This window comes from Sphingobacterium faecium (genome assembly GCF_003054045.1).
Lineage (GTDB): Bacteria > Bacteroidota > Bacteroidia > Sphingobacteriales > Sphingobacteriaceae > Sphingobacterium > Sphingobacterium faecium.
Genome location: NZ_QBKH01000003.1, coordinates 576,714 through 692,056, shown reverse-complemented (window position 1 = coordinate 692,056; position 115,343 = coordinate 576,714). Strand labels below are relative to the sequence as shown.

Genomic DNA, 115,343 nt, shown 5'->3' with positions numbered 1-115,343 from the left:
TTATTCTATCATAAAACTTCCACTTTATTAAACAAACTAACTTCATGCTTTGTTTAAATATTTTAGATTTACGGGATTATTAACCACAAGTAGCAGAAAAGTTTTTGTTCAGCTATTGCCCTATAAAATAGCATAGGCACTGATCTTCATCAAACTTTAGATAACAAGATCACAATCGTTTAAGACATTTAAAAGTTAGCGCAACAATCAAAAATCAGTAATTTTGTAAACTCCGATATTATCAGATATCTGAATAGAGAAACACGCTTAAAACATCATAAAGACCGTTTTCATAGTTATTATACCTCTTTCTGGGACTACTTCTTAGTTTTGAGAAGTCACAACTTGAAAAGATTAGATCACTTCTTTCCAAAATGTGATCCCTTCTTTTCAAGAAGGGATCACTTATTTCAGACAACCTTACTATTATTCAATAAAATCCTACTTCTTTCTTAGGATTCATGATCGCATGATCCTAAAGGGATCACTTGTTGTCAAGTTTGAAACACTTCTTACTAAGAAGCATCTCCATCTAGTAAAGATGTGATCACAAATTTATAACATATGACCACTTATCCAGAAGATGTACCTATTTGTTCTCAACAAGTGATCGCTTCTCTATCAGATTTACATCCATGTTGTCTCACAAGTGATCACTTCTTGGTAAGATGCACCTTCTTCTTCCAAACAAGTGATCACTTTGGGTTAAAGTGATCACTTGTTTGGAAGAAGCGATCACTTGTTTGGAAGATGTGATCACTTGTTTGGAAGATGTGATCGCTTCTTTGCAAGAAGTGATCCTACTCTAGCTGAGTTTGTTCTCACTATGCCGATCTAATGTTCAACAAATTAGCACGCTAACTAATAGAGCGGATCGTTGAGCAAAGTAGATTCGTGACCTGTCAGAGCTAATAAGTGACGGTTAACGTTTAAGTCAAGTGCACACCATACAAACTGATTTAGAGGAACAAAAAATGGAGCTAGTGATTATATTCCAACTTCAATAAGTCCCCTAACAAATTGATTCCAGTAAGCAACTCTACAATTTGGGCGTGTTGATTATACAAGATACGCAAATACAGGTATTGAGTCAGCTCGTTGGCTAAAAGTTAGGCATATAGTTGAATAATTTTAGGGTAAAAGGAATACCTAACATGCTAATTGCATAAAAAAGCCTTGTTGTTTCGAAACAAAGGCTTTTAAGATATCGCAAAAAGCTTTAATATTTAAGTTTGATCTTCTGAAAAGCAAAGTGCCATAACCAAATAGGCCCTACAGTCAGAAACAACCAAAACTGTTTCAACGAAATCGTATTTTTTTCCTTGGACTTCCCTACCCATAGTACGATTAGCGAAATTAAAGTGATTAAACTAGAAATCAACAATACACCTGGACCACCATCACGCTCTATATATTCGAGTTGTACAATGAAATAGCTCATGATACCAATGCAGAGTAATACGGCATAAGATAAGGTGGGAGAAAGCTTTAAATAATAATAAATGAGAACTGCAATAAAGAAAGATCCCCAATTCAAAAAGGTGTGCCAGCCCAGTTTGACTAAAAAATCAAATTGTGGAAATGGAATCATCCAGATGATCCCCATTAAACCGAAAAAAAATAACGGTAAAAATATAATTTGCATAATCCTATTGGTAGGATCTTGAAAATTAGCATTTAAATGCTCAAAATATTGATCAACGGGTCTTTTGACTTCTGGTACGGGAGCTTGTTTTTTCTTCATCTAATCGAGATTACAGTTTTTGTCAAATAATACAGCAAAAATACTAAAAATAAAAATTGAATATAGACCTAAAAGGCTATTAAAAGCAAAAGCCTCAACGTTGTTGAGGCTTTTATACTTGATATGTTAAAATCAGGATTATTTCGCATAGGCGACAGAACGGATTTCACGAATCACGGTCACTTTTATCTGACCTGGATACGTCATCTCGGTCTGGATTCTGTTTGAAATATCAGCTGCTAGAATTTCTGCTTGCGCATCTGATATCTTCTCACTTTCAACAATAACACGTAATTCACGACCAGCCTGTATCGCAAAAGTTTTTTCAACTCCTGGATAAGATAACGCTAGGTCTTCCAATTCTTTTAAACGCTTGATATAACTTTCCACCACTTCACGGCGTGCTCCTGGACGAGCTCCAGAGATCGCATCACAAGCCTGTACAATTGGAGAAATCATCGCTGTCATTTCCACTTCATCATGGTGAGCACCGATTGCATTACACACATCAGGATGCTCCTTATATTTTTCGGCTAACTGCATCCCTAAAATTGCGTGTGGCAATTCCGGGTTATCATCTGGCACTTTACCAATATCGTGCAATAGACCTGCACGTTTTGCATGCTTCACATTCAAGCCTAATTCTGCTGCCATTGTTGCAGCAAAATTTGCAACTTCACGCGAGTGTTGTAACAAGTTCTGTCCATAAGAAGAACGGTAACGCATACGGCCTACCATACGGATCAATTCCGGGTGTAAACCATGAATACCTAAGTCAATAGCGGTGCGCTCACCGATTTCGACAATTTCATCTTCAATCTGTGTACGTGTTTTTGCGACTACTTCTTCGATACGTGCAGGGTGGATACGTCCATCAGTCACCAAACGATGTAAAGCTAAACGTGCGATTTCGCGACGCACAGGATCAAAACCAGATAAAATAATGGCTTCAGGTGTATCGTCTACAATGATCTCAACACCAGTTGCTGCTTCTAAAGCGCGGATATTACGTCCTTCACGTCCGATAATACGTCCTTTAATTTCATCATTTTCAATGTTAAAAATAGAAACGGTGTTTTCAATTGCAGATTCAGTTGCTGTACGCTGTATGGTCTGAATAACCACCTTCTTCGCTTCTTTCGTTGCCGTCAGTTTAGCTTCGTCAACGATATCTTTAATTTGACTAATAGCTTGTGAACGAGCTTCCTCACGTAAGGAGTCTACTAATTGATTTTTAGCTTCTTCAGCGGTAACTCCAGCAATACCTTCCAATTGCTTGATATGTTGTAATTTGATCTGCTCTACTTCCTCTGACTTACTTTCATTGACTTCAACAAGCTTATCAAGTTGCTTACGTGTAGCGTCTAGTTCTTGTTTTTCACGATTTAAGTTTTCAAGTTTTTGATTAACAGATTGTTCTTTCTGACGTAAGGTATTTTCCTTTTGACTAATGGTATTATTGCGTTGGCTGACCTCTTTTTCATGTTCTGATTTCAACTGTAGAAACTTTTCTTTTGCTTCTAAAAGTTTTTTCTTTTTCAGATGTTCTGCTTCTTGATCGGCTTCTTTTATAATGCTTTTCACCTTTTCTTGAGCTTCTTGTGTTTGTTTAGTAAACAAAAGAGCTAAAAGATAACGGCCTATTGCAATACCAACAATCAGAGAAAGTATGATATAAATTGCGATGTCCATGTATTTATTAATTGTTTATATGTAGTTTATTTATTTATAATTTTCAAAAAAAAACCGCAATTAAATAAGGGTATCTAATATTATTAAACTTCTAATATACATAATTAGGCTATGATCATGGTCCAGATGGCTTACGCAAAATGACCTACATCTTTTCGCCTGTAATATTGAAGCGTTAAGTTTAAAATAGTGACAACCCGAATTCAATTGCGGCAAATTCGTTTAGTAAAGCGCTATAAAGAACGATTATTTTGTAAAGAAATTAGATAATAGTTGATCCAGTTCATGAACCGATTGCTCTAAACCCTGATCCTGTGTCTGCACCTGTCGCTCCGCTTTCAACATTCCTGTTGCATATTGGAGTACACACATCGACAATAAATCTTGCTTATCACGAACAGTATAACTATCCTGTAACTCTTTTACTTTTTCATTAATCAATTTCGCTGCATGGCGGATAATCTCCTCCTCTGCTGTATCTACACGAAGCGGATACACTCTATCAGCGATATTTATTTTGATGGAAATCTCTCCCATTGTTATTTGAGCTTTACGTTGTATTAGTAAGTTGTCCCCTCTACTTCTAGATCGACTTACTTCAACAAACTAATACATTTGTCTATTTCTCGCACAAAATCGTTAATTTTTTGCTTTGTGTCAAGTATTTTTTCATTAATTGCATCTTTGTCAGCTTCAGAACTATCTAAAGAACGAGCAACTGCCATTGCTTTCATCTGTTCTTCCATTTGTTTGTTCTTGTCGCTACACGTATTAAAAGCAACTTGAAGTGATTGAACCTCTAATTTAAGTAAATCATTCTCTTCTTGCAAGACTTCGCACATTTGAATTAAATTTTTCGTTTTCTCAACGATAATATTCATTTGTGAAGATAATGCTGCCATATATTAAATTTATACAATTAAATCCGATTATTCAAATTAACCACGCACTTCTGCGCTTACTTCTTTCTCAAAGTTAAGAATTAATTTTTGAACTATTGCGTCAATTTGTTTGTCCATTAAAGTTTTTTCATCATCTTCTATAATAAAACTTAAAGCATAAGATTTTTTGCCTTCAGGAATTTTATCTCCTTTATAAACATCAAATACTTTTACTTCTTTCAACAGTTTACGCTCGGTCTTATACGCTATTGTTTCCAGTTGCTTAAAGGTAACGGCTTCATCAATTAACAACGATAGATCACGTTTAACAGCAGGAAACTTAGATACTTCTTTAAATTTGATGACATTTTTACGAATAATCTTCAAGAGTTGATCCCAATCAAAATCCGCAAAAAACACCTGTCCTTCTACATCCGCTTTTGTCAATGCTGCAGTGGATACCGCACCAAATGTCACCAGTGCTTTTGTACCTTTCAAGTAGCTTAACCCATATGCATAATGATCTGTAGGCGCATCCTGCAATTGAAGTCCCTCTATTTTTAATCTTTTTAAGATTAGATCAACGACCGCTTTGAGATTATAAAAATTAACAGATTGCTTGCTGTTGTTCCATTGCTCCACTTCCAGTTTACCACTGATAGCAATAGACAAATGCTGCTTTTCTTTGTACCCTTCACCATCAATCGCATAAGTCTTTCCAAATTCAAAGATTTTTAGATCCGAATTTCTTCTTTTTTGATTGTATGAAACCGTTGTCAAAGCAGAAAACAACATGTTTTGACGCATGGTATCCAAATCTGAACTTAGCGGATTGCATAGACGAACAGCTGTAGCTTCGTCATCTGCGTAATCTAGCTTTGTTAATGAGTTTGAAAGGGTCTCTCTGAAACCGTTAGCAATTAACAGATCTGCCAATTGATTTAAAACAACTTCTTTATCTGGCTTTTCAGAGGTATTTAAGGAAGATTTGATCTGTGGTTTTAATTCCACATTATTATATCCATAAATACGCAATACTTCTTCGATAACATCCACTTCACGAGTAACATCTACACGGTAAGCTGGAACTAAAACATCCAAACCATCCGTTGATTCTTGCTCTATACCGATACCCAATGCTACTATAATTGACCTAATCTCCTCATCTGGAATATCTTGGCCGATCAATCGACGCACATTATGGTAGCTTACGTGGAAAGCAAACGGCTTAATTTCAGATGGATAAAGATCCGTGATCTGGGAACTAATATGTCCGCCGGCCACTTCTTGAATTAATATAGCTGCTTTTTTGAGTGCATTTACAGTAATATTCGGATCTGTTCCTCTTTCATATCGGAATGAAGAATCTGTTTTTAATTGATGACGTTTTGCTGTTTTACGAATAGAAACAGCATTAAAATAGGCGGACTCTAAAAATATATTTGTCGTAGACTCCGACACACCCGAATGAGCACCACCAAAAACACCGGCAATACACATGGGCTTTTCAGCATCGGCAATAACGAGATCTTCTGCGGATAGTTTGCGCTCTACAGCGTCCAATGTCGTGAATAGCTCATCTTGTTTTGCTTGTCGCACAACGATTTGATTACCTGCGATCTTATCCTGATCAAAGGCATGTAAAGGTTGTCCAAGATCATGCAAGATGAAATTCGTAACATCTACAATATTGTTAATCGGACGGATACCGATGACATTCAAACGTTCCTTTAACCAATCAGGGGATTCTTTTACTTGTACTCCTGAGATATTGATACCTGAGTAACGTGGACTTCCGGCATGATTTTCGACAACAACCTCCGTGTTGATCCCTGTTCCTTCTTTAAATAAAGAAAGATCAGAAGCTTTCATTTCTTTTCTATAGAAAGCGGCAATATCACGAGCCACTCCAAGGTGTGAAGCTGCATCTGCACGATTTGGTGTTAAGCCAATTTCATAACGATAGTCGTCCTCTATATGATAAAAATCCTTAACAAGTGTACCTACCTGAGCATCCAATGGCAACTCGACGATGCCGGCATGTGAATTGCCCAAGCCAACTTCATCTTCACCACAAAGCATTCCTTCAGAAACTTCACCACGAATTTTTGATTTATTGATTTTAAAGGGCTCGCCACTTGTTGGGTGAACAGTGGAACCAACAGTTGCGACAATCACTTTTTGACCTACTGCAACGTTTGGAGCACCACACACAATGTGTAATAAATCTGCTTGACCGACATCAACCGTCGTTACTTTCAATTTATCTGCATTGGGGTGTTGTTCACAAGATTTCACTTCGCCGATGACCAATCCCGCTAATCCTCCGGGTATACTTTGTACCACATCTAGAACCTCTACCTCTAACCCAACGTTCGTTAGAATTAAAGATAACTCCTCTGGTTTGGTATCGATATCAATATGATCTTTAAGCCACTTATATGAAATATTCATTTTAGAATCTGATTTTACGCACAAACTTAGATAAATTTGATCTGATTCGCAATATAATTGCAGTGTTATCAAGTCAAATTTATCGTTTTTGCCTCAGCCTTTGTGAGTTTTTGTAGTCGATCAATTGGATTAATTTCACTTTTATAGTATAAATTCATACATAATGAAGGGTATATTTCCCTGATTTCACCATGCAAACACCTAAAATTAGTTAACATATTTACCAGTCGAATAGGTCAAGTTTAAGAGAAAATAAGATCCCTGTATAAGAAAAATAAATTTTACGATTATTTAGCACTTTTGATTCCCGATAAGTCAAAGGATTAACGTAAATTTGTACTTTAATTTGAAGAACGTTCAAAACTTACAGTTATAATGATTCATTTCTTTGTGAACCCAAGCGACATCGTTTACGGTGTGCAAACCCTACAAGATTTATCTACCAATGATATCTCTAAACTAAACTGGCTATTTGGAAACGCTAACAAAATCGAAAAAGAAACACTAAACGATTATTATGTTGGTCCTCGTGCAGCTATGATTACTCCTTGGAGTACTAACGCCGTGGAGATCACCCAAAACATGGGTATTGAAGGGATCATTCGAATCGAGGAATTCCGAAAAGTACAAGCTGATTATAATGATTTCGACCCAATGATTTCTCAAAAATATGAGTCATTGACACAAGAAATGTATACCATCAACATTGCTCCTGAATCTATTTTAGAAATTGAGGACATCGATGCGTATAATAAGCAAGAAGGTCTTTCTTTAAACCCTGAAGAAGTTCAATATCTTTCGGACTTAGCAATAAAATTAGATCGTAAGTTAACCGATTCAGAAGTATTTGCTTTCTCACAAGCAAACTCCGAACATTGTCGTCACAAAATATTCAACGGTACATTTATTATCGATGGAGAAGAACAACCGACCTCACTGTTCAAATTGATTAAGAAAACATCCGAAACAAATCCTAATGAAATCGTTTCGGCATATAAAGACAACGTTGCTTTTGTTAAAGGTCCTCGTATCACACAATTTGCACCTCAATCGGCAGATAAGCCTGATTTTTATACCGAAAAAGAATTTGATTCTGTGCTTTCCGTAAAAGCTGAAACCCATAATTTTCCAACGACCGTAGAACCATTCGCTGGTGCTGCAACAGGTTCTGGAGGTGAAATCCGCGACCGTTTAGCTGGTGGTCAAGGTTCGTTACCGTTAGCAGGAACAGCCATCTACATGACATCATACTCTCGTTTGGAAGAAAATCGTCCGTGGGAGCAAGCGATGGAAGAACGTCCTTGGCTGTACCAAACTCCAATGGATATCTTAATCAAAGCCTCAAATGGTGCATCCGACTTTGGAAATAAATTTGGACAGCCTTTGATTACGGGTTCGGTGTTAACATTCGAACATGAAGAAGATGCTCGTAAGTTAGGTTTTGATAAAGTAATCATGCAGGCTGGTGGTATTGGTTATGGCAAATTGGATCAGGCTAAGAAACATACCCCAAAAGTTGGTGACAAAATTGTTATTCTTGGTGGTGAAAATTACCGTATCGGTATGGGTGGAGCAGCAGTTTCTTCGGCAGATACAGGAGCTTTCGGTTCGGGTATTGAATTAAATGCGATTCAACGTTCAAACCCAGAAATGCAAAAGCGTGCCGCAAATGCTGTTCGTGGTATGGTGGAGTCTGATCATAATCCAATTGTATCCATTCACGATCATGGTGCAGGTGGTCACTTAAACTGTCTGTCAGAACTTGTAGAAGAAACTGGAGGTTTAATTGATTTGGATGCTTTACCTGTAGGTGACCCTACCCTTTCAGCAAAAGAAATCATCGGTAACGAATCTCAGGAAAGAATGGGTTTGGTTATTGGTGAAAAAGATATCGAAACATTAAAACGTGTTGCAGACCGTGAGCGTTCACCTATGTATACTGTTGGTGACGTAACGGGTGATCACCGTTTCACTTTTGAGTCCAAGACAACGGGTGAAAAGCCCATGGATTATGCCTTGGAAGATTTCTTTGGTTCGTCACCAAAAACAATCATGAACGACAAGACAATTGTCAGAAATTATGAAGATGTAAACTACAGTACTGAAGATATTCCAACCTACTTAAATCAAGTCCTACAACTGGAAGCAGTGGCATCAAAAGACTGGTTAACCAATAAAGTTGACCGCTGTGTTGGTGGACGTGTAGCTAAACAACAGTGCGTTGGTCCATTGCAATTACCACTGAATAACGTAGGTGTAATGGCTTTAGATTATAAAGGCAAGGAAGGTGTAGCAACTACTGTAGGGCACTCTCCTGTGGCAGCAATTATCGACCCAGCAGCAGCAAGTAGAACGGCTATTGCCGAATCATTGTCAAACTTAGTGTTTGCTCCTATTAAAAATGGTCTTGCAGGCGTATCCCTTTCAGCGAACTGGATGTGGGCTTGTAACAATGAAGGTGAAGATGCGCGTCTTTATAAAGCTGTAAAAGCTTGTTCTGATTTTGCTTTAGAATTAGGCATCAATATCCCGACTGGAAAAGATTCGCTATCGATGAAACAAAAATACCCGAACGGCGACCATGTGATCGCGCCTGGTACTTTGATTGTTTCTGCAGCTGGTAATTGTACCGATATAACACAAGTTATTGAACCTGTATTAAACAAAAATGCGGGGTCGATCTATTATATCAATCTATCAAAAGATAGTTTCAAATTAGGGGGTTCTTCATTTGCTCAGATCTTAAACAAGATCGGTAAAGAAGTGCCAACCATTCAAGATGGAGCATATTTTAAAACGGCATTCAATACGATCCAAGATCTAATTAAAGCAGGACAAATTGAAGCAGGTCATGATATTGGTTCTGGTGGTTTGATCACGACTTTATTGGAATTGACATTTGCCGACGTTGATTTAGCTGCAAATTATGACTTGTCAGGTTTAGGTGAGGCTGATACGGTAAAAGCGTTGTTTAATGAAAATATCGCTGTTGTTTTACAAGCAAAAGATGATGCTATTTTCGAAAGCACATTGACGGCAGCTGGAGTTGAAGCGGTGAAAATTGGTGAAGCGATCGCTGGCACGGAAGTTTCCTTCAAAAATAATACGGATACGTTTACTTTCAATGTAATCGAAACACGTGATACTTGGTATAAAACTTCTTTCCTATTGGATTCAAAACAATCTAAAAATGGAACGGCACAAGAGCGTTATAACAATTACAAAAATCAACCATTGAATTTTGTATTCCCGAATCACTTCACAGGATTGAAACCTGCCATAGACCAATCAAAGCCTAGACCTAAGGCGGCTATCATCCGTGAGAAAGGCTCCAATTCTGAACGTGAAATGGCTAATGCCATGTTCTTAGCTGGATTTGACGTAAAAGATGTCCACATGACTGATTTAATTACTGGTCGTGAGACACTTGAGGATATCCAATTTATCGGTGCTGTTGGTGGATTCTCTAATTCTGATGTCTTAGGGTCAGCTAAAGGCTGGGCTGGTGCATTTTTATACAATGAAAAAGCGAAAACAGCTTTAGAGAACTTCTTTAAACGCCCTGACACCATGTCGGTGGGTATCTGTAATGGATGTCAATTGTTTATGGAGTTAGAACTCATCAATCCTGAACATGATGTTCATGGTAAATTGATTCATAATACTTCACAGAAGCATGAATCTAATTTCCTATCGGTAACTGTTGAAGAAAATAACTCCATTATGTTATCTACACTAGCGGGTACAACGTTAGGTGTATGGATTTCACACGGAGAGGGAAAATTCAATTTGCCTCAGGAGGAGTCAGCATACCATATCGTAGCAAAATACGCTTATGAAGCATATCCGGCAAACCCGAATGACTCTGATTATAACACAGCAATGCTTTGTGACAAAACGGGTCGCCACTTGGTCACTATGCCACATATTGAGCGTTCTACTTTCCAATGGAACTGGGCTAACTATCCAAAAGGACGCCAAGATCAGGTCACACCATGGATCGAGGCTTTTGTTAATGCCCGTAACTGGATCGCAGAAAATAAAAAATAAATTACAGCGTATAGCTTCATAAAAAAACTCCTGCAAAATAATTGCAGGAGTTTTTTTTATTACCATAGGACACTAAAAAGTGTATTTAGTATACTGGTTAAACTTGAGCTGTACAATTAAATTCTTCTGCTATACCCCGGCTTATTCATCAAACTATCTAAAGAATATTTACCAGACCCCATAACCAGAAAAAGGATGAGCATAAGCAAGACAACAATGGATAACCAAAGTTCTCCATTTAAAAAGCTTAAGCCATTGGTTAAATTAACAAAGAAAACAGCCCCAAACAAAATGGGCAGCAATACTATTGCAGCTAATCGGGTTTGAAATCCAAAAACAATAAACAGACCTCCAACAATTTGAGCAAAGACGATATAATGTACTCCTCCCCAAATATATAAGGTATAATTCACTTGCTGCACCAAGGAACTGACACGATCAAGATCGCTAACAAAGCTCAGTCCTTTTATTAGGATCAAAAAACCAACTATTATCCGGAGGTAATCTATCCATCTGGGATGATGGGTATCCCCCCAATGTTCAATTTTGTGAATAAGGTTCATAATATTTTCCTTTCTTATTGGTATATGACTAGAACAAATCATCATTCGTTTTGTTTTTTATCATTTTTGACATCCCATTCCTCTCATATCAATTAGATCCAGTATATTGTACTCCTGATCGAAGTAAAAGAGAATGTATCCTTATCACAATAAGATTAAACAGCGAATTAACAATGGTGAACTCATCAAGTATGAGTATGTGGACAAGTATAAACAGATAGCGCCCTGCCTTTTACTATATTTCAATACAGAACCTTATGTGAGACCCATAAGAGCGCATCGTTTTGAAGAGTACGAGAAAATCTTAAGTGATCAGAAAAAATAAATAAAGGGGGATATTTATTTTATTGCTATTAAATACTTTTAATGCTTGATGATATGTGGTACAAATCGACTTTTATCCGTTGTGATGGGCATCGTAGACTCCCTAAAACTGATTCCACAGGGTTCTTGCCCAATAATCCAACTTCCTATGATAGAAAAACCAGATTCTTCTTTGTGTAAAGTAGCTAGTTCTTGATAAATATAACCTTCCTGTCCATAATCCCCTGGCGTCGCATAGATCAGTTCCTTATCATAGTAGAGATCAATATTGGCACCTTCTCTCGATAAGATCGGTTTTTTGATGTAGTTTTTAAGCATTCTTTGAGGTTCAAAATAAGCAGCCAATAAGTTGGGATGATGCGGAAACAACTCCCATAAAATAGGAAGAATAGCTTTATTGGAAAGGATCATTTTCCATGATGGTTCTATCCACTGCGTTCTATGGATATCATTCACGATATGATGGCCAAACTCTTCATGAACCATCCACTCCCAGGGATATAACTTAAAAATAGAGGTAATCGATTCACCCTCCAAATCTATAAAAGCATGACCATTCCAACCAATATCATCGATATAAATCAATTGTGTCTGTATACCTGCCTGAATAGCGGTATCCCTCAAATATTCAACATTGGTCAAATCCTCTAGTGTTTCTTTCGCACATGAAAAGTAAAGAACATCTCCTTTTAGATAGGGTTTGATCTCTTTCCAGCTCGCTATAAGCTGCTCATGTACGCTGTTGAACTGATCGGTGGATTCAGAAAAATAATGATTTTTCCAGTTCCATTGGACGATTCCACACTCAAATAAAGAGGTTGGTGTATCGGCATTAAATTCCAACAGCTTCAATTTTCGTTTGACCGAGTCGTATGCAAAATCAAAGCGACCATAAATCGAGGGAGATTCATTTTCCCACGATTGTTCGATATGGTGTACCATATGACCGGGGATATGAAATAGATGATATAGCTTATTGGCAATAACGTGTTCAACAGCTTTTAGACACATGTCCCAGACTTCTGTAGTTGCTTGATAAATGGTATCCGCTTCGCTATTGGTAATCTCATAATAATAATCATCGATCCAATAGGGTTCATCGTTGTCCGTATGATAACCATATCCAATAGCTGTCAATCTGGATTTCCAATTGGGATCAATGATGAGCTTTTTTACTTTCATTATGAACCGAAAGAAGATGACTTAGATGAAGCTGCAGTATTGCCAAATCCGCCTCTTTTTGCTTGATATGCAGCCGCTTTCTTCGCATTGGTTCCCGATACAGAACTTGGATTCAGATTGTTATTTGAATAGCCCAGACCAGCACCAATATGTCTAAAAGCCATAAACCATAAAAGTGATGACCCCATCCCTCCTCCTGTACGGTGCTGATCGCGGTAATCTTTGGTTACTTCAGTATAAGGTGCTGTAGAATCAGCACGCATAAAGACGCGTTGCTTCGCTTCCTCTGCTGGTGCAACAGGCTGCCCACATGAAGCCAATACGGAAGTAATCAGGACCAACTTGATCGTTGAAGATGCTTTTTTTCTCATATTTATTGAACAGTTACATAGATGGGTACTTCACTCAATGTTTGAGCTGTATCTCCCACACTCCAAGTATTGACACGTTTAGCTGTGATGATGGTATCACTTTTGTCCGCAATCTTTTCACCATTAAACCAAATATGCTGCTTAGTGATATGTAAAACAGAATCACCTTTTGTCTCTGTAACCAAAACAACTTCCCGCGCTGATTTCTTATCCAATTGCTCTAATGGCTTATCTTGATTAGCTTCGGAACAGCTCATCAATATCGAGATTGACAATCCGAAAAAAATATATTTCATTTCAATTGAGTTTAGTATAAAGATACTTAAATAGAGCTGTTCACAATAAATTGTATACGCTATGCCTCTACTTTTAGCTGACATCCGTATCCAATCAAGATGCGGAAATAATAAAATTGCTGAACCCTTTGGGTACAATCTCACTTCCCTGACACCCTAAAAATTAACATTCCTTATCGTAAGTACGATTCCAATGTTTATGACTATCCAAAGGAGTCGGTATCACCCGATATTCCAGATTGATTCCATTCAAACGTCTTTTTTTAATGCGTTTGTTCACCTCATTGATATAGGCAATTTGAGTGATCCGGAATGTTCCAAAACTAGTCCCTTTAATATCTTCTCGCTCTAATAAATCCTCGACCAATTCAAAATTGAAAAAACAACCTAGATAATCTTTCCAAAATAAAATAGGATTATCAATCTTATCCCGATAACTATCCTCTGGATAACACAATTCACCATCTTCGACTTCAAAATGATCGGCTAATACTTTATTGGTGTGTGCTACAAATTCTCTTGCAACCTCCTCATCTTCGATCGGAAGAAAAGATATCACATCTTCTTCTTCTAAGCTATCAAACATCAAATGATTATTGAAGCAATGAATCAATTCGGGTAATAACTCCACCACATCATTGTACATTTTTCCCATCTTGCAAAGATACAAAGATTCTATCATTAGATACTTATTTTTAGGTAATGAATCTATTTCTATCAAAATAGCTCGTACATTTATACCATGAAAATACCCGCTTTAGTTTTAGGCATTTTATTGATCCTGATCAGCACATCTGGTTTCGCTCAAAACGTGAAACTTAAAAACCTAAGAAATGGAGATTTAATTTTTGTCGAAGCCGAGCAAGAGCATTTATCAGGTGCTATCAATCGTGTCACCCAGCGTGATACAAATAGTTCTTTTGATCATATTGGAATTATCGAATATGATCAAGGCAATTTGTTTGTTTTACATGCAAGTTCCAAAAAAGGATCTATCCGTGAAGGAATTAAAAGTTTCAACCAGACTCAAAAAAAGGATCAGAATAACCTAGTGGTATACCGCCTTAAGGAGGAGTATCAAAGCACGATACCGAAGACTATTACTGCAGCAAAACTGATGCTAGGAAAGCCTTATAATTGGAGTTACATCTTGAATGACAGCAGCTTATACTGTTCCGATTTTATTGAACGGGCTTTTCGCCACGCGCATATTTTCCAATTAGAACCTATGACCTTTATCAACCCATCCACAGGTAAAATAGATGATTTTTGGAAAGATTTCTATCAGAAGCAGGGATTAGAAGTACCTGAAGGAGAATTAGGTTGTAATCCCAACGGACTGGCAGCATCAGATAAAATAATTAAAATTGGTCATCTAACGCTGTAAATTAAATTTCGATTTCATTTAAAATTAATTTTTATCGTAACTTACAAGCACCATTAAAGATAGAAATTATATGAGGCCAAGCCTGATCAATACGTTAAAGAAGCAGTATAAAATACTTACCGGAAAAATAACATCCTTTAAAATTGAGCATAAATGCCCTCATGTATGGTACGGCAATTCGTATGGCGGATTTTACGTTAATCCCGAACTATTACATGCTGACTCGATCATTTATTCCTTTGGAATAGGGCAAGATACTTCTTTTGACGATACCCTTATACAAAAACACAATTGTCATGTATTTGGCTATGATCCTACTCCGAAATCCATAGAATGGATTGCGCAACGAACAGATTTATCTCCAAAATTTCATTTTCACCCGGTGGGCTTAGATAATAAAACTGGAATAACACATTTCAATTTACCGAAAAATAAAGAGCATGTATCTGGCTCTATCATCAATCATCCCAATGTAGATGAGCATAACATGGTAGAAGTACAGATGAAATCAATAGTCGATATCGCTTTAGAAAATAACCATACGTATATCGATGTCCTAAAAATGGATATTGAAGGATCTGAATATTGCGTGATCGATAGTATATTAGATTCATCCATTGAAGTCAAACAAATTTTACTGGAAATTCACGAACGGTTTTTTGATAATGGAATGGAGAAAACGAAATCATTATTAGATTCTTTACGCCGCCACGGTTACCAAATTTTTGGAGTTTCGGATACCTTAGAAGAAATTTCTTTTATTAAGGTACTGGACTAAGATTATTGCAGACTTCATCATCCCATGGAAATTTTCAAATCCTATATAAAAAAAAGAATATCCGTTACTGAGGAACAGCTCGAACAGATCACCTCCAGCTATACCTTGACTCAAGTCAAGAAAAAGAGTTTTATTCTCCGTGCCGGAGAGATTTGTAATTTTGAAGGCTTTGTAAAAAAAGGTTGCTTTAAGATTTTTTATTTAACACCTAATGGCGAAGAACATATTTTATATTTTGCCATTGAAGAATGGTGGATTTCAGACATTGCGAGTTTTAATGAGCAGGAACCTGCTCAGTTATACATTCAAGCATTAGAAGACTCTGAAGTATTCATCATCTCCAGAGAACAAAAGGAACAACTTTTTCTTAACTGCACGCAGGTAGAACGTCTATTTCGCATCATGGCACAACGGGCTCAGGTTGCCTCTCAACATCGCATCATCGCGGCATTGGGGTTTACAGCGCAAGAGCGTTATCTGGATTTTATTAATCGCTACCCTAAAATATACCCTAGAATATCAAGCTTACAACTGGCCTCCTACATTGGTGTAACACAAGAGTTCCTAAGCCGATTGAAAAGACAAATTCTCAAACCTAACAAATAAGCTTATTTATTGATGTAGGTCAATTTTTTACAGCAATCATTTACTGATCTTTGCTCAAGTAAATCAAACAGCTGGTTTGTGGATTATAAAACATTTTATACAACCTTGCTGTTAAATAGATAAAAAGAAAGATCATGAATAATTTTTTCAAAATTGTAGCAGCTGCAGCCTTAATGATTAATGGCGCCGTAGCACAGGTTAAATGGACAGCAGATCCAGCACACACAAACGCAAGATTTGATGTCAATCACTTAGGGATAAGCTTTGTTGACGGAGAGTTTACAAAAGTATCGGGTTCAATCGATGCTCCTACCAAAGAAAACTTTGATAACGCGAAAATAGATTTCACTATTGATGTCAACAGCATCAATACACGTGTCGATGCGCGTGATGGTCATTTGAAATCAGATGATTTTTTCAATGCAGAAAAATATCCAGCCATGAAATTGAAATCTGTTTCTTTTAAACCGGGTAAAAAGGGAAAATATATATTAGTAGCTGATCTGACCATCAGAGATGTGACTAAAAAAGTAACTTTTGATGTCACTCAAAATGGCGGAATCATCACGGATCCTTGGGGTAAAACAAGAGCTGGTTTTACAGCAAAAGCAACTATAAACCGCTTTGATTTTGGAATGAAATATAATGACAAATTACCATCGGGAGTAGAAGCTGTATCTGCAAATGTAGAAATTACTGTCAATACCGAACTGGTATTGAATTAAAACATAATTTTTAAAAAGAAACAGCGCTTAAGTAATTTCTTAAGCGCTGTTTCTTTTTAAAAGCCATTTAACATCCCTCCGTCTAAAGGGATATTTGATCCGGTGAGATAATTGGCATATTGAGAACAGATAAAAGCTACGAGGTAACCATACTCTTCTGGTTTACCCAATCGATTCATCGGTACTTGTTTCAACCGCAAAGCCAAAGCTTCATCATACGTAATATGGAGACTGTCGGCATCCATCTGGGTCAATGACTGAATACGTGCGGTATCAAAAAGACCTGTCAATATGCTATTCACGGTAATATGATCTGCCGCGACATCCTTCGCTAATGATTTACTCCAACTCATCAATGCTGTACGGACTGTATTGGACAAAACCAGATTAGACATGGGTTCTTTTACCGTCAATGAGGATACATTGATAATACGACCAAATCCCTGATTTTTCATATGGGGCAATGCTAACTCGGTGGTGTAACAGTGTGTTTTAAACAAAAGATCAAACGCACGCTGGTAGTCTTCTAAGGATTGTGCAGCAATGGTACCTGCTTTTGGTCCATTGGTATTATTGATTAAAATATCAACCACATGATCATTAAAATAATGAGATATGGCGATCTTATATTCTTCGAAATTATTAAAATCAACAACAAGATAACGATGTGTCTGTCCCCTACTCCGATCTAAGGTGGCGAGTGCTATTTTTAATTTATCTTCATTTCTAGCCATTAGGGTGACCGAAGCGCCATGTAAGGCGAGCTGTTGCGCAATAGCACAGCCTATTCCTCCAGAACTGGCTCCAACTAATGCTTTTTTATTTTCTAAATTGATATCTATCATCTCATTTTTCTGTTTTAAACCTATAAAAACTAATCTCGATTTTTAGCGCGTACCATAGCGACAAATAAATAAATAGACAGGGAAAAAGAAGTTGCCAAAAAGACCCACGCCCAAATGGGAATTCCTAAAAATTTGGGTTCGACATGTGCTATTATAACCATTCCAGCAAGCATATTGAGTGACAAGACCATGATCCCGATGACGATGCGATTGACTCCCTTTCTCAATATCTGCGTAAATGACTTGGCACTGATCAAGTGATGGTTGAGGGTGAAATTACCGAGTTTGATCTGTCTAAATAAACTTCTGAGATCGTCCGGTAATTTTTCAATATCACGAACAAATGAAAAGGCTTTATTTTTTCCTTTTTCGAACAAGTACCTCGGATCCATCCGCTCCCGCATAATACGGCTGGCAAATGGCTTGATACTTTTCATGATATTTAGATGCGGATTGAGCTGGCGACCGATGCCCTCCATCAATGATATACCACGGATTAATTGATAGATGTATTCTGGAAAATAAAGCCGGTTATCACCTATGATCGCCCATAATTTATCAAATAAAAACTCTAGACTAATATCGCCTAACGAAACATTATCAATAAGATCAAAAATTTCATATAAAGACCGTTCAAAACGAGCACGATCGGGAATACTACTTACGATAGCAACATCTTCTATGGTGTCAGCGAGATGGACGGCATTGGAAGAAACCGCAGCTTGAATAAATTCTTCTAAGTTTTGCCGGTCGATGGACAACAATTTGCCCATATTTCCAAAATCAATAAAGGCCAGTTTTCCATTGGGGAGCACCATTAAGTTACCGGGATGAGGATCTCCATGGAAAAAACCATGTACAATCACTTGTTCCAAATAAAGATTGATACCATTATCCACGATCTCTTCCAGATCTAATCCCATTGACTTCAATTTTTCCTTATCGGTCACTTTCACACCATCCATAAATTCCATTGTTAAAATGCGATCGGAACTTATTTTAGGGTATACTTTTGGAACTTTAATTTTATCATTGCCCTTAAAATTTTTAGCAAATCGTTCAATATTGTACCGTTCGTTCAATAACGAAATTTCCTGCACCAAAGTCGCGGCAAAGGAATCAACGATCAAAGGCAAGTTGAGATTATGTAATGGTTCACTATACCCTACTAATATTCGGGCGATATCTCTCATGAGAGATAAGTCTGTTTTTAGGACTTCATCAACCTGAGGCCTTCTCACTTTTACGACAACATGCTGTCCATCGATGAGCTTAGCTCTATACACTTGTGAAATAGAAGCAGCAGCGAAGGGTTCTGGATCGATATCTGAAAAGTGTTCATCAAAATTGATTTCCAACTCTTCTGCTATATAACTTTTGATATCAATGGTAAAGGGGTCGACACGATCTTCCAAGAATCGCAACTCTTCAATCAGTTCTTGAGGTAGTAAACCTTCACGTGTAGAAGCAGATTGTCCCAATTTAACAAATGCAGGGCCCAATTCTTCTAATGCCATTCGAATACGTCTGTAAACCGAGATGTTGGCAACATCAACCCCTATTTCTAAGGAAGGTTTATTCGTATTCCAAGGAAGTCTATTTAATAGATCACGAAATCCATATTTCGCGAGCACGCTAATGATATGGGAACTTCGTTGTAATTTCTTAGCTGAATTCTGCATCATAAAACCATCTTCGATAAGTTCTTCAAGTTACAAAAACCCTGCCTACATATCTAATTTATTGCAACATGATCAGCTATACATTCGTTAAAAATATTTTTTAAAGTTCCGCCTCTTCTTCCAAAGCATCCATATTATTTTTGATCATCTTTAAATATTTACCATAATAGTAGTAACTCATGGACTCAATGCAAATAACTAAAGAAATTAAACCTGCAAAAATCCCTAAGATGAAGTAAATAATAAAGGTGGAATCATTTTTCCAGGTTTCACCAAAGTGATAAATTTTGTCCATCCACTCTGCCGAATGGCCAAGCGAGAAAAAAATGAAACAGATGAGGATACCTTGAGGCATCAACAAGTAAGATGACATCTTATAGGTTTCGATAGAAAATTTTAAATCGTAATACAATTTCAGCAAATTTTCCCGAGAACTTAAGAGTTCAAACTGTTTGGTCGATTTATAGAAATAGAAAAACTTTTTATAATAAAACATGCTGGATAAACACATTTGTAATAAGATAGAATAGTAGGCTACTTTCACATATCCCGTAATCTGGTAAACTTCCAAATTAGGTAATACCAGTAAAAAAATAATCGCACATAACCAGGATATAAATTCCATCTTTATATTCCTCCTTAATTTCACAAGAATACTTCCCACTGATTTATAGTGACTAAGATTTGGATCAACCTCGAAATTATTTTCGGTTTGATTATTCCATTGTTCTTTTAATTCATCAAAATTCATAACCTTGTGTTTTAATAATCTGCTGCAACTTTTCTTTTGTTCTATTCAATTTAACACGTGCATTTACTTCAGAGATACCAAGATTCACAGCAATCTCCCGATGGCTCTGACCTTCCAAAAAAAGAAAAATCAATGCTTTTTCTACTGGATTGATATGCTGGACAGCTTGATAAAAATAACGTAACTGCTCTTCTTTTTTCTCGTTATCAAACTCATCCACGACATCAATATCTATAGTCAGCTCCTGTTGATCTGGTCTTCTTTTTTCTTTCTTGAAGTACATGAGAGCCGTATTGATGGCCACACGATACAACCAGGTAGAGAACAAACTTTCTTTTCTGAAAGAACCATACGATCGCCATAATTGCATAACAATTTCTTGAAATAAATCTTGCTGGTCCTCCAAATTGTCCATATACATACGAGACACTTTGATGATAGCACCTTTATTCTTTTCTATTTGTTTCAAAAATTGTTGTTCGTCTGGCTTTACCATTAACTGTTTAGACTCTTTGCCTTAAAAAATTAAATATATAAGATTAGTGCAGTATTTCTCTAAATGTTACAATACGACAGTGAAAATAATATTATTTTATTCACTACTTTAGTTTAAATCAAAAATATCATCATATGGATAACGTATTTTTTAAAGGTCAGGTGCTATGGGCTCAGATCGATCCCAATCGACACTTACGCCATTCTGCTTATGCAGATTTTTGTGCTCAAGCTAGAAGCAATATGCTAAATGGTATAGGATTGTCACTAAACCAATTTGCGATCCATCAAATTGGTCCAATTTTATTTAGAGAGGAGCTGATCTATCACCGAGAAATTCATCTTGACGAAGAAATATATGTTGAAGTTGAGCTGACGAAATATAACGTGGCAAATAGTCGTTTTTCATTTCGACATCTTGTTTTTAAGGCAGATGGTACTAAAAGCGCTACCGTAATTGTAGATGGGGCTTGGTTAGATTTAGAAAAAAGAAAATTGACTCCAATTCCAGATGAATGGAGCCATTTCATTGCGAAAATTCCTAAATCAGAAGATTATGAAGAAATCAGTGCATAAAAAAAGCTTGTAGGATAAATCCTACAAGCTTTTTTTTAATAAACACCTATTACTTAACTTCTATTAACCTTTTTGCAACAATTGAATCTTCTTTCTTACCTACCGATAAAATTAAAACACCATCTTCATACGTTGCATCAATATTACTATGATCTACCGTTTCTGGCAATGCAAATGATCTTGAAAAAGAGGTGTAATTGAACTCTCTTTTACTAAATAATTTCTCATCACTAACAGATTCTTCTTTTTTATCTGCAGAAATCGTGATAATTTTTTTATCTACATTGATCTTAAAATCTGACTTAGACAATCCCGGAGCAGCTAACTCAATACGAAAAGCCTTTTCTGTTTCAGAAATATTAACTGCAGGAACGCGAGAGATTAATCGATCTGAAATAAAAGAATCATTAAACAAATTATCAAATACTGTACTTACAAATGGATTTACAGAATCTGTATTCAAACTTTTTGTTGGAAATTTAATTAATGCCATTTTTTTATCCTCCTTTTAATATTTATATGTTACTTTATTAACCAATTTACAGGAGTATTTCAATTCCTATACCAAAATGAAAAAGTGTAAAATATATTGACAATATGTCTACTTTAAACTATTTAAATAGACATATTGTCATAATTAACAATCTTAAAAATAATAAATAGCTATAAATCAAACCTATACAAAATTCACATACAATTCAGGTTATTTCTCGATTTCAAAAAAATACAACATCAATTTTGGAGTATTTCAAACAAAAGATTCACTAAAACCGTTAATATGTTGCCTATTTACTTCACCACTATATCTGATGTAGATAGGCATAACAAGAATTGAAGTACATTTATTGTTCATATCATCCCTTACATATATACATCAACAAGCATGAACTGGAATCCAGAAATTTATAATCAGTTTAAAGATATCCGATATCAACCATTTTATGATTTAATGAGCTTCATAACACCTGAACAACATCAAAATGCGATCGACATCGGTTGTGGTACTGGCGAGCAGACATTTATTTTAGCTAACCAATTGAAAAATGCACAATTTGTAGGTGTTGATTCATCTGAGGAGATGCTCGCTGAGTCAAAGCAATTTGTGCAGGAAAGATTATCCTTTAAGCAGGCTACGACTGAAGATGTGTTGGAAAGTAAACAAAAGTGGGATCTGATATTCAGTAATGCTGCTCTACAATGGTCCAATCAGCATGATAAACTATTTCCAAAACTTATAGCTCTACTGAATCCGCACGGTCAAATGGCTATCCAAATGCCTATGCAATCAGATAATGTCTTAAACCAACTCTTATTGGAACTGGTCGATGAACAGCCTTTTAAAAGTTACTTAAACGGATGGAAAAGAGAATCACCACTGTTGAGCATAGATGAATATGCAACCATCATGTTTCATGCTGGACTGATCCATATGCAAATCATTCAAAAGGTATACCCAATCATAGCAGAGCATGCGCAAGATTTATTGGACTTTATATCTGGATCTGCCTTAATTCCCTACGTAGATAGATTGAAGGGAGATCAAAAGGAAGAATTTATTACGGAATATAAAAAGCGTATTGAACTAAAATTCACTACATTTCCTGCTATATATTCCTTTAAACGACTTTTACTATATGGAAGAAAACCCTGATAGTTCGTTGCTATTAACATCTTCTCGCTTCAAAAAATTAATAAAAACCTCTTTACCTATCCTTGGTTTTATGCTATTATAACACTTTTCCATCGTCTGTAAGATAAAGTTGGGAGTAAATAGTTGTTGATAGATCATGAGATCTCCTCCAAATGGTGGACCAGGCTCATCTAACAATTGATCAAAAAGAACACCGACCATCCTTCCATTTGGTCTAAGTAAGGAGGATACTTTCTGCACATATTCAGCGCGTCGCTCTGGTGCAATAGCACAAAAAAAAGTTTGCTCCAACAGCAGGTCATATTGCCCTTCATGTTCAAAAAAATCAGTACAGAGTACGTTTACTGCCGTTTGATCCGCAAACTTTGCCTTTACCCGTTTTATGGCCTCAGGAGCAAAATCAATTAAAGTTATATGCTTAAAATTATGTTCAAGTAAATACACCGCTTCGTGGGCATTGCCGCAACCCGCAATCAGGATCTGAGCTTCTTTATTTGGGTATTGATCCATATAGGCACATATAGCTGGAGAAGCATAGCCAATATCCCAACCGATCTGATTGCCTTGCCATTTTGAATTCCAATATTCTTGATCTAAGGTTGAATTCAATTTTTTATCCGAAGAAGGGATTTCTATTCTTTTAATCATAAATAGTACGATTTTAAAAATGCCTTATTTGCTGTATGATATCTATAAATCAATTAAAATAGCCGTTTTAAAAAAAATAATGGCGATCGCAAAAAAATAAAAAAAACTTTTGCTTAGTGTAAAAATAACACTATATTTGTATCATCATAATTTAGGTTTATAATTGGTTATAAAGGTTTTCATTCTCCCCGTTTGAAAACCTTTTGTTTTTTACTATAAATCCATTTTTTTCAAGCCCTAATAAATTCCTTTCTCCATATCAGGAGGATTGATTCATTTGTCTTCAGATTGCTTGATAAATTGCAGAAAAGAAATGGTAAACCATCATCTTACATTTAAAAATAATATAGAATATGGATATTTAAAACAAAAACTGAATACATCTTTTGTTATCCATTACACGGCTTGCAATGCTAGTTTTACTCGCTCTTCTGTGGAAACCCATTTTCTATTGTTGCTTTGATGACGGGTTCGCCCCTCAGCACTCCAATCTGAATACACATCACTGCCATTAACGTTAGCCATATCATCCTTCCATGACTCCCATTTATAGGCTTGATAAAACAAATCTAAATCACCATTCAATGACCAGTTAATAAAATCAGAATAACCACAGGATAAACTTTCCCAACTTGACGTATGTGGAGCAAAATAATATATCTGACCAATATCCTCACCCAACTCTCCTGCATTGATAGCAAAATATCCACCGATAACATCATCTGCAATCAGTAAAAAACCTCCCTTCTCCCCTTCGTTGCTATAGGTTTTTCCTTTATTCCATTCCATGATACCCCTATTCAGTTTGTTGGAACCAGATCCCAAGATGCGCAACCAGCCATGGTCAATTAGAATACCTCCTGTCTCAAATACGATGGCAGCTACTGGAGATTTTGTTGATATCTGTAGACGCAATAATTCCTCATCTGCACGTTTGGGATTTTTTGGTAAAATCTCAAAGTTATTCTTTGAGTCTTTCATCCACGATTTTACCAATCCCCAACCAAACTCTTCCTTATTTATTAAATCTTTTAATGTCTTCATCATCAATTCTCTTTAAAACAATCCATACTCCAGTCTCTGTAATATATAGCGAAGTAAAAGATTGCACAATCTGTTCGGTTCGGATAACCTAACCATTTACATGTTCAATTTTGACATAAGATGCGTCTTAAACTATAAAATGAGTTCGAACACATTACCCCATAAAATGGAAACCGTACAATGGATATCCCGATGCAGTAATACAAAGAAATAAAAAAGAAACGAATATCAAGGCAAAACATCGGTACAAATTGATTAAACGGCGCTTCATCGCTTAGAGAAGATATTGAAATAGACCTGGAAAAATATTATTTAAAAAAATATTGAAAAAAGATTTGACTTAGTGTATAAATAACACTATATTTGTATCATCATAATTTAGGTTTATAATTGGTTATAAAGGTTTTCATTCTCCCCGTTTGAAAACCTTTTGTTTTTTACCCAATTTCTAAACTAAAAGACCGACTCACACCAACTTAATCCACTATGATATAGATACATAAAAATATATAAGATCGATCCCAATAGCCATTCATAAATTTACTATCCCAGCAATAAAAAATGACGTTAACTTGTAAAGGTTATTTTCTCATTCCTATTTATTATTGAGCGATTCCAGTAAAAAAATAACGTACAGGAGATTCTAAAAAAGATAACTACTATAGGAGGAGAAATGGTCTGCTACAATCCACATTTGCTTTGATAACTTAAAAAGAATTGTTTCATGTTCAAGACCTGACCATTTGTTATTAATAGCAATCTGAAGTTGATGTAGTAACAAAGCGTTATATTTCAAAATAAGTGGATACACATGGAGGATACACGGCTAAAAAACACTATTTTTATTTGGATACAGTTTTAAACTGTCAGTAAAGATATTAATGATTGATATAGATTATAAATATGAACAATACACCCTATATGCTGATATTAGTGATGAGTTTTTTCAGTTATAAGTCTGAAGGAACAACTAAAAAGCAGCTTAGTGCATATGATAGCACAGCTATACAACAAGATACTGCTAAAGTCAATTACAGTTCCCGAATTAAATCCCCATCAAAACTAGACCTTATCGAAAAAACGAATGCGAAAAATGTTTCCCAGTCTGGTGATGATGTAAATAAGGCCTATGTTCGTCTGAGCGCTGGAGATAGCACCATTCATATCGGCGCCAATATGCGTCTGGATCACCGGATATTTGGTTTTGATCAACCGAACACAAACTCCAAACGTTTGTTTCTATTTTCGATCTTTACTGATGATGTGAAAGACAATCCATTTAATTTTCCTTTAGGCGCTTATTATGATAGTTCTGACCTAGCGTCAAAGAATTTGACGTTACACTATATCAAGACTAGTGGTGATTTTATTGAGGCTAGCCTCTCCAATTCTAAAAATAAAATTACACATCGGCTTTATTTTGAGAAAAAATGGATAGAGATTGAATAAAGTATGATCATTCATTGAACTTTTTTAATTTATATCCATGAATACTTATATTTATATTTACGTAAAATCAATCTATTACAGTATGAACAAAATATTTCAAATCAGCAGTCTTTTTTGCTTGAGTTTAATGAGTACGTTAACCTATGCTCAAACCAAATTTAAACCTGAAGATACCGAATTTTACACGCCTACTCTGCGGACAGTCACCACAGCTGCCAATAAAGCTCCTTCAGATGCTATTGTTCTTTTCGATGGCTCTAATCTGAATCAATGGGTGAGTTCTAAAAATACAAGCCAACAGGCGCCTTGGCAAGTCAAAGATGCTGTATTAATATCGACACCGCATACAGGTGATATTCAAACCAAGCAGAACTTTGAAGATTTTCAATTACATGTCGAATGGAAAAGTCCCGAAGTGATTAAAGGAGAAGGGCAAGGACGTGGAAATAGTGGTATATTTTTACAAGGTCATTATGAAGTTCAGGTTTTGGACAACAACAATAATCCAACTTATGTAAACGGTCAGGCGGGCTCCGTATACAAGCAGCAGCCTCCTCTTGTGACTGCTGTTAAGCCAGCTGGAGAATGGCATACCTATGATATTGTATATACAGCTCCACGTTTTAATGTAGATGGTGTTTTGATCAAGAAAGGTATGGTAACATTGCTCCATAACGGAGTGGTAGTACAATACAACACACAAATTGAAGGTACTACAGAATATATCGGCTTGCCCAAAACGTTAGTTCATGGTCCTGGACCGATTGTTTTACAGGATCATGGAGATTTAGTTAACTTTCGAAACATCTGGATCAGACCGTTATAAGAAAAAAAATAATAACACAACAAGAGCTGCATCTTAATCTATGCAGCTCTTGTTCATATACAGTGAAGTTCATTCCCATATTCCATTTTTTATACGAAATAATTAAGGGTTTTTCAAATAAATATCTTGTGTAGGAACCGCCAAATGAATATCATTTTCTTGGAAAATTTTGTTGATAACAACGATTAAATTACTTTTTACCTGTCCCGAATCTTTTATTGTTCTCACCCAAAAATAGATTTCTAAAGCAACAAATTGGGCAGAAACTTCTCCAAACTGTATGACTGGCTCAGGGTTTTTTAAGATCTGATCATCTAGAACCATACTATCTAATAATAACGTCTTAACCTGTTCCAAATCTGTTCCATATTGCACTTCCACCCGTAAATGAACACGCTTCTTCATACCTCCCAATGTCCAGTTGATCACATGAGAATTTAATAAGTCACCATTTGGCATGATGAGGTCTGCACCGTCTGCCGTCGAAATAACACTGCTTCTAAACCCGATCGACTTGACCTTACCCGACTGGCCTCCGATTTCGATCATGTCATCCACGTTAACAGGTTTTTCAAATGCTATAATTAAGCCACTAACCAGATTATTTACTAAAGTCTGCAGTCCAAACCCAATACCGACTCCTAAAGCGCCAATAATCAACGTAATTTGCTGTACAGGTATACCTACTGCGGCAAAAGCCAGAAACAGTCCCAATACGATAATGCTTATTCGAATAAGAAGAATCCAACTCCCGATATGAAAGCTAGTATCTTTCTTCTCATCATGATTGCGCCATTGTGGATCAGAAGCAAAAAATGAAACCACTTTGGAAAGCATAGTCGCTCCAAACATAATTAAAAAAATACGAGGATATTATAAACCGAAAATGTATACGTACCTAATTGATGCTCGTTGAAAAATAATTCGTTAAGTGGTTCCGCGAGCAATCTAAATTCGTAAAAGTTTCGCCCTACCAAGATAAACCATCCGGCGATCAAGGTTATATAAAAAAATACAGGAGCTCGCTTCCCTACTCTATTGTAATTAATATATAAAAACCTCCTTTCTTGTTTGGTATAGATCATGGAAACATAGGTTAATCCTTCGTTCACCAAACGTATCACCCATAGAAAAACAATGGCTACCACAACATTTATTAATCCACTAACCATCAACAATTTAGCCACATTGAGACGACCAAATAAGTTGAGACCGATCGATGTAATTTCCATAAAAGTCATCAAGCAGATCGGAAAAAGAATCCACTGCTCCTGAAGTTTATGATGCTGATTTCTGTTTAATAATGCAAACAATCCAACAAGAGCGCTTGCTGTTGATAGGAAAATCATCACCCATCTTTCAGGACGCGATGCCTGCAAAATAAGATTATCGACAGCAGCTAATGTATACAAGGTAAATATGGTCAACCAGATACCCAGCCAATATTTTGTGATATATTTTCTAAAAATAAAGGAAATCAATACCCCTATTATAAACAAGATAATCGTTGAAAAAACAAATGGTGGACTAGAAACAAAAATTGTCCTACCCCTAATGCTATAGCAATACCTGAAAAAACAGGAGCATTTAAAAGTAGACTTTTATCATATTCATTGATCAGTTCTCTTTTTATTTCGCTCTTTAAAGCAAGTAAGTAGGATACAACAATTCCAATAGTGATCAATAAAATAATCATTTTACCCCAATGCGCCTTTATATAATATGTGATCAGAAGTTTTGTTTTAACCATCGAAAAATAAAGGACTTCCTGTAAGGGGCGGTCATAGTTACTTTCTTCCCAAAGTGCGGCAAACTCTTTAGCAAAATTTCTATTGGAAATCTGTTGTTGGTAATATCGGATTTCATCCATATCTGTTTCTAACTTCAGAAGTTCCAAATTAACGCGATTTTGCATGATCTGTATTCCATTAATATTTTGACTCAACTTATCGATAACAGGCGATATTTCCTTTGCTAGTATCATCAATCTGTTTAAATATTGCCTTAAATCCGATGAGTCTCGTGATAAAACAAATAGTGATTTATCATCGGATAGGGAGTCAATCTGTAATCGATAATTAACCAGCTTGGACTGATAATTATCTAAATTGTTCTTATACACTTTTACCTCGACTTGGAGTGCATTCAAAATATTGTAAGTAGTGCTCAAGTTTCTAGAAGTTTGTGAAGAACCCTTATTTTCAAAAACACCATCTTGAGCGAGCTGATGCCATTTAGTAACCTGATCTATTTCAACTTTTAATGCCACAGTATCAAATCCTTTTTTTAAAAAAGCACCTGCCTGTCTGGAGAGAATTTTGATTTCTTCAAATACTTTATTTTGTCTAATAGTCGCTCGATCTTGTTCCAAATCAATCAAACTTTTTTTCGATGATTCTTGAAAAAAACTTTCCATTCGAGAGACAAAGTCTGCCTTTACCGTATCTCGTTTGGTAGGAATGCTATCCTGCCCCCTTGCCTCACTAATTAGTGATAAAAAAAAGAAACCTAAAAAAATAATAAAATAATAGGATGACAATATTCTTTTCATGTGAGGGTATTTAGATAACACGACTTAAGTATGGATATGTAAGATTCGAAATCGAACCAAATAAAACTAAGAAATATTTTTCAGATTATTAAAATAGTCTTCGTATTCTATTCCCTTTTCTACGCTGATAATGGATAGTATGACAGGCAATTATTGGAAGGATTTTTTTATTTCATAAAAAAATATAACTAGATTTATAGCTATTATTATTGATATATGTATTGAAAACTTTTAATTGCGATATTGATTTCGCTTTGTAGAAATCTTTTTTATTATTTAAAATGCTACGATCTTCATATTCCTAAAGAATACTTTACTAAAAAATAAACCTAACTAAAATATAATCGTTATGAAAATTCTGAAAACTGTATTAAAAATATCAGTTTCATGTTGTTTAATGCTCAGCACACATGCTGTCTCAGCACAATTTGGTGGCTTACTCAATAAAGTAAGTAAAGCAGCAACTAGTAAAGGAGCGCAAGTTTTAGGTTTGGATAAACTATTAAAGGAACCGGAAGCCATTACGACAAATTTTGACGATGTAGACCGCAAGGGAGAACAAATGCCAGAATTTGAACAAGATGCGATCTATAAACCTTTACATGAATTATCACGTAATGGAAAAGATGGTTTTATCCTACAGGCAGGTCATTATGAGATGACCAATAAAAGTTATTGTCTGAAAGCTGGTACGCATGCCCCATCATCGGGTGATGGTTACATGTATGCTCCTACATTAGGTAAAAAAAGAGATGTAGTCGTGGCTATACTCAAAAGTGCAGAACAACATCCTGAAGTTGAACAAAGTGATATCCAAATGCTTTTATGGACTATCATTGCACGAACTAAATTTATTGACTACGCAGGATCTGTCAAAGAAACAGCTTTAATCTTGCTCACGCCAAAGCAATTATTACAATTGGAAGGAGGTGCATTGGGTATTTTACCTTTTGATGCCATGCAAGCTGCAAAAGAACAATTACCAGCATCACTACGCGCAGTCTTTGAAGCGGAAAATAACATCCGAAACCTGGTATCATCCGGCAATTATTCTTATGAAGAATTTGAGCAGTATGCAATTTTGGCGGGCATGGCTCCCCTACGGACAGATACGCCAAGTGGAATTTGGACATTACATCCTGATGGTTATTATATTCGGTATTTCCCTAGTGGGTATAGTATAACACGTATTCAAATTTATGTGCCTGAAGGATTAATAAAAGAAGGTCAAACATTAATCTATGATGCTACAGATGATATTTCATGTCCTGCCAATAATGGTTCACAGCGCTTAGCTCAGACAAACGAACCGATCCTGAATCGATAGCGCATAATCGAGCAAGTTTTAAGCACATGTTTGAAAACTTCATGTTTTTGATTAAAAAATCCATTCCATTTTCACCAGGCCACTACTATTCAGATCTAGTCAAGTGGTAGCCTGGTGAAATCTATAGGCTCCTATCAGAACTGATCACGAACCTGAAACAAAAAATGCGAAGCTTTTACACTCCGCATTCCCTACAAACTAAATCACCAAAATCTTTTTTCTCTTGACCCCTCTGGTCTTTTTTTACCATTCGATTGACTGATCTTCGTCAGGAATCTCTGTATTCAATCGGCGCTGTAAAATCAATGAACCCGTTACTTTATATTTAATATCAACATTTGGAACCATTGTATAATCGGTAAATTGATAGTCAATATTATTGATGGCGATGTAGCGATGCAACAGATAAGGGCGTACCGCATCCTTCTGTTCTGAAATCGTATAGCTAGCATCTTTATTCACTTTAAAATTGATATTGGGATTATCAGCACGAAAGCTGACCCCACCAGTTTCATTAAAAGTTGCATAAATTTTATATTTACCACGATCTTGTCGTTCCTCATCTATATTTCCTGCATAAAAGAAAATCGTATTTTCATCAACCACATAGCTCCGGATCTCACTTTTAACAATCGGAGTTTCATTTTCATATCCCTCCATATTTGTTTTCAAGGCAGTACCACTATAGGTTCCTGAGTAATTATTAAAAGGATAGATCCGCAATAGTGCTTTTCGATAATGTTTTCGTGGATTAGCCTTGTATCCATTGGAAGCATCGTCTAAGATCGTTAAAGGGAGTACCCACTTATCGACCATATCAATATTTTTGAGCGTAAAATCGATTGGCATTAATGCCGTGCTTTCTCCAGATTTGATATTAACTGACGGATTCATGGAAAAGTATTGACTGGTGAGCTCGCGGTAATAAAAATCCGCTCTATTTTGAAAGCGTTCATAATTTAACACCTTCAATGTATCGGTATCGACACGAATTTGAACGGTTATATTTTTATCATTTATAGTCGATCCGCTAACGATCATGGGTAACATGAAAGTCGTTTTCTGATCTCCTTTATAACGAACGTAGATATTAGAAACACCTTCACTTGTCAAAGGAGCCTTAAATGAAACCAGGTTTTCAAATTGCTCATCTTTCCATTCATCATTGCAACCGCTAAATACGAGCAGCAAGGAGAGTAGCAATACTTGTATATCTATTTTTTTCATTGGACAATTTATTTTTATAAGTGCAGGTTCTAAAGTGTATATAGGAGTTTAGTGCAACTCTTACCTTTTAAAAACATTTCACTTGAGTATGTTATTATTTACGATTTTAGAATATACGTAAGCTAATTTCACCACATTCATAACTATTTTATAACAATTAGCTCACGCAACTTTGAATCACCTATATTTAATCGTTGTAAGTCCACCCTGGGTTTTGTGTCAATCGCTTATTGCGTTTAAGTTCGCTATGACTGATCGGCCAAAACCACATTTTATCAGCAAAGGTTGTTTTAAGTGTCCATACAGCTACTGGTCTATGAAAGAGATCTCTCTCCTGAGCATTCATCAGAATGTTACAGCCATAAACTGGCAAAGCCTCCTCTGTAGGTGCATCCATCCAACGACGTAGGTCATAGTAACGCTGTCCCTCTCCCATCAGTTCGATAAAACGTTCTCGCTTTAATGTCTTTCTTAACTCCACTTTGCTACTATACACCTGCGCGGGATAGTCGGGTACACCACCGCGGATTCGAACCGGATGAATACCGCGCTGCATCTGGTTAATATCCCGACTGATCGCATAAGTTGCACCTCGCCATGATGGAATATTGTAGGAACCACTGAGTTCATTTAACGCCTCAGCATAACCCAACAAAATATCTGCGTAACGAATGGCCGGTTCTGCTTTTGAAATGACACGGGCTGCACTTCCACCTTCGTAGGTATCACTAGGATGAACAAATTTTTTCACTCCAAAACCTGTACGTAGCCAATACGCATTGGAAGAATTGAAGCCATTGCCTTTGTTATCATCACGATAATAAAACACTTGCTGATTGCGGTTCCGTTCCAAGGTTTCATTGAGTAAGGTCCAGAAGCTACCATTATAAGCAACAGAAGCATAAAAACGAGGTTCTCTATTTGCATACTGTAAAGAAACACCTTCTCTCAAGGGCTTATATTTCCCTAATTTATAATCGTCAGCAGATACATAACCGCTTAAACGGTTTGATCCATTACCGCGTCCGATCTCGCTATCTTTACCGGGAGCGTCTTTCCCATCATTCATATAATAGGCGTCGACAAGCTTTTGAGTAAGCCCATGCGTATTCCATCCCGTTGCAGAACGAGGCAACTGATGGATGACCATAGCAGCGATACTCTCACCATCTTGATTGTTACCTCTTGTAAAAATAAGTTCCGGATTTCCTGAGGCTTGCAATGTCCCGTCAAACACTTGTGCATAGGACTTGGCAGGATCGATATTTGCCCAACCTTCTGGCCAATTCTTTCCTGAAAAATTATTGTCTTTAGGAGGCACAACAGTCGCTTCATCACCTGTTTCTTGTATTGGAACCCAATATAGTCTATATACGCCTAGTTCAATCACATCTCTTGCCGCAGCAGCAGCCTTTGCCCATTTCTCTTCTTGGTAGTCGGGTGAAAGTAATTTTCTGCCAGCATCATCAATTAATCTTGCCGCAAAACTGGATGTGTTTCCATTCGCTAGCGGACTTGCAGCATAGAGTAAGACTTTGGCACGCGTAGCCAAAGCTGCCCCACAACTCGGACGCGCAGAGCCATCTTGCCCCCGGTTCATCCCCAGCTTTTCCATTTCTTTAGCAGCTAGTAATAGTTCATCTGCAATAAAGGTGGCACATTCCTCGTAGGTATTACGCGCTGTAGCAATGTCATCATAACTTTTGGTATAATCGATTCCTTCATCAGGTAATAATGGAATCGGACCATATTTACGCAAGAGTAACCAGTACAGATAAGCTCTACCAAAACGAGCTTGCCCTCGATAATCTTCGATCTCATCCGGGGTCATTTCGGTATTCATATACACATTATGAATAAAGGTCGTAGCATTGCGAATGCCCCGATAAGACTGGGTCCAGCTGCTTTGTTTATCATTTTCAGTATAAAGCCCCATTTTGAACATGTTGTAAGATAGTTCGGTCTTTGAAGGATCAAAATCCCGGTCCCGATCACCATAATACATATCATCGGCAAAATTATGCGGAGTAAGCCCTTTACTGGCTACATCAACATTTTCCCCTTTTAATTCCTCAAAAACATGTGCTAGCCATTCTTCTGTATAAACTTTACTTTTAAAGACTTTTTCAATCGTAATCCGGTCCTTAAAGTATTGGTCAGATTCGAGGTAATTTTTTTTACAGGAGGAAATAAAACTTGTACATAGCACAAATAATAGCATGGAATATATCTTCTTTTGCATTTCTCTTCAATTTATAGATTAACATTTATGCCTAACGTAAATGATTTAGGCAATGGATAGTCTTCACCTCTAGGGCTGGCAAGTTCAGGATCCCAAAGCTTAAATTTTGACCAAGTCAGCAAATTGCTTCCAACAAGGAAAATACGGATGTTATTGGTCTTGATCCGATTAGCCAATGACTTGGGTATGGAGTAACCGATATCCAACGTTTTGAGACGAAGGTATTGACCGTTTCTAAGCCAATAAGTAGACTCTCTAAAGTTATTTGGGTTTTGACCATAACTTAACCGAGGATAAGAAGCATTGGGATTTTCAGTAGCAGGATCTCCTGAGATATCTGCAGAAATCCAACGGTTATCGCCCATCACACCTTTCATGACTTGACCCCACTCGCCTTCACTAAATGCATGTACCGTTTTGCCATAAGTGGAAAAAGTAGATTTTCCTGCTCCTTGAAAATGCACATTGAGATCAATCGATTTCCAACTGACCGAAGCACCGACACCATAAATTAAATTTGGTCTTCTGGTCGCGCCAATTGGAACACGATCACCATCATCAATTACTCCATCACCATTGATATCTTTATATTTCAAATCTCCCGGTTGATAATTTCCGAAAGTTTGGGTCGGACTGTTACGGATATCATCATAATCCTTGAAGAGGCCTAAAGCCACTAATCCTTTAGCTTGATCGACACGAAAACCGCGTTCATTCTGATAACCATACACATTGTTCTCCTCATCTCTTTCTAAAATGATATTCTTACTATAGGTGATGTTACTTCTTGCGGTAATATGGAATGCTCCAAGAGTCTGCTTATACTCAAATCTTCCGTCGAATCCTCGTGACTGCACCGCACCTACATTGGCCCGAGGTGTACTCTCTAGTCCAACGATCGCAGGTAAAAATCTGCGTTCCATATAGATCCCTGTACGCTCTTCATCGAAGAAATCAAGGTTAGCAATAATCTTATCTTTAAATAGCGAGATATCGAATCCTAGATTTTGTTTTGTTGCCATTTCCCATGTCACATAGGGAGAGGCTACTTGCGCATATTTCATTCCTTGATAGTACCTATTGAACCCATAGTCGGCCCATTGGTACCCCCCATCCGGTATCCTATTGCCTGAACCATCTAAAGCAAAACTTCCATCACTATTCCTGCGCCAGATTTCTTCGACAGTATATAAATAAGGGAAGCGCTCCTGATTGCCATTAACTCTCAGTTGATCATTGCCGACACGACCCCACGAATAACGGATCTTAAACATGTTCACCCAATCCAAGTTTTCCTTGATGAAGGGTTCTTCTGATACATTCCAGGCAGCAGAAACTGCTGGAAAAAAACCATACTGCTGTCCTATAGCGAAATTTTCTGAACCGGTGTAACCAAAATTGAAGTCAGTAATGTATCTATTTTTCCAGTTGTAGGTCACCCTTCCTGCGAGCGCTTGATTGCGTCTAGAAATTCCATTTTTAATATCACCCCCGATGTTTACGGTATTTACCAGAGCGTCACGTGTAAACCGGATGACCCCCCCGATATTATGGTGGCCAAAACTTCGGTCATAATTGAACATTAAATCCAGAAATTCACGTCTTTCACCTTCTGCACTACTCATTTGAAACATTTCGCTGGGATTGGACACATGCGTAAAAATGAGGTTCCCATTTTCATCGCGCGCACGCTCGGCACGCCACTGCTCAGGCCATTTACGGCGAGATATATTACTTTTATTGTTGGTGTCAAATCCGACAATCCCTCTGGCCCGAAGTCCTTTGGTAATAAAATCAAAATTCTGCTCGATGGAAACGTTGGTCTGGATACTATTGGTCCAGTTTTCATTAAAACCCGTCTGCGTGGCAACTACCCAAGGATTAGTTTGATTACCTGTACCGATCGCAGGTACATAACCATTCGAGTACATAACTGGTGTACGGATGGGCGAATATCCAAACAGTACGCCCCAAAAATCATCATCACCCATTCCCGGACTGTTTCGTTTGTCCAAGGATCCTGCAACACCAACTTTAGCGACCGTTGTTTTAGTGATATTAAAATCGGTATTCAAACGGTAATTCCAACGTTTGTAATTGGCATTGGTGTTATAATCATTACGCAATGTTTCATCGATCTTATACATCCCACCTTCATCAACATAACTACCAGATGCAAAATAGCGCGCTGTAGGTCCACCACCACTCATATTGAGATTGGCTCTGTAAGTCATTGCACCATCTTTGAGCAACAGATCTTGCCAATCTACATTAGGATATAAATCTGGATCCAATCCTAATCTCAAAATTTCTAATTCCTCAGGTTGATAGATTGGTGCCTGATTACGGGTAATACGCGATTCATTTAAGAGATTAGCGTAGGTAACACCATCTTCAAATTGAGGAGTGATTGTACGGGTATTATAAATCGTTTCATCTTTAAAATTGATATTGATTTTCCCCTCTTTACCCCGCTTAGTCGTGATGAGAATAACTCCATTTGCTCCTCTAGAACCATAAATTGCTGTTACAGCAGCATCTTTCAATACAGAGAAGGACTCAATATCTTCAATATTGATATCGTTGATATTACGCTCGATATTATCGACTAAGACCAAGGCACCTGTGCCACCTCCAAACGTTGAAATACCACGAATCCAGAATTCGGAAATATTTTTTCCAGGTTGTCCAGATTGCATCATAGCCATCACTCCTGGTACATTTCCTGCTAATGCATTGGATAAGCTCGACGTCGGGTTGGATTTGAGGTTATCGACATTTACACTACTCACAGCTCCTGTCGATGTCAATTGTTTTTGAGCACCTGTTCCTGTGATCACGACTTCATCAAGCACGCTCATTTCAGATTTTTCAAGTGCTATATTAATAGCAAAAACATCTTTGATCAGCACTTCTTGTTTGATATATCCGATATAAGAAAATGTCAATCGTTTATATCGTTCTACTTTGATTTTATACCGACCATTGCTATCTGTAACCGTACCTAATCCCGGTGAATCGGTTACAAAAATACTAACCCCTACTAAGGGTTGTTTTTGGGCATCAGTGACGACACCGGTTACTTCGACAATCTCTTGAGCCAACACACTATAGGTGAAGCCAAGCAGTAACATCGCTATTATTAAGAATTTTTTCATTATGAAAACCACTGATTATTCGTTAATACTTTGATCCATTTCTTCAAGTGCTATTTTACGGATTCGGCGATTCGATTGATCTCCAATGTAAAATGCACCTTCGGCCTCATTATAAGCGATACCGGAAGGTCTGTCAAAACGTGCCTCCTGCCTCAGATCTCCATCTACGTAACCATAAGGATTCGCATTTATACTGGAGCTACCTCGTCCTGCAAAAGTGGTCACACTCCCATCGGGCTTCAGGATACGGATAGCATGATTCTGTTGATCTGTAAAATAGAAATCATATTCATCGGTCTTACCATCAGCGACATATTTTGGATTTTTCACAAATACACCCTGATAAGGATTTCTCAGTCTGGCAGAAGAACCTACTGCATCTTCATAACCAGCTCCTCTAAGTTGACCACAAACCAAGTACGGTTGATTGAATTGTTTCTTTTCCCAATTGTAATCCACACGAAGGATATAGTGCTGGTTAATGACGACAATGTATGCGTAGTTTCCTGTAGGATGGATCAAAATCTTATATTCCCATTGCGGATCGTGAACGACAAACAATTGTTCAAAATCCTTAACACCAAGCCCTTGATTAAAATATTTATTGAGATCAAAGCGAAAAAATTGTCCCTTCTCGTAGCTATTGAAGTACATTTCTCCATTAACGGGATGAACAGAGGCTCCATTACACTGCCGATAGGTGGTCAGCACTTCTCTATCTTGCCATTGTCGATCACGCGATAATCTGTAAGTCGCCCGGTCATTTTCTCCACCGCGGTCTTCTGCTATAATCATATATTTATGATCAATAGTAAAATCTATACTACGAGGACGGTCAAAATCTGAACGTTTTTTGGTTACGGTACTATCCGCAAAATTGATCAAATAAAGTCCATTATTATTGTCAAATGTCATCCAGAGATGCTTGGGATTGACGGGATCAAATTTCATAAAAGAAGGTTCCCAAAATCCACTGGCCATTTTACTTTGGTCGGCATCTTTAAATTTCCCGTCCCTCCAAGGTTCATCACCCCGTGAGTTTCGGTATCCAATAATGGTCGACACAACCATTTTACGTTGATAGTCAAAAGGTTTTGCTGATTTCCCCACAGCTTGTTGAGCTGGATCTCCCACCCGCACTTCAATGTCACCATTAAACGCTTGTCTTGGAACTAAGCAGTAGAGTGACTCCCCGAGTACACTTATTACCTTTGCCTGCTTTCCACCAATAAGTACGTGTACATTCGTGGGGTCATTCCCAAAATTTTGCCCATAGATAATAAGGCGTTGTCCCATACCTCCCGATTTAGGACTAAAATCGGATACGACGACAGGTTTAGAAGGATCAAAGGGTATGGTCTCGATGACATTCTTACTGTCATCCTTACAGCCCCCTAATCCAAAACTAAGTACAATAAATGCCCATAGCATGCTGCTTAGGAACCACCTATTGCTTTTAATAAATTGGTTAGTTATCATAAAATATAATTTGGTTAAAATTTATGCTCGAGTTTTGAGGAATGGTCAAATAGTTATGCTTTATTCCTAAAAACCCAATGATCGATGATAAAAACTTATCCTCGTATGATCTGATGAGTGAATAAATCTTTCATAAAAATGAAATTTATACTCACTATTGGATGACCAGCTGATATTAAGGCGGTGTCATGAACAATTTTCTTTCATCATCTTTGAGACGAACGTATGACCGTATCGACAAAGCTCTTATCCAAGAGGCGTTTAAAATTGATATCTGCATAATTGGTTAATACTATTAAAGCTAAATGGTATTAGCTTATCATGTTAAAAAAAAGACCTGATAACGGCTTCAATCGACGATTTATATCTGTTATTTTTATAATTTCCTTTCAAAAATTAGCCTTCTCAAAATCACATCAGTTCATGGATTCACTGCTTTTTACAGCATATACCTGCGTTCAAAAAAGCAGCATATAAATCTATAAAAGTTGCTTCTTGCTCATGACAAATAGCATACGGCATAAATAAATCTCTAAATGTATTTCAGAAGGTTTAATTCTATAATTGATTAATCAAAAATAATCAATGTAATAAAATTGATACTATCAATTTATCTCAATAGTCTGCTTATTAGTATCATACCTATCCATGATAAATGAAACTCTGTTTAAAATAAAAATCCATTTCCCTATTATAGAAATAAGGAAATGGATCGTGGAATTGCAGATGATTAATTTATCTAGTTGTAATAGACGAAAGCCACAGCTTCATTTAATTGAACATAACCAAAACAGGCGTTTCATTCATCTGTTTTGAGCACATCAACCATTTACATGAGCTTGTTGCTTTTGAAAATATCGACGAAGGGGTCATCGATCATGTTGGTTCATACCGATTATAATATCGATTTAAAAAAAGGTGCTGCATTGGTCATATGGCTACTGGTTTGATTTTCCACTACTGGCCAACCTGCGCTCCACTTAATCTGATCTAATAGTAGAACTCGTCTATTACCACCTGAAGAGACTCTACTTTGCTTGGGATCTATACCATGGTATAGCATCCAGTCTATACCGTTGTCATCTGTGATGATTCTTGAATTGTGCCCTGTGCCCACAAAGTGGTCATTACCTTGAAGCAATAGTGTGCCGGCACCCCTAATTTTCAAATCTCGGCCCTCTTTGTCATAATAAGGGCCTTGCAATTTTTTTGAACGCCCCACCATCATATGATAAGTGCTCTTAGCCCCTTCACAACAAGAACCTTTTGAACCAAAGAAATAGTAATACCCTTTTCGTTTGTGAATCATAACAGCTTCAAAATCTCCAGCAGCTACCTTAAACTTTTGCTGTAAATCAGAAACATGTAGTCCGTCTTGTGTAAGTGGAATTCCATACGTGCCTTGCGTATGGGCATCGCTAAAACTTCCCCAGAAAAGATAATTAATCCCCTTATCGACAAAGAAATGTGGATCTATAGAATTGGGAACCTGAATCTCTTGACTATCAAATAATTTACCCTGATCTAAGAATGGACCAACAGGCCGATCTGCAACCGCAACACCGATTCCTGGATTGGGGTCTCCCCAAGTGGAAAAGGCATAGTAAAGTAAGTATTTGTTTTTTACCTTGACAACATCAGGAGCCCAGATTCCTCCCGAAGCTTTCCAAGATGGTTTCTTTTGAAAAGCCGTACCTATCCATTTCCAATGAACTAGATCTTTGGATTGTAGTATAGATACGAGACGTTCTCCGCGTTGATCTCCCCAATTATCTGCAGTGCCATATGCATAGAAATAAGGCGTCTCAGGATCTTTAATCACAGTTGGATCTGCGAGTATCGGCTCAAATACTGGATTCATATATGTCGCACCACCCTTGTTCGTAATCTCGCTATCTCTTAAATTTCGTTCCCTGTAACCTAGGCTACTGCATGCAATCGAAAAATAAACGATAAAAATGATGACTAAACAACGTCCGATAAAATTTGTTTGATTCATGTGATCCCCGATTAATTTGATGTCCTTAGATGATCCGTGTATGGTCATAAAAAAGGACCTTGCTACATACAGGTATGCGCAAGGCCCTACAAACCAACCTATCTAAATCTGTTTTACTTTTTTTCCTTGTCTACTTATATTTTGATGAAGTAACCACATAAGACAGCTGTAGCTTTTAAATCCCAGCGCTTAAATGGGCATCCTTTACCCAATAATATTCAAGTGAGTTGGACTATTACACTAACGTTTAATTAAAAAATCATACAGCGGCTTATGAATTGCCTTCAGTTCACTTTCAGGCATTTTCATTACTTTCCGATCATAGGTCATGAGTCCATTTGTTTCCACTTCTACATCTGTGGTCTGTGTATAAACGGCAGCTGATAGTCCCATTGGAATTAAGCGGTTTAAATCATGGATGAGTCTTTTATACCGGTCTAATAACTCTGTTTTGTTTTTAAAACTTTGATACCCCCAATTGTCCTTTTGCTGCCAAGAATGACCTTCTATAGGTAAACCTAAGCCGCCAAATTCTCCTAATGCCAATACTTGGTTGGCTCCAAATAAAGACGGGTCGGGCATGGCGGCATCAGGATAATTATGGATGTCGAGCATATGTCCCGTTTCCATGAAATTACCACCACTAGCACTGTTTACCAAACGAGAGGGGTCATTTGCAATGGTCCATTCAGTAATTTCCTTCGTCTTAAATTGCCCCCATGCTTCATTGAAAGGTACCCAAATGACGATGCTTGGAAAATTATGTAACACTTCCATAATTGCTTTCCATTCTTTGCGATAATATTGTTCTGATATTGCTGATCGGGTTTTGTCACGATCACCTCCTGAAATTTTCCCCGGTTGCATATCCCAGTTATTACCTCCAAGATCACCACTTGGCATATCTTGCCACACCAACATACCAATACTATCGCAGTGACGATACCAACGTGCAGGTTCAACTTTTATATGTTTTCGGATCATATTAAATCCCATTTCTTTAGTCTTGACGACATCAAATTTCAAAGCTTCATCAGAAGGTGCAGTATGCAAGCCATCTGGCCACCAACCTTGATCCAATGGCCCATATTGAAATGTAAACTGATTATTTAACAGGAGACGTTGAATACCGTCTTTATCCTTTTGCATCGAGATTTTACGCATTGCAAAATAACTTTTTACCTGATCGATCACCTTACCTTTTCTCAGCAGTTGAACTTCTAGATCGTAGAGCTTTGGATTGGAAGGAGACCAAGGCTCAGCATTTGGAATAGCAATGGTAAACGTATGGTTGGGCTCACCGGATTGTTCCTGCATAACTCGATTACCATCTAAGGCTTTTACCTTAATCTGGTCACCTGGTTGACTGACGGCTACAAAAGCCTCAAATGTCAAATTCCCTTCATCCAATTGCGGAGTTTGCTTGGTACTAACAATGTGACTTTGCGGAACACTCTCTAACCACACTGTCTGCCATATCCCAGTCACTGGTGTGTACCAAATTCCATTGGGATGATTCACTTGTTTCCCACGTGGTTGAGGACCATCATCTGTTGGATCCCATACCCGTATAGCAATATCTTGTTTGGTTCCTTTTTTAAGAAATGCAGAAATATCCATCGTAAAGGGATCGAATCCACCTTCATGCCTACCGACCAGTTGCTTATTGACAAATACATCACACTGCCAATCTACAGCACCAAAATGTAATAAGACTTTATTTTTTTGAACCGCTTTATCTAAACTAATGCTATTATTATACCACAATGCTTTATCCTTACCCACTTCTTTTCCTACACCAGACAAAGCTGATTCAACTGCAAAAGGTACTAAGATATCACCTTCCCATTGGGTTGGGATTTCCTTAGCATCGACAGCTGTGATGGCATACTTCCAAAGTCCATTTAGATTTTGCCAATTGTTTGATCGGACAAGCTGTGGTCTTGGATACTCGGGATGAGGTTTTTGAACATTCACTTGTTCTCCCCAAGAAGTTAAAATGCGCGAACCTGCAGGTTTCCACTCTTGTGCAAAGTTCATCTGTACGGTCATCAATAAGCTTGCAAATAATAAGGTTTTCTTCATCATAATAAACGTGTAATCATTAAAATCTTTATATATATATTACTATTTTACAGTTGGAAAAGCCGCGATCCGTAATCGTGCCGCTCCCATAGGAATCAATTCCACTTCCTGTATTTTTGTTTCGGTACTTACTGGACTGAGAGGCAACACAGCAGTCAGTCCATGAGCATCAATCTTCCATTCGGGAATTTTCTTCGCTTTCACTAGAATTGAAATGGGTACTGCATGGGCTTCAAAGGGAAATCCATCTTTTGGCCATGCTTTTTTTACTACTTTCAATTGTTTTAAATCTGTCAATTGCTCTGGTAATAACCCGAAGTTCCAATCACTCTGCGGAAGTATTTCAAAAGAAGGCCATTTGGAAGGATCAGCAGTCTCTTGCCATTTGGAATCCCCTATAGCCGATTCTTTACTATCCTTCTGAATATAATTTTCTTTTATTTTCAAAGCGTAGGTCAACGGTCCTCGATTGATACTGACCGAGTTTTTATTTGCAGCCCATTGTTTAACTTCGATTTCCATAGGCAAGACCAACTCCATCAGATCACCATCTTTCCACATACGATCTACTTTGATATACTTTCCATTGCCGACGATATCGGTAGTTCTACCATTGATTTTAAGCTTCATATTTTTTGTCCAGACAGGAATCCGCAGATAAAAAGGAAACTCAACTTGCTTGGACGTTGTTATTTTAAATGAGATCGTCTCGTCGAATGGATAATTGGTTTCTTGCTGAATATGCACACGTTGATTATTAGCGACTTTCACATCTGCTTTGGATGCTGCATAAAGCACTGCTGCGACCCCATTATCATTTGTTCCCATATATAGGTGTTCGGCATAATAGGGCCAACCTTGGCTATGATTATGCTGACAACATCTTGAACTAAAGGGATTCATCATTAAAAAAGGCCCACTATTATCAATCCCTGGAGCGTGGTTGTGACTATCGCTAATACTCATATTGGGACTTGTAATATATCGTAATGCCTTAAAATCTGCTGTTACTGCTGCAGGATAGGTGTTGAATGCGACGTCTTCTGCATGATCTGCCCAGAAAGGATCTCCGGTGATACCTAGTAAAATTTCATTGGAAGCCATCTGTTCTACCATCCCACATGTTTCGACTCCTTGTCGTGGATCTGTGTAACCTGGACGGGCATTTTCATCCGCTCCAAACATACCACCAGGTACCTGCCCAAACACCTGTCTGACAAAATGAAAATTGTCGTAGGTAGCTTTCAAATCATCTGGAGATTGACTTTTTAAATAATAAGTAGCTGGCTCACGAAAACATTGTGCAACATTCACATTATGCCAATTGGGTAAATCATTAATCTGTTTCCAATTTGCCGTATTGCGGTGAATTTTATCAGCCAATTCCATCAACCATTCATTTCCTTGGGTGCGATTGTATAACCAATACACGGACAACAAATTGTCTCCGCCACGGCTATTCTCCCAATAATCTTTTAAAAAGAAACTATCTGGAAGTTGCATCTGCCATTTGAAATATTTAGTCATCAGATCGAGTACCCGAGGATCAGGACTGTACTCATAATAAGATTGCAGACACCAAAGCATGATCATATTGCCCCATAAATCGGGTTTATTATTCCTCAGGATCAAGGGACCAAAGTAGCCATCGGGACGCTGACTTTGAATAGCGCCGTCTAACCAAATTTTAGATTCAGCCAAAATTTTAGGATCTTTTAAGATATAGCCGAGATGTGCATATCCTTTTAACCAATAAGGAACTTCTTCCCAACCAAAATCACCTTTGCCATCAGGACTCAACCAAGCATTATTTTTCTTGGACAACCAGGCACTGATCTCTCCTAAATGCCCTGTCAATCCCTCTTTTTGCAATGCTAAATATTTACCCAGCCAACCCGTGGGGACAATATTACCTATAGGAATTTTGAGTAATACATTTTGCTTTAGTGGTAGTCTATTATTGATATAATTGATACTTTCCCCGTTTATAGGTAACTGTTCAACAACTGCAACAGATCCTTTTTGAGCGGATGTCGAAATCCAAATACATACTAAAAAAACTAAAAAAACTATTTTTTTTATGATCATAACAAGTTTAATTTTGGAACCAAGAACTCGTTTTTAAGTTATTCTATCTTCCTACTCAACACATTTATAATACAGGTATATGAAAAATAATAATGGACCTCTTATCAGGTTATTGTGTTTAATTACTGGTTATCCAAATTTAAGATTTAACAAGGCAATTTAGCTTGCTTATCTTCTCAATAATGTGCGTATTTGTATCATTTGGTTATATCAGGTAAAAAAATTTCCAATGAATACCTGAAAAAGCACTTTCCTTTATAGGAAAAGTGCTTGTTCTCTCGTAAAAAAATAGCGCTCATTAATAAACGGAAAATCGGTACAGCGATTTCGTCTTATAGATTTGACCAGGAATTAACACTGTTGAAGGAAAATTGGATTGATTTGGAGAATCTGGAAAATGTTGTGGCTCTAAACAAAATGCCGTTCTGAACGAGTCTTTTTTACCATTTTTTAACTGGACTTTTTCATTCATAAAATTGCCACTGTAAAATTGAATTCCTGGTTCTTCGGTCAAAATATCCATCACAATGCCGGACTGATCGCCCGTAACCTGAGCTGCTTTGTACCAGCCTCCTTCTTTTTGTTTATTTAAAACAAAATTATGATCATACCCCTTTCCATAAAACAGCTGACGATCATTAGCATTAATATCTCGACCAATCGCTTTTTTGACGGTAAAATCAAAAGGTGTTCCGATTACTTTCTCCAGTTTTCCAGTTGGGATCAACGTGCTATCAACGGGTGTAAATTCATCAGCAAATAATCTAATCTGATGGTTTAATATAGATCCACTACCTTCTCCATTTAAGTTAAAATAAGCATGATTGGTGAGGTTTATAACTGTTTTCTTATCCGATTGTGCCTGATAAGCAATTGTCAATTCATTTTCCTCATTTAGACCGTACGTTACTTCCATCGCTATATTTCCAGGAAATCCTTCCGATCGATCTGGTAAAGTATAGGCAAATGTGATCGATGAATCATTTTTAGATTTTACTGTCCAATTGGCAAAATGAACACCATTAAATCCGCCATGTAAAGTATTGGAACCATTGTTAACGGGTAATTGGTAAGATTGTCCATCCAATTGAAACGTTCCCTTTGCGATCCGATTTCCAAATGGACCGACGATTGTTCCAAAATACGGTTCAGCAGGGTTATTATAATCAGTAGCCTTTGCAAAACCTAAAACTACATCCCGTAAATTACCCTGTTTATCCGGTACCCAAAGCCCCACAATGCGTGCTCCAAAATTGGTCAAATAGGCATGTACCCCCCGTTTATTTTTCAATTCAAATAAATGCACCTCTTGATCATTTATTTTCCCTGCAAATGCGTTGCTATCCATATGCATGGTCATCGCAGGTTCATCCTTAGCCTTAGTGGCATTCTTTTGCTGACACCCTAGTACAACGAAAAGGATACTGACCATACCTATATACTTCATTTTTCTCTTCATATTTACTTTATTTTGACTGCTTGATTAAAGGTTTATAATTGGAACACTATTGATCAACTTAAGCGATTTAGTTAATCAATAAATGAAATAAATGAATATAAAAGTTATGATTTACTTTTATATTTTTTATCTTCATCTTTGCAAGTACTAAAATCCTAAATTTAGAAAATATTGATCATCGAAATCGTTTCATAATGTTGCTGTTTTGTATCAATTCCCAATTATAGACATGATAAAAATTAAACTGTTGCTTCTTTATTTCGCGTATCTTTTTTTTACTGCGAACACTTATGCTCAGCCTTATTATTTCAATCATTACCAAATAAATGAAGGATTGTCTAATAATGCGGTGATCTGCAGTATGCAAGATAGTTATGGATTTTTATGGTTTGGTACCAAAGATGGCTTAAATCGTTTTGATGGAAATAGCTTTAAACAGTTTACTTCATCACAACAGCATCCACATGGTCTTGGGAGCAATTCTATTATTTCTTTAAAAGAAGACGATCAAAAAAAAATGTGGATTGGTACAGATCAAGGAATTTATTCTTATGATCCAATTTATGAAAGATTTAAAATATTGGATGAGAAATTTCGAAGTACAGAAGTTCCTGTCATCACAACCGATCATAAGCATAGATTATGGTTTATTTCCAATGGAATGTTATATATGCATAACCTCGTGGACAAGAAAACAAAACAAATCACCCATTCAAATCTATACATTACCTCAGTATGTAGCACACGCGCGGGAAAATTATATTTTGGCACTCCGGAAGGCTTTATCTATGAAGTTGATGAACAGGAAAAGCCTCATATATTTCTAGACTTTACCGATACATTTGAAAAGAAAGATTGGTATAGCATTGAGAAAATTGTAGAAACAAAAACCGGAGAATTATTGATCGGAACTTCAAAAGCAGGTGTTTTTTTATATAATGGAAAGCAAAAAAATATCACGTCTATTCTCGGTCAAAAGCAATTGAAACAATTTTTGTATGTACGTGATATTATACAACCAAATGATCATGAATATTGGTTTGCAACCGAATCTGGGTTATTTATCTATCAAATAGCTACTCAAACATTCCTAAATTTAAGAAAGCAAAAACATAATCTATGGGGGATTTCTGATGATGCGATCTATAATATACTTCAAGACAAAGATAAAGGTATTTGGCTCGGTACTTATTTTGGTGGTCTCAATTATTATCATGCACATAATAGTATCATTGAGAAAATTTTACCAGGTGATCAACCTTCAAACTTGCAAGGATCTGTTGTAAGAGCAATAAAGAAAGACAAACAAGGAAATATTTGGATGGGTACTGAAAACGGAGGAATTTCAAAATGGAACCCTTCAACCCATACGATCCGAAATTTCACTAGTCAAAATAGCGCGTTGGCAAATAATAATATTCATGGACTACTACCGGTTAAAGATCAATTATTAGTTGGCGCTTTTGTAAATGGTCTCGATATATTTGATCTAAAACGATTACAGGTTACTCACCATTTAGATCGAAATAGTTATCGAAATTCTGAACTTGAAAGTAATTTTATATTTCATCTTTATCAAACAAAAAATGGCGATATTTTAGCCGCTTCGACACGAGGCCTCTACCGGTTTGACTTGGATACCAAGCAATTTTTCTTAATCAAAAATGTACCTGCTTATATTTTTTATACGTGTATATTGGAAGATTTTGAAGGTAATATATGGATTGGAACTTGGCGTGATGGTTTATTTTGCTATAACCCGAAGACCAAATACTTTAAACATTATACGCATCAAAGCAATGACCCCAAAGCACTACCGAACAATCGGATCAATAGTTTATTTGAAGATTCCAACAAGCAGCTTTGGATCGCTACAGAGGGTGGAGTGGCCAAGAAAGAAATCCATAACAATGGATTTAAATGCGTCAATATGCAAAATGGAATGCCCAGCAATGTTATCTTATCATTTTTGGAAGATCAACAAAATAACATCTGGGTTGCGACTTCAAAAGGATTGGTTCGATATAATCCCAAAAATCAAAAAATAAGAACTTATAATATGGAGTCTGGTTTACCAACGCTTCAATTCAATTACAATTCATCGTTCGATGATGAAAATGGAAACTTCTATTTTGGCTCCATCAATGGTTTGATTCGATTTAAACCGGAACGTCTCAATGCCATCAATTATTCCACAACAACTCCTATTTTTATTACAGATCTTACGGTCAACAATCGAGAGGTAAACCAAACAGATGATTCTACGATTCTGAAAAAATCTATTCTCTTTACTGAAAATATTCAGCTCAAACATGACGAATCTTCTTTTAGCCTCGATTTTGCAGCCTTACATTATCAAGCTCCACACTCTGTAAGCTACAGCTATAAAATGGAGGGAATAGATGAAAAATGGAATCACATCAAAGGGATTCCACGAGCATATTTTACCAAACTAGCGCCTGGGAAATATACTTTCATGGTCAAAGCAGAAGATCCCAATGGATTAGCGATTCCACAACTTAAAACTTTAAAAATAGAAATATTGCCACCCATCTGGGCAAGTATACCTGCATTTTTCATGTATGGGCTTATTATTATTGGACTGGTTGCTTTTATTATCCATCATTTTAATGAAAAAATAAAACAGCGCAATAGGCAACATATCTTGACCATACAAAATCTTAGGGATCATGAATTGTATCGATCTAAAATCAATTTTTATACCGATGTTGCCCATGAAATTCGAACACCCTTAACCCTGATCAAGGCACCATTGGAAAAATTAATGGATAAAGTGGATCGCAACCCTGCGATAGATAAACTGTTGCAGACTATGGAAAACAATACGAATAAGCTGATCGATCTGAGCAATCAATTATTGGATTTCAGAAAAGTAGAGGCTGAAGGATTTAAATTAAACTTTGACTCACAAAATGTCAGTCTCATCTTACAGGAGATCATCAATAACTTTTCTATCACCTTAATCGCCCAAAACCGTGTCCTTAATCAGGATATCGTGCCAAATATCATGGCTTTGATAGATCGGGATGCTTTCGAAAAAATTTGCTATAACTTATTAAACAATGCATTAAAATATGCTGATCAACAAATCGCAATTGATTTGAAAAGTGATCCATACAAAAAGGTATTTATACTGACAATCAAAAATGATGGTCCAATTATTCCTCCTTCGGATCAAGATCACATTTTTGAACCCTTTAATCGCGTAAAAAGAAATAAAAGTATTTCTGGAAGTGGATTGGGATTAGCCCTTACAAAATCACTCACCCTAAAACATCAAGGTTCTATAGTCTATCACACGGACGAATCTTGCCTCAACATATTTGTATTAACGATACCTTTAAATCAAAGCTTAACATCATCATGAAAAATGCAAAAGCCAATATCTTACTAATCGACGATCATCAAGAATTACTGGAATTTATTGCAGATGATCTCTGTGAAGAATATCAAGTTCAAACCAGCAACAATGGTATAGAAGCCTTGAAATTAATGGAATCTGAAAATTTTGATCTAATTATTAGCGATGTGATGATGCCAGAAATGGATGGATACGAATTGTGTCAACATATTAAAGAAAATATGGCGTACTCCCATATTCCTGTGATTTTACTGACTGCGAAAAACAGTATCGAGTCTAAGATACAAGGCTTGGAGTTTGGAGCAGATGCTTATATTGAAAAACCTTTTTCACCTGCCTTTTTAAGAGCTCAAATCGCTAGTCTTCTAAAAAACAGGCTTAAAGTAAAAGCTTTTTTCGTGAGTAATCCACTATCTCAGATACAGAGTATAGGTCAAAATCAAAGTGATCAAGAATTTTTACAGAAAGTAGATGACATTATTCAGCATCATTTGGAAGATCCGAAATTCAATGTTGACCGTATGGCCGATATCTTGTGCATGAGCAGACCAACACTCTATCGAAAAATTAATGTTGTTTCGAGCCTATCTCCTAATGAATTAATTAACCTGACCCGGCTGCGAAAAGCCGCAGAATTGCTAGCACAACGAAAATTCAAAATCTATGAAATCTCCAATTTACTGGGTTACAGCTCTGCCACTCATTTTTCACGTAACTTTCAAAAGCAATTTGGAGTAAGTCCATCTGAATTCTTAGATCAGCAAAAACTGCATTCTTAATACAAAATAGACCTCATGCGAAACGCATGAGGTCTTCGAAAAATAATCTTTTAGCTTTTAACCAAAGGCAACAGAGTACTCTATTAATTAAATACTACCATTTAATAGCTACAGCTACACCTTGAGGATCATTTTCAAATCCGAGCAAATATGTTTTCGTTTTTTGATCCCAATTCAATTCAGCAAATACTTCTTGCTGATTGACGAGGATGCTCTTGGGTTTTTGAGGTAATAATATACGTGAAATATGAGTGGTCTGAATAGGACTTTTAGCGATAAAAGAATAATGATGTGCATCTATCTTTTCATCATATATTCTACTAGCTGCTGCTAGCACCTGAGGCTTCTGCTTATCTTGGATACGATCTAGATTTAAAAAGAAGCATTGCTCTCCAACTTGTATATCCCGACTGGTATAAATGGGTAACTTAGGATCAAAAAGATCTATTAAATTTCCCTTTATCTGATAGGGTTTGGCATCGACACTTTCATCTAAAACTGCAACTAAATCATACACACCACGGGTGAGAAAAAAGTTATTCTTAAATTGTAATTTTCCACCTTTAGCTTTTGTTTCGTATAAATCTTTGACTACAGCTAGCAATTGCTGTGTATTATTTTGTTTTAATACGTAATCTTTTGGGTCTGTTCGTAAAATATGTACCGAACCTTGGCCATAGTTATATCTTCCCTCTTTTGCGACTCCCTCAATATTCATTTTTTCAAACAAATGATCTGCAGGACTTGAGTAATGATTTCCTTTTGTATTCCACCATTCTTGAACAGTCTGGAAAGGATCCAGATCAGTACCACTATATATCAGCACACCTCCCGATTTTACCCAATCGGCCAAATGTTGATGTGCTTCGGGGCTTAAAGGCTTCATATTAGCATAAGACATCAATAGAACCTTGGTGTCTGTTAAAGCTTCTTTGAAGCTTAAATTTTCGATATGAACCGTTTTTACAGGAACTCCCCTTTTTAGAAATGGCAGTGCAAGGCCATAAAAATTAGCTAACTGTGGATCGTCATATCCTGCATGTGTTGGAAAGCGCTGAAACATGAGCGAGTTTGCCAATAAAATACTGATCCCTGAAGAGCCAGAAACTTGGTTTTTAGATTTTGGCATCTGATTCAAGGTATTGATCATCACTTGCATCTGCGTAGCATAATCTTTTGGAATTTTAGCTTTGGTATCACTATTCATGCTGGTTTTATATAAACCTTCATAGATCCTTTCAGGCCAAGGCATGACTTCATAATCTGCAATATTCGGATATAACAATTGTGCCGTAAAAGTCGCTTGATAATTTTTCTTATAATCGACCCAATCTCTTGGCCAATCTTCTATGGGATCGGTCAAGAAAAACATCTTACGGCCAGTTGGTGCAGTCATGGACTCCATTGATCCATATTCTAAAAATGCCGTTTCGAAAACACGCTCCTTCACAACACCGTTAAAATAATTTGGTTCACGGGACGTTCCGGTCCAGACTTGTGCGATATAACCGTCAACCACGGGCAACGAAGCTAAACTTGCTTCAGGACTTACAATCATCCACTGCGAATAGTTAATTAAAGAATGTGTCGGCACATAACATTTAACATCCATTCCTTTTGATTTCCCATACGCTTTAGCATACGTAAATACTTCATTTAGGGCATTGAAATACAACCAATACTTCAATTTATTGGCGAGATAAGTATTTTCCGGAGACTCATGTTGTGGCCTCCACTCAAAACCATAATATTTTTTCCATTCATGTTTAAAAGATTCACTGTACCCCGCTCTAGCCCAAAATTCGGGTTCCTCCATAAAAATAGCGTCAATACCTGCATCAATAACGCGCTTGACATGCATTTCCTTAATATATTTTAGATAATTATCCGTTGGAACGATATAAGGTACCATATGTCCATGCCATATGGTATCTCCTTTTATGTCAACTTGGCCTTCATCAAGATGCATCTTACCATCCCACTTACCCGTAAAATAGTCCTGATATTCACCCCAAGCAATACCTGTCATAAAGTGCGTAATATATCCCTTGTTCTGCCAGGTTTTTACTCTTTCTTCAAAAGGAATTCTTTTGGATTTATCTGATGGATTTCCTCCTGTACCATAGATCATGACGGCATCTGCCCTATTATCAATCGTTGGACGCCACTCCCTTGAACTTTGAAAAGTAGTTTTTACGGGATCTTTAACTTGCGCAGTAACCAAAGCCGAAGCCGCTAACAAAGCTATTAATATGCTCGTTTTTTTCATATTGAATGCATTTAAGTATAATTAAATCCGTCCTTATTGCGGAATATCGACTCTTTTTGCTTCGTTATAATTCCATCTTCTTGTACCACTTCCTCTGGGTGTATCATAATTAATTCGAGAAGCTCCTCGTACAAACACGGTACGTCCAGCTGGGATTTCTCCTACTGACTCCAGTTTAATGACTTGTCCGAGTAATGGATCAAAATTACGTCCGCTATATTCGATCTTACTTGACCAACGCTCATCGCGAGCACGATAACCAACAGTAGAAGAATAACTCACAAAAAATTGAACATCCGTAATATTGAAAAAATCAGCACTATAGTTACCTAAAGGTTCGATCTTATCTTTAAAAAATTGCTCATTGATACCGCGTGTTACACGAATCTGAGCACTAATTTTCCCGTTACTGACAACAGGTTCTCCTACCCACTCGATCTTCAAGAATGGATGTACTTCCATCTTGACTTCGTGTGTACCATTCAACTCCATATTCTTACTATCATCCGATAAGATGGTATTATTCACATCCTTGCGAACCAAAGGGATAAATGGACCATCTACTGTTATATTATAATTACCTTTGAACAACTTGGTATGTTGAAAGGTACCATCAGGCATACAATAAAAATCTGGATTGTGTTCGACATTGTCACCCCAGCTTAGCTCGGTCAATCGAACGCGAATACCCTCACTGCCTTGATCGGTCAATACACTTTCTCCCGTTTGGGCATCAACAACTTCGCCTTTTAATGTCACTGCCGGAATCTCATAATTGTCTTCCTTAAAAAGATTGCATGAACTTAATAAAAGCAACATACTTACTATACTAAAAAATCTATTTTTCATTTTCTGTTATTTTTAATATTAGCGATTTGGCTGTTGATCAATGACAGCACTTTTTGCGACCTCTCCTCCAGGAATCTCAAAATAATAATCCAATGGGGTATAAGAAAATGTTTTGGTACTTACCCACTGAAACCTAGCATCAAAGAAATATTTACCTGATGCTGTTGAGAAAAAGGGATACAATCCTCTAAAACGGAAATTCTCATTATTACTATATTGATTTTTGTCTTTAGGTTCACCCCAAAAATCGTCTCTCCCTTCATAATGTAAAACTCTCCATCGACGTAAATCCCATTTCGCTTTATGTTCGAATGCTAACTCTTTACGTCGTTCTTTTCGCACGATGTTTCGTCCATTATTATTTCCGACAATAGAAGTCGTCAACAATTTTGCTCCTGCACGTTCGCGAATTTCATTTACCGCAGATGTTGCCACTTGCAAGAAATCACTTCCATCAGGTGCTGTTGCTCCAAGCATATTTAATTCTACCGCAGCCTCTGCTGCATTTAATAATATTTCAGCATAACGCATCAAAATAAAAGGCTGATCAGATTTTCCCTCACCAATTTCTTTAGACAAATTGGTATTTAACCATTTGCGTATATAAAATCCGGTAAGCGTAGCTTCACCATTATCATAAAATGGACCATTTGCCCCAGCCGCAGGCATGCGCTGTCCCTGATATTCAACAGTCTCTTGACCACCACCATCTCTTGGACTCAAATACAATGTTTTAGGATTTGCGGTATAGGCACTGAGTTGCTGATAACGGGTATCTGCAGTAGCATACGTATAATTATTAAATAATGGTTTTATTGGAAGCTGACCCGTGTAAATTCCTGCACGAACTTCTATCGACTTTCCTCTAAATATATCATCTGGAAAAATAACATAAGCTCTTAAACGTGGTTCTGCATTCTTAAACAAATCCATCGGTTTGTCATACAGCAAATAATCACCCTCAGCATTTGTATTTCCTGAAGTCACTTTTAAAGTACCATTCGGATATTTGTCAAAACCGTCGAAAAGCTCCAAAAAATCTACTGTAGGACAGGTTCCTGCTGATAATGGCGATCGAAATACAAACGGAGAACTGAAAGCATCAAAACTATGTGTAGTTGTCGGAAAAAGATATTCTTTGACATAAATATTTTCAGGACTACTCAGATCACTAAACATATCGACCATATTTTGATACTGTGCTTCTGCATCATTTGCTTGCCATTTTTTCTTATAGAGTGCATAACCTCCCTCTGCCATAACCGTTCGTGCTGCCTGATAAGCCTCTAAAAAATATTTTTGAGAAGCGGCTTTCCAGTTTGAAGGATCAAAACCAATAACACGCACTCCAGTTTTTTGTCCGAGTCCTGTTAATCTTCCAGATACAGTTTCATTATATTTCGCGACACTTCCAGCATATAGCATCGCTTCAGATTTAAAAGCCAAAGCCACATATTTGTTGGAATATCCAGATTTCAAGCTTTTAGGCAACATGAGCTGAATAGCTTCGTTATAATCTTTCAGAATTTGATTCCAAGTATCTTCTTCACTCGATCTTGCCACTTCAAGATCGGCAGATGAAGCAGGATATTGAATAACCTGAGTGACCAAAGGTATACCACCAAATCTGCGTGCCATAGCATAAAAAGCAGTTGCTCGTACATAATAAGCTTCACCCAAATAATGATTATAGATTTCTTGTGAAAATTTATCTTTATAATTAGGCAAAGTCTCAATCAGATGGTTGGCATCGCGTATCAATTCAAAAGCCCTACCCCAGTACGGTGTTCTTTCTCCCGTAAAAGATCGGGTGATTCCATCCCTATTGACAGCCTCTCCAGTACCTTCAATACCATTAGAAGCTAACCAGCCATTAAATTCAATACCCCATTCGGCCATATATTTAAAATCTTCGAAAGGCATTAAACTATACATTCTAGCCATGTAGATATCCATCCCAGCGGGAGTAGTCAATAGATCCTCATCAGTAACAATATTTTTTGGTGTAATGTCCAAATCGGTACAACCAGCAAGACCTAACGATCCAAAAAGAGATAATATGATCAATATTTTTTTCATGTGATTTAAATTTTTATACATCATTAACCGATTAAAATGTAAGGGATAGACCTAAAGAATATGTTTTATTGAGCGGGTACATCCGACCTAAATCATCATCTGGATGCTCTGGATCAACAAACTTAACACCCGTGATCGTAAACAGGTTATAAGCATTAGCAAATAGACGTAAGCGCATATTGGAAGATGGTCTTAAATTGGAAATGGTATAGCCCAATTCAATACTTTTCAAACGCAAATAAGCCGTACTCACACGATTGAATGATGAGTTTGATTTTGGATATCTACCGGTGTAACCGTAGTAACCCTTTGCCCATTCAATACTTGGATCATAAGGATCTGCTGTTGGATCTATGGGGTGCCAACGATCCACGTATTGCTCCAGAGTTCCGCCGCCATTTGTTCCCCAGATCGAATACAAAGGCTCTTTATATTCCATTGATCCTAATGCAGATCCTTGCAACAATACATTTAAATCAAAATTCTTATAGGCTGTTTCCACATTTAAACTATAATTTAACCAAGGAGTTTGATCCAAAGCAAATGGATGTTCATCCAAGCCACTAATTTCACCATCCCCATTCCAATCTAAATACTTATAATCACCAGGCAATAGGTCACGTTCTTTATAAATCGGATAATTGCGGATATCATCCCAATTCTCATAGCGTCCAGCACCTTCATATCCAAATTGAAATCCTTGATAACGTTGATTTAAGTTATCATTTCTCCAACGATCATATGAATTTTTATAGGGCCCATTTTGCACAGCGGTCAAATACTTATTTCGAGTAATGGTTGCTATGGCACGAAGGTTATAAGAAAAATCATTAATTTTATTACGGTGTTTTAACTCGAGTTCTAATCCGAAATGACGATCACTATTCACATTTTCTAAAGGTGCTGTGGTTCCAATTACAGTCGGAAATTCACTGTTACGACGCTGGAATAAACCAGAACGTACCCGATCGAAATAATCTAATGTAAAGCCGAACAAGCCATTCCAACCTTCGAAATCTATACCAACATTAAACGATTTAGCTTTATACCATGTAATAAGCTCATTGGCAATAGCTTTACGATTTACTCCTGTAATAAATTTATCTCCAAATAAGTAACCTGGTGCATATTGATTGTTATAACCATTCTCGGCATTTCCACTTGTCGCAGGATAGATATAACCAGGAATCCAACCAAAATCCCAAGAGCTTGACAAATCATCTCCAAGCACACCATAACTTGCTCTTACTTTCAATTGATTGACAAATGATAGTGCTTTAATAGATTTAAAAAATGGTTCTTCTGATATTCGCCAAGCAGCAGATGCTGATGGGAAAAATCCCCATTGATGCCCTTTTGCAAATCGCGATGAGCCATCATATCGAAATTGAAATTCTGCAATATAACGACCTCCAAAATCATAATTAACTCTTCCAATTAAGGCCGATTTTGCCTCATCATAATAGTCGGTCAATCCGCCATACATCGATGTCATCTGGCCATCTTCCACTCCTGCTAATAATTGATCTGAACCGAATGCTAAATTCTTAACACCATAAAAATTGTCTCCATTATTCTTTTGCGTTTCCCAACCTACTAATCCCGCAATTTTATGCTTTTCCGAAAAGGTACGGTCATAATTCACGATAAATTGCGTTAATAGTTGCTGTTTATCAAAAAACTCTCTTTTCATCTGATTAGGACTACTGAGGTTATATAATTTTTGATTGTAGGTATTTGTAGCCGCATTATAGGCATATTGGTAATATTCTTTTCTAAAGATCGCATTGTTATCCACGCGATAATCATAACCAATTAATGCTTTAGCTGAGAATCCGGTAAGAGCTTGCGATAAATTACTGAAGTCATAATGTAATGCTGCAGAGGATTGAAATGTCTTCTTTTTATATTTACGATATCCAGATATATCGGAGTCGATCATCGCCAATGTATTTTGTTCCAAATCAAGCCCCTCATAATTCAATCTAGTATTCTCAGGATCTGCATAAGCTGGAAATAAAACACCCTGTTTCCAATAATTCCGAATAATATCGACAGAACTTGTGTATGGATTATTCTGTTGATCGGCCATACCACTTAGATTTAATTCTAACTTCAGTCCTTTAGCTAATTCTGCGCTGATATTGGCCCGTAAATTATACTTATCATAGTTGAGATCACCCGATTTAAAAAAGCCTTCTTGGTAGGAATAGCCCCCTCCAATATAATACTGTATTTTACTGCTTCCTCCAGAAAAATTAATATCATGTTGTGTCTGTGGTGAAAATTTGGAGAAGATCAATGAAGTCCAGTCTGTAGCACGACGGGTTCCATTTCTAAAGTCTTCAAAATCTTTTTCTGTATAAATTAAACTTCCCCCATTGATGTTGTTCATCGACTTTTCGTTATAGATCTTCATGGCATCAAATGCATTTGCTAAAAAAGGCATTCCAGAAGGCTTTTGGAAGGTAAATGAACCGTTATAACCGATAGATACTTTCCCTTCTTTTCCCTTTTTTGTCGTGACTAAAACGACACCATTTGCCGACCTTACACCATAGATTGCTGCAGATCCATCTTTCAAAACCGAGACTTCTTCAATATCACTAGGATTTAGACGCTGAAAATCTTCGGAAGTACGGGGAACTCCATCAATAATCACCAAAGGCGCTCCCATACCACGGATATCAAAATTGGCTTTAAATGCACCTGGTTCAGCACTTTTTTGCCAAACACGCACTCCAGCAATACGACCAGCAAGCATATTTTGTGGGTTTTCATTTTTAGTCTGTCTCATTTCAGACCCTTTTACACCAGCAACAGCTCCGGTTAACGTCATCTTTTTCTGTGTCCCGTAACCGACGACCACAACTGTTTCCAATTCAGTTTCATCGGTCATCAAGATGACATTAATCGTCTTTCTTGCCCCAAGAACTTCTTCTTTGGACTCATAACCAATGAACTTAAATAATAGAGATGCTCCATCAGTAACCTGTATGGAATAACTGCCGTCCTCATTGGTTGCTGTTTCTGTTTTTACAGTTGCTCCTTGTACACTAACCAGAACACCAGCTAGTGGTTGATTGCTGCTATTCAGCACCTTTCCTGTGATAGTTGCTTGCTGTGCCCAACCTGTTATAGGAACACAAAGTGTGAGCAATAGTAGTAAAAACCATATAGCCCCCCAATTTTTAAATGTTTTTATCATCATCGTCTTATTTAGGTTTATTTCGATTTGTCAAATTCGTATTGCGATAAAATAGCATATTGCGCAGCATAGGTAAACATGAACATACCTTCCAAATTATTTTTATTTTTATCTGGATCCCAACCCGTTAATAAATCTGTTGGTAAAAACCCATCCTTCAAGAAGTGGTCATAACCATAATCCAGATTCTTTTGAAAAGACTCCATGTAACTTCCCGCTTTTTTATCATAGGTATAAATATTAAAGAATCCTCGGAGTAGGATACCGTTGAACCAATTATTGAATCCCGAGGATTCGTAAGTATAATATGCTGGAATCTGTTTTCCTAGTTTGGCAAAATACGGGAAACTAGCATGAGATAATGATTGACCATCTTCCCTGTATTTTTTTGATTTTGTTACGCGATATAGATCTGCAGCTCCAGAAATCATCGTTCCGCTGTTATAGGAAAATGAGGGACCTACAGCAGTTTTCAAGAATGTATTTGCTCGGTATCTCGTTCCATGGACAGTTTCATATGCGATAGTACAATCTGGGGAGCAATCTCCCATCATATCTGTATAGACACCTTGATTGTTTAAAAGATAGCGTTTTTGCCAATCGTAGACTTTTTGTGCAAAACTTAAATAATAATCACCTTTATTGACCATTTTGGAACGGCGTGATTTTTTATCTTTTTTATCGACATAGCGATGCTCGATCTGATCAGATTTATGCTTATAAATTTCATGTAGCCATACTAAAGGGCTAACCATGGGACCATTGCTGCAAGCATGCTTGGTCACATAACCGGGTCCCCAAGGAATACCACCATGCTCTTTATTTTTATCATCTAGCGTACTATCCCAGCCATCAAGTACATATGCCGTCAAATACTCAGCCTTCTCTAAAAAGATCTGATCATTCGTGAGATGATAGGCATCTAATAATTCACGGACAAGCCACATTTGGTCATCATAAACATTCAATATACCGCCAACATTCGCTTTACCTTTTTCCCGAACACGGTCTACCGCGTAAACAGCCCACTCTTTTTCTTGTGTAAATGAAGTCAGCGTAAAAGTGCCTAGATAATAATCAGCATTATTAAATAGTTTCTTTAACAAATCGACATAACGATTATAATGTTGATCATACAAAATTGTATTACCGTTTTCCTTTTGGAGCTTAAGACTTGTCAAGACAGCATTGACAGCTTCGATAGATGCCGTATACATCCAAACACTACCTCTTTCTGTAGAATGCTCTTTCGTGTCCGGATTGTAAAATCTAGCCATGGTCATCTCATCACCTGAAAAATAGGTGAAAACAGATTTGTCAACAAGTTGAATCGAACGTAATAAATTTTGAGTTTGTAAATCTGGCACATTCTCACCATTTCTGCCCATTGGAATCGCGGCATGAGTAGGCATTAAAAAACAAAACTGTACAAACAGTAACAGTGGCATAGCATGAATAAAAATGCTTTGCAGCTTTCTTAAAAATTTCATAAGAAGTATTTGGTTTATAATTAGTCAGAATTGTGCCCATGATGAGGGCATTAAATTCTGGAACAAGATAAGTGGAGTCGATTAATTTTAGGGTTAAAAAGGGGTTAATACATAAAAATAAAACAATAACCCCACCGTATTTTAGTGCTATAGACTATTGAAAACATCAAAAAATCAGCAAATATGTAACAAAGCTTTTATTTCATTTGATTGTTTTTTTGTATACTTTTAAGGCATTAAGATGTTGACAAATTAGTTACTAACCATTAAATCAGCTAGAGGTTTGATGCAGTCGCCTTTTAAAAAGGCATCATGCGTCCATCCTTTCTGATTTAAGTTTTTGATTGCTCTGTATGAGACTCTATTATATATATTTTGCTATTTACTTTTTCCTGCCGACGCTAGCCTTTTCACAGGGACTTAAATTTAATGGAGGTCATCATGCAATCGATAAACGCACATCTTATGAAGTATTTGCGAAAAAAAATATTTCATTTGAAGGATTATTTGACATTGACTTTCAACTATCTATCTATGGGGCAAATTCACTTGGGAATATCCTCAGAGTTCAAAACAAGGAAAATAACACCATCTATAATCTCTTTTACGATGAAGAAAAAGATCAATGCATCTTCAGACTAAATGAAGAAGGAAAAAGTAGTTTGATCACCGCTAAAATAGATCGTCGATTATTGAATAACAACACTTGGTTTCCGGTTAAATTAACCTTTGATCTCCGACAAGGTATTTTTAAACTTCAAATAGAAAACAAAGTTTTTTCATCCGAAAAAATTGAACTTCCTAATCCTTATTTTCCAATCATTACTTTTGGAAAAAGTGATTACCTGATCGATGTACCTAATATGGGGATTAAAAATCTGTCCATTGGGAATAAAAACACCAAATATATATTTCCATTACGAGAAAATGAAGGTCATATCGTTCATGACTTTGAAGGAAATAGTTATGGATTAGTAACCAACCCGGAATGGTTAATCAATGATTCATACCAGTGGAAATTAGTGAACACCTTTCATTCGTCGACTCAAGCAGGGTCTAATTATAATGAAATCAGAAAAGAAATCTATTATTTCAATCGCGATTCGATATTCATTCATAATATTAAAACGAATGATACTCGAAAAGTTGCTTTTCAAAAACAATGCCCTGTTGACTTGATTCAAGCAACAAACTTTCTAGATGTAAAAGCAAATAAGCTGTATGTCTATGAATTATATCATAACTATCCCTATGATGGCCCAACTGTCGCCAGTCTAAATCTAGATAACTTTACTTGGACTATTGAAAGCTATGACGGGATGCAAAAGGAACTACATCACCATGGGTTCTTTTTTGATCAGCAAAAAAAGCAATATTACATCTTCGGAGGGTATGGAAACATGTCCTATAGTGACCAATTTTATAAATATGCCATTGACTCTTCCAAGTGGCAAAAATTGGATGATCTTGCAGGAGATAAACTCTTTCCCCGTTATTTTCTATCGGCTGGTTACATGGAAAATAGTCATACCGCTTATATTTTTGGGGGTATGGGCAACGAGTCTGGGGAGCACATCGTAGGAAGAAAATACTATTACGATCTTTATAAAATTAACTTAGATACGAAGAAGGTAACCAAGATGTGGGATATTGCATGGAAAGATAAACACGTCGTACCTGCAAGGGGTATTGTATTTCCCGATCAGTCACATTTCTATGCTCTATGCTACCCTGAACACTTAACCCGATCAGCGATCAAGCTTTATCGGTTTTCAATCCAAGATGGAAGCTATGAAATATTAGGTGACTCCGTGTCGATCTACTCGGATAAGATTTCAACTCGGGCACAGCTTTACTATGATCATCAACTTGGTCGTCTACTCGCTTTGGTACAGGAGTCAAGTGATGATATCAAATCAACCTTGAAAATCTATTCTTTAAATTCTCCTCCTATCTCAGAAGCTGAGTTAAGCAACTATCCAAAAAAGGATAATAAAGTAAAGTATATGATTTTAGTGCTGCTAGGGGCGCTTATCGGAACAGCAAGTTATAGAATTATCAAAAGATTAAAGAAAAAGAAATTTGATGGATCTGTTGTCTTTCCAATACCAGAAAATGAAGCGGATAGGACTAAGGAACATACGTTGATCGAGACTGAACCATTAGCCTCTATCGATCAATTAAAACCCATTACTACCGATGCAATTATATGGAAAAACAACTCTCGAGCCAATGCAATCTATTTATTTGGAGAATTTAAGGTATTAGATCGCAATCAAAAGGATATCTCCCATTTATTTAGCACCCGACTGAAACAAGTCTTTTGTTTGATTTTGACGCACGGAGGTGAATCAGGAATTTCGTCCGCATTATTGAGTCATCTGGTCTGGCCAGATAAATCTGAAGATAAAGTCAAAAATTCAAGAGGTGTGACAATCAATCATTTAAGAAAAGCATTAAGCGAATTAGATGGAATAGAATTACGCTATGAAAAAGGACGTTTTAAAATGGAACAAGATGCCGATTTCTATTGTGATTATACGAGATGTATGGAACTGACTTCATCGCTTAACATTACGGAAAACATAGATGAGTTAATTCATTTACTAGGAAGGGGAAAGTTCTTACAGAGTACCAATCAACCTATTTTCGATTCGACTAAGGCTGATCTGGAGAAAAATATAATACCACTTTTAATCGCAGAACTCTATCACAGTATGGAGGCACATGCCTACAACGATAGTATAGCATTGGCTGAAGTTATATTTATGTTTGATCCACTCCATGAACAGGTATTATTTATGCAAATTAGGGCAATGCTTGCTTTAAAATTGACACAAGAAGCCCGTATACGTTTTCAAAGCTTTGCTAGCGAATATAGAAACATCATGGGAGAAAATTTCCCATTCCACTTCGAAGATATTGCCTAAATTAATACTATGGGTTTGAAACCTCAAATCAAATTATCTTAATCATTTGATTTGAGGTTATAGGAGATACTGAAAAATTATTCTGTTTCATCAAAAGAAGCAAATACCGTTTTCAGCTCTGCCATTTTTTCTGGATATTGATGGATCAAATTGGTCCGTTCGCTAGGATCCCATGCAACATTAAACAATTCTTCAACCGTTTCTTCGGTTTTACCTGATATCAAATTGGTTCGCTGTTTGACAATCCTATATTTCCAATCGCCAACCTTTACTGCCTCTGGCTTACCGTAATTGACCAAAAATATCGGTCTGTGATTATAATATAAATCAGGATCATTGCCTTCTAACAAAGTACGAATCGATTGTCCATCCAGTTTTCTATCTGGTAAAGAAGATCCTGTCCAAGAAGCAATAGTTGGTAAAATATCTAGATTGCTGATAGAAGAACGAATAACTTTTCCTTCAGGAATAATCCCCTTTCCGAAAACAATAAAAGGGACGCGCGCACCGCCTTCATAAGTCAGCGCTTTCGAGCCTTTAAATACTCCTGCAGTTCCGACATGCCAGTTTTTCGTCTCGCCATCATCTGCCATACGTGATGGATATTCTATCCAAGGTCCATTATCACTAGAAAACATCAAGATGGTATTTTTATCCAGACCCTTAGCCTCTAGTGCGTGCCATAATTGAGCAATATAATGATCCAACTCATATAAGACCGCCCCAAGAGGACCTGCATTTTGATCATTGACGTAGGGATTATGCTTATTGGAGAATGCTACAGGAAGATGTGGAAAGTTATGGGCATAGTATAGAAAGAACGGTTTGTCTTTTTTTTGATTGTTTATAAATTGAAGCGCTTCACGATGATAATGTTGACTAAGATCTGAATCATCAGGAGCAAATACTTCAGGAGTACGATTTCTAAAAAGTTTAATCACTGTATCCGTTTTTACATATGGGGCACGGTAATCATGGCTATACAGCATCCCATAAAAGAAATCAAATCCTTGTGCATTGGGTAGCGATTCTGCTTTATCACCAAGATGCCATTTTCCTACCAAAGCTGTTCGATAGCCCCTCTGTTTTAACATTTCAGCGATCGTTACCTCAGCATCAGGTAGACCTAAATCAGAACCAGGACCGATCGGTTGAGGCAAGTTATAGCGAGAAGCATAGCGCCCGGTCAATAGCGATGCGCGAGATGGTGTACATGAAGGAGTGGAAACGACATAATTTGTAGCCCGTACACCCTTACTCGCTATGGAATCCAAAAAAGGAGTCTGAATATTCGGACTGCCATAAGAACCCAAATCGGAATACCCCATATCATCGGTCAGAATAAAGATAATATTCGGGGGTTGTTTTTGTGCATATGATAAGGAACAAGAGCATATCCACATTAATAATAGCAATTCTTTTAGGCGAAACAAAATGTTCATAGCAATGAGTTCTTTTTTAAGTTAATCATAATAGCTGTCTATTTATTCTGTATTGATCGTACAATCGTAAACGAATATAATTAATAAATGAGGATACCTGCCCTCCATATAGATATTAAAATACGAAAACGATATCGCTGGATATTTTCACAAATTATGTTCAATCGTCTATATCTCCATGCTTATTAATAATGTCACCATATCCGCAAACAACATCATTTAAATGTCAAACAAATGGTAAGAAAGGATTCTATTTCTTTATAAAGATACTGATTAACACTCCTTATAAAACCACTATTAACCAATACAAAAGAAATAACATAGCACTCATTATCAACACTATAATTGACAATAATTAATCTACCATCCTATATACCATAAAATTTAAATAGGGAATTGGATTGCTTTTATAGATCATGTAAGCCAGTCCTTGAAGTAAAAACAAATACACGTCATTGTTGAATTTTATACCTTTGCCCATTATGGGTTTCCCTTTTTCTACCCACCTCATTTTTTCAGTAAAAAGAGTTACATGCAAAACAATACTATACATTCAAAAAAATCATTTGCACCAACACTAATTGCTTTTGCATTAGTACCGATTTCAGGTTTGGCTACCGATATCTATTTACCATCAATGCCACAAATGGCGCAAGAGCTTGGATTAGCAGAAAGCAATATTCAACTTACCTTATCACTTTTCTTAATCAGCTATGGTATCGCTCAATTTTTTACCGGTGCCCTTGTTGATGCATGGGGAAGATACCGGATTACCTTAATTTCACTTTTTCTCTTTACCTTAAGTTTTTGGGTAACTGCCACAACAGACAATATCTTGGTTATTTATCTGATGCGCATATTGCAGGGAATTTTATCTGCATTTGTCGTTGTTTCAAAGCGCGCCTATTTTGTGGATGTATATGAAGGAGAAGAACGAAAACGTTACTTGAGCGCTATCACCATTGTATGGTCATTAGCCCCAATCATCGCACCTTTTATCGGTGGTTATTTACAAGCACAATTTGGATGGCGCTCGAACTTTATGTTGCTGGCAGCGTATAGTGCTATTCTATTTGTATTGGAACTGATTTTTTCTGCCGAAACTATACGTAAAAAGAACCCGCTACAACTGAATTATTTAGTGACCGAATTTAAAACCATGCTTCAAACCAAAGATTTTACCTTCGGTGTATTGATGTGTGGTATAAGTTATGGATTGGTCATGTTTTATAATCTAAGTGGACCGTTCTTTATCGAGCACAATCTAGGCTTTAGTTCTATTACGACGGGATATATTTCATTACTGATGGGACTTGCATGGATGTCAGGTGGATTTATAGGGCGAGCACTTATCCAGAAATCTTTGTTGCCAAAATTACAAATGGCTAATTATCTACAAATTGGTTTTATCGTTGTGATGATCTTAATATCACCATATGCCACCAATATTTACACCTTATCGTTATTTGCTTTTCTTATCCATGTGACTGCAGGGTTTATATTCAATAACTATTTTGGGTACTGCTTGGGTCGTTTTCCTTCATCAGCTGGAATAGCAGGTGGACTCGCAGGAGGTATTACGTATCTGGTCACTTCGGCATTAAGCTATATTGTCGTGAGTCTCGTGAATCCAGATACCCAAACTGAAATTGGAATAGGTTACGCGATTTTTGCATTTTTGGGTTTTGTTACGCTCATCATTATCAAGCTTAAAAAAGCCTATAAACAGTGGGTATAGGAAACAAAACTATGAAATAAAGAATACCGATAATAATCCCGGTACAAACAAAAAAGGTCGCTCTAAATCATCGAATTTTAGAGCGACCTTTTTTAATAGCCTAAAAAAAATCAAATTATTGACCAAAAAAACTAAAAAAAATTTTACTCGAATCAAATAGATTGTATATTTGCCTCTGTTTAGAACAAATCTAAATTAATATAGAATAATACAGATGCTTATTACATTCAGATCCATCCAAGGAAGATGGAAATATCTCCTACTGTTTGCGGCCTTTCAGCTATTCGTTTTCATATGTGAAGCCCAACAGATGCATATACATGTCAAAACAGAAAAAGGTACTCCAATTGCTGGTGCTACAATCCTTCTTAATCAGCAGTTTCTAGGAAGTACGGACACCAGTGGATTCCTATTGACAACAAATGAAAAAATTGTCAATCAAAAAATATCGGTTTCTGCAGTAGGGTTTCGTGAACAAACGCTCAAATTATCAAATCAGATGATTGATAAGGTTTTAGATATTATTTTAGTAGCGAGTACACATGTCCTTGATGAGATTGTGGTGACAGCAGGTCGAAAACCAGAAAGCATTTCGACTATACCCTCCTCTATTACAATTCTGAACCAACAAGATATTCAAGCGCAGACTAATATTACCAATAACTTAGCCACGGTATTAGGAAATGCGATTCCAGGGTTGGGAACCTCAACCAATAAAGCAACAAATTCGGGACAAACACTTCGTGGACGTGCAGTACTCGTATTGATTGACGGAATCCCGCAATCAACACCGCTTATGAATGGAGCACGTGACCTACGAACTATCGACCCCAGTGTAATCGAACGTATCGAAGTCATAAAAGGGGCTACTTCCATTTATGGAAATGGTTCGGGTGGAGGTATCATCAATTATATCACGAAAAAAAACAGCGATGGTAAAAAGGTAAGCGGGCAAACGATGTTGGGAACATCAATAAATCCATTTGATCCAAAAGAAACGATCGGTTATAGACTGTCGCAACAGCTATCAGGTCAAGTAAATAGGTGGAGTTATACCGTATCTGGATCTGTTGATTATACTGGTTTACAAAGAGATTCTGATGGTTTACCATTAGGGCAAACAGATGGTTTATCAAATTCCTATCAATATAATGGGTTTGCGAAAATTGGTTATAAAATTGACTCAAGCAGTACCTTGACCGGATTCTATAACTATTACGGGAGCACACAACGAGCTCAATATATCAGTAAAAGTGGCGTATATGGTCAGACGCCCACTATTGGAGTCGAGGGAGAAGAACCAGGTAAGCCCGCTGGCACTCCATTCAATCACAATGCCATGTTGTCCTACTCCAAAAATAATCTCTTTCATGCTACACAATTAGATGTGACAGCTTATTTAAATTCATTTAGATCCATGAATCGGTATGTTGCAACCGGAACGGCTTGGTATGGCCCTGGACAAACCATGATCAACTCGGATAAAAAAGGATTAAGAGTCAATTTAAATACACCATTTCAACTTTTTACTATCCCGACCGAAATAACGTATGGTTTGGATCTCTTGAAAGATGTCACGTATCAAGATTTAACAGATGGCCGTGTATACATCCCTAAAATGAATATGGTTAACTTTGCACCATATGTACAGCTAAAAGCAGATCTAGTTGAAAATCTAATCTTCAAAGGAGGCGTTCGCTATGAAAATGCGACTGTTAAGATCAATGATTTCAATACGATCGCTACAGGTCCTAATGGCGAAGGTAGCATTATGGTGAGTGGTGGAAACATTCCTTATAAGGCGACGATGTTCAATGCCGGGTTAAGGTTTACAAAATACGATTATTTCAATCCCTTTGTGAGTTTTTCACAGGCATTTGCCATCAATGAATTGGGCCGTATCTTACGCAGAGCTACAGAAAACACCATCGGAAATCTAGAAACAGACCCCATCATTACCAATAATTATGAAGCGGGTTTTTCAAGTCGTTTCAGTATATTCAACGTATCAGCTTCTTATTATATCAGTACTTCAGATTTAGGTGTAAACTTGGTTGATGTCGGTGGATTTCTGATGCCACAACGCGAGCCTGAAGAGGTAAAAGGTTATGAAATTACACTAGATGCTCAGCTTAGTCAACAATTAAGTTTAGGTGGTAGTTATGCTTATGTGGAAGGAAAAGCAAAAATGGATGATGGCAGTAAAATTTATCTGAATGGATCTCGAATTGCACCACCAAAAGCAACAGGGTTTCTGAGCTATAAACCCAACCAACAAGTAAACTTACAGTTGTTTTGGATACATACGGGTGCTCGGGATCGATTTGCACTTAATGATAAAGGAAAATATAACAATAGTGAAGGACCTATCAGTAATGTTGATCTTTTCAATTTATCCGGTAACTACAAATTTAATAAAAACTGGAGAATAGGTTTAGGAATAGAAAATTTATTCAACACATCTTACTATCCAACAGTGAGTCAATATCGTGCTTTAGATGCTGAGTATGTGAAAGGTAGTGGTATGGTGACTTCGGTGAATCTACATTACCAATTTTAAGAATGATTAAAAAAGGTATATTATGGTTACACAAATGGCTAGGCTTATTTACAGGTCTGGTCGTTTTCATTGTCAGCTTATCCGGTTGTGGCTATGTGTTCTATGACGAGCTTAAATTAATAATCTATCCGCAAAAATATTATACGCATGAACCGCAATCCGATCATATTAAGCTCCTACCCCTTACCCAACTGATAGACATTGCTCAAAAAGTTTTACCTGAAGGTGAAAAGATCAGCCGTGCAGATCTTTATCTTTCTCCAAACAGAACATGGGTTTTTCGTGCTGTAAAAACGAATGAACAGGGTATTGGTCATCATCAATATTTCACTTATCATAAGCGGGTATTTATAAATCCTTATTCGGGTCAGGTACAAGTAGTGGAAAATTCCAAAACTGAATTTTTCCAAGTGATATTGCAGTTACATATGAACCTCCTGTTGGGGAAAAAGATCGGTCATTGGGTCGTAGGAATTTCTATTATTATATTTATTATTATTCTACTATCAGGCATTGTTTTATGGTGGCCTAAAAAATGGAGTTTAAAAAAAATAAAAAGACAGATTTGGTTTGATTTCAACGTGAAATGGAAGCGATTAAATTATGATTTGCATCAGATCTTGGGACTTTATAGTTTAATCTTTGCTCTTCTAATTGCAACAACAGGTATTGCGTTTACTTTCCCTGCTTTTAAAGAATTGTATGTGAAGGCATTCAATCATCTGGGGGATACAAAAAAACTATCACCACAGAAAAACTTTGATTATGTACCTCAAAATCAATCAAAAACCATAGACAATGCCCTGAGTTACACCTTAACCAAACATCCTCAAGCAGAGATGATGTCAATCCGCTTACGCAAATCAATTACTGAATCTCAAGATATACAAGTGAGGTTTACTGAGGATCGTACAGGCGAATTCATTTGGTATTATTTTAATCAAACAAGCGGTCAGATTGAAAAACTAAAACAATCTGAAAATGCTCCAATCGGTGATAAAATTGGAGCTATGAATTATGATCTTCATGTAGGAAGTTATGGCGGAATGTTAACCAAAATTCTAACATTTATCGTGGGTTTGATCTGTGCTTCTCTCCCGATTACAGGGACTATTATTTGGATCAATAAAATGAAGAAAAAGAAAAAAAAGATAGCGAGAACCAAATAAAAATATAATAACAACCAACTGATTATCTTTCCTAAAATTATAATAGCTCAAAATAAGTATCGTAAAGCCATTGAAAAAATGGCTTTACTTATTTAACAATATCCGATACAGCAAACAAGTCATAGTTTTCATATGTTATACCATTAGAACGATAGAAACCGTCGAACTTTTCATCGATAACAAATTAAAAATTACGACATAATGAAATTTGGTCTGCAAAGCGAACACCAACAAGATAATATTAGTCAAACTATTCAGAAATTTCGTCAGGAAGTATTAGAAGATTTAGGCAACACTCCGAAGAAATTATCTTCAAAATACTTCTACGATAGCATTGGCGATAATCTATTTCAACAAATTATGGCTATGCAAACCTATTATTTGACCAATTGCGAACTCGATATATTCAAAAATAAAACGGCAGATATTGCTCATTTTATAAAAGCTGATGAGGAGCCTTTTGATCTGATTGAATTAGGTGCTGGTGATGCTATGAAATCTTCTTACTTACTGAGACGTCTGATTGATCAAGATGTCAATTTCAGTTACATGCCTATCGATATATCAGGAAATATTCTGTCTCTTTTAAAAACAAATCTCAATAAATCCATACCAAATCTTGAAATCACTTGTCTTAAAGGCGAATATTTTGAGATGATCGATCAAGCCACAGCATTATCATCAAGGCGTAAGGTAGTCCTGTTTTTAGGAAGCAATATTGGTAACATGGAGTTGGAAGAAGCTACACAGTTTTGTAGCTCATTGCATCAAAAACTTAATGTTGGCGATTATCTTGTCATGGGTTTTGATTTAAAGAAACATCCTCAAACCATATTAAATGCTTATGATGATCCTACCGGTATTACTGCAAAATTCAACTTAAATCTTCTTGCACGCATCAATCGGGAACTGGAAGCTAATTTTGATCTGAATCAATTCGAGCATTATCAAACCTATGATCCGCTCAGCGGTGCCTGTAGAAGTTATCTCATCAGTCTTGCTGCACAACAAGTAATTATTGATAACCAGCACATTTCCTTCTTAGAAAATGAACCGATCTATATGGAAATATCTCAGAAGTTCTCCGATAACGATATCCGACAACTTGCTCATCAATCAGGTTTTAGTCCAATAAGCGAATTGTACGATTCAAAAAATTGGTTTGTAGATGTCATTTGGCAAATCAAATAAAAAATAGTAATATGAAAACAACAGATACAATAAGCAAACACACCATAGATTTAGAAGAAAAATACAGGAAGATCAGAAATCATTCTGTCCATATTTGTGCTCCTTTAGCTATCGAAGATTATGTTGTACAACCCATTGCAGATGTAAGTCCTCCAAAATGGCATCTCGGTCATACTACATGGTTTTTTGAAACTTTTTTATTAATTCCATACTTTACTGGATACCAAGTTTTCGATCCACAGTATAATTATGTTTTCAATAGTTATTATGAGACTGTAGGTGCACGTGTTATCCGAACAGATCGTGGAAATTTGAGTCGTCCTTCGGTAGCTGATATTTATCAATATAGATCATATGTTGATGAACAGATGCAGCTATTTTTTGATCAAAAATTTCATTTATCAGAACCTATTGCTACTTTATTAGAACTGGGACTCAATCATGAGCAACAACATCAGGAATTGCTCATCACCGATATTAAATATATCTTAGGTCATAATCCACTTTTCCCTCCTTATTTGGAAGATTACATTTTTCCAGCAGCCGAATTGAAGAGTATGGAAATGATAAGCTTTGGTGAAGGTATATACGAAATCGGATTTGAAGGTACAGGTTTCTGCTTCGACAATGAATGTGGGCGACATCGTGTATATCTTGCGGATTTTGAAATTGCCAATCGCTTGGTTAGTAATCGCGAATATCTAGAATTTATAGAAGCTGGAGGTTATCTAGAATTTAATCATTGGCATGCCGAAGGTTGGGATTGGGTAAAAACTTCCCAGCGAAGATCACCTTTGTATTGGCATCAGATAAGTAATCAATGGATGCATTACACACATGCTGGTTTACAAGAGTTGGATCTTAATGCTCCAGTAAACCATGTGAACTTTTATGAAGCTACTGCTTATGCGAATTGGAAAGGAATGCGTTTACCGACAGAAGCGGAATGGGAAATCTCGGCAGATCAGCTAAACTGGGGTGAACGCTGGGAATGGACCGGAAGTGCTTATCTTCCCTATCCTGGATTCAAAAAGGAAGCAGGTGCAGTAGGTGAGTACAATGGCAAATTTATGGTCAACCAAATGGTTTTAAGAGGGTCATCAGAAGCTAGCTCCCAAGGACATAGTAGAAAGACATATCGAAATTTCTTTCACGCTCATCATCAATGGCAATTTACCGGTATACGGCTTGCGAAATGATTTATAACTCATGATAAAAGTAGACGCTATTTCAAAGAATTATGCAGGAAAATCCGTTGTTGACACGATATCATTTGAAGCACATAACCAAGAGATCTTGATTCTTTTAGGAACAAGCGGTTGCGGTAAAACAACCACACTCAAAATGATCAATCGGCTCATCGAAACAGATACAGGTCACATCTTGATCGATGGTCAAAATATACGGGATAAAAAAATTGAAGACCTCAGGATGGGAATAGGATTTATCATGCAAAATACGGGGTTGTTTCCACATTATACCATTCAAGAAAATATCGCCACAGTTCCAAAGCTATTGAAATGGGATAAAAAACATATTCAAAACCGTACGAATGAATTGATGCATAAACTTCATCTTTCTACGGATATGTTAGTTCGATATCCACATGAATTAAGTGGTGGACAACAACAACGGGTAGGGATCATTCGAGCTCTAATTGCTAATACACCTGTTCTTTTAATGGACGAGCCATTTGGTGCACTGGACAATATTACTAAATCGGAGATTCATACCGCATTTAAATCGCTAGATGAATTAAAAAATAAAACGACCATTTTAGTTACTCACGATGTGCAGGAAGCCTTTGAACTTGGTCATCGCATCGCCTTGATGGACAAGGGAAAAATCTTACAAATTGGAACTCCAAAAGAAATGATCTATCGTCCTAAAAATGATTTTGTTAGCAATTTTTTTGCAAGCAATAGATTATTGTTAGAACATAAAGTAACGACCCTAGCAGATCTCGAGAAGATGTTCCATATTCAGGATATCATACAACCAACCCTTTCAGCACAATCAAGCCTTTCAGCACAATCAACGGTATGGTCGGCTTTACAACATTTGAGTACAGATAAGCATGACTTTGATCGTTATGAAAAACTTTCAAAAGCATTTGCTGCTTACAGAAAAATGCAAATAACATGATGAAACAAAACTTTTGGACCTTTGTTGTAGAACAGCATGAAAAACTGTTCATGCAAGTCATACAACATCTGGGATTGACCTTTTCATCGCTCTTGCTTGCTATTATTGTGGGTATCCCGCTCGGTATATTGATATCAAGAAAGGAAAAATTAGCCCATTTTATATTGGGCACAGCAGGCATTTTACAAACAATACCCAGTATTGCATTGCTCGGTTTTATGATTCCTTTTTTTGGTATCGGAGCAATTCCCGCGATTGTAGCATTATTGATTTATGCGCTGTTGCCAATTATTCGAAACACGTATACAGGCATTACTGGAGTTAGCACCAATGTGATGGAAGCAGGAAAAGCGATGGGTATGAATTCGCGGCAATTATTATTTAAAGTACAGTTCCCCTTGGCAATGCCCGTCATAATTGCTGGAATACGAACCGCTACTGTGATTAATGTAGGAGTTGCAACTTTAGCTTCATTTGTTGGCGCTGGTGGTCTGGGTGAATTTATCTTCGGAGGTATATCACTCAACAATAGTAATATGATATTAGCGGGCGCAATTCCGGCAGCATTTCTTGCCATTTTTTTGGATCAGACTATCGCTTTTTTACAAGGTTTAAAATTTAGAAATTTAAATCAATGGCGTGTAATCGGCTCATTAATAACCATAATTGCCCTTGCATATTATTTTTGGCCCACCCCTACATCAAACAAATTAAAAGCAGGCTTTACCCCAGAGTTTATGGGTAGACAGGATGGTGATCTCGGTTTACGTGCGATCTATGGTTTGTATATGAATCCAAAAATTATAAGTGATGCGATTATGTACAAAGCTATCCATGAAGATCAATTGGATGTTATTAGTGGCTATTCTACAGACGGACGGATAAAGGCATTTAACCTAAAAGTACTAGAGGATGATAAAAAAATATTTCCGCCCTACTATGCTGCACCAATCATTAAATCAAAAACATTACTAAAATACCCAGATTTAGAACCTGTTATTGATCTACTAGCTGGTAAGATCAATGATTCCTTGATGACAGAAATGAATTATAAAACTGATTTTCTACAGCAAACACCGGAAAAAGTAGCACAAGACTTTTTAAAGTCCATACATTTATATAAAGAGGCCGGCCTACGTAATGCAGGAAAGATAAGAATTGGTACTAAAATTTTTGGAGAACAGTATATTCTCGCTGCATTATACAAAATGCTAATTGAAGGACATACCTCCTATGCCGTCGAAACAAAAACAGGATTAGGGGGTACTAAAATTTGTTTTGATGCGCTCGTAAATGATGCAATCGATCTCTATCCGGAGTATACCGGTACTGGACTATTAGTGCTCTTAAATCCGACAGAAGAAAATATAAAAGAGGTGACCCAAAACCCAGAAAAAACGTACCATTATGTTCAACAAGAATTTAAAAATAAATATGGTATACAATGGTTAAAACCGATCGGTTTTAATAATGCCTACGCTTTAATGATGCGAAATAAAGATGCTCATGATCAAAGGATAAAAAGTATTTCTGACCTAAAAGCGTATTTATCTTATTGAAATCATATTTATACGATATAGGGTTATGTATTTGATGGCTCCATTATAAAAATCCCTTTTTCCAATCTATTGGGGACGATAATATAAAAGCAGGTGTAATCTTCCCTTAAAATAGCTACGATAATAATTGTAGTAAATTTAATAATTTAGGGTAATGAGAAAAAGTAAATTTAGCGAGTCACAAATCATCAAGATTCTCTCGCATCAAGATTCAGGTCAGTCTGTTACTGAGATCTGTCGTGAGTACGGTATTAGTCAGGGTACCTTTTATTCTTGGAAGAGCAAATATTCCGGAATGGAAGTTTCTCAGCTTAAGCAAATGAAGGATATGGAGCGAGAGTTGGCGCAGTACAAGAAAATAGTTGCAGAACTCACACTTCAAAATACTGTTTTAAAAGATGTCATAGAAAAAAAGCTTTAGGGCCTGTCGAGAAGCGAGAGCTCGTAGGTTATGCCCTTGAATATTTCGGGATGAGCCTTCGTCAGGCCTGTTCATCGTTTAATATTAGCACTTCCGTTTATCGTTATGTCGCTAAGCGAAAGGATGATACTGAAGTCATCAATCAACTCTCTATCCTTGCAGAACTACATCGCACTTGGGGTTTTTGGATGATGTACCATCGACTGCGCAAGTTGCAATACATGTGGAATCATAAACGTGTTTACAGGATATATACTGCTATAGAACTAAATATGAGGAACAAACGCAAGAAACGTTTGCCGACACATGTAAAAGCACCATTGTTATATCCTATTGGGCCCAATATCACTTGGAGCTTAGACTTTATGCAGGACACTTTAGCCTGTGGCAAAACAATTCGTACATTGAACGTCATCGATGATTTTAGTAGAGAGGCACTTTCCATAACGGTTGATACCAGTCTTCCTGCACAACGAGTGGTTAGAGAATTGGATAAATTGGTTGAGTGGAGAGGAAAGCCTGAAAAGATCAGATAATGGGCCGGAATTTATTGCAATAGTAATACAGCAGGGGTGTAAAAAAAATAACGTGCAGTGGGAATTTATCCAGCCTGGAAAACCAACTCAGAATAGTTTAATTGAGCGATTCAATCGAACATTTAGACAGGATGTGCTAGATTATTTTATGTTTGATAATCTTTCTGAGGTTAGAAAATATGCAAATGCATGGGCTTGGATGTACAATAATATAAGACCGCATTCGTCATTGGGACAATTGACTCCGATAGAGTTCCTATTGAAATATGGAAAACTCTCCGAGTTTCCCACATTCCAACAGGATAGCAGTAGCAAATCTCATTGGAATTTTTTAGTTTTGGGTGTAGCTAGTTAGGGTAAGATTACAATACGGCTAACTATAATTCTGAAACTCCTCAAAAAAATGATCCTCTATATAAATATGGACATCGACAAATCACGGAACAAGATACTTTTCATGGTGGTTTGTCATCTCATATTATATTGCGACGCCATACTTATATCCGAATTCTTCCAAAAGAATTGCCGGCTCCAATTGCAGCAACCATCAATTGTGCCATTGCAACCGCTGCAGGTGCGATTAGGCTAGCGGGCACAATAATGGGTAAAAAAGCGCTCATATCAGGAATGGGGCTATTGGGCTTAGTTTGTGCAGCTATGTGCAAAGAGGGTGGAGCTTCTCAGATTGTGGTACCAGATATTGACGACACACGTTTAGTGTTAGCAAAACAATTTGGCGCTTCCGAAACACTGAATTCAAGGGTAACCAAACTTAGTGAACTCGATTCCTTAAAAACAGCAAATGGTCTTGATCGCTTTATCGACATGAGTGGTTCACCTGATGCCATGGAAGATGGAATAGAGCAATTAGGAGTTAACGGAGTCGCTGTATTTATCGGAGCAGTATTCAAGCACCGCAAGCTTGAAATCGATGCAGAACAAATGATCAGACCCATCTTAACGATTAAAGGTCTTCATAATTATAATTACCAAGATTTTTCAACAGCAGTAGATTTTATTATTGAGAACTGGAAGAAATATCCTTTTTCAGATCTCGTTGAAAAAGAATTCTCGCTGGAACAAGTCAACGAAGCATTTGAATATGCTGTAGTCAATAAACCAATACGTGTAGGCATCAATATGGATCTTAGATAGCCGAAGATGCAGATACAACAAAACTTTAGAAAAGAACAATGGAAAATGTTATTCATCACCATGTTCTGTTATTTATTTTTCTACACGGGAAGACATAATTTGGATGGGCAGCAAAAGGTATGTCTGTCGAGCTCGGTATCAGTTACCAACAAATTGGGTGGATCAGTTTTTCTATGCTAATGGGATATGCTATAGGACAATTAATCAACGGTAATCTAGCCGATCGATTAAGTCCTAAGATCATGATTTTGACGGATGGTTCTCTCTCTATCATCTGTAATCTTTTCATCAGTTATGCTAACACTTATGGTGTAATCCTGGTGCTTTGGACCTTAAATAGTTACTTTCAATCCATGGCATGGGGATCGGGCAGTAAATTGATCTCCAATTGGTGGGATAGCAACGAATGTGGTAAAGCGTTTGGTTTTTACACTATGGCAGCTGGTAGCTCATCTGTACTCACCTTTTTTATGGCACTACTTCTCCTTCAACAAGAACAAAGCTGGCGCACCCTCTTCAGGTATCCTATTCTCTTTCTTGTCTTCGCTTTAATCCTGTTTTTAATCATTGCTCGCAGTCATCCTGCGTTAAAAGGTTTTATATTACAGTCAGACAATGTACTTGATCAGAACACCCAAAAGTTAGGATGGAAAGAATCTTATAAAGAAGTATTTCGTAATAAAAATTTCATTACCGCATCTTGCGCGATCGGATTTCAAAGTATGGCTAGATATGGTCTTATCTTTTGGGTACCAATCCATTTTTTAGGAAAAAATTATAAAGAATCTACCGGTAACTTATGGCTTACCTTATTTATCCCCATTGGAATGGCTGTAGGCGCAATTTCATTTGGCTATATCTCAGACTTGATCTTCAATAAAAACAGAAGCAAATCTATCCGCACGGGTATGTTATGCAGCTGCGTTATCGCCCTACTAATCTATTTTATACCGACTCCGCATCATGTACTCGCGGCAGTACTTATGTTTGCTTCCGGATTTTTTGTTTACGGACCTCAAGCTAACTTTTGGACATTAAGTCCAGATTTATTGGGTAGAAAATTAGTCGGTACAGGGATAGGTGTCATGAATATGTTTGCCTATGTATTTGCAGCTATCGGCGAACCTATCTTTGGAAAAATCATTGATTATACAGGTAATACCTCTAATATTTTCCTAGTTGTTGCCGCCATTTGTGCTTCGTGCGCAATCATTATATCTTTTGTAAAACCGCAAACATCTATTAACAAACATGAGTAAAGTAAAATTAGCCGTATTTGACATGGCAGGAACAACAGTTCAAGACCACAATGAAGTAGAAAAATGTTTCTTTGATGCCATTAAAGCAACAAACATCGACGTATCTTCTGAAAAAATAAATAGTATGATGGGTTGGTCAAAGATCTTAGTATTTGAAACGATCTGGAAAGAGGCGATTGGTATTGATCACCCTTCTTATCGTGATGAAGTAAATAAGTCTTACCAACTATTCTGTCATACCTTAGAAAACCATTATGAGTCTGTTGGAGCTAAGCCATACGATGGCGTACTGGACGTATTCGAGTTCTGCAGAAAGCATGATATTAAAATAGCTTTAACAACAGGTTTCTACCGTAAAGTAACGGACATTATTCTACAAAAACTAGGCTGGGATAAAGACTTGGACAAGAATTATCTTTGTATAGACAATACAGAATCTAATAGTATTAACTATTCCATATCCAGCAGCGATGTGACGCATGGCAGACCAGCTCCAGATATGATCAAATTGGCGATGCAAAAGTTTAATATTTCAGACAGCAAATCTGTAATTAACTTAGGAGATACCCCTTCTGATCTACAATCTGCACACCGTGCAAATGTACTTTATTCAGTAGGTTCTCTTTACGGCACGCACAAAGAAAATGAATTAATGGCTTATCCACATGATCAATTTATTAAAGAGCCTAAGGCGTATATTGATATTATCAAACAGCTATAACAACCTCTATTAACCCAGAAATTAGGTTCTAAATTATCATGAAAAGAAAATCATTTTTAAAGATCGGAGGCCTTGGTGTATTCGATTTTAAAATTTTAAAACCAGTAATGATTAAAAGCCTTGTTGAACACCTTAAAAAAGTCGACATAAAAAACTTAATCATTCACTATAAAAATAGCGAATCTTTCAAAATTTCAAATTTACAGCAACTACTATTCATAAATAACCAAACTAGGTTTGCGAGCTTTATATCACGGTGATTCAGTCCAGATATCCCATCTATATCTTAAATTATAATAGACAGATCAAATTAGAAAAAACCAATAAATAACAGCTCAAGAACTGTTATTTATTGGTTTTTAAAAACATAAGAACCGAACTCTAATCTATTGCTCAATAAAATCCAGTTCAGCAATAGTAAGCAGTTTTCCTCCGCCCGTTATTTCAGTGGATTCAACCTGAATGTACCTCGCTTGAATGTTTTTAGAAAATCGATGCGTTCGTTTTGTCGGATCATTAATTAGATTTCCAAATTCAAATCGCTCGACTTCATTCCAATTTTTTCCATCATTACTGATTTTTAAAATACCCTTAGCCATCATACCATTTCCATGCTCTTTTTGTGGCGTATAACTAAATGCTGTTAAATTATACTGCTGTCCAAGATCTATTGAAATGTGCTGAGTGGCACCATCGTTATTAGACTGCCAATAAGTTTTTGGATCTGCATCGAAAGCCATCTTTGCACTATGCTTAGGATCTTCGCTAGTAAAATCTAAAATTTGTCCTAGTTTTTTCGCAATACCAATTGTTTCTTCAGCAACTGCACCTATTAGTTTATCTGCACTGATGGCTACAGCTTTTATCTGACCGCCTTTTACATAGATCTGTTGTTTATATACTGGTGACTGTTCAGTAGGCTGACTACCATCTAATGTGTAATGTATTTGATAATTTATATTTAGATTTTTAAGAATATCCTCTCCGTGAGGATTCCATCCAAATTCACTTTTCATAGGATCAATAGCAACCATACCATCTATACTGCGATTAAATACCAGTTGTGGAGGTCTTCCTGGAGCATAATGCGCCGACACTTGACTGATTATTGGAGTTGCCCGACTAGCCAATACTCGAATACGGAATTTATCTGCTGTTATTTCTGGGAAACGAAGAATACGTTTGTATCCTACATTAGTAGCCTGAGCGATCTCTTCCCATTTTCCATCAATCCAAGCGTCTAAAGCATGCTTTTCTACACGCTCTCCATGCGTACTTACTGCTTCTTGAATCACAAAACGATTTATTTTTATAGCTTTTGGAGTTGTATAAATCAATTCTGGACTTTTATCGGATAGTACAGTAAAGGACTCCAGATTGTCATCTAATGTTTCTTTGCTTCCTTTTGCTCCTCGTAAAAGATTATGACCATATGTTTCTTTAATACGACTTCCTACTTCATGTAAAACCTTTACATCTTCTGGTGAAAACTTTCCTTCCCTATTGGGTGGGATATTCAATAGAAACGTAGAATTACCGCCAACCGATCGTTCATAAATGTCAAAAACATCGTCTGTACTCCTCACTTTCTGATGCGTATCATCTCTATAAAACCATCCTTCTCGAATTGAAGTATTGGTTTCTGCGGGTTGATAATGAAGAAATTTTCCTTTAAAAAGCTTTTCTCTACTTCCCAAATCCTCATCCATAAGATCACTGAAATTTTGAAGTATTGCTGGATCTTCTTGATAAGGAATTACATTCCATTCGGTACTTCTAGTGTTTCCAGATTCATTTCCACACCATCTAATGCCTTCTTTTCCGAATACGACCGCTTCTGGAGCTAATTTTTTAATTAACTCGCGCCAAGCATTATAATTATATGTTTGGCCTCCTTTTCTCTTTGGGTGTGCACCATCAAACCAAACTTCATGCACCGGACCATACTCCGTCAATAATTCAAACAGTTGATTTAAGAAATATTCATTATAATCGTCCACTTTAAAATTAAACTTCGTTTTATTTTTAAATGGTCTTCCAGCTACCTCACGAGGGATGATACGTTGCATATATTCGCTTAAATTACCATAAAGTCCGTCGGGACTTTCAATCTGAAAAAGATCTGCAGGGGACAAATAAATTCCCAGTTTTAATCCATATTTCTGACAAGAAGCGGTTAAGTCTTTCAATACATCTCCTTGACCACCTCTAAATCCTGAAGACATAATTCCATGTTTTGTATATCTACTCTGCCAAAGCACAAAACCATCGTGATGCTTCACCGTAATGATCACTTTTTTCATTCCTGCAGCTTTCATAGCCTCACACCATTGATCGGTATCCAAAGTTTTAAGATCAAAAACTTGAGGATCCTCCATACCATTTCCCCATTCCATTTTCGTAAATGTATTAGGGCCAAAATGGATAAAAGCTATAAATTCATTTTTTAGAGCCTGATATTGATTTGCTGTAGGCACAACATGTACGGCTTTCCATATGATATCTTCTGGACTATCTGTACTCTTAATTTCATAGGTGCTTTTAACAGGTATTTTTTTATTATTCACTTGTGCATGACTATATATAGAGGCAAACCCTAACATAGCTGTCCATAGGATGGATTTATTCATAATTTTATTAATTTTTTGGTTAACATAGATTTTTTGATTCTGAATACATGATTCATCGACTCTAGAAATACATGAAAATCGACACTTTTTATATTTTAAAATCAATAACAGCTTTAATAAGATTTTCTTCGGGATCGTATAGATGATCAAATTTATCAATAAGATGATCAAATGGGATACGATGGGTAATAAATCCTTCCGTGTTGATAAGTCCTGCTTTCATCAGTTGAATAACTTTTTTAAAATCAACTGCACGAGCAGAACGGCTGGCTTTTAATGTAATTTCTTTTCTGTGGAAATTAGGATCATCAAAGGTAACATGTCCAACAAAAAGTCCGACAAAAATGATCGTACCACCATGGGCAATGAGGTTAAATGAATTTTCCATCGAGTTTTTATTTCCCGTAGCATCGAATATTACAGTGGGAAGTTCGCCATTGAAAGATGTTTTGATATCTTTTTCCAAATCATCAGACAAGACGATGGTTGCCACATCAGGGAATTTATTTTTCACAAAATCTAGTCTAAATTTTGACAGATCTAAAACTGCGACTTTGACCCCCAATAAGCGTGCAATAGCAATAATACCTAAGCCAATGGGTCCTGCACCAATTACTAAAATAGTATCACTGTCTATGATATTAGCTCGATCGACTGCATGTGCTGCAACAGCAAAGGGTTCAATTAGAGAAATTTGATCATCTTCAAGTCCATTAGCAAGGTGTACATTACTCGCTTTATAAGTGATATATTCTTGCATAGCTCCATCCTCATGCACTCCCAAGACCGTTAGCGTAATGCCACAATTAGTTTTACCTCTATGAACCGCCTGATCATTCACAAGATTACGGTAGGGTTCCACAGTACACTTATCTCCTACATTAAATTGGTTAACTTCATCTCCAGTAGCTACGATTTCAGCAGACACTTCGTGTCCCAAAATTCGGGGATACGTAAAAAACGGTTGTTTACCATTAAAAGCATGCAAATCTGTACCGCAAATGGATACTTTATTAATTTTCAATAGGACTTCATCGGGTTTCAATTCTGTGGGATATTCCTTTTCCATATATTGAAACTTGCCAGGCTCTTGTAATATAATTGCTTTCATTTTTTCTTTTATAAAAATCATACATTAAAGTAAAATTTGATTATCAATCATTGATCTTAAGATCAATTTCCGACTCCTATTTCGCTTATAATAGCTTCATCAATAGATTCCAAAATTTCAAATTTCACATAACGTGCTTTCACTGAAAGAAAATCTGAAATCTTTAGATTGGTATTTTTTTCCCACTTTCCTTCATTGATCTTTTTATAATTTTTACCATCTATGCTTGTTAGAATACGATATTTAGTCACAACTCCATTATACCCTAACCATCGTGCAGGTAGATAATAAAGCTTACTGATATCTTTGGAGATTCCAAGATCAAGAATAAGATAACGAGATGGATTTGGCTCAAATTTCCAATAGGTCTGGAATGCAGAAAACCCACCATTGTCTGGTATTTCATCGCTGCACCCATCAATCATAACCTCAGCATCAGTCTGTGTCAGTAATGCGGCAATAGGCGATCCTTCATTGGCTGGTGGTGCTGGTTGAGTCACTGCTTTACCTGCAGAAGCTATGATACCTGCTGGCAAGATATAGTTATTGATAGTCTTAGGCTGAGTTGGTAGTGGTAATCGACTCATATTGGGTCTCCATCTTTTTCCTATTTCAGCCAAGCGATCAACCACCTCTTTATCAAAAAGACCGTTGCGATTAGGTGCTACATTGAGCATAAAATTGCAATACAATGGCTCGAGACGCTGTAACTTGTCAAGGGTATAGTCGAGACTTTTCACATTCTTAGGTGAGTCTGTATGCCAAAACCAACCATTTGTCATCGTTAGAGCCATCTGTGAAGCAAAGATATTATTTCCTGGAGGGAAGACTCCTTTGGGGCCTTCATAATAGATAAGATCCGTCTGAAAATTGCTATTTCCATTGTGTTCTGATATTAGGCAGTTGGGTTGCAATTTTTTTATATGGTCATAAATACGTTGATAAGAGATTCTACTGTGACCCATTTTCCAATTCCAACCATCAAAGATAATTTGTGGAATCTCTCCATAGTTTGTTAATAATTCTGTAAGTTGGTTCATTACAAATTCTTCTTCTTCCTGTCCTCCATTTTCTACACCATTATGCCGATCCCAAATGGAAAAATACAAACAAGGCTTTATACCACGACTACGAAATGCATCTACATATTCTCTAACAATATCTTTTTTATAGGGACTACTGGCTACATCGTAATCCGTATATTTCGAATCCCATAAACAAAAGCCATCGTGATGTTTTGTTGTCAGAATCGCATATTTCATTCCTGCTGCAAGACATGCATCAGCCCATTGATTACAGTCAAGTTGGGTAGGATTAAATTTTTGCGGATCATGATCAGGAGATGCCCATTCTTCATCGGTAAATGTCCCCATATTAAAATGCATCATAACACCAAATCGTAGATCAACAAAATCAGACTGTAAGGTATACAGATCACGCTTATCTTGTCCGTAAACGGCAGTTGAAAGTATAGGGATCATATATAACAAAACACTAATTTTTCCAATTGCCCATGTTGAGTAACGCTTACTTTTTATAATTGATTTCATCATTTGATATCTTTATCATTAAGGATTTATAGCTAGCATATATAAATACTAAGGTAGCTGCTAAAAAAATTAAAAACCAATTGGCAATTCACCATTATATGCGCTATATTAGCATAATGAAAAATTTCACGTTAATATTCAGGCAATAGAACATTGCTTTTAAATATTTTCAGTGATATGAAATTATGAAACCGATTCCTGCTAAAATATTAGAGGGTAAAGAAAATGGTGTATTTGACACAAAAATTGTCACCTCACCTTATTTTTCTACCTTATTTCATTTTCATGAAGAATGTCAGATAAACTATGTCGTCGAGAGTGTGGGCACTAGAATGATCGGAGATAGTGTCGAGAGTTTTGGTCATGATGACCTTATTTTAGTGGGTTCCAATATTCCACATGTCTGGCACAACAGTAAGGAATATTTCATCTCTTCTAATCATGAAAATAAGGCCAAATCAATCACGCTTTTTTTTCATCCTGATAAAATACTCGATATCTTTTCACAGTTTGGAAATGTCAAGACACTTGCTGATTTTTTTCAACTCAGTAAACGCTGTATGCGATTTAAGGGGGAAGCAAAATTACAAATCAAAAATCTTTTAATGGAATTAGCGGAGGAAACAAACGTGTTGCAGAGATTGACATTGCTCACAAAAATACTTCACATATTGAGTCAAACTAAAGATTATGATTTACTTACTGGTGCGGGTTACACCAATACCTATCACTTAAAAGATAACGATCGGATGGATATCATTTTAAAGTATATTTTCAATAATTTTTCTAAAGAAATCCTATTGGAGGATGTTGCAGATATGATCCATATGAATAAACAATCTTTTTGCCGATATTTCAAAAACAGAACACAAAAAACATTTGTTGAATTTGTTAATGAAGTTCGCATCGGTCATGCTTGTAAATTACTTACTCAGGAAGAATATCGGGTTAGCAATTTAGCTTATGACTGTGGATTTAATAGTCTCTCTAATTTTAACAAATTTTTTAAAAAAATTAAAGGCTCAACACCTCGTGAATATCGTAATAAATTAATATTATCTTAGATAAAAGACTATAATCTGCGAAATTTAAAAACCATCTCGATCCAAATCCCACATCTCGATGTCTAAATTTTGATTACTGCATGAAAAAAAATATGATGTTAAAATTTCATGAGCCCCCATTGCTTATTTGGCTCCGGTCCCATTTCTAAAATTAACTCCCCTCCTTTTAATAATTCTGAAGCATCAAAATAAAAGGTATTTAGTTGTTTCCCATTCAATATAGCTCTTTGTACATAGATATTTTTCTTGCTAGCATGATTGGCATTAATCAAAAATTGACTTCCTCTACCATATTGATTATCCAACTTAATTTTCACTTCTTTAAACATCGGGCTTCCAATTTCGTAAATGGGATTACTACGGGTGCCACCGTCCATTTGGAATAGACCAATCGCTGTCATAATATACCACGCACTCATTTGTCCTTGGTCCTCATCTCCTAGATATGCATTAGACACTCCTTGTCCGTAATAACGTTCGGCGATGGAACGACTATATTTCTGAGTTAACCAAGGCTTGTTCATATAATTAAAAATATAAGCAAAATGCATCGATTGCTGATTACCTTGGACCACAGGATAATCCCAATATTGATCATTTGGACCATTGTATCGCCATTTTTCACTTTCACTGAAGCCCCATTCCAAACGCTTTAATAAGACATCTTCTCCAATCCATTTTGAAAGTGCGGGTAGATCCTGTGGAACAAAAAAAGTCAATTGCCAAGCATTTCCCTCTACATAGTGATGATTTGCTCCCGATTTAAACGGATCAAAATCTTTTAACCAATCGCCATTTGAATCTTTCATACGCGCATAACCCGTTACCGTATCAATGGCATTTTTCCACCATGTTCCCCGATCATTGAAATATTCGTAATCAGATTTTCTATGGAGTGATTTAGCAAATTGACCTACTGTCCAATCGTCATAACTATATTCCATTGAATTAGAAAATCTTCCCAGATCTGAGGGAACATACCGATATTTCAAATAGACATCTAAGTCGCGGTTTCCAGCGAAACCTCCTTCAAACTTAGATGGACTGGTAACTTGCATTTTTTTTACCGCTTCGTAGGCTTTTTCAACATCATAATCGCGGATCCCCATTTGATAGGCTCCTACTATTAATGGAATTTCATGTTCAGCTACCATTACTGGAATGTATTCCATACCAGCGGGTCCTTTGGCGAGCCAACCATCAGCATCATACATGGCAAGTTGTGACTTAACCCATTTATTTGACCACTCAGGGGTGACAAGATTCCAAAATTGATTCAGATTCCAAAAGGTATTCCAGAAAGCATCGCAACCTAGAGCTAAATCATGCTTACTGCTCAGCGTGCGAACGACTTCACGTGAATCGCGCCATTGTCCGTTGATGTCACTAAAGGTATTACGACTGGCTAATGCCCGATACATATTTGTATAGAATTTTTCTTTCTCTAGATAGTCAGTTGAAGATATCTCTAATCGACCGAGTAATTCGTTCCAGACTTCGTGCTGATGAGCAACAATCTTATCAAAAGACCAATTAAATGGTTTAGTGATTTCTTCACGTAAGTTTTCTTCAGCATTTTCGATGCTTACATAAGAAATACCTGTACGCAGCTGTACTGATTTTTCCTTGTGTACGTCGAATTCGACAAACATACCGGCTTCATTTACATGATAACCCTCGCCATCCTGTCCAAGCTTATTATTGTCTCCTTGCCAGGTCCCAAAATTGATGATAGGACGATCAAATTCAATTGCAAAATGAACGATATAATCCTGCTTGGCATCTGTAGACCACACATTCTCTGAAAGCTGACTGCTGTATCCTATAATTTTAGTATCTGAGATTTTTTTTATCTTGTAATCTAAAATTTGATATTGATACTCTCCATTGACTTTCAGGTCGATCATAACTCGTCCGATATCTGATTGATTGAAAGTATAGCGCTGAAAACTTGCTCGGGTAGTTTGTGTTATATCGACATCGATATCATGGTCGGTCAACTTCACATGATAAGATCCTAATGGGGCACGTTCAGTCATTTTATCAATTCGAGATCGATATCCAGAATCTGGATTATACTGATCGCCCACTTTCGTTTCTAGTATTCCCGAAGTTGGAAATATTCCCAATCCTGCCATCGTCCACTCGTGAATGTGACTAAATGTACCGATCGATTGCATCGATGGTTCATATCCGGCCTGCCAACCTATATTTTGATTATCGGGACTAATCTTGACCATACTAAATGGCATCCATGGACCAGGGGCAATCATCCAACGTGAATGCGCAGTCCCAATCATCGTATTCACATAATCTGATACTCCACCTAAACGCTTTGGTTCCCTAATCAGTTGCAAACGATCAGTCAATTTTCCATTTATGTAAATTTCACAAATACTTTTCTTGCGCTTACTTACTGTTGAAATGGGCACCTCTAATGTTGATAATCCCTGATCTAGTTTTTCTTGAAATATAACCTTCCCATCAATGTATATTTTTACATTTTGAGCATCATAAAGACGTAATACTTCAACTAGAACCTGTTGAGTCCGACCCATCAGACTGTTTGATTCAAAATCTGCTAATTTTACCTGTTTTACCAATGCTCCATAATCACTAAGAAGTTTCGTAGTCGGAGGCCCCAATAAGCGAAAAGAATCAAATTCAACCCAACCTCCTTTCAGGACTGTTAAGGTTACATAGTTAAATCCTTGTCTTAATAGAGTTGGATCGAGATCGATGATAATTTTCTTCTTACCCAGAGCTCCTACTCCAGGGTCGCCAGATCCTGCACCACCGTTAATATCATAATTATAGTTTTTCCCATTAATCGAGAGTTGAATCGTTGGATGGTTTTTTGGATCAGAATTGACAAGATCAACTTCTAGTATATAGGGGGTTTGACCAGTTGATTTATCCAAAGAATAATATAAATTTAAGAAATGAGTTCGCAAACCCGAGGTTGGGCCAGTGCCTCCCCATTCACTTGCAGGTCCTGGTAAAACATAGGGTATAGCATCAGTCTGATCTTTACTAATAATGACTTGTTTATCTTCATAACCCATATCATGGGCTAAATACTTTTTAAAATCATTTGGTGATAGGGCAAACTCATCACTCGATCCATCAGTAACACCCAATTCCCAAATAACGTTTTCCTGCGCGACGGCAGATTGTCCTAGTAAAAGGATAAGTATACCCGCCGCAACGAAGAATTTATTTAGTTTAGTCATATAGCTTTATTTATTGGCTTCTCGATTTAAAACAATACTCATCTTCCCTCCTTTAACCAAGTCTTGAAACGGCAACTCCAGACTAGACAAGATCTTTCCATTCAATTGGATCTGATCCAGATATATCCTACTTATATCTTGATTTTTAACTTCGATCTCAAATTTATTTTTGCGTAGTGTTTTAGGCAACGAGATGGTTATACGATCAAAAAGAGGAGCCCCAACTTGAAAAGATGGGTTTTCACCGGTTAGGCTTCTTACATCAAACAACCCCATGCTTGACATGACGTACCAGGCCCCTAATTGTCCCTGATCTTCATCTTGTCCAAAACCGTAACCGTGTATTGCTTCTGTACCATAGAATTCATTACAGATGGCACGTACCCACTTCTGACTCAGGTCTGGTCGCCCTGAGAAATAAAACAACCAGGAAATATGTAAATTAGGTTGATTACCATGATTATAGAGACTTTCAATCCCAGCAAAAGCATCAATATGTGCACCTCCTCCAAAGATATTCTTTTGCGAAATGGTAAAGATGCTATCCAGACGTCGATTAAACAAATCTTCGCCGACAAGTTTTACTAACTCCTGCGGTACGTGTGGAACGTAAAAAGTGTATTGCCAGGCATTTCCTTCCTGAAAACCGCGCCATGATTCATAGGGATTAAAATTTTGAATAAATCTTCCTTCACTATCCTTAGGTCTCATAAATTTGGTTGAAGGATCATACAATGTCCGCCATGCATTTGATAATTTATGGAGTACGCTGTAGTCCGACTCATGGTTCAAAGACTTCGCAAATTGTGCCGCCGCTGCTGCTGAAAAGGCATACTCTAAGGTATGCGAAGCACCAAATGGAGATCCATTGGTTAAGAGCTCTGGATTACCTGTCTCATCTTTTATATAAGGGGAATAACCCTTATCGACAAAAACTCCTACATCCAGTTTTCCAGCACCCGGAAGCCGATCTTTAGATTCTAATTCATTTTTTCTAACTGCCTGATAGGCTAAGTCAACATCATAATTTCTGATTCCAACATTATATGCGGCAGCGATTGCCAAACCAGTAAAATTAGTACCAACACCGGAAACATATTTACTATTAGCAATACCATCTCCTAACCAACCTGCATCTTTATATACGAGCAATTGGCTTTGGATCCAATCGTTATAATAATCTGGATAAGCAATAGACCATAATTGTGTCAGATTCCAAAAAGCCCCCCAGATCGCATCTGTATTATAATGATGATGTACTGGAATACCTTTGGCGTTTAAAGGAATCTGTCCAACAGTTCCATCATTCTTAGGATATGCACCATTGATATCACTCGCTAAGCCTCTTCCGAGTATAGCATGATAAAGTGCTGTATAAAACTTGGTCCGGTCTTCAATTTTACCCCCTTCAACAAGAATACGCCCCAATTCAGCATTCCAAATCTGAATCGCGTTCTTCTTAGCTTCTTCAAAGTTTAACTTTTTAGCTTCCTGAAACAGGTTCAATTTAGCATTTTCAATCGAAGTATAGGATAGACCTGTCTTTAGTTCAATCGCTTCCCCTTTTTTGGTCTTAAAGCGTAAATAGAGACCTGCTCCTTTACCTTTTATCGTTTTTTTATCCGCAAAAATTTCTGAATCTAGAAAAGTACCATAAGCGACCGGCAATTTATCAATCTCAGCAAAAAAATACATTTTTATATCGGCTCCTTTTTGATATTTCTGTACATAAAGCGGACTTGTTATCACATAACCCCATACATATTGTTGATCATAACTAACTTCTGCATCCAGAACAGGACCACTCTCTCCCATAACATGACCAATATCAAAAATAACATTGGCTGAATCAGTTGCGGGAAAAGTATATTTATGAAATCCTACTCTTTTTGTAGCTGTCAACTCGGCTTGAATGTCATAATCTTTTAGCTTTACACGGTAGTAGCCAGATGTGACAAATTCATCTGCTTTATCAAATGCAGAGCGATAACCACTGTTTGGTTCATCCAGCTTACCGGCATTAGTTTTAATGGCACCTACTGTCGGAGCAAAGACCACTCCCCCAATTTGAAATTCATGAAAATGAGGAAAACCACCTATTGAATGGTGCCTATCATCGTAACCAACTGCTTCCCAGCCAGAGCGGTTACCATAACTACCATCTGTACTCGGTGCTAATTTAGCCATTCCAAAAGGTACTGCCGCTGGAGTATAAAAAAAATACCGGCTATGAACCGATCCTATATTGGGCTTAACATATTGTGTTAAATGTTGTTTTTGCTGTGCGTAAGAGCATGTAATAAAGGTCAAGACTCCCAAGCAATACATAATTATATTTTTTATCATCTTTATTTTTAAGGTTTACACACAAACTTATAAAATAAATTTCAAATGTATAGACATACCGTAAATTAAAGATCAAAAAATAAAGCATTAAACATTAAAAAAAAATACGAATAATTGTAAAATTATGAATACCAAACAATTTAAAGCCTGATCATTTGGAATAACAGATTGTTTTTTCATACTTTTGAATGTATATACATAATAACAAACCAAAATTTAATCCATTATGAAAAGATGCATACCGATCCTTACTTTCGCGCTACTGTTGGCAGGCTGCATATCGAAACAGAAGAGTTCAGATATGGAACTTGCAAAAACTATTTTAGCTGATCAAAAATTAGCTTTTGTCGACAGCTTAGCTAGACAAGTCATTAAAGAAGGTTTCAATGCTGGAAGCGGTTACTCTCAGATATGGGCGCGTGATCTCAACACTTTTATCGAAACCGCTTTAGAAGAACGTACGGAAGAGGAAGTTAGAGGTGCTATATTGGTATTTTTTAAGATGCAACAGAAAAATGGGGAAATGGTCGATGGCTATGTCTTGAAAAAAGACTTCACCTGGCACGATGATACTCCTTATTACTCAGAGAACGATTCTGAACATGTGGGCTTTAAAAATACCGTGGAGACTGATCAAGAAACTTCGCTTATTCAACTGCTGGGCAAATACATCACAAAAACAAAAGACTATAGCATACTCGAAGAAAACATCGGTGGCATACTTGTAAAAGACCGAATTCAACTGATGCTAGATTACTTGAATCGTGAGCGATACAATAAAGAATATAAACTCTTGTGGGGAGCAATGACCGCAGACTGGGGAGATGTCCAACCACATGATGATTTTGGTTGTGACTGGAATAATCTATCCAATGAAGCGATTCATGTTTACGACAATGCCATGCACATCATTGCTCTAAAAACACTTATTGATATTATGCCCGACGCAAAAAAAATAAACGAATGGAAAAGTCTGAAAAAGGAAATTGAGATCAACACCATGAAACACCTTTGGGATAAAAAACAACAAAAATTCATTCCGCATATTTATCCTAAAGATTCGCCATTACCTGAAGGATTTGATGAGAATAAAATTCATTACCACGGTGGAACAGCCATAGCTATTGAATCGGGACTTTTAAGTAAAGAAGAAATTAAAACAGTCAATGATCAAATGTTGGAAAATGTACGTCTATCTGGCATGCCAAGTATCGGTCTTACACTGTATCCGACCTATCCTGAAGGATTTTTCAAAGGTTGGATGTCAAAACCTTATGCCTATCAAAATGGTGGAGACTGGACCTGGTTTGGTGGTAGAATGATCCAACAATTAGTGTTAAATGGCTATCCAAAAGAAGCTTATGAAGAGATTCAACCGATGATAAACCGAGTGGTCAAAAATAAAGGATTTTACGAATGGTATGGAAAAAATGATGTTCCTAGTGGTTCTGGTAAGTTCAAAGGCTCTGCCGGAGTTTTAAGCAAAGCTATTTTATTAATGAACGATTGGGCTAAAGAAACTTTAGATAAAAACTAAAAACTTTGTTACAAATGAATCTGGATAATTACTTATCTAGATTCATTTTATATACTAATAATCGCGTCTACTTTCTACGGTATACGTAAAACTCTCAGCACGATAATATCCAAGATTGTATTCAATAGGCCTTCCTGATTGATCAAAGACAAATCTCTTCCTTGACAAAATAGGTGCACCAATAGCTATCTCAAGCTTGTCGGCGATAAATTTATTAGCGGCCATCGCATCCAGTTCTTCCTGAGACAGATCGGCTACAATATGAAAATCGGCTTCTAATATTTCATAAAGCGGACGTTTAAAATCTTCATCTCCGGTCAAACCAATACGTGGATGGAAGTAAGAGATAAAATAAACAAACGGATCTTCTTTTTTACCTCTCAAACGTTCTAATTTAAGTAACTTCAAATCTTCTGGTACATCAAAAAATTGTGAAACTGCTTTATCAGGTATTTCCCAACTAACATGAAGTTCAAAATTTTTCACCTCGAGACCCCGATTTTTCATCTCTTGCGAGAAACTTAACCAATTTTTAGACTTTGAACTAAATTTAGCACTTGCTACCTTGGTACCTATCCCCTTCTTCCTGATTAACAGCTCTTCGTAAACCAACTTATTGATTGCCAGCCGTAATGTTGAACGTGAAATTGCCAAGCGCTTAGCCAGTTCAATTTCATTTGGCAATAATTTCCCATCAATATATTCCGGTTGCTTGATCAGTTCACGCAACAAATTCTCGGCCTGTATATGTAATGGTATCGGACTTTTATGGTCTATTTTAAGATTCATCATATTTATTACTTAGGCTAAAGTAAGATTTTTTGCATTATTAAAAAAATAAATATATGTTTGTATGTATATACATACTAATTATAAAACCTTAATATGAGTAAATTTTTCATCCTTATTCTATGTATCGTGTCGCTAGGGGGACTACTTTTCGGATTTGATATGGCCGTTATAGCAGGAGCATTACCTTTAGTAAAGCATTTTTTTGGATTAACACCAAATCAAGAGGGCATATTTGTCAGTTCGGCTTTGATTGGTTGTATAGTGGGCGTGATTTTTACAGGTAGCTTTAGCGATAGGTACGGCCGCAAGCCTGCGCTTATCGTTGCATCTATTCTATTTTTAATATCAGCGATAGGCTGTGGATTGAGCACGAACTATATGATGCTTATTCTTTTTCGTGGACTTGGTGGCATAGGTGTCGGCATTGCTTCTATTGTTGTTCCGCTATACATTGCAGAGATATCCCCAAGTCAATTTCGAGGCCGGGCAGTGACTTCATATCAACTGGCAATCACTTTTGGTATTCTTATCGCTTATATTAGTAATTATCTGATTATTCAACATCTTCCTTCACAAACTCATGGACAGTGGCGGACTATGTTCTTAGTTGGTGCAATACCTGCAATATTACTTTCTATTGGAGCATACTTTGTTCCAGAAAGCCCACGTTGGTTACTAAAAGTTGGAAGAAATGCTGAGGTAGCTGAAATAAGTGCTAAACTTAATCTCCAAAATTTACAAGATAGTCCACCTGAAACCAAAGGAAAACTAAAGGACCTTTTCTCTCCGGTTTACAGAAAAGCATTCTTACTGGGTTTACTCCTACCGCTATTCTCACAACTTAGTGGTATTAATGCCATTGTTTACTATGGTCCGACGATTCTTTTGGATTCGGGCATTTCGATGAGCAATTCCTATCATGCACAATTATTCTTTGGTCTTGCAAACGTACTTTTCACATGCTTTGCAATATGGAAAGTGGACAACTGGGGACGAAGACCTCTATATGTATTTGGAACATTGGGCGCTACCCTAAGTTTAATTGTGACCGGGTTTCTATTTGCAACAAATCAAGAGATTAACAATACGGCTTTAATCATTTCGATACTTTCGTTTATGTTTTTCTTTGCCTTTTCTATTGGTCCTTTAAAATTTGTAGTTGCCTCAGAGATTTTCCCCAATTCCATCCGAGCACGTGCCATGGGTATCAGTATCTTGGTTATGTGGATTTCAGATGCCATTATCGGCCAATTGACCCCGATCATTCTAGATGCTTGGGGAGCTCGTTACACCTTTTGGCTATTTGCATTCTTCTGCGCTATTGCTTTTATAACCGTACTCCTATTTTTACCTGAAACTAAGGGTAAACCCCTGGAAGAAATAGAGAAATATTGGAAAGATAAAGCCCGTAAATAAGTTAGCTATACATTCAACAGATTTCAATAAAATAATTAAACATGCATACCACTAAAGATTCAGGAATAGGCCAGTACAATATTATGCCCGCTTTCCCTGCTACAGGTGAAATCTCAAGCGCATTTCAAAAATTAGTTCGTGTACTTCACAACAATAATATACGTATCATCGATGGTTTTGTTGGTGTAGATTGGGAATTTGTCATTGGAGAGATTTCAAAAGAATTTGAAATTTACGACATTAAACCACGCTTCATCGCTATTGATGAGGCACTTTTATCAGAAGAGATTATTAATAATCAGCTAGCACCTTATCTTGGTGGAAATGATCCCTTATTTGGAAAAAAATATCCTCTTCCATTATCTTCTTATTTTAACGCTGAAAAATTAGCGAAATTCCATGATATGCTCGCAAACAACCAAGAGTGTATCATCTTTTACGGACCTGGAGCAGCTCTTTTAGATAATCAAGCTTCAATTATGTATGTTGATTTGCCTAAAAGTGTTCTAATTCAGCGCATGAGAGCTGGAAAGGCGTGGAACTTAGGATGCAGCAATTCAAAAGATCCAAAACAGATTTACAAACGATATTATTTTGTGGATTGGCAAGCATTAAATAGCCACAAAAATTCAATCCTATCTCGGATAGAAATCATGGCAGACCAGCAATCTGACAACACATTACCTTGGATAAAGGGATCTGATTTAAGACAGACCTTGCATCAAATGTCTGTTAATTATTTTAGAGTAAAACCTACATTTGAATCTGGTGTTTGGGGTGGACAATGGATGAAAGATCATCTAACAGGGATAGATCAAAGTGCAAAAAACTACGCCTGGTCCTTCGAAATGATTGTTCCGGAAAATGGCTTGTCATTAAAATTTAATGATCTACTTCTGGAAATTTCATTTGATCAATTGATGTTCACTGAAAGCAAAAATATCCTAGGCTTGGCTGAACCAAGATTTGGTGTAGATTTCCCAATTAGATTTAATTTCTTAGATACCTTTGATGGAGGAAATTTATCAATACAGTGTCACCCTAGCCCGAAGTATGCAAAGTCACAATTTGGAGAAAACTTTACCCAAGATGAAACCTATTATATTGTGGACAGAAAAGGAGATGCACAGGTATACCTAGGTTTTCAAGACGATATCAATAAAGATGAATTTCAAAGTGCTTTAGAACATAGTTTTAAAACCGGAGAAGCCATTGAGGTAGATCAATATATTCAAAAATTTGAATCTAAAAAGCATGATTTATACTTGATACCGCATGGTACAGTGCATTCATCTGGTATCGATAATTTAGTTTTAGAAATTAGTGCGACTCCATACAACTTCACCTTTAAAATGTACGATTGGGTAAGACCGGATTTGGATGGCAAACCACGTCCTTTAAATATCGACCGTGCTTTTGACAATCTTAATTTTGAAAGAAAAGGACAAGTGGTCAACGATACCTTAATTGCGAAACCTGTTTCTCACAAAATTGATAATCAATCAACTAAAGTTCATCTAGCTACCCATGAAGATCATTTTTATGATGTTGTACGCTATGATTTTGACCAAGAGGTAACGATTGAAACAAAAAATCAGTGTCATATTCTGATGCTTGTTGAAGGGGAGGCTGTGGAATTAACAACTGCAAATGGTATGAGAGAAGTTTTTAATTATGTTGAGACATTTGCCATTCCAGCTGCAACAGGATCATATATACTTCGTAACCTTGGAAAACAGCCGGCAAAAGTGATCCAATCATACGTTAAAGATTCAAAATGCAACCAATTTTAAACTAAACATTTAAAAATATGAAAAACTTATTTTTTGCAATAGCTTCCTCTGCCCTTTTATTTTCCTGCAATCCAAGCGGAAGCAAAGGAACACAAAACAGTTGGCAGGCCGACATGAAAAATGACAGTAGTTTTCAACTAGTCAAAGATATGGCAACCAATACCATAAAATCCGGTTTCAATGCTGGAGATGGATATGGAGAGGTATGGATCAGAGATTACAATACCTTTATCAATTTAGCTACACAAGTCCATCCTCATGAGCAAATCAAAGATCAATTGCTTATCTTTCTGAAACTACAGGGGCCTGATGGGAATATTGCAGATGGTTTTGTAAAAAAAGCGAGTTTAAAAAATGGCACATCTGACTACTATACGATAATAAATGTATTAGCTCCAGATTATGCGGGGCATAAAAATACCGTAGAAACAGATCAGGAAACTTCTTTGATACAAGCAGTCTATAAATATATAAAGGTATCTCAAGATTCATCTTTTTTATCCATGAAAGTCGGTAATAGCACCGTAAAGGACAAAATGGATAGAGCACTTGAATTCTTAATGAATGAGCGATACAATAAAGCTTATGGTTTATTGTGGGGAGCTACGACTGTTGACTGGGGAGATGTGCAACCCGAGCATGATTGGGGGGTACATCTGGATGAAAACTCCCATATTGCTCTAGACGTTTATGATAATGCGATGTTTTTAATTGCTTTGGACAATTATATAGAGCTCGTTCCTGAAAAAGCATCCCAGTGGAAACCCATCCGCGATGAAATCGCTTCCAATACAATGAAGCATCTTTGGGATGAGAAAAATCAAAAATTTATCCCTCATATCTATATCAATGGATCGCCATTTTCTTCAGATTTTGATGAGAATCAAATCTACTATCATGGTGGTACTGCTATTGCTATCGAAGCCAATTTGCTGAGTAAGGAACAAATAAAAACAGCCTTAGATAAGATGGTGAAAAATGTGAAAGATTCTGGTGCTGCCACAATCGGCTTGACGATTTATCCGACTTATCCTGCAGGTTCATTCAAAAATAAAGGTATGTATCCATATGGATATCAAAACGGTGGGGATTGGACTTGGTTCGGAGGTCGCATGATCCAACAGTTGGTAAAAAATGGTTACGAAAAAGAAGCCTATGAGCAAATAAAACCCATGCTGGATCGGGTTATAAAAAATAAAGGATTCTATGAGTGGTACACAAAGGATAACAAACCTGAAGGATCAGGAACATTTAGGGGTGAAGCTGGTGTACTATTTGACGCTATTACCCTATTGGAAAATTCTTATAACTAATTGAATTAAATCATAATCTATAAGATTTTAATCTGCTATTAGAAAGCTAACCATTAATATTCAATAGAAGAGCAATAAGTAAGGAGCTGTCCAAAATGATTAGACAGCTCCTCTCCTATATCTGTACTGGATAATCCAAAATGGATAGCCTATTTCTATAGTTTCCTTTTCAAGTTAAAAACATTAGAGTACTTATTTGATATCAAATTTCAATTCTAAGATATTCTTGCCTTGGAATTTAGTGGCATATGCCAGATCAAGTAGGTCTACACGTTCAATCTTTGCTTTAACACCTGGCTCTATTTTACGTAAGATGTACGATAATCTCTTCGTATTTCCTTTGTTTTCATTCCCTAATGTAAAAAAAGCCATCAAACCTGTCATTTCATATTTACCATTTACCTTTGTTCCATCTGCATAAATTGTATCACGTGGTTGAAAAATCGCTCCACCATTCGTTTCTGAATTTGCATTAGCGATCAATTTATCGCCGATTAGGAAAGCTTTATATTCATTTGCTGTAGTGAGATTATTGACATACGTATCTTGGATTTCTCGTCCATTTTCATCGTAAACTTTTAAGTCGACCTTGTAGGCAATCTCAGCATTTAGATTAATAGCACTACTCGCTAGTGAATGACCTGAAGCATCAAAATTTATTTTGATCACAGCACCTTCTTTTGCAGAAGCTACACCATGGAAATGATCTCCATGACCCGCACCTTTAGTTCCCTCAAGCTCAGTAAATTGTAAAGATGCTCTTATTTCCTTCCCTACTATTGGAGTATCTTCGTCTTTTTTACACGATACAATACCAACTAAAAGACCTAAGGATGTTAACACGAATACAGTAGTACTTTTGATAAATTTAATTTTCATGATTTGATTTTGATTTCAGTTTAATAATTCAACCATTAAATGCTATATAATTTGCAACTATGTTGCAAATATAATAAAACAACAAACAAATGCAACATAGTTGCTTAATTAAATTATAAATTTTAATCTCAACATATCATAATCATTTCTCAAAATGACTTTAGACATAAGTTACGATTCAGCAATACATAAAATGATTTATACTTTTTGCCCATGTATAAGAGCATGATGAGATCATAAATATAGATAAGAATATAAGTGAATTGTCAATCAATCCTCAATAGTCCTGAAGTAAAACCATTTTAAGAAAGAAAGAAAGAAAGAAAGAAAATTAGACCATCCTACAGCTGCTTGCTGTTCTAGATGGTCTAATTTATTTTATACTCGATAAAATTGCTCCCATCCTTTTGCTGGTGGAGGACCATAGAGCAAAGCATTAGCAAAACGATCATTAAGAATTTCTTTTTTAACTGGATCGAAATCAAACTTAGCATTCAACCTTTGTGCAATGACGCCTAAGCAAAACACTTGGCTCAATGGACCTGCTACTTCAAAACTTGAGCGTGTTTTTTCTAACCCTTTACAGGCTTTCAAGAAATTCGCAAAATGATTAGAGGGTGATTTAGGTATTTCTGGAAGAAGTTTTGCCACCTCACGAGCCTTCTCTTCTGGAATAATTTCTAAGATACTTGCATGCGAACCTCCTTTGAATATCAAATCTTTACTGTATATAATTTTCCCAGGATTCAACTGCACAGCTTCTACTTTACCTGTACTAGGAGCTGGTATATTTGGATCTAAGCCAGAACCTCCATAACCAGATGGTATTTCTGGTAAATTGTCTAATCCATCATACCAATTGATATCAAGAGCCGGCATATGCTTTCTTTTGGCAAATTTGAATTTCAACGTGGATGATTTCGGAAAGAAATAAGAATTATGCTCCAAAAGTTTCACTGCTTCTACACGATGAGGTAAACCTAATTGTAAAAATTCATGTGCTGTATCCAAGATATGTGCTCCCCAATCTCCCAAAGCCCCCATCCCAAAATCAAACCAACAACGCCACTGTCCGTTAACAAAGTCTTTATTATAATCATGACCCAAAGTTTGCATCTGCCACATATCCCAATCCAACGTCGACGGAATGCGTTCTGGATATGGAAAACCTTTGATGTTAGCATCCCAAGTATGCCAACGTCTTGCAAAATTCATATGTGCATCTATGCGTGTCACGTCTTTGATGATACCGGCTTCATGCCAGCTTTTGAATTGAAAATAGTTGGGTTCCGAATGTCCCTGATTACCCATTTGAGTAACTACTTTATTAAATTTTTGAGCTTTTTGAATCATAAGCTCTGCTTCCCAAAATGTACTCGCCATCGGTTTTTCTACGTATACATGAATCCCCATGTCTATAGCCATCATGGTAATTGCAAAATGGGCAAAATCAGGAGTACCTATAGATACCGCATCAATTTGTCCACCCATTTTATCAAACATTTGTCTAAAATCTCGAAATCGGGGCACGTTAGGAAACAACTTTAATATTTCCAAAGTATGTGGAGCTTCTAAATCAACATCACATAATGCTACGACATTACACAAACCTGTTTTGTAAAGTTCTTTGATCACTTCTGCTGCTCGATTTCCTATTCCTACACATACCAAATTCAGTCTTTCATTTGCCGATGCTAATTTTACATTTCCAAGAGCAGCGTTTGACATCAATAATCCACCCCCTATAAAAGCTGTGTTACGTAAAAAATTTCTTCTTGATAATTGCTTCATTATTTCAATTCCTTAATTTTAATATTTCGAAAATGAACCTCATCACCATGATCTTGCAACAGAATATGTCCTTTTTCAGCCTCTCCAAAATTTGGCCAATCCTTATATTTACTCCCTGCTACAAGTTCTTTAAATTCTGGCGAACCTCGTCTATAAGTCAATACTTTTATACCATTCAAATAGTGTGTGACTTGATTGTCTGGTGTAACCATAATTCGTCCTCTATTCCATTCACCTATAGGTCGTGGTGCGCGCACATGTTTCAGCGAAGGAATTAAATCATATAAAGATGCCATGGTACGATTACCATTTTTACCCATTTTAGCATCTGGATGTTTTTCATCATCCAACAATTGGTATTCAAGTCCAATCGCCGATCCTTTCGTCTCCTCCTGCATCGTAACAAAATATTTCACACCGCTGTTCGCTCCTGGAGTTAGTTTAAATTCAAATGAAAGATCAAAAGCGCTATATTGTTTATCGGTTATTATATCCCTTCCATTAGTTGACTCTCCTCCGTTTGCTTTTAAAACAGTTATTTCACCATCTTTAATTTCCCATCCTTTTTTTGGAAAATGATTAGCATCTATACTACGCCATCCTTTTGAATCTATACCATTAAACAATAAGTTGATGCCAGACTTCTTTTCTTGAGATGATACATTGTTTTTTTTGAGATTAACAACAAACATATCTTGAGGCAATTTGGTGAATGCCAACTCTGCTGTTTTAATTCTTATATTTTTAAAATACACTTTCTGACCAACCAAACGATCTGGTACGCTATGCACTTGCAATGCAATTATTCCTTTTCTATCAAGTGTATCAATTACAGCGGCGGTAGGAATATCATTTAACCATATACGGACTTCATCACCAATCGCTTCTATACGTACTTTATTAAATTGATTTGCTTTAAAAGCTTTTTGAGCAGATTCCTGCAAATCCAGCGGATAAAGCCAGTTTCGCCGACCTTCATCATATACTCCACCGGTCCATGCTCGCTCACTTGGATCAATATCCATCTGCTTACCAAAAACAAGACCTTGCCCATTATTTCCCTGCGGATCATAATTACTTCTAATCTGAATCCCAGAGTTAGTTTCTGTTCCTTCAATTTTAAATTCTAATTCTAAAATAAAGTCTTCATATTCCTTTTCTGTTGACAAAAAAGAATTTGGCACTCCTTTGACCATCTCCCCTACAATAACACCATCTTCAATAGTATATTTTGCTTTTCCTCCAAGGATTTTCCATCCATTAAATGTTTTTCCATCAAAAATTGGTATGAAAGAGCTTTGTCTTTTCGTTTGTCCATAAGTTGAAGATGCAAAGAACAGCATACAACTACTCATTATCATTAAAAAATTCTTGTTCATATTTATTTATAATTTATTAAACATACTATTATCATACATGCACATGTTGATAAAGACATCTGCATGCTTTCTATTTTGTATTTTAATTATAACCTGGAGATTTTTTTAGGTTTACACTCAAATCAATTTTAACCTGACTGATAGGTAAATATAAAATAAATATTTGAAATTATCCAATAATAATGCTTACTCATGAGACATTTTAACAACTAATATTCCCTTAAATTATACCATAAAAAAGAGCATTTTAACATGGAGTTTTAAGTAAAAAACAGTTATATTTAATTTATATTTCAACCTACAAAAATGTCGTATGGAAGACATGATACTTTACAATCGGTTACAGTTTGCTTTTACCATCACTTTTCACTACCTGTTTCCGCAATTGACGATGGGATTATCTTTAATGATTGTTTACTTCAAATGGAAATTTTTACGCACTAAAATTGATGACTACAATCATGCTGCAAAATTTTGGATGAAAATCTTTGCCTTGAATTTTACAATGGGAGTGGTTACAGGAATACCAATGGAATTTCAATTTGGTACAAATTGGGCCAAATTTTCTGAATTGACGGGAGGTATTATCGGACAAACACTAGCCATGGAAGGTATGTTTTCCTTTTTTTTAGAATCTTCTTTTTTAGGAATGTTTCTATTTGGGGAAAAGCTTCTTGGTCATAAACTCCATTTTCTTTCTGGGTTGATGGTATTTATAGGATCTTGGGCAAGTGGTTTCCTTATTATCGCTACGCACTCCTGGATGCAATATCCTGTGGGATATGAAATAGTAGAAAATGGGAAGTTTGTCTTAAATAACTTTACAGCTCTATTCAATAATCCTTGGCTCTGGCCATCATATTTACACAATCAAGCTGGCTCTCTGATCACCAGTTCATTCTTTGTTGCTGCAGTGGGAGCTTTTTACTTGCTGAGTAACAAGCATAGTCGATTTGGAAAAATATTCGTGAAGACTGGAGTTATTTTTGGTGTCATATCTTCTATTGTGGTTGCATTCCCTACAGGTGATATGGCGGCAAAAAATGTAGTCAAATATCAACCGGTAACTTTTGCCGCCATGGAGGGTATTTTTAAAACTGAAAAAGGAGGTTCAGAAATTGTACTTATCGGACAACCCGATATGCAAAATAAAAAATTAGACAATAAAATTGCTGTTCCAAACGTCCTTAGCTTTCTTACTTATCAACGCTGGGATGCGGAAATCAAGGGTTTAAATGAATTTGATGAATCTATACACCCTACGAATATTCCAGGATTATACTATGGCTACCACATCATGGCTGGTCTCGGAACCATATTTATTGCGATCATGTTAACAGCTACTTTTTTACTTTGGAAGAATAGACTATTTCAAACGAAATGGCTACTATGGATCCTTATGTTTATGATTCCATTTCCTTATATAGCCAATACTGCAGGTTGGTATACAGCTGAATTAGGAAGGCAACCATGGCTGGTATATAACCTGATGCGCATGGTAGATGGTGTATCACCTACCGTTTCTTCTGGAAATGCATTATTCACACTTTTAGGATTCGTAGGACTTTATATACTATTGGGATTATTGTTTTTAATGCTGGTATTAAAAACAATCAGAAAAGGTCCTGAATCCCAAATTGCTTTAAATAATTAGCTATGGAAATATTTTGGTTTGTTGTGTTGATGATTATGCTCGGAATCTATGTAATTCTCGATGGCTACGATTTTGGAGCAGGAATTGTTCATCTTTTCTTTGCTAAAACAGAAGAAGAAAAAAAAGCTGTAACCAATTCCATTGGACCCTTTTGGGATGCCAATGAAGTTTGGCTCATCGCATCGGGAGGTGTACTATTTTTCGCTTTTCCAACCTTATATGCTTCAGCTTTTAGTGGATTTTACTTACCCCTTATGCTTGTGTTATGGTTGCTCATCTTTAGAGCGATCAGTCTAGAATTAAGAGGGCAAGTTCATAACCGGATGTGGGAATTGATGTGGGATAAATTGTTTGGTTTGGCGAGTCTATTACTCGCTCTATTTTTTGGAGCAGCTTTAGGAAATGTCGTTCGAGGAGTTAATCTTGGTATGGTTGAAAATGGTGTATCTACTCAAGAAGCACATTATTTTTTCTTGGCCTTATGGAATCCAACATTTGATCCATTGGCCGAACATCAAGGAATCATTGATTGGTTCACCTTATTATTGGGTCTTGTCGCAGTTGTGACACTGACCATTCATGGTGCAAATTGGATCATTCTTAAAACATCAAGCACCCTGAATATGCGTTTAAAAACTGTAATCTTTAAACTCAACTTTGTTTTATTGTTCTTAGTAATATTATCCGCTTACGTATGGCATGATGTGAAACCAATATCATTACATAATTTTGAAACCTATTATTGGTTGTGGATCTTCCCTATTATTGCTACAGTTGGTCTTTTTGGACAGTTTAGAATTAAAAAATTTACAAAAGATTTATCCGGTTTTATCTATTCATCCTTATTTATTTTTGGGAGTTTTGGATCTACTATAGCTTCTATGTTTCCGATATTACTACCTTCGACTAATGCCGTAAATCCTTCTTTAACTATACAGAATGTAGCCGCACACGAATATGGTTTATCTGTTGGGATAGGTTGGTTCTCTGTAGCAGCGGTATTGGTGATTGTATATTTCATCATTCAGTTTAAAGTTTTCAAAGGTAAATTAGATGATGTCGGATATGGTGACCATTAAGATGGATTAATTTTATAAAACCTTTTTCATACAAAAGAGCTATTCTAAGAATAGCTCTTTTCTTATTTAACAATTCAATTTTAGAGGGCTCAAAAGCATTTAATGTCCTTAACCAAAATATTGTTACTAAATTTTGTAACACCTCCCTCAGTGAACTTAAAAAAAGCGAGATGACTTTCGTCACCCCGCTTTTTAATAAACATATGCACCTGAAATTAATTTTTACCATTATCTTTTGCCCACCAAAGTCTTTTACCCCAAGCTTGGTCAACAACTCCAGTTGCTGCTGCTTCTGTATTAGCCTTATTGTATAAGTATTCATTATTTGGATATGGCAGCCTCCATGGTTGATCGTTATGTATCCCTTTAAATACTGAATTTAAGGACGGATAATTAGTCGAAGGAATTCCAGTTCTTCGATATAGTGCCCATGCCTCATAATTTTCTTTAAATAAAGCGACCCACATATCCCACCATATTCTCTCCTTTGTATTATTAAACTTTCCTTTACCTGCTAAATATGCTTCAGCATCTGTTGTAGAAACTCCATTATCTTCCATGGAAATCATGACCGCTTTATTATAAGCCGCTTCAGCAGTTGTGCCAACATTATAGCCTAACATAGCTGCCTCAGCTAATATATAATAAGTTTCACTAGATCGATAAAAGGGTGTATATCCAGCTGCATCATTTATATAATGCTCACCAATCCAAGATATAGATCTAAGCGGAATTGGCGATGTTGTTAGCCCATTTTGATAACCAACATATGTTCCAGAACTAGTCTTTTGCGCTATTGAGGCAATTCGAGGATCTTCGACTTCGTTTAAATAATTGATAAAAATATCAAACATACCCCAGTTATCGATACGTTTACCATTGATTCCTGATTTATACCAAGGCTCCATATATGGTAATGTACCTGGATAGTACAAATAACAGTTTTCATCATTAGTTTCCAGAACTGGATATTTGCTTTTATTTCCAGCAATTTCTTCAATCGTTGATTTAGCTAATGCGGGTGCTACTGATGAAATCCGCATAGCCATGCGAAGCCGTAAAGAATTACAAAATTTTTGCCATTTTAGCATGTCCCCATTATAGACAATATCGTAATCACCAACATCATCTGTACCTAGACCCGCAGACATCTCATCCGAGATCTTTTTTAAATCCGCTAGTACGGCAGGAAAGACATCTTCCTGTTTATCATACTTAGGTTTTAAGAGATTGCCATCTTCGGGCATCCCTTTAAGAGACTCGGAATAAGGTATATCCCCCCATCCATCTAAAAGATAGGACCACATATAATTTTGCCAAATTCGGGCAATCGTTCTAATATTCTTAAAACCTTCCGCTCGATCCGCTGTTTTCTTTAACATATCATCCATCTGGGTTATATTATAATAACAAGCAGCCCAACGATTACCAAAGGTATTATTTCCGGGTACTAATGATGTCATGTAATCCGGATACTGAATTTTAACAATATAGCCTGCAAAAGTCCCATAGCCATCTACGTCACCTCCAAATTGCTCTCCTGCATTACGAAGTACATTGATCAACATATTTTGAGGAGGAACATTGGGTAGTGCATCTGGATCTATATTAATTTTCTCAAAATCTTTTGTACAACTTGCCAGACAAACTACCGCGAGTATGGAAGCAAATTTTATATTAAATAGTGTTTTTTTCATTTTTCTGATTCTTTAATTCAATTAAAAAGTATTCGTCACTTACTTCGTGTAGACTTAGAATGTAACTCCTAATTTTAAACCAATGCTTCTAGAATTTGGAACCGTTGCTTGCTCAAAACCAACACCTCTTGAATCACTGGACACACCGCCTGATTCAGGATCCAATCGCATCGTATTTGATTTATCTACCCAAATTAACGCCAAATTAGATCCGATTACAGATAGATTTGCTCGCTTAACCCCCTTGATTCTACTAAATAAATGTTGAGGCAAACTATAGGTAAAATAGGCTTCTTTTAATTTAAGAAAAGAACCGTCGAAAACATACATTTGATCAATACCACCTCCTTCGTACCAACTCTGGGCATCAGTTTCTATTGTATTTTCTATCCATCCATTCTTACCATCAGACATGGCAAAGCGCTCATTTGTCATCATATCCTTTCCTGCAATAATTGCACGCTCACGTATTCCATTTGCTGCGGTAATTTCTGCTACCCCAGTAGTATAGCCATGTGACATAGTTTGCGACCAAATATCTCCACCTTTTCGAAAATCTAACATAAAACCAAAACTAAAATTCTTATAGTTAAAATCATTGCGTAGACTTGCCAAGAAGTCTGGTACAACACTACCAATATTTTGACTTGCTTTTCTTTGTACGATACCAGTATCCGTAACTTTAATTGCTCCCTTCAAAGGTCCATCCTCGACACGATCATATCCCGCTCCAACTAATGTTCCCCATGGTTGACCTTCTCTGGCCATGTTTGCAATACCCCAAGTCCATCCAATTTGAAAATCTTTTAAATCCAGAGTTGGATATAATTCCAAAATTTTGCTTTTATCTTTTGAGAAGTTTGCTGTCGCAGTCCAGTTCAAACCATTTTCGTTCTTCAGGATATCACCACGCAATTGAAGCTCCACACCCTTACTTTGGATATCACCCGCATTCAAGAACATTCTTGTAAAACTCACCGTATTAGATGTATTTACCGAAAGCAATTGCTTTCGAGCATTTTTATGATAGTAAGTTATATCTGCATGTAACCGATTATTAAAAAGCCCAATTTCGGCTCCGGTTTCCCAAGTTGTGATTTTTTCAGGTTCTAAGTTTTCTATCGCATAGGTCATAGTTTTATACATCTGAGCTAAGTCCTTAAAACCATCAGGCTGTGCATAATAATAATTTGCATTGCGGTAAGGGTCTGTTGCATTTCCCACTCCAGAAATATTCAATCTCAGTTTCAAATACGATAGAACATCGCCTTTTAGATTAGCAAAAGAAGTTGTTGGAATCCAACTCATACTCACTGATGGATAAAAAAACGATTTTGTCAAAGTGGAAGACCAGTCGTTGCGAGCAGTCACATCAACATATAATTGATCTCGCCAACCAACAGATGCCTGTCCATAAATAGAATTAGAGCGATTATGTGCATGATCCATATCCACTTCGGCAGGACCAATTTTATTCGTAATCGTATAAATACCTAGTACATTAAGTCCAGTAGCACCCAATTCATTCATACTCATTTTATAGTCCCGGTAATTTACACCCGCAGTACCCAGCACACTAAAATCACCGTACTGTTTATTAAAATTTGCCAAAAAATCAACATTGAGTTCTGTTCTATCATTTTTATTTTCGTTAAAACTTCCGTTCAAATGATCGAAATTAAAATAGTTTCGTTCAAATCTTTGCGAATTAACATAATCTAGACCAACTCTTCCCTCTAATTTCAAAAAGTCAAAGGGTTGATAATAGAGTGAACTTTTCCCAAACACACGATTCACCAATAATGAATTAATAGATTCATTCATCGTGAAATATGGATTCATGTGATAGTTAGAGTTCCAATTGTAATAAGTGTAATTACCCTGCCCATCTCGCTGATTCCAATTCTTTTTCAGATCCTTCATATCGACTTGTCTACCAAACCAAATTAACCCATTCATAGGATTTGCACCATCATATCCTTGCATAATCAAATTATCACTCTCAGTCCGTGTATAATTAGACATGATATCAAAAGAAACCTTATCACTGATTTTGTAATCATTGTTCAACTGTGCTGTATACTTCTTTTGATCAGTATTAGGAACGGTTCCCTTTTGATCACGAAAAGATAATGCTACTCGGGTGGAAGATCTATCAGTTTTTGACAGTAATGATAGATTATGATTTTGAGAAAAACCCGTCTGGAAAAAATCTCTAATATTGTTTTTATGGGAAATCCACGGGGTCGCTTGTCTTACACCATCTACGACTGGGCTATTAAACTGAGGAATCATTAAACCAGCATCTAAGCGAGGACCCCAAGATTCATCAAATCCATCATTCACTCCACCCCCTGCACCATCAACATAAGAAAAAGAATTTTTAAGAGCATATTCTTGATAAGTTAATCCGCTTTCACTCAGTAGGTAGTTATATTCATCTCCTCTTGAACCCTGCCCATATGAATTTTGATATTTGGGAATTGTTGCTGCTCGATCGATACTAAAATTAGCATCATAAGAGATCTGCACACCATTATTAGCGCGTTTACCGGATTTAGTTGTAATCATAATGACTCCCTTACCAGCACGCATTCCATATAGAGCAGCTGATCCACCTTTTAAGACCGTCATACTTTCAATATCTTCCGGATTGATATCATTTATACCTGAGCCATAATCCACCCCGCCATAGGTGTTATCACCACTTCTTTGTGTGTTATTTGTCATAGGCACACCATCAATAACAATTAGTGGCTGTTGATCAGGTTGCAAAGAAGTATTTCCTCTAATCGCTATCCTTGCAGAAGAACCTACAGCACCACCAAATTGATTCACTTGTACTCCGGCGACCTTACCCGTCAATGCACCTGTCACACTTAATTGTCCTGCATCGGTCAATTCTTTGGCTTTTACTTCTTGAACGGCATACCCCAAAGATTTCTTATCTCTTGAAATACCCATTGCCGTCACCACGACCTCGTCCAAACTTTCCGTATTTGATATTAAAGTAATAGTGAGGTTTGTTTGGTTACTGAGATTAATTTGTTTTCGCTCATAGCCAATCGCTGATACACTTAATGTGCCAGCCTGCTTGTAAGAAATAGAGAAATCACCATTTTGCCCAGTTTGTGTTCCTGTGCCGTCCTGTAAGGAAATGGAAACCCCAGGGATTGGTTTCCCATCTTGACCGACAACCGTACCTTTGAGTACGGTCTGTGCATAAATAGCTGAACTGACCAACAAGTTAGCTGCTAGAAATGCAATAGCTGTTTTCTTCATAAAATAGTAGTTTCAAATGTTAGTTTATGATTTATATGTATAAACTAAGTTATCAATACTATCCTTGGAATCTTAACATTATCTTAACAATGATCAGCCATATTTTAACCCTAAATGTTAAATATCATTATGCACTTGTAAAACACAATTTATTAAAGATGCATTTTATTAAATTTCTGCAAAAACAGTGTTTTTATAATTATCCGCATATTCTTTTGGATTACATCCTCTTATTTGTTTGAAGACGCGATTGAAATTAGTGATACTATTGAAACCACAGTTATAGGCAATAAAGGATACACTCTCCAAGTGATCCTCATTTAATTGGTTGCAGACTTCTTTTATCCGAATACGATTTAAGTAAGATACAAAAGTCACTCCACAATGTTTTTTAAAATACCGACAAAAAGCCTGTGGGGTTAGGTTAGCATAGTTGGCAACATCTTCTAGAGTAAGTTCATTCTTAAAATTTTCCTTTATATAATTGCATATTAAAGTAATTCGGCTTACACCACTTGAACTTTCATGATTAAATTCAATTCTTTCTACACAAAGCGGGTCTGTTTCTTTTGAAATCATAGCTAAAGAGCGTAACAAATAAAAAAATTGCATCAATTTATCGAGCTCATCAGCTTCCTTTAATTGCACTACTCTTTCCGAGATTTGTTGAAAATAAGTATCAGGAACTTTAAATCCGCGAGAATTACTCTGAATAAAATGGTTCAAAGAATCAAACTCGCCTAACGAAAACAAAGATTTCAATTTACCATTAGGATCAAAGAAAATAGAAATAGATCTTGATTCATTTAATAAACCATCTTGTGACATCGATTTAAATACATGTGGCTGATTTGCTCCCAAAAAGAATATATCATTTTCTTTAAAAGGATGCAAAGTATCCTCAACAACCAATACGCCCTTACCTTTTTTAATCCACATCAATTGTGCTTCTTGATGCCTGTGCAAATGAGGATAGAAAGAATCCATTACATCTTCTTGTATTGTTAAGCTTTGTCCTTGGGTTGTTGGCACGTTAAATTGGAGAGTTTTCATAGCATATTCAAAATTAAACTTTACAAAAATTTATTATTTGGTTGATCTAAATATAACAACTACATCTCAATATCCCCAAAAATCAAGTAAACATTCAAAAAACATAATTAAAAAATCATAAAAAGGAAACTTACTTAATCGACGTGATTGAATAGATTAATGCAACAAACTCATCATACTGAGAATCTTTTTTCCAAAAAAAAGAATAATGTTAATATACAAATCTACTTAGATAATTTTCTGTTGTTGTACCTCATGAAAATTATTGAACTTTATATAATTTCATTCCTAGTCTATTTTGTGTAAGAATATAATATATTAAAAAAATTGTAACAAATTATGAACAAGTCATCTTCTCTATGGTCCAATTTTGACAATCAATTGATATACCATGATGTCACTATATTTAAGATAGCTATTCAATAAGAAATGTTCAAAAAATAGTTTAATAGCAAACCGAATTAAAAAATTAGAAAAATCGATAAAATTAGAGCAAATTATAAGTGTTTATCATTACTAAATTAGGCTCCATAACATATCATCTTAATATGAAAAGACAACTAATATATCTATTCACCAGTTGCTGTTTATTTACAGCAGGTATAAAATCTGCTTCAGCTCAGTTAATGAAAGAGAAGGAAGAATTTTCCCGAGCAGATTCCTTAAGAGGTCATTTAACTCCTTTAAGGACCTGTTATGATATTCAATATTATCATCTGGATGTTAAAGTTGATATTGATCGTAAATTTATATCAGGAACTAATCTATTTCGTTTTAAGGCAACACAAGATTTTAAGCAATTACAATTTGACTTATTTGCCAATCTAAAAGTGAGCAAGGTTATTTATCGTGGTAAAGAACTACCTTTTACACGAGAATACAATGCCGTTTTTATTGATTTTCCCGAAACCATTACCAAAGGCAAAGAAGATGAGTTTATAGTATCATACGAGGGTCATCCAACAGAAGCAGCACGCGCTCCTTGGGATGGTGGTTTTGATTGGAAAAAAGATAGCAATGGAAAACCTTGGATTGCTACGGCATGTCAAGGCATGGGTGCTAGTGTTTGGTGGCCAAATAAAGATCATCAATATGATGAAGTGGACAGTATGTTAATCTCCATAGCGGTTCCAAATGGGCTTATGAATGTTTCCAATGGAAAATTAATCCAAATAGAAAAAATGAAGGACGGCTTTACTAAGTATCATTGGAAGGTTGTCAATCCAATCAACAATTACAATGTCGCTCTGAATATTGGAGACTACATTCATTTCAAAGAAAAATATAAGGGTGAAAAAGGTCCTCTTGATATTGATTATTATATCTTGAGAGAAAATAATCAACCACAGAAAAAACAACATTTAAAAACAAATGCAAAGCAAACATTAGAAGCATTTGAACATTGGTTTGGCCCATATCCATTTTATGAGGATGGATACAAATTAGTCGAAACTTCACATACTGGTATGGAACACCAAAGCGCAGTCGCCTATGGCAATCAATACCAAAACGGCTATCGTGGACGAGATGCCTCTGGAACTGGCTGGGGCAAAAAATGGGATTTCATTGTGGTCCATGAATCTGGACATGAATGGTTTGGCAATAACATAACCTCCAAAGATCTTGCCGACATGTGGATTCATGAGAGCTTTACTAACTACTCAGAAGCTTTATTTATAGATTATTTCTATGGAAAAGAAGCGAGTCAGGCCTATGTCCATGGTAATCGCAGCGGCATACAGAATGATAAGCCCATGCAGGGCCCATTTCATGTTAATAAAGAAGGATCTGGTGATATGTATCCCAAAGGAGGAGTAATGCTCAATATGATTCGTACAATGATTGATGATGATGAAAAATGGCGGTCCATCTTGAGAGGATTAAATGCGAAGTACTTTCATCAGCAGGTTGACTATCAAGATATTGCTCAGTACATTATTGAAAAATCAGGTATAGATCTCGCCAAGTTTTTTGAACAATATGTACAACACATTTCTATTCCGATACTTGAAATAAGAAAGGATATTTCTGGTAAAATACTTGGGCGGTGGATCAGTGAAGTAAAAGACTTTCATATGCCCATCCATATCGGTACAAACGAAAATCCAAAACAGCTTGTGATGCTGGATCAACATTTCAAAGAAATAAAAATACCCAATCTAACTAAAGAAAATATCACCATAGACACTTTCAATTACTACATAGGTGTATTGATAGAATAGAGTTCTATATGTGATGTGGCAACCTCGAGATTGATGGATCTAATAATATAGAATGGGGAAGGTCTAGTCCTTAATTTAATCGAATAGACCTTCTCCATATCCTAATTAATCCCAACCGCCACCCAATGCACGATATAGTTGAACTACCGCATATAATTTTTGGCTTTGGTCATCAATATCTTTCAATTGTGCCTTTAAAAGATTTTGTTCCGCAGCCAACACATCTGTATAATTAGTTTGTTGATGGTTTAGAAACAGTTCCTTATTAAATTCAAGTGCTTGGGATAAGGCATCCAACTGTTTTCTCCTCGATTTTTCTTTTTGTAAAGCAGTATCATATTCAAAAAGAGCATTAGACACTTCTTGACTGGCAATCAATAGGGATTTTTCAAATTGATATAAAGCTTGTTGCTGTCTAGATTGAGCGGTAGATAAACGTGCTTGATTAGCACCTTTATTAAAGATTGACTGTGTCAAACCACCAGCGATGGAACCAAAAAGACTGTTACTTGAAAACCATTGGTTCCAACCAAGATTTGAAAAACCTCCAGAAGCAGTTATTTTTAAAACGGGGTAGAAGTAGGTACGGGCTACGTTCGTTTCCTCAAATGCTGTTCTGAAATTTAATTCTGCCATTTGTACATCTGGACGATGCGCTAAGAGTTGTGCAGGAATACCTGGTTTTAGATCATATTCAACCTGCTGTTCCTTTAATGATTGACGTATGATTGTACCTGGATTTCGAGCCACTAAAAAACTAAGACGATGTTCTTTTTCTTTTATTTTTTGCTCAATATCTGGAATATCCAATTTAGCTTCATAAAAATTAGCTTTACTTTGTACAACTGCTACTCCATTAAGCAATGCATTTTCAAAAAGCATTTCAATGGCAGCTGCATCCTCAGCCCGATTTTCAGCTGTTTTTTTTATAATCAGCAACTGTTGATCCAACGCCAATAGTTCATAATAATTTGACGCAATATCTGCAATCAATTGCGTCTGTACAGCACGTTTTGCTGCATCAGTAGCCAATAGCTGAGATAAAGCAGCACGTTTAGCACTCCCTAGTTTACCCCAGATATCAATTTCCCAATCGGTGCTTAACCGCACATCATACTGTGTATTATTTCTGGGAAAACCAAAACTTTGAAAAGTAGGATATTGTTGAGAATTTGCGGATATATTAGTGTTCAATGAGGGCAAAAATGCTGCCTTTTGCAAACGTAAATTAACCTGAGCTTCTGTTATACGTTCAACAGCTATTTTGATATCGATATTTGCTTTTAGTCCTTCTGCTATCAATCCCTGCAAAAGGGTATCAGTAAAAATTTCAGACCATTTTAAAGTAGCCATATTCATGGTATCGATCTCTAAAGACGATTGACCTGTGGTATCCTTAGGGTTGGACATAGGGGAATGATAACGTTCATTCACTTTATTTTCTGGTGATGCATATGGGCGTGTTATCTGGCAGGAACTCCAACTAACCAGGCCGATCATAACAAGCACCATTATTTTATAAGGCATATTTATCATCTAAATTGAATTTATTTTAAAAGTGATTGTCATTTTTTATTATATATCTTCTCAGGCACGAGCTGATTGATCGGATATTTTCACACCTGAAATCTTTTCTTGTAAACCTTGGAATACTATAAAAAGAATAGGTATTACAAAAACACCAAATACAGTCCCAATCAACATACCCCCTACTGCAGCAGTCCCAATAGACTTATTACTTAGCGCACCAGCTCCAGTTGCTAACATCAAAGGAATCAATCCGAAAATGAAAGCAAAGGAAGTCATCAAAATAGGTCTTAATCGCGACTTTGCTCCATAAATAGCGGACTGAACCAAAGTTCTACCACTCAGACGATGTAAAAGAGCAAATTCTACAATCAAAATCGCATTCTTTGCTAATAGACCAATCAGCATAATTAGACTGATTTGTAAAAAAATGTTATTATCAATTCCAAATAATTGCGCAAAAGCAAATGCCCCCGCT

General features: G+C 36.6%; 80 protein-coding genes and 1 pseudogene (1 of these 81 only partly in view). 33 read left to right on the top strand and 48 right to left on the bottom strand.

Features of this window, described 5'->3' with window-relative positions; genetic code table 11:
- Window positions 1-1,219: 1,219 nt before the first annotated feature.
- The 5 genes from C8N37_RS11070 to pheT all read right to left on the bottom strand — a co-directional run bounded on the left by C8N37_RS11070 (window position 1,220) and on the right by pheT (window position 6,771).
- Complete coding sequence (locus C8N37_RS11070; protein WP_108158938.1) at window positions 1,220-1,744, bottom strand: DUF962 domain-containing protein; 525 nt, start codon at window positions 1,742-1,744, stop codon at window positions 1,220-1,222.
- Window positions 1,745-1,882: 138 nt separating this feature from the next.
- Window positions 1,883-3,436: a ribonuclease Y gene (rny, locus tag C8N37_RS11065; RefSeq protein ID WP_108158937.1), complete on the bottom strand. Its 1,554-nt coding sequence runs from the start codon at window positions 3,434-3,436 to the stop codon at window positions 1,883-1,885.
- A 246-nt stretch (window positions 3,437-3,682) separates the two neighbouring features.
- Complete coding sequence (locus C8N37_RS11060; RefSeq protein ID WP_021191210.1) at window positions 3,683-3,973, bottom strand: cell division protein ZapA; 291 nt, start codon at window positions 3,971-3,973, stop codon at window positions 3,683-3,685.
- Between the two features lie 56 nt (window positions 3,974-4,029).
- Complete coding sequence (locus C8N37_RS11055) at window positions 4,030-4,338, bottom strand: hypothetical protein (protein WP_045754170.1); 309 nt, start codon at window positions 4,336-4,338, stop codon at window positions 4,030-4,032.
- 36 nt (window positions 4,339-4,374) lie between these two features.
- A complete protein-coding gene (pheT, locus tag C8N37_RS11050; protein ID WP_108158936.1) occupies window positions 4,375-6,771 on the bottom strand; it encodes a phenylalanine--tRNA ligase subunit beta in 2,397 nt (798 codons plus the stop codon).
- Window positions 6,772-7,146: 375 nt separating this feature from the next.
- On the opposite strand from pheT, the gene purL reads away from it, so the two are divergent.
- The gene (purL, locus tag C8N37_RS11045) at window positions 7,147-10,821 is read left to right on the top strand and encodes a phosphoribosylformylglycinamidine synthase (protein WP_108158935.1); all 3,675 of its coding nucleotides are present in this window, start codon (window positions 7,147-7,149) and stop codon (window positions 10,819-10,821) included.
- 116 nt (window positions 10,822-10,937) lie between these two features.
- Here purL and C8N37_RS11040 read toward each other — a convergent pair whose 3' ends face one another.
- A complete protein-coding gene (locus C8N37_RS11040) occupies window positions 10,938-11,384 on the bottom strand; it encodes a DoxX family protein (protein ID WP_108158934.1) in 447 nt (148 codons plus the stop codon).
- Between the two features lie 133 nt (window positions 11,385-11,517).
- Here C8N37_RS11040 and C8N37_RS11035 point away from each other — a divergent pair, with 133 nt between their 5' ends.
- The gene (locus C8N37_RS11035) at window positions 11,518-11,709 is read left to right on the top strand and encodes a hypothetical protein (protein ID WP_108158933.1); all 192 of its coding nucleotides are present in this window, start codon (window positions 11,518-11,520) and stop codon (window positions 11,707-11,709) included.
- Window positions 11,710-11,747: 38 nt separating this feature from the next.
- On the opposite strand, the gene C8N37_RS11030 is transcribed toward C8N37_RS11035, so the two are convergent.
- The 4 genes from C8N37_RS11030 to C8N37_RS11015 all read right to left on the bottom strand — a co-directional run bounded on the left by C8N37_RS11030 (window position 11,748) and on the right by C8N37_RS11015 (window position 14,212).
- The gene (locus C8N37_RS11030; RefSeq protein WP_108158932.1) at window positions 11,748-12,890 is read right to left on the bottom strand and encodes a glutathionylspermidine synthase family protein; all 1,143 of its coding nucleotides are present in this window, start codon (window positions 12,888-12,890) and stop codon (window positions 11,748-11,750) included.
- Window positions 12,890-13,261, bottom strand: coding sequence for a hypothetical protein (locus tag C8N37_RS11025; RefSeq protein ID WP_108158931.1), 372 nt, complete (start codon window positions 13,259-13,261; stop codon window positions 12,890-12,892). Before C8N37_RS11025 ends, C8N37_RS11030 begins: the two co-directional genes overlap by 1 nt.
- A 2-nt stretch (window positions 13,262-13,263) precedes the next feature.
- On the bottom strand, window positions 13,264-13,557 hold the full coding sequence (locus C8N37_RS11020; protein WP_108158930.1) for a hypothetical protein: 294 nt from the start codon (window positions 13,555-13,557) through the stop codon (window positions 13,264-13,266).
- A 163-nt stretch (window positions 13,558-13,720) separates the two neighbouring features.
- Entirely contained in the window at window positions 13,721-14,212 is a 492-nt protein-coding gene (locus C8N37_RS11015; protein WP_108158929.1) for a hypothetical protein, read from the bottom strand.
- A gap of 87 nt (window positions 14,213-14,299) precedes the next feature.
- On the opposite strand from C8N37_RS11015, the gene C8N37_RS11010 reads away from it, so the two are divergent.
- From C8N37_RS11010 to C8N37_RS10995, 4 genes are all read left to right on the top strand, one after another.
- Window positions 14,300-14,944: a YiiX/YebB-like N1pC/P60 family cysteine hydrolase gene (locus C8N37_RS11010; protein WP_108158928.1), complete on the top strand. Its 645-nt coding sequence runs from the start codon at window positions 14,300-14,302 to the stop codon at window positions 14,942-14,944.
- A gap of 70 nt (window positions 14,945-15,014) precedes the next feature.
- Window positions 15,015-15,722, top strand: a complete 708-nt coding sequence (locus tag C8N37_RS11005) for an FkbM family methyltransferase (RefSeq protein WP_108158927.1) — start codon at window positions 15,015-15,017, stop codon at window positions 15,720-15,722.
- A gap of 24 nt (window positions 15,723-15,746) precedes the next feature.
- Window positions 15,747-16,328, top strand: a complete 582-nt coding sequence (locus C8N37_RS11000) for a Crp/Fnr family transcriptional regulator (protein ID WP_045754160.1) — start codon at window positions 15,747-15,749, stop codon at window positions 16,326-16,328.
- Window positions 16,329-16,462: 134 nt separating this feature from the next.
- Window positions 16,463-17,053: a YceI family protein gene (locus tag C8N37_RS10995; protein ID WP_052627610.1), complete on the top strand. Its 591-nt coding sequence runs from the start codon at window positions 16,463-16,465 to the stop codon at window positions 17,051-17,053.
- A 56-nt stretch (window positions 17,054-17,109) separates the two neighbouring features.
- On the opposite strand, the gene C8N37_RS10990 is transcribed toward C8N37_RS10995, so the two are convergent.
- From C8N37_RS10990 to C8N37_RS10975, 4 genes are all read right to left on the bottom strand, one after another.
- Window positions 17,110-17,898 (bottom strand): SDR family oxidoreductase, encoded by a 789-nt coding sequence (locus C8N37_RS10990; protein ID WP_244914400.1) that lies wholly within the window; start codon window positions 17,896-17,898, stop codon window positions 17,110-17,112.
- A gap of 29 nt (window positions 17,899-17,927) precedes the next feature.
- On the bottom strand, window positions 17,928-19,583 hold the full coding sequence (locus C8N37_RS10985; RefSeq protein ID WP_108158926.1) for an ABC1 kinase family protein: 1,656 nt from the start codon (window positions 19,581-19,583) through the stop codon (window positions 17,928-17,930).
- A gap of 97 nt (window positions 19,584-19,680) precedes the next feature.
- Window positions 19,681-20,331 carry a hypothetical protein gene (locus C8N37_RS10980; RefSeq protein ID WP_108158925.1) on the bottom strand — a complete coding sequence of 217 codons (651 nt, stop codon included), beginning with the start codon at window positions 20,329-20,331 and terminating at the stop codon, window positions 19,681-19,683.
- Complete coding sequence (locus tag C8N37_RS10975) at window positions 20,321-20,827, bottom strand: RNA polymerase sigma factor (protein WP_108158924.1); 507 nt, start codon at window positions 20,825-20,827, stop codon at window positions 20,321-20,323. The genes C8N37_RS10980 and C8N37_RS10975 overlap by 11 nt, the downstream gene beginning before the upstream one ends.
- Window positions 20,828-20,961: 134 nt before the next feature.
- Between C8N37_RS10975 and C8N37_RS10970 the strand changes: the two genes are divergently transcribed.
- Window positions 20,962-21,402, top strand: coding sequence for an acyl-CoA thioesterase (locus tag C8N37_RS10970; protein WP_045754156.1), 441 nt, complete (start codon window positions 20,962-20,964; stop codon window positions 21,400-21,402).
- A gap of 49 nt (window positions 21,403-21,451) precedes the next feature.
- Here C8N37_RS10970 and C8N37_RS10965 read toward each other — a convergent pair whose 3' ends face one another.
- Window positions 21,452-21,895: an Hsp20/alpha crystallin family protein gene (locus C8N37_RS10965; protein WP_045754155.1), complete on the bottom strand. Its 444-nt coding sequence runs from the start codon at window positions 21,893-21,895 to the stop codon at window positions 21,452-21,454.
- 390 nt (window positions 21,896-22,285) lie between these two features.
- On the opposite strand from C8N37_RS10965, the gene C8N37_RS10960 reads away from it, so the two are divergent.
- Window positions 22,286-23,053, top strand: coding sequence for a methyltransferase domain-containing protein (locus tag C8N37_RS10960; RefSeq protein WP_045754154.1), 768 nt, complete (start codon window positions 22,286-22,288; stop codon window positions 23,051-23,053).
- Here C8N37_RS10960 and C8N37_RS10955 read toward each other — a convergent pair.
- Both C8N37_RS10955 and C8N37_RS10950 read right to left on the bottom strand, forming a co-directional pair.
- Entirely contained in the window at window positions 23,033-23,701 is a 669-nt protein-coding gene (locus C8N37_RS10955; RefSeq protein ID WP_045754153.1) for a methyltransferase, read from the bottom strand. The genes C8N37_RS10960 and C8N37_RS10955 overlap by 21 nt on opposite strands.
- A gap of 396 nt (window positions 23,702-24,097) precedes the next feature.
- A complete protein-coding gene (locus tag C8N37_RS10950) occupies window positions 24,098-24,748 on the bottom strand; it encodes a DUF2625 family protein (protein ID WP_211322235.1) in 651 nt (216 codons plus the stop codon).
- Window positions 24,749-25,648: 900 nt separating this feature from the next.
- Here C8N37_RS10950 and C8N37_RS10945 point away from each other — a divergent pair.
- Window positions 25,649-26,194 (top strand): hypothetical protein, encoded by a 546-nt coding sequence (locus C8N37_RS10945; RefSeq protein ID WP_108158922.1) that lies wholly within the window; start codon window positions 25,649-25,651, stop codon window positions 26,192-26,194.
- An 82-nt stretch (window positions 26,195-26,276) separates the two neighbouring features.
- Entirely contained in the window at window positions 26,277-27,020 is a 744-nt protein-coding gene (locus tag C8N37_RS10940) for a 3-keto-disaccharide hydrolase (protein ID WP_045755517.1), read from the top strand.
- Window positions 27,021-27,122: 102 nt separating this feature from the next.
- Here C8N37_RS10940 and C8N37_RS10935 read toward each other — a convergent pair whose 3' ends face one another.
- Genes C8N37_RS10935 through C8N37_RS10925 form a run of 3 tightly spaced genes read right to left on the bottom strand, consistent with a single transcriptional unit; the run spans window position 27,123 to window position 29,571 of the window.
- A complete protein-coding gene (locus tag C8N37_RS10935) occupies window positions 27,123-27,872 on the bottom strand; it encodes a mechanosensitive ion channel family protein (RefSeq protein ID WP_108158921.1) in 750 nt (249 codons plus the stop codon).
- Window positions 27,873-27,874: 2 nt separating this feature from the next.
- Window positions 27,875-28,519, bottom strand: coding sequence for a hypothetical protein (locus tag C8N37_RS10930; protein WP_108158920.1), 645 nt, complete (start codon window positions 28,517-28,519; stop codon window positions 27,875-27,877).
- Window positions 28,510-29,571 (bottom strand): hypothetical protein, encoded by a 1,062-nt coding sequence (locus tag C8N37_RS10925; protein WP_146171060.1) that lies wholly within the window; start codon window positions 29,569-29,571, stop codon window positions 28,510-28,512. Before C8N37_RS10925 ends, C8N37_RS10930 begins: the two co-directional genes overlap by 10 nt.
- Window positions 29,572-29,920: 349 nt before the next feature.
- On the opposite strand from C8N37_RS10925, the gene C8N37_RS10920 reads away from it, so the two are divergent.
- Window positions 29,921-30,898 (top strand): hypothetical protein, encoded by a 978-nt coding sequence (locus C8N37_RS10920; RefSeq protein WP_146171059.1) that lies wholly within the window; start codon window positions 29,921-29,923, stop codon window positions 30,896-30,898.
- Between the two features lie 243 nt (window positions 30,899-31,141).
- On the opposite strand, the gene C8N37_RS10915 is transcribed toward C8N37_RS10920, so the two are convergent.
- From C8N37_RS10915 to C8N37_RS10880, 8 genes are all read right to left on the bottom strand, one after another.
- Window positions 31,142-32,125, bottom strand: a complete 984-nt coding sequence (locus C8N37_RS10915; protein WP_108158917.1) for a DUF4973 domain-containing protein — start codon at window positions 32,123-32,125, stop codon at window positions 31,142-31,144.
- 187 nt (window positions 32,126-32,312) lie between these two features.
- The gene (locus tag C8N37_RS10910) at window positions 32,313-34,367 is read right to left on the bottom strand and encodes a RagB/SusD family nutrient uptake outer membrane protein (protein ID WP_108158916.1); all 2,055 of its coding nucleotides are present in this window, start codon (window positions 34,365-34,367) and stop codon (window positions 32,313-32,315) included.
- A gap of 11 nt (window positions 34,368-34,378) precedes the next feature.
- Entirely contained in the window at window positions 34,379-37,525 is a 3,147-nt protein-coding gene (locus C8N37_RS10905; RefSeq protein WP_108158915.1) for a SusC/RagA family TonB-linked outer membrane protein, read from the bottom strand.
- Window positions 37,526-37,540: 15 nt separating this feature from the next.
- Window positions 37,541-39,004, bottom strand: a complete 1,464-nt coding sequence (locus C8N37_RS10900; protein WP_211322234.1) for an IPT/TIG domain-containing protein — start codon at window positions 39,002-39,004, stop codon at window positions 37,541-37,543.
- An 895-nt stretch (window positions 39,005-39,899) separates the two neighbouring features.
- Complete coding sequence (locus C8N37_RS10895) at window positions 39,900-41,003, bottom strand: family 43 glycosylhydrolase (protein ID WP_108159078.1); 1,104 nt, start codon at window positions 41,001-41,003, stop codon at window positions 39,900-39,902.
- Between the two features lie 240 nt (window positions 41,004-41,243).
- Window positions 41,244-43,091, bottom strand: coding sequence for a glycoside hydrolase family 2 protein (locus C8N37_RS10890; protein ID WP_307724952.1), 1,848 nt, complete (start codon window positions 43,089-43,091; stop codon window positions 41,244-41,246).
- Window positions 43,092-43,130: 39 nt separating this feature from the next.
- Complete coding sequence (locus C8N37_RS10885; RefSeq protein WP_108158912.1) at window positions 43,131-45,176, bottom strand: beta-L-arabinofuranosidase domain-containing protein; 2,046 nt, start codon at window positions 45,174-45,176, stop codon at window positions 43,131-43,133.
- A 298-nt stretch (window positions 45,177-45,474) separates the two neighbouring features.
- Window positions 45,475-46,635, bottom strand: coding sequence for an aldose epimerase family protein (locus C8N37_RS10880; RefSeq protein ID WP_108158911.1), 1,161 nt, complete (start codon window positions 46,633-46,635; stop codon window positions 45,475-45,477).
- Between the two features lie 229 nt (window positions 46,636-46,864).
- Here C8N37_RS10880 and C8N37_RS10875 point away from each other — a divergent pair, with 229 nt between their 5' ends.
- Together C8N37_RS10875 and C8N37_RS10870 are read left to right on the top strand one after the other, a co-directional pair.
- Window positions 46,865-50,023 carry a ligand-binding sensor domain-containing protein gene (locus tag C8N37_RS10875; RefSeq protein WP_108158910.1) on the top strand — a complete coding sequence of 1,053 codons (3,159 nt, stop codon included), beginning with the start codon at window positions 46,865-46,867 and terminating at the stop codon, window positions 50,021-50,023.
- Entirely contained in the window at window positions 50,020-50,796 is a 777-nt protein-coding gene (locus tag C8N37_RS10870) for a response regulator transcription factor (RefSeq protein ID WP_108158909.1), read from the top strand. Before C8N37_RS10875 ends, C8N37_RS10870 begins: the two co-directional genes overlap by 4 nt.
- A 94-nt stretch (window positions 50,797-50,890) precedes the next feature.
- Here C8N37_RS10870 and C8N37_RS10865 read toward each other — a convergent pair whose 3' ends face one another.
- Genes C8N37_RS10865 through C8N37_RS10845 form a run of 5 tightly spaced genes read right to left on the bottom strand, consistent with a single transcriptional unit; the run spans window position 50,891 to window position 60,691 of the window.
- Window positions 50,891-53,065, bottom strand: a complete 2,175-nt coding sequence (locus C8N37_RS10865) for a hypothetical protein (protein WP_108158908.1) — start codon at window positions 53,063-53,065, stop codon at window positions 50,891-50,893.
- Between the two features lie 33 nt (window positions 53,066-53,098).
- Window positions 53,099-53,914 carry a DUF3823 domain-containing protein gene (locus C8N37_RS10860; RefSeq protein WP_108158907.1) on the bottom strand — a complete coding sequence of 272 codons (816 nt, stop codon included), beginning with the start codon at window positions 53,912-53,914 and terminating at the stop codon, window positions 53,099-53,101.
- Between the two features lie 18 nt (window positions 53,915-53,932).
- Window positions 53,933-55,993 carry a RagB/SusD family nutrient uptake outer membrane protein gene (locus C8N37_RS10855; RefSeq protein ID WP_108159077.1) on the bottom strand — a complete coding sequence of 687 codons (2,061 nt, stop codon included), beginning with the start codon at window positions 55,991-55,993 and terminating at the stop codon, window positions 53,933-53,935.
- A gap of 31 nt (window positions 55,994-56,024) precedes the next feature.
- Window positions 56,025-59,204, bottom strand: coding sequence for a SusC/RagA family TonB-linked outer membrane protein (locus C8N37_RS10850; RefSeq protein WP_211322233.1), 3,180 nt, complete (start codon window positions 59,202-59,204; stop codon window positions 56,025-56,027).
- A 14-nt stretch (window positions 59,205-59,218) separates the two neighbouring features.
- Window positions 59,219-60,691, bottom strand: coding sequence for a glycoside hydrolase family 76 protein (locus C8N37_RS10845; RefSeq protein ID WP_211322232.1), 1,473 nt, complete (start codon window positions 60,689-60,691; stop codon window positions 59,219-59,221).
- Between the two features lie 353 nt (window positions 60,692-61,044).
- Between C8N37_RS10845 and C8N37_RS10840 the strand changes: the two genes are divergently transcribed.
- On the top strand, window positions 61,045-63,621 hold the full coding sequence (locus C8N37_RS10840; RefSeq protein WP_108158906.1) for a DNA-binding transcriptional activator: 2,577 nt from the start codon (window positions 61,045-61,047) through the stop codon (window positions 63,619-63,621).
- Between the two features lie 77 nt (window positions 63,622-63,698).
- Here the strand turns inward: C8N37_RS10840 and C8N37_RS10835 are convergent, their stop codons facing one another.
- Window positions 63,699-65,063 (bottom strand): sulfatase-like hydrolase/transferase, encoded by a 1,365-nt coding sequence (locus C8N37_RS10835; RefSeq protein ID WP_052627675.1) that lies wholly within the window; start codon window positions 65,061-65,063, stop codon window positions 63,699-63,701.
- 532 nt (window positions 65,064-65,595) lie between these two features.
- Between C8N37_RS10835 and C8N37_RS10825 the strand changes: the two genes are divergently transcribed.
- From C8N37_RS10825 to C8N37_RS10775, 11 genes and pseudogenes are all read left to right on the top strand, one after another.
- A complete protein-coding gene (locus tag C8N37_RS10825; protein WP_094772463.1) occupies window positions 65,596-66,801 on the top strand; it encodes an MFS transporter in 1,206 nt (401 codons plus the stop codon).
- Between the two features lie 214 nt (window positions 66,802-67,015).
- Window positions 67,016-69,361, top strand: a complete 2,346-nt coding sequence (locus C8N37_RS10820) for a TonB-dependent receptor (protein WP_211322231.1) — start codon at window positions 67,016-67,018, stop codon at window positions 69,359-69,361.
- Between the two features lie 2 nt (window positions 69,362-69,363).
- Complete coding sequence (locus C8N37_RS10815) at window positions 69,364-70,530, top strand: PepSY-associated TM helix domain-containing protein (protein ID WP_108158904.1); 1,167 nt, start codon at window positions 69,364-69,366, stop codon at window positions 70,528-70,530.
- Window positions 70,531-70,731: 201 nt separating this feature from the next.
- Window positions 70,732-71,721, top strand: coding sequence for an L-histidine N(alpha)-methyltransferase (locus C8N37_RS10810; RefSeq protein WP_108158903.1), 990 nt, complete (start codon window positions 70,732-70,734; stop codon window positions 71,719-71,721).
- Window positions 71,722-71,732: 11 nt separating this feature from the next.
- Window positions 71,733-72,920, top strand: a complete 1,188-nt coding sequence (egtB, locus tag C8N37_RS10805; protein WP_108159074.1) for an ergothioneine biosynthesis protein EgtB — start codon at window positions 71,733-71,735, stop codon at window positions 72,918-72,920.
- 10 nt (window positions 72,921-72,930) lie between these two features.
- Entirely contained in the window at window positions 72,931-73,866 is a 936-nt protein-coding gene (locus tag C8N37_RS10800; protein ID WP_108158902.1) for an ATP-binding cassette domain-containing protein, read from the top strand.
- On the top strand, window positions 73,863-75,425 hold the full coding sequence (locus tag C8N37_RS10795) for an ABC transporter permease/substrate-binding protein (RefSeq protein ID WP_244914399.1): 1,563 nt from the start codon (window positions 73,863-73,865) through the stop codon (window positions 75,423-75,425). The genes C8N37_RS10800 and C8N37_RS10795 overlap by 4 nt, the downstream gene beginning before the upstream one ends.
- A 154-nt stretch (window positions 75,426-75,579) precedes the next feature.
- A pseudogene (locus C8N37_RS10790) lies at window positions 75,580-76,737 on the top strand (IS3 family transposase).
- Between the two features lie 110 nt (window positions 76,738-76,847).
- Window positions 76,848-77,537: a zinc-binding dehydrogenase gene (locus tag C8N37_RS10785; RefSeq protein ID WP_244914398.1), complete on the top strand. Its 690-nt coding sequence runs from the start codon at window positions 76,848-76,850 to the stop codon at window positions 77,535-77,537.
- Window positions 77,538-77,656: 119 nt separating this feature from the next.
- Window positions 77,657-78,796 (top strand): MFS transporter, encoded by a 1,140-nt coding sequence (locus C8N37_RS10780; protein ID WP_211322230.1) that lies wholly within the window; start codon window positions 77,657-77,659, stop codon window positions 78,794-78,796.
- Window positions 78,789-79,517 carry an HAD hydrolase-like protein gene (locus C8N37_RS10775; RefSeq protein ID WP_108158900.1) on the top strand — a complete coding sequence of 243 codons (729 nt, stop codon included), beginning with the start codon at window positions 78,789-78,791 and terminating at the stop codon, window positions 79,515-79,517. The genes C8N37_RS10780 and C8N37_RS10775 overlap by 8 nt, the downstream gene beginning before the upstream one ends.
- Before the next feature lie 386 nt (window positions 79,518-79,903).
- Here C8N37_RS10775 and C8N37_RS10765 read toward each other — a convergent pair whose 3' ends face one another.
- The 3 genes from C8N37_RS10765 to C8N37_RS10755 all read right to left on the bottom strand — a co-directional run bounded on the left by C8N37_RS10765 (window position 79,904) and on the right by C8N37_RS10755 (window position 84,811).
- Window positions 79,904-82,147, bottom strand: coding sequence for an alpha-L-fucosidase (locus tag C8N37_RS10765; RefSeq protein ID WP_108159072.1), 2,244 nt, complete (start codon window positions 82,145-82,147; stop codon window positions 79,904-79,906).
- A gap of 88 nt (window positions 82,148-82,235) precedes the next feature.
- Window positions 82,236-83,258, bottom strand: coding sequence for a zinc-binding alcohol dehydrogenase family protein (locus tag C8N37_RS10760; RefSeq protein ID WP_108159071.1), 1,023 nt, complete (start codon window positions 83,256-83,258; stop codon window positions 82,236-82,238).
- Window positions 83,259-83,320: 62 nt separating this feature from the next.
- Window positions 83,321-84,811: an alpha-L-fucosidase gene (locus C8N37_RS10755; RefSeq protein ID WP_108158898.1), complete on the bottom strand. Its 1,491-nt coding sequence runs from the start codon at window positions 84,809-84,811 to the stop codon at window positions 83,321-83,323.
- Between the two features lie 182 nt (window positions 84,812-84,993).
- Between C8N37_RS10755 and C8N37_RS10750 the strand changes: the two genes are divergently transcribed.
- Complete coding sequence (locus C8N37_RS10750) at window positions 84,994-85,872, top strand: AraC family transcriptional regulator (protein ID WP_108158897.1); 879 nt, start codon at window positions 84,994-84,996, stop codon at window positions 85,870-85,872.
- A gap of 98 nt (window positions 85,873-85,970) precedes the next feature.
- Here C8N37_RS10750 and C8N37_RS10745 read toward each other — a convergent pair whose 3' ends face one another.
- Together C8N37_RS10745 and C8N37_RS10740 are read right to left on the bottom strand one after the other, a co-directional pair.
- Window positions 85,971-89,105 (bottom strand): GH92 family glycosyl hydrolase, encoded by a 3,135-nt coding sequence (locus C8N37_RS10745; RefSeq protein ID WP_108158896.1) that lies wholly within the window; start codon window positions 89,103-89,105, stop codon window positions 85,971-85,973.
- A gap of 6 nt (window positions 89,106-89,111) precedes the next feature.
- Entirely contained in the window at window positions 89,112-91,451 is a 2,340-nt protein-coding gene (locus tag C8N37_RS10740) for a GH92 family glycosyl hydrolase (protein WP_186812823.1), read from the bottom strand.
- A gap of 226 nt (window positions 91,452-91,677) precedes the next feature.
- On the opposite strand from C8N37_RS10740, the gene C8N37_RS10735 reads away from it, so the two are divergent.
- Entirely contained in the window at window positions 91,678-92,988 is a 1,311-nt protein-coding gene (locus C8N37_RS10735) for a glucosidase family protein (RefSeq protein ID WP_108158895.1), read from the top strand.
- 54 nt (window positions 92,989-93,042) lie between these two features.
- On the opposite strand, the gene C8N37_RS10730 is transcribed toward C8N37_RS10735, so the two are convergent.
- The gene (locus tag C8N37_RS10730; protein WP_244914396.1) at window positions 93,043-93,780 is read right to left on the bottom strand and encodes a GntR family transcriptional regulator; all 738 of its coding nucleotides are present in this window, start codon (window positions 93,778-93,780) and stop codon (window positions 93,043-93,045) included.
- A gap of 93 nt (window positions 93,781-93,873) precedes the next feature.
- Between C8N37_RS10730 and C8N37_RS10725 the strand changes: the two genes are divergently transcribed.
- The 3 genes from C8N37_RS10725 to C8N37_RS10715 are packed head-to-tail and all read left to right on the top strand — an operon-like array spanning window position 93,874 to window position 98,302.
- Window positions 93,874-95,196, top strand: coding sequence for a sugar porter family MFS transporter (locus tag C8N37_RS10725; RefSeq protein WP_108158894.1), 1,323 nt, complete (start codon window positions 93,874-93,876; stop codon window positions 95,194-95,196).
- Between the two features lie 41 nt (window positions 95,197-95,237).
- A complete protein-coding gene (locus C8N37_RS10720) occupies window positions 95,238-96,989 on the top strand; it encodes a class I mannose-6-phosphate isomerase (protein WP_108158893.1) in 1,752 nt (583 codons plus the stop codon).
- A 17-nt stretch (window positions 96,990-97,006) separates the two neighbouring features.
- On the top strand, window positions 97,007-98,302 hold the full coding sequence (locus tag C8N37_RS10715; protein WP_108158892.1) for an amylo-alpha-1,6-glucosidase: 1,296 nt from the start codon (window positions 97,007-97,009) through the stop codon (window positions 98,300-98,302).
- Between the two features lie 192 nt (window positions 98,303-98,494).
- On the opposite strand, the gene C8N37_RS10710 is transcribed toward C8N37_RS10715, so the two are convergent.
- The 3 genes from C8N37_RS10710 to C8N37_RS10700 all read right to left on the bottom strand — a co-directional run bounded on the left by C8N37_RS10710 (window position 98,495) and on the right by C8N37_RS10700 (window position 102,351).
- The gene (locus tag C8N37_RS10710) at window positions 98,495-99,181 is read right to left on the bottom strand and encodes a hypothetical protein (protein WP_108158891.1); all 687 of its coding nucleotides are present in this window, start codon (window positions 99,179-99,181) and stop codon (window positions 98,495-98,497) included.
- A 378-nt stretch (window positions 99,182-99,559) separates the two neighbouring features.
- Window positions 99,560-100,972, bottom strand: a complete 1,413-nt coding sequence (locus C8N37_RS10705; RefSeq protein ID WP_108158890.1) for a Gfo/Idh/MocA family oxidoreductase — start codon at window positions 100,970-100,972, stop codon at window positions 99,560-99,562.
- The gene (locus tag C8N37_RS10700; protein ID WP_108158889.1) at window positions 100,972-102,351 is read right to left on the bottom strand and encodes a 3-keto-disaccharide hydrolase; all 1,380 of its coding nucleotides are present in this window, start codon (window positions 102,349-102,351) and stop codon (window positions 100,972-100,974) included. Before C8N37_RS10700 ends, C8N37_RS10705 begins: the two co-directional genes overlap by 1 nt.
- A gap of 313 nt (window positions 102,352-102,664) precedes the next feature.
- Between C8N37_RS10700 and C8N37_RS10695 the strand changes: the two genes are divergently transcribed.
- Together C8N37_RS10695 and cydB are read left to right on the top strand one after the other, a co-directional pair.
- The gene (locus tag C8N37_RS10695; protein WP_108158888.1) at window positions 102,665-104,005 is read left to right on the top strand and encodes a cytochrome ubiquinol oxidase subunit I; all 1,341 of its coding nucleotides are present in this window, start codon (window positions 102,665-102,667) and stop codon (window positions 104,003-104,005) included.
- A 2-nt stretch (window positions 104,006-104,007) separates the two neighbouring features.
- On the top strand, window positions 104,008-105,084 hold the full coding sequence (gene cydB / locus C8N37_RS10690; RefSeq protein ID WP_108158887.1) for a cytochrome d ubiquinol oxidase subunit II: 1,077 nt from the start codon (window positions 104,008-104,010) through the stop codon (window positions 105,082-105,084).
- Between the two features lie 215 nt (window positions 105,085-105,299).
- Here the strand turns inward: cydB and C8N37_RS10685 are convergent, their stop codons facing one another.
- From C8N37_RS10685 to C8N37_RS10675, 3 genes are all read right to left on the bottom strand, one after another.
- On the bottom strand, window positions 105,300-106,781 hold the full coding sequence (locus tag C8N37_RS10685) for a SusD/RagB family nutrient-binding outer membrane lipoprotein (protein WP_108158886.1): 1,482 nt from the start codon (window positions 106,779-106,781) through the stop codon (window positions 105,300-105,302).
- Between the two features lie 54 nt (window positions 106,782-106,835).
- Window positions 106,836-110,063, bottom strand: coding sequence for a SusC/RagA family TonB-linked outer membrane protein (locus C8N37_RS10680; protein ID WP_108158885.1), 3,228 nt, complete (start codon window positions 110,061-110,063; stop codon window positions 106,836-106,838).
- 168 nt (window positions 110,064-110,231) lie between these two features.
- Window positions 110,232-111,116, bottom strand: a complete 885-nt coding sequence (locus C8N37_RS10675) for an AraC family transcriptional regulator (RefSeq protein WP_045752915.1) — start codon at window positions 111,114-111,116, stop codon at window positions 110,232-110,234.
- Between the two features lie 548 nt (window positions 111,117-111,664).
- Between C8N37_RS10675 and C8N37_RS10670 the strand changes: the two genes are divergently transcribed.
- Window positions 111,665-113,338, top strand: coding sequence for a M1 family metallopeptidase (locus tag C8N37_RS10670; RefSeq protein ID WP_211322229.1), 1,674 nt, complete (start codon window positions 111,665-111,667; stop codon window positions 113,336-113,338).
- 105 nt (window positions 113,339-113,443) lie between these two features.
- Here C8N37_RS10670 and C8N37_RS10665 read toward each other — a convergent pair whose 3' ends face one another.
- Complete coding sequence (locus C8N37_RS10665) at window positions 113,444-114,865, bottom strand: TolC family protein (RefSeq protein ID WP_108158883.1); 1,422 nt, start codon at window positions 114,863-114,865, stop codon at window positions 113,444-113,446.
- Between the two features lie 60 nt (window positions 114,866-114,925).
- Window positions 114,926-115,343: the 3' portion of an efflux RND transporter permease subunit gene (locus C8N37_RS10660; RefSeq protein WP_108158882.1), read on the bottom strand. The gene runs 2,723 nt beyond the window's last position; the window shows 418 of its 3,141 coding nt (coding positions 2,724-3,141); its start codon lies beyond the right edge, outside the window; it ends in the stop codon at window positions 114,926-114,928.

Bases quoted from the DNA above. Each gene is read 5' to 3' on its own strand.
- C8N37_RS10700 (WP_108158889.1), bottom strand. From the start codon at position 102,351: ATGAACAAGAATTTTTTAATGATAATGAGTAGTTGTATGCTGTTCTTT.
- C8N37_RS10855 (WP_108159077.1), bottom strand. From the start codon at position 55,993: ATGAAAAAAATATTGATCATATTATCTCTTTTTGGATCGTTAGGTCTT.
- C8N37_RS10815 (WP_108158904.1), top strand. From the start codon at position 69,364: ATGATTAAAAAAGGTATATTATGGTTACACAAATGGCTAGGCTTATTT.
- C8N37_RS10685 (WP_108158886.1), bottom strand. From the start codon at position 106,781: ATGAAAAAAACACTATTTAATATAAAATTTGCTTCCATACTCGCGGTA.
- C8N37_RS10735 (WP_108158895.1), top strand. From the start codon at position 91,678: ATGAAAAGATGCATACCGATCCTTACTTTCGCGCTACTGTTGGCAGGC.
- C8N37_RS10765 (WP_108159072.1), bottom strand. From the start codon at position 82,147: ATGAATAAATCCATCCTATGGACAGCTATGTTAGGGTTTGCCTCTATA.
- C8N37_RS10740 (WP_186812823.1), bottom strand. From the start codon at position 91,451: ATGATAAAAAATATAATTATGTATTGCTTGGGAGTCTTGACCTTTATT.
- C8N37_RS10875 (WP_108158910.1), top strand. From the start codon at position 46,865: ATGATAAAAATTAAACTGTTGCTTCTTTATTTCGCGTATCTTTTTTTT.
- C8N37_RS10665 (WP_108158883.1), bottom strand. From the start codon at position 114,865: ATGCCTTATAAAATAATGGTGCTTGTTATGATCGGCCTGGTTAGTTGG.
- C8N37_RS10825 (WP_094772463.1), top strand. From the start codon at position 65,596: ATGCAAAACAATACTATACATTCAAAAAAATCATTTGCACCAACACTA.
- C8N37_RS11040 (WP_108158934.1), bottom strand. From the start codon at position 11,384: ATGAACCTTATTCACAAAATTGAACATTGGGGGGATACCCATCATCCC.
- C8N37_RS10710 (WP_108158891.1), bottom strand. From the start codon at position 99,181: ATGAAAATTAAATTTATCAAAAGTACTACTGTATTCGTGTTAACATCC.
- cydB (WP_108158887.1), top strand. From the start codon at position 104,008: ATGGAAATATTTTGGTTTGTTGTGTTGATGATTATGCTCGGAATCTAT.
- C8N37_RS11025 (WP_108158931.1), bottom strand. From the start codon at position 13,261: ATGAGAAAAAAAGCATCTTCAACGATCAAGTTGGTCCTGATTACTTCC.
- C8N37_RS10680 (WP_108158885.1), bottom strand. From the start codon at position 110,063: ATGAAGAAAACAGCTATTGCATTTCTAGCAGCTAACTTGTTGGTCAGT.
- C8N37_RS10960 (WP_045754154.1), top strand. From the start codon at position 22,286: ATGAACTGGAATCCAGAAATTTATAATCAGTTTAAAGATATCCGATAT.
- C8N37_RS10720 (WP_108158893.1), top strand. From the start codon at position 95,238: ATGCATACCACTAAAGATTCAGGAATAGGCCAGTACAATATTATGCCC.
- C8N37_RS11000 (WP_045754160.1), top strand. From the start codon at position 15,747: ATGGAAATTTTCAAATCCTATATAAAAAAAAGAATATCCGTTACTGAG.
- C8N37_RS10980 (WP_108158925.1), bottom strand. From the start codon at position 20,331: ATGAATTTTGATGAATTAAAAGAACAATGGAATAATCAAACCGAAAAT.
- C8N37_RS10745 (WP_108158896.1), bottom strand. From the start codon at position 89,105: ATGACTAAACTAAATAAATTCTTCGTTGCGGCGGGTATACTTATCCTT.
- C8N37_RS10905 (WP_108158915.1), bottom strand. From the start codon at position 37,525: ATGAAAAAATTCTTAATAATAGCGATGTTACTGCTTGGCTTCACCTAT.
- C8N37_RS10915 (WP_108158917.1), bottom strand. From the start codon at position 32,125: ATGAAAAAAATAGATATACAAGTATTGCTACTCTCCTTGCTGCTCGTA.
- C8N37_RS10895 (WP_108159078.1), bottom strand. From the start codon at position 41,003: ATGAATCAAACAAATTTTATCGGACGTTGTTTAGTCATCATTTTTATC.
- C8N37_RS10870 (WP_108158909.1), top strand. From the start codon at position 50,020: ATGAAAAATGCAAAAGCCAATATCTTACTAATCGACGATCATCAAGAA.
- C8N37_RS10985 (WP_108158926.1), bottom strand. From the start codon at position 19,583: ATGATGCAGAATTCAGCTAAGAAATTACAACGAAGTTCCCATATCATT.
- C8N37_RS10935 (WP_108158921.1), bottom strand. From the start codon at position 27,872: ATGTTTGGAGCGACTATGCTTTCCAAAGTGGTTTCATTTTTTGCTTCT.
- C8N37_RS10840 (WP_108158906.1), top strand. From the start codon at position 61,045: ATGAGACTCTATTATATATATTTTGCTATTTACTTTTTCCTGCCGACG.
- C8N37_RS10995 (WP_052627610.1), top strand. From the start codon at position 16,463: ATGAATAATTTTTTCAAAATTGTAGCAGCTGCAGCCTTAATGATTAAT.
- C8N37_RS10705 (WP_108158890.1), bottom strand. From the start codon at position 100,972: ATGAAGCAATTATCAAGAAGAAATTTTTTACGTAACACAGCTTTTATA.
- C8N37_RS10900 (WP_211322234.1), bottom strand. From the start codon at position 39,004: ATGATAACTAACCAATTTATTAAAAGCAATAGGTGGTTCCTAAGCAGC.
- C8N37_RS10760 (WP_108159071.1), bottom strand. From the start codon at position 83,258: ATGAAAGCAATTATATTACAAGAGCCTGGCAAGTTTCAATATATGGAA.
- C8N37_RS10990 (WP_244914400.1), bottom strand. From the start codon at position 17,898: ATGATAGATATCAATTTAGAAAATAAAAAAGCATTAGTTGGAGCCAGT.
- C8N37_RS11010 (WP_108158928.1), top strand. From the start codon at position 14,300: ATGAAAATACCCGCTTTAGTTTTAGGCATTTTATTGATCCTGATCAGC.
- C8N37_RS11015 (WP_108158929.1), bottom strand. From the start codon at position 14,212: ATGGGAAAAATGTACAATGATGTGGTGGAGTTATTACCCGAATTGATT.
- C8N37_RS10670 (WP_211322229.1), top strand. From the start codon at position 111,665: ATGAAAAGACAACTAATATATCTATTCACCAGTTGCTGTTTATTTACA.
- C8N37_RS10845 (WP_211322232.1), bottom strand. From the start codon at position 60,691: ATGAAATTTTTAAGAAAGCTGCAAAGCATTTTTATTCATGCTATGCCA.
- C8N37_RS10780 (WP_211322230.1), top strand. From the start codon at position 77,657: ATGTCTGTCGAGCTCGGTATCAGTTACCAACAAATTGGGTGGATCAGT.
- C8N37_RS10775 (WP_108158900.1), top strand. From the start codon at position 78,789: ATGAGTAAAGTAAAATTAGCCGTATTTGACATGGCAGGAACAACAGTT.
- C8N37_RS11005 (WP_108158927.1), top strand. From the start codon at position 15,015: ATGAGGCCAAGCCTGATCAATACGTTAAAGAAGCAGTATAAAATACTT.
- purL (WP_108158935.1), top strand. From the start codon at position 7,147: ATGATTCATTTCTTTGTGAACCCAAGCGACATCGTTTACGGTGTGCAA.
- egtB (WP_108159074.1), top strand. From the start codon at position 71,733: ATGAAAACAACAGATACAATAAGCAAACACACCATAGATTTAGAAGAA.
- C8N37_RS10835 (WP_052627675.1), bottom strand. From the start codon at position 65,063: ATGAACATTTTGTTTCGCCTAAAAGAATTGCTATTATTAATGTGGATA.
- C8N37_RS11070 (WP_108158938.1), bottom strand. From the start codon at position 1,744: ATGAAGAAAAAACAAGCTCCCGTACCAGAAGTCAAAAGACCCGTTGAT.
- C8N37_RS10890 (WP_307724952.1), bottom strand. From the start codon at position 43,091: ATGATGAAGAAAACCTTATTATTTGCAAGCTTATTGATGACCGTACAG.
- C8N37_RS10940 (WP_045755517.1), top strand. From the start codon at position 26,277: ATGAACAAAATATTTCAAATCAGCAGTCTTTTTTGCTTGAGTTTAATG.
- rny (WP_108158937.1), bottom strand. From the start codon at position 3,436: ATGGACATCGCAATTTATATCATACTTTCTCTGATTGTTGGTATTGCA.
- C8N37_RS10965 (WP_045754155.1), bottom strand. From the start codon at position 21,895: ATGGCATTAATTAAATTTCCAACAAAAAGTTTGAATACAGATTCTGTA.
- C8N37_RS10865 (WP_108158908.1), bottom strand. From the start codon at position 53,065: ATGAAAAAAACGAGCATATTAATAGCTTTGTTAGCGGCTTCGGCTTTG.
- C8N37_RS10800 (WP_108158902.1), top strand. From the start codon at position 72,931: ATGATAAAAGTAGACGCTATTTCAAAGAATTATGCAGGAAAATCCGTT.
- C8N37_RS10975 (WP_108158924.1), bottom strand. From the start codon at position 20,827: ATGGTAAAGCCAGACGAACAACAATTTTTGAAACAAATAGAAAAGAAT.
- C8N37_RS11030 (WP_108158932.1), bottom strand. From the start codon at position 12,890: ATGAAAGTAAAAAAGCTCATCATTGATCCCAATTGGAAATCCAGATTG.
- C8N37_RS11020 (WP_108158930.1), bottom strand. From the start codon at position 13,557: ATGAAATATATTTTTTTCGGATTGTCAATCTCGATATTGATGAGCTGT.
- C8N37_RS11055 (WP_045754170.1), bottom strand. From the start codon at position 4,338: ATGGCAGCATTATCTTCACAAATGAATATTATCGTTGAGAAAACGAAA.
- C8N37_RS10730 (WP_244914396.1), bottom strand. From the start codon at position 93,780: ATGATGAATCTTAAAATAGACCATAAAAGTCCGATACCATTACATATA.
- pheT (WP_108158936.1), bottom strand. From the start codon at position 6,771: ATGAATATTTCATATAAGTGGCTTAAAGATCATATTGATATCGATACC.
- C8N37_RS10880 (WP_108158911.1), bottom strand. From the start codon at position 46,635: ATGAAGAGAAAAATGAAGTATATAGGTATGGTCAGTATCCTTTTCGTT.
- C8N37_RS10925 (WP_146171060.1), bottom strand. From the start codon at position 29,571: ATGAAAAGAATATTGTCATCCTATTATTTTATTATTTTTTTAGGTTTC.
- C8N37_RS10755 (WP_108158898.1), bottom strand. From the start codon at position 84,811: ATGATGAAATCAATTATAAAAAGTAAGCGTTACTCAACATGGGCAATT.
- C8N37_RS11035 (WP_108158933.1), top strand. From the start codon at position 11,518: ATGTATCCTTATCACAATAAGATTAAACAGCGAATTAACAATGGTGAA.
- C8N37_RS10860 (WP_108158907.1), bottom strand. From the start codon at position 53,914: ATGAAAAATAGATTTTTTAGTATAGTAAGTATGTTGCTTTTATTAAGT.
- C8N37_RS10950 (WP_211322235.1), bottom strand. From the start codon at position 24,748: ATGATGAAGACATTAAAAGATTTAATAAATAAGGAAGAGTTTGGTTGG.
- C8N37_RS10810 (WP_108158903.1), top strand. From the start codon at position 70,732: ATGAAATTTGGTCTGCAAAGCGAACACCAACAAGATAATATTAGTCAA.
- C8N37_RS11060 (WP_021191210.1), bottom strand. From the start codon at position 3,973: ATGGGAGAGATTTCCATCAAAATAAATATCGCTGATAGAGTGTATCCG.
- C8N37_RS10795 (WP_244914399.1), top strand. From the start codon at position 73,863: ATGATGAAACAAAACTTTTGGACCTTTGTTGTAGAACAGCATGAAAAA.
- C8N37_RS10750 (WP_108158897.1), top strand. From the start codon at position 84,994: ATGAAACCGATTCCTGCTAAAATATTAGAGGGTAAAGAAAATGGTGTA.
- C8N37_RS10675 (WP_045752915.1), bottom strand. From the start codon at position 111,116: ATGAAAACTCTCCAATTTAACGTGCCAACAACCCAAGGACAAAGCTTA.
- C8N37_RS10955 (WP_045754153.1), bottom strand. From the start codon at position 23,701: ATGATTAAAAGAATAGAAATCCCTTCTTCGGATAAAAAATTGAATTCA.
- C8N37_RS10885 (WP_108158912.1), bottom strand. From the start codon at position 45,176: ATGATCATAAAAAAAATAGTTTTTTTAGTTTTTTTAGTATGTATTTGG.
- C8N37_RS10695 (WP_108158888.1), top strand. From the start codon at position 102,665: ATGGAAGACATGATACTTTACAATCGGTTACAGTTTGCTTTTACCATC.
- C8N37_RS10850 (WP_211322233.1), bottom strand. From the start codon at position 59,204: ATGATGATAAAAACATTTAAAAATTGGGGGGCTATATGGTTTTTACTA.
- C8N37_RS10920 (WP_146171059.1), top strand. From the start codon at position 29,921: ATGAAAATTCTGAAAACTGTATTAAAAATATCAGTTTCATGTTGTTTA.
- C8N37_RS10715 (WP_108158892.1), top strand. From the start codon at position 97,007: ATGAAAAACTTATTTTTTGCAATAGCTTCCTCTGCCCTTTTATTTTCC.
- C8N37_RS10820 (WP_211322231.1), top strand. From the start codon at position 67,016: ATGCTTATTACATTCAGATCCATCCAAGGAAGATGGAAATATCTCCTA.
- C8N37_RS10945 (WP_108158922.1), top strand. From the start codon at position 25,649: ATGAACAATACACCCTATATGCTGATATTAGTGATGAGTTTTTTCAGT.
- C8N37_RS10970 (WP_045754156.1), top strand. From the start codon at position 20,962: ATGGATAACGTATTTTTTAAAGGTCAGGTGCTATGGGCTCAGATCGAT.
- C8N37_RS10725 (WP_108158894.1), top strand. From the start codon at position 93,874: ATGAGTAAATTTTTCATCCTTATTCTATGTATCGTGTCGCTAGGGGGA.
- C8N37_RS10910 (WP_108158916.1), bottom strand. From the start codon at position 34,367: ATGCAAAAGAAGATATATTCCATGCTATTATTTGTGCTATGTACAAGT.